The sequence below is a fragment of the Aquibaculum sediminis genome (assembly GCF_040712085.1).
Classification (GTDB): Bacteria; Pseudomonadota; Alphaproteobacteria; order Kiloniellales; family DSM-21159; genus Aquibaculum; species Aquibaculum sediminis.
Genome location: NZ_JBFCVK010000002.1, coordinates 167,437 through 280,147 on the forward strand (window position 1 = coordinate 167,437; position 112,711 = coordinate 280,147).

At 67.1% G+C, this 112,711-nt stretch carries 105 protein-coding genes, 1 tRNA gene and 1 other RNA gene (2 of these 107 running past the window's edge); 73 read left to right on the top strand and 34 right to left on the bottom strand.

What is annotated here, in order from left to right:
- The 3 genes in view from pheT to ABZ720_RS03485 are tightly spaced (at most 32 nt apart) and all read left to right on the top strand, a layout consistent with a single transcriptional unit that may run on beyond the window.
- A protein-coding gene (gene pheT, locus ABZ720_RS03475; RefSeq protein ID WP_366553852.1) for a phenylalanine--tRNA ligase subunit beta crosses the window boundary here: on the top strand, positions 1–2,377 show its 3' portion. Its footprint begins 38 nt before the window's first position; only the last 2,377 of its 2,415 coding nucleotides appear in the window; its start codon lies beyond the left edge, outside the window; the stop codon is at positions 2,375–2,377.
- Positions 2,378–2,409: 32 nt separating this feature from the next.
- Positions 2,410–3,942, top strand: coding sequence for an inorganic phosphate transporter (locus tag ABZ720_RS03480; protein ID WP_366553854.1), 1,533 nt, complete (start codon positions 2,410–2,412; stop codon positions 3,940–3,942).
- Positions 3,943–3,961: 19 nt separating this feature from the next.
- Positions 3,962–4,933: a ketopantoate reductase family protein gene (locus ABZ720_RS03485; RefSeq protein ID WP_366553856.1), complete on the top strand. Its 972-nt coding sequence runs from the start codon at positions 3,962–3,964 to the stop codon at positions 4,931–4,933.
- A gap of 14 nt (positions 4,934–4,947) precedes the next feature.
- On the opposite strand, the gene ABZ720_RS03490 is transcribed toward ABZ720_RS03485, so the two are convergent.
- Entirely contained in the window at positions 4,948–5,649 is a 702-nt protein-coding gene (locus ABZ720_RS03490) for an RluA family pseudouridine synthase (protein ID WP_366553858.1), read from the bottom strand.
- Between the two features lie 205 nt (positions 5,650–5,854).
- On the opposite strand from ABZ720_RS03490, the gene ABZ720_RS03495 reads away from it, so the two are divergent.
- From ABZ720_RS03495 to ABZ720_RS03515, 5 genes are all read left to right on the top strand, one after another.
- The gene (locus ABZ720_RS03495; RefSeq protein ID WP_366553860.1) at positions 5,855–7,480 is read left to right on the top strand and encodes an OpgD/OpgG family glucan biosynthesis protein; all 1,626 of its coding nucleotides are present in this window, start codon (positions 5,855–5,857) and stop codon (positions 7,478–7,480) included.
- Between the two features lie 84 nt (positions 7,481–7,564).
- Entirely contained in the window at positions 7,565–8,890 is a 1,326-nt protein-coding gene (rimO, locus tag ABZ720_RS03500) for a 30S ribosomal protein S12 methylthiotransferase RimO (RefSeq protein WP_366553862.1), read from the top strand.
- 238 nt (positions 8,891–9,128) lie between these two features.
- Complete coding sequence (gene coaBC, locus ABZ720_RS03505; RefSeq protein WP_366553864.1) at positions 9,129–10,340, top strand: bifunctional phosphopantothenoylcysteine decarboxylase/phosphopantothenate--cysteine ligase CoaBC; 1,212 nt, start codon at positions 9,129–9,131, stop codon at positions 10,338–10,340.
- Positions 10,337–10,828 carry a dUTP diphosphatase gene (gene dut / locus ABZ720_RS03510; protein WP_366553866.1) on the top strand — a complete coding sequence of 164 codons (492 nt, stop codon included), beginning with the start codon at positions 10,337–10,339 and terminating at the stop codon, positions 10,826–10,828. Before coaBC ends, dut begins: the two co-directional genes overlap by 4 nt.
- Before the next feature lie 7 nt (positions 10,829–10,835).
- The gene (locus tag ABZ720_RS03515; protein WP_366553868.1) at positions 10,836–11,285 is read left to right on the top strand and encodes an RrF2 family transcriptional regulator; all 450 of its coding nucleotides are present in this window, start codon (positions 10,836–10,838) and stop codon (positions 11,283–11,285) included.
- Positions 11,286–11,306: 21 nt separating this feature from the next.
- Here ABZ720_RS03515 and ABZ720_RS03520 read toward each other — a convergent pair whose 3' ends face one another.
- On the bottom strand, positions 11,307–11,561 hold the full coding sequence (locus ABZ720_RS03520) for a DUF6356 family protein (protein WP_366553870.1): 255 nt from the start codon (positions 11,559–11,561) through the stop codon (positions 11,307–11,309).
- Between the two features lie 143 nt (positions 11,562–11,704).
- On the opposite strand from ABZ720_RS03520, the gene ABZ720_RS03525 reads away from it, so the two are divergent.
- Positions 11,705–12,187 carry an Lrp/AsnC family transcriptional regulator gene (locus ABZ720_RS03525; protein ID WP_366553872.1) on the top strand — a complete coding sequence of 161 codons (483 nt, stop codon included), beginning with the start codon at positions 11,705–11,707 and terminating at the stop codon, positions 12,185–12,187.
- Here ABZ720_RS03525 and ABZ720_RS03530 read toward each other — a convergent pair.
- Together ABZ720_RS03530 and ABZ720_RS03535 are read right to left on the bottom strand one after the other, a co-directional pair.
- Positions 12,169–13,506, bottom strand: coding sequence for a dicarboxylate/amino acid:cation symporter (locus tag ABZ720_RS03530; RefSeq protein WP_366553874.1), 1,338 nt, complete (start codon positions 13,504–13,506; stop codon positions 12,169–12,171). The genes ABZ720_RS03525 and ABZ720_RS03530 overlap by 19 nt on opposite strands.
- 55 nt (positions 13,507–13,561) lie before the next feature.
- Positions 13,562–14,893, bottom strand: a complete 1,332-nt coding sequence (locus ABZ720_RS03535; protein ID WP_366553876.1) for a cobyrinic acid a,c-diamide synthase CobB — start codon at positions 14,891–14,893, stop codon at positions 13,562–13,564.
- 221 nt (positions 14,894–15,114) lie between these two features.
- On the opposite strand from ABZ720_RS03535, the gene ABZ720_RS03540 reads away from it, so the two are divergent.
- Both ABZ720_RS03540 and ABZ720_RS03545 read left to right on the top strand, forming a co-directional pair.
- Positions 15,115–15,552 (top strand): Hsp20 family protein, encoded by a 438-nt coding sequence (locus tag ABZ720_RS03540; RefSeq protein WP_275822148.1) that lies wholly within the window; start codon positions 15,115–15,117, stop codon positions 15,550–15,552.
- An 80-nt stretch (positions 15,553–15,632) separates the two neighbouring features.
- Positions 15,633–15,851 (top strand): DUF1150 family protein, encoded by a 219-nt coding sequence (locus ABZ720_RS03545; protein WP_366553879.1) that lies wholly within the window; start codon positions 15,633–15,635, stop codon positions 15,849–15,851.
- A 61-nt stretch (positions 15,852–15,912) separates the two neighbouring features.
- On the opposite strand, the gene ptsN is transcribed toward ABZ720_RS03545, so the two are convergent.
- The 8 genes from ptsN to ABZ720_RS03585 all read right to left on the bottom strand — a co-directional run bounded on the left by ptsN (position 15,913) and on the right by ABZ720_RS03585 (position 22,793).
- Positions 15,913–16,377: a PTS IIA-like nitrogen regulatory protein PtsN gene (gene ptsN / locus ABZ720_RS03550; RefSeq protein WP_366553881.1), complete on the bottom strand. Its 465-nt coding sequence runs from the start codon at positions 16,375–16,377 to the stop codon at positions 15,913–15,915.
- Positions 16,378–16,399: 22 nt separating this feature from the next.
- Positions 16,400–17,008, bottom strand: a complete 609-nt coding sequence (gene hpf / locus ABZ720_RS03555; protein WP_366553883.1) for a ribosome hibernation-promoting factor, HPF/YfiA family — start codon at positions 17,006–17,008, stop codon at positions 16,400–16,402.
- A 190-nt stretch (positions 17,009–17,198) separates the two neighbouring features.
- Positions 17,199–18,641 carry an RNA polymerase factor sigma-54 gene (rpoN, locus tag ABZ720_RS03560; RefSeq protein WP_366553885.1) on the bottom strand — a complete coding sequence of 481 codons (1,443 nt, stop codon included), beginning with the start codon at positions 18,639–18,641 and terminating at the stop codon, positions 17,199–17,201.
- An 8-nt stretch (positions 18,642–18,649) separates the two neighbouring features.
- Positions 18,650–19,393 carry an LPS export ABC transporter ATP-binding protein gene (lptB, locus tag ABZ720_RS03565; protein WP_366554426.1) on the bottom strand — a complete coding sequence of 248 codons (744 nt, stop codon included), beginning with the start codon at positions 19,391–19,393 and terminating at the stop codon, positions 18,650–18,652.
- A gap of 47 nt (positions 19,394–19,440) precedes the next feature.
- Positions 19,441–20,310, bottom strand: coding sequence for an LptA/OstA family protein (locus tag ABZ720_RS03570; RefSeq protein WP_366553887.1), 870 nt, complete (start codon positions 20,308–20,310; stop codon positions 19,441–19,443).
- A complete protein-coding gene (gene lptC / locus ABZ720_RS03575) occupies positions 20,307–20,909 on the bottom strand; it encodes an LPS export ABC transporter periplasmic protein LptC (RefSeq protein ID WP_366553889.1) in 603 nt (200 codons plus the stop codon). Before lptC ends, ABZ720_RS03570 begins: the two co-directional genes overlap by 4 nt.
- A gap of 59 nt (positions 20,910–20,968) precedes the next feature.
- A complete protein-coding gene (locus tag ABZ720_RS03580; protein WP_438264077.1) occupies positions 20,969–21,964 on the bottom strand; it encodes a KpsF/GutQ family sugar-phosphate isomerase in 996 nt (331 codons plus the stop codon).
- A 220-nt stretch (positions 21,965–22,184) separates the two neighbouring features.
- Entirely contained in the window at positions 22,185–22,793 is a 609-nt protein-coding gene (locus tag ABZ720_RS03585) for a ribonuclease D (RefSeq protein WP_366553893.1), read from the bottom strand.
- A gap of 249 nt (positions 22,794–23,042) precedes the next feature.
- Here ABZ720_RS03585 and ABZ720_RS03590 point away from each other — a divergent pair, with 249 nt between their 5' ends.
- The gene (locus ABZ720_RS03590) at positions 23,043–24,005 is read left to right on the top strand and encodes a complex I NDUFA9 subunit family protein (RefSeq protein WP_366553895.1); all 963 of its coding nucleotides are present in this window, start codon (positions 23,043–23,045) and stop codon (positions 24,003–24,005) included.
- Positions 24,002–24,730: a rhomboid family intramembrane serine protease gene (locus ABZ720_RS03595; RefSeq protein ID WP_366553897.1), complete on the top strand. Its 729-nt coding sequence runs from the start codon at positions 24,002–24,004 to the stop codon at positions 24,728–24,730. Before ABZ720_RS03590 ends, ABZ720_RS03595 begins: the two co-directional genes overlap by 4 nt.
- Positions 24,731–24,825: 95 nt before the next feature.
- On the opposite strand, the gene ABZ720_RS03600 is transcribed toward ABZ720_RS03595, so the two are convergent.
- From ABZ720_RS03600 to hflK, 6 genes are all read right to left on the bottom strand, one after another.
- On the bottom strand, positions 24,826–25,581 hold the full coding sequence (locus tag ABZ720_RS03600; protein ID WP_366553899.1) for a sulfite exporter TauE/SafE family protein: 756 nt from the start codon (positions 25,579–25,581) through the stop codon (positions 24,826–24,828).
- 83 nt (positions 25,582–25,664) lie between these two features.
- The gene (locus tag ABZ720_RS03605; protein ID WP_366553901.1) at positions 25,665–27,614 is read right to left on the bottom strand and encodes an AI-2E family transporter; all 1,950 of its coding nucleotides are present in this window, start codon (positions 27,612–27,614) and stop codon (positions 25,665–25,667) included.
- Between the two features lie 163 nt (positions 27,615–27,777).
- Positions 27,778–29,256 (bottom strand): DegQ family serine endoprotease, encoded by a 1,479-nt coding sequence (locus ABZ720_RS03610; protein ID WP_366553903.1) that lies wholly within the window; start codon positions 29,254–29,256, stop codon positions 27,778–27,780.
- A 247-nt stretch (positions 29,257–29,503) separates the two neighbouring features.
- Entirely contained in the window at positions 29,504–29,689 is a 186-nt protein-coding gene (locus ABZ720_RS03615; protein WP_366553905.1) for a DUF2065 family protein, read from the bottom strand.
- 57 nt (positions 29,690–29,746) lie between these two features.
- Positions 29,747–30,685 (bottom strand): protease modulator HflC, encoded by a 939-nt coding sequence (hflC, locus tag ABZ720_RS03620; RefSeq protein ID WP_366553907.1) that lies wholly within the window; start codon positions 30,683–30,685, stop codon positions 29,747–29,749.
- Positions 30,686–30,707: 22 nt separating this feature from the next.
- Entirely contained in the window at positions 30,708–31,880 is a 1,173-nt protein-coding gene (gene hflK / locus ABZ720_RS03625) for an FtsH protease activity modulator HflK (protein WP_366553909.1), read from the bottom strand.
- A 149-nt stretch (positions 31,881–32,029) separates the two neighbouring features.
- Between hflK and apbC the strand changes: the two genes are divergently transcribed.
- On the top strand, positions 32,030–33,187 hold the full coding sequence (gene apbC, locus ABZ720_RS03630; protein WP_366553911.1) for an iron-sulfur cluster carrier protein ApbC: 1,158 nt from the start codon (positions 32,030–32,032) through the stop codon (positions 33,185–33,187).
- Between the two features lie 116 nt (positions 33,188–33,303).
- Here apbC and glnA read toward each other — a convergent pair whose 3' ends face one another.
- Together glnA and ABZ720_RS03640 are read right to left on the bottom strand one after the other, a co-directional pair.
- A complete protein-coding gene (glnA, locus tag ABZ720_RS03635) occupies positions 33,304–34,713 on the bottom strand; it encodes a type I glutamate--ammonia ligase (protein WP_366553913.1) in 1,410 nt (469 codons plus the stop codon).
- Positions 34,714–34,809: 96 nt separating this feature from the next.
- Entirely contained in the window at positions 34,810–35,148 is a 339-nt protein-coding gene (locus ABZ720_RS03640; RefSeq protein WP_366553915.1) for a P-II family nitrogen regulator, read from the bottom strand.
- Positions 35,149–35,459: 311 nt separating this feature from the next.
- Here ABZ720_RS03640 and ABZ720_RS03645 point away from each other — a divergent pair, with 311 nt between their 5' ends.
- From ABZ720_RS03645 to aac(3), 8 genes are all read left to right on the top strand, one after another.
- Positions 35,460–36,755, top strand: a complete 1,296-nt coding sequence (locus ABZ720_RS03645) for an acetylornithine deacetylase/succinyl-diaminopimelate desuccinylase family protein (RefSeq protein ID WP_366553917.1) — start codon at positions 35,460–35,462, stop codon at positions 36,753–36,755.
- Between the two features lie 24 nt (positions 36,756–36,779).
- Positions 36,780–37,790: a P1 family peptidase gene (locus ABZ720_RS03650; protein ID WP_366553919.1), complete on the top strand. Its 1,011-nt coding sequence runs from the start codon at positions 36,780–36,782 to the stop codon at positions 37,788–37,790.
- Between the two features lie 60 nt (positions 37,791–37,850).
- The gene (locus ABZ720_RS03655) at positions 37,851–39,338 is read left to right on the top strand and encodes an ABC transporter substrate-binding protein (RefSeq protein WP_366553921.1); all 1,488 of its coding nucleotides are present in this window, start codon (positions 37,851–37,853) and stop codon (positions 39,336–39,338) included.
- Between the two features lie 108 nt (positions 39,339–39,446).
- A complete protein-coding gene (locus ABZ720_RS03660) occupies positions 39,447–40,388 on the top strand; it encodes an ABC transporter permease (protein ID WP_366553923.1) in 942 nt (313 codons plus the stop codon).
- The gene (locus ABZ720_RS03665; RefSeq protein ID WP_366553925.1) at positions 40,388–41,221 is read left to right on the top strand and encodes an ABC transporter permease; all 834 of its coding nucleotides are present in this window, start codon (positions 40,388–40,390) and stop codon (positions 41,219–41,221) included. The genes ABZ720_RS03660 and ABZ720_RS03665 overlap by 1 nt, the downstream gene beginning before the upstream one ends.
- Positions 41,221–42,192: an ABC transporter ATP-binding protein gene (locus ABZ720_RS03670; RefSeq protein WP_366553927.1), complete on the top strand. Its 972-nt coding sequence runs from the start codon at positions 41,221–41,223 to the stop codon at positions 42,190–42,192. Before ABZ720_RS03665 ends, ABZ720_RS03670 begins: the two co-directional genes overlap by 1 nt.
- Positions 42,189–43,178: an ABC transporter ATP-binding protein gene (locus ABZ720_RS03675; protein ID WP_366553928.1), complete on the top strand. Its 990-nt coding sequence runs from the start codon at positions 42,189–42,191 to the stop codon at positions 43,176–43,178. The genes ABZ720_RS03670 and ABZ720_RS03675 overlap by 4 nt, the downstream gene beginning before the upstream one ends.
- Before the next feature lie 35 nt (positions 43,179–43,213).
- Positions 43,214–44,026 carry an aminoglycoside 3-N-acetyltransferase gene (gene aac(3) / locus ABZ720_RS03680; protein WP_366553930.1) on the top strand — a complete coding sequence of 271 codons (813 nt, stop codon included), beginning with the start codon at positions 43,214–43,216 and terminating at the stop codon, positions 44,024–44,026.
- Positions 44,027–44,029: 3 nt separating this feature from the next.
- Here aac(3) and ABZ720_RS03685 read toward each other — a convergent pair whose 3' ends face one another.
- Genes ABZ720_RS03685 through ABZ720_RS03695 form a run of 3 tightly spaced genes read right to left on the bottom strand, consistent with a single transcriptional unit; the run spans position 44,030 to position 47,795 of the window.
- Positions 44,030–44,581: a 3-hydroxyanthranilate 3,4-dioxygenase gene (locus ABZ720_RS03685; protein ID WP_366553932.1), complete on the bottom strand. Its 552-nt coding sequence runs from the start codon at positions 44,579–44,581 to the stop codon at positions 44,030–44,032.
- A gap of 14 nt (positions 44,582–44,595) precedes the next feature.
- Entirely contained in the window at positions 44,596–45,570 is a 975-nt protein-coding gene (locus ABZ720_RS03690) for a dihydrodipicolinate synthase family protein (RefSeq protein WP_366553934.1), read from the bottom strand.
- Positions 45,567–47,795, bottom strand: coding sequence for a xanthine dehydrogenase family protein molybdopterin-binding subunit (locus tag ABZ720_RS03695; RefSeq protein WP_366553936.1), 2,229 nt, complete (start codon positions 47,793–47,795; stop codon positions 45,567–45,569). The genes ABZ720_RS03690 and ABZ720_RS03695 overlap by 4 nt, the downstream gene beginning before the upstream one ends.
- 203 nt (positions 47,796–47,998) lie before the next feature.
- Here ABZ720_RS03695 and ABZ720_RS03700 point away from each other — a divergent pair, with 203 nt between their 5' ends.
- From ABZ720_RS03700 to ABZ720_RS03820, 25 genes are all read left to right on the top strand, one after another.
- Positions 47,999–48,787, top strand: coding sequence for an aspartate dehydrogenase (locus ABZ720_RS03700; RefSeq protein WP_366553938.1), 789 nt, complete (start codon positions 47,999–48,001; stop codon positions 48,785–48,787).
- A 145-nt stretch (positions 48,788–48,932) separates the two neighbouring features.
- Positions 48,933–50,777 carry an ATP-binding cassette domain-containing protein gene (locus tag ABZ720_RS03705; protein WP_366553940.1) on the top strand — a complete coding sequence of 615 codons (1,845 nt, stop codon included), beginning with the start codon at positions 48,933–48,935 and terminating at the stop codon, positions 50,775–50,777.
- Positions 50,774–51,661 carry a DMT family transporter gene (locus ABZ720_RS03710; protein WP_366553942.1) on the top strand — a complete coding sequence of 296 codons (888 nt, stop codon included), beginning with the start codon at positions 50,774–50,776 and terminating at the stop codon, positions 51,659–51,661. The genes ABZ720_RS03705 and ABZ720_RS03710 overlap by 4 nt, the downstream gene beginning before the upstream one ends.
- 7 nt (positions 51,662–51,668) lie before the next feature.
- The gene (locus tag ABZ720_RS03715; protein ID WP_366553944.1) at positions 51,669–52,373 is read left to right on the top strand and encodes an N-acetylmuramoyl-L-alanine amidase; all 705 of its coding nucleotides are present in this window, start codon (positions 51,669–51,671) and stop codon (positions 52,371–52,373) included.
- Positions 52,374–52,432: 59 nt separating this feature from the next.
- Positions 52,433–52,810, top strand: an RNA gene (rnpB, locus tag ABZ720_RS03720) — RNase P RNA component class A.
- A gap of 461 nt (positions 52,811–53,271) precedes the next feature.
- Positions 53,272–53,679: a division/cell wall cluster transcriptional repressor MraZ gene (locus ABZ720_RS03725; RefSeq protein ID WP_366553946.1), complete on the top strand. Its 408-nt coding sequence runs from the start codon at positions 53,272–53,274 to the stop codon at positions 53,677–53,679.
- 4 nt (positions 53,680–53,683) lie between these two features.
- Entirely contained in the window at positions 53,684–54,667 is a 984-nt protein-coding gene (gene rsmH / locus ABZ720_RS03730) for a 16S rRNA (cytosine(1402)-N(4))-methyltransferase RsmH (RefSeq protein ID WP_366553949.1), read from the top strand.
- On the top strand, positions 54,664–55,299 hold the full coding sequence (gene ftsL, locus ABZ720_RS03735; RefSeq protein ID WP_366553951.1) for a cell division protein FtsL: 636 nt from the start codon (positions 54,664–54,666) through the stop codon (positions 55,297–55,299). The genes rsmH and ftsL overlap by 4 nt, the downstream gene beginning before the upstream one ends.
- On the top strand, positions 55,296–57,062 hold the full coding sequence (locus ABZ720_RS03740; protein ID WP_366553953.1) for a peptidoglycan D,D-transpeptidase FtsI family protein: 1,767 nt from the start codon (positions 55,296–55,298) through the stop codon (positions 57,060–57,062). The genes ftsL and ABZ720_RS03740 overlap by 4 nt, the downstream gene beginning before the upstream one ends.
- Entirely contained in the window at positions 57,049–58,521 is a 1,473-nt protein-coding gene (locus tag ABZ720_RS03745) for a UDP-N-acetylmuramoyl-L-alanyl-D-glutamate--2,6-diaminopimelate ligase (protein ID WP_366553955.1), read from the top strand. Before ABZ720_RS03740 ends, ABZ720_RS03745 begins: the two co-directional genes overlap by 14 nt.
- The gene (locus tag ABZ720_RS03750; RefSeq protein WP_366553957.1) at positions 58,518–59,969 is read left to right on the top strand and encodes a UDP-N-acetylmuramoyl-tripeptide--D-alanyl-D-alanine ligase; all 1,452 of its coding nucleotides are present in this window, start codon (positions 58,518–58,520) and stop codon (positions 59,967–59,969) included. The genes ABZ720_RS03745 and ABZ720_RS03750 overlap by 4 nt, the downstream gene beginning before the upstream one ends.
- Positions 59,959–61,047 (top strand): phospho-N-acetylmuramoyl-pentapeptide-transferase, encoded by a 1,089-nt coding sequence (gene mraY, locus ABZ720_RS03755; protein ID WP_366553959.1) that lies wholly within the window; start codon positions 59,959–59,961, stop codon positions 61,045–61,047. The genes ABZ720_RS03750 and mraY overlap by 11 nt, the downstream gene beginning before the upstream one ends.
- 10 nt (positions 61,048–61,057) lie before the next feature.
- The gene (gene murD / locus ABZ720_RS03760; RefSeq protein ID WP_366553961.1) at positions 61,058–62,446 is read left to right on the top strand and encodes a UDP-N-acetylmuramoyl-L-alanine--D-glutamate ligase; all 1,389 of its coding nucleotides are present in this window, start codon (positions 61,058–61,060) and stop codon (positions 62,444–62,446) included.
- Positions 62,443–63,573: an FtsW/RodA/SpoVE family cell cycle protein gene (locus ABZ720_RS03765; protein WP_366553963.1), complete on the top strand. Its 1,131-nt coding sequence runs from the start codon at positions 62,443–62,445 to the stop codon at positions 63,571–63,573. The genes murD and ABZ720_RS03765 overlap by 4 nt, the downstream gene beginning before the upstream one ends.
- Positions 63,570–64,703 carry an undecaprenyldiphospho-muramoylpentapeptide beta-N-acetylglucosaminyltransferase gene (murG, locus tag ABZ720_RS03770; protein ID WP_366553965.1) on the top strand — a complete coding sequence of 378 codons (1,134 nt, stop codon included), beginning with the start codon at positions 63,570–63,572 and terminating at the stop codon, positions 64,701–64,703. Before ABZ720_RS03765 ends, murG begins: the two co-directional genes overlap by 4 nt.
- Complete coding sequence (murC, locus tag ABZ720_RS03775) at positions 64,700–66,118, top strand: UDP-N-acetylmuramate--L-alanine ligase (protein ID WP_366553967.1); 1,419 nt, start codon at positions 64,700–64,702, stop codon at positions 66,116–66,118. The genes murG and murC overlap by 4 nt, the downstream gene beginning before the upstream one ends.
- A gap of 5 nt (positions 66,119–66,123) precedes the next feature.
- Positions 66,124–67,053 (top strand): UDP-N-acetylmuramate dehydrogenase, encoded by a 930-nt coding sequence (gene murB, locus ABZ720_RS03780; protein ID WP_366553969.1) that lies wholly within the window; start codon positions 66,124–66,126, stop codon positions 67,051–67,053.
- Complete coding sequence (locus ABZ720_RS03785; protein ID WP_366553970.1) at positions 67,050–67,970, top strand: D-alanine--D-alanine ligase; 921 nt, start codon at positions 67,050–67,052, stop codon at positions 67,968–67,970. Before murB ends, ABZ720_RS03785 begins: the two co-directional genes overlap by 4 nt.
- Entirely contained in the window at positions 67,961–68,839 is an 879-nt protein-coding gene (locus tag ABZ720_RS03790) for a cell division protein FtsQ/DivIB (RefSeq protein ID WP_366553972.1), read from the top strand. Before ABZ720_RS03785 ends, ABZ720_RS03790 begins: the two co-directional genes overlap by 10 nt.
- 35 nt (positions 68,840–68,874) lie before the next feature.
- Positions 68,875–70,146, top strand: coding sequence for a cell division protein FtsA (gene ftsA, locus ABZ720_RS03795; protein WP_366553974.1), 1,272 nt, complete (start codon positions 68,875–68,877; stop codon positions 70,144–70,146).
- Positions 70,147–70,252: 106 nt separating this feature from the next.
- The gene (gene ftsZ / locus ABZ720_RS03800; protein ID WP_366553976.1) at positions 70,253–72,058 is read left to right on the top strand and encodes a cell division protein FtsZ; all 1,806 of its coding nucleotides are present in this window, start codon (positions 70,253–70,255) and stop codon (positions 72,056–72,058) included.
- Positions 72,059–72,224: 166 nt separating this feature from the next.
- On the top strand, positions 72,225–73,034 hold the full coding sequence (locus ABZ720_RS03805; RefSeq protein ID WP_366553978.1) for an outer membrane protein assembly factor BamD: 810 nt from the start codon (positions 72,225–72,227) through the stop codon (positions 73,032–73,034).
- Positions 73,035–73,041: 7 nt separating this feature from the next.
- Positions 73,042–74,715, top strand: a complete 1,674-nt coding sequence (recN, locus tag ABZ720_RS03810; RefSeq protein WP_366553980.1) for a DNA repair protein RecN — start codon at positions 73,042–73,044, stop codon at positions 74,713–74,715.
- The gene (ligA, locus tag ABZ720_RS03815; RefSeq protein WP_366553982.1) at positions 74,712–76,853 is read left to right on the top strand and encodes an NAD-dependent DNA ligase LigA; all 2,142 of its coding nucleotides are present in this window, start codon (positions 74,712–74,714) and stop codon (positions 76,851–76,853) included. Before recN ends, ligA begins: the two co-directional genes overlap by 4 nt.
- Entirely contained in the window at positions 76,850–77,146 is a 297-nt protein-coding gene (locus ABZ720_RS03820; protein WP_366553984.1) for a hypothetical protein, read from the top strand. Before ligA ends, ABZ720_RS03820 begins: the two co-directional genes overlap by 4 nt.
- Positions 77,147–77,158: 12 nt before the next feature.
- Here ABZ720_RS03820 and ABZ720_RS03825 read toward each other — a convergent pair whose 3' ends face one another.
- From ABZ720_RS03825 to ABZ720_RS03835, 3 genes are all read right to left on the bottom strand, one after another.
- Positions 77,159–77,989, bottom strand: a complete 831-nt coding sequence (locus tag ABZ720_RS03825) for a c-type cytochrome (RefSeq protein WP_366553986.1) — start codon at positions 77,987–77,989, stop codon at positions 77,159–77,161.
- Between the two features lie 145 nt (positions 77,990–78,134).
- Entirely contained in the window at positions 78,135–78,428 is a 294-nt protein-coding gene (locus ABZ720_RS03830) for a MoaD/ThiS family protein (protein ID WP_366553988.1), read from the bottom strand.
- A gap of 8 nt (positions 78,429–78,436) precedes the next feature.
- A complete protein-coding gene (locus tag ABZ720_RS03835) occupies positions 78,437–79,516 on the bottom strand; it encodes a WD40/YVTN/BNR-like repeat-containing protein (RefSeq protein ID WP_366553990.1) in 1,080 nt (359 codons plus the stop codon).
- A gap of 77 nt (positions 79,517–79,593) precedes the next feature.
- Between ABZ720_RS03835 and ABZ720_RS03840 the strand changes: the two genes are divergently transcribed.
- Positions 79,594–80,040, top strand: coding sequence for a MarR family winged helix-turn-helix transcriptional regulator (locus ABZ720_RS03840; RefSeq protein WP_366553992.1), 447 nt, complete (start codon positions 79,594–79,596; stop codon positions 80,038–80,040).
- Between the two features lie 161 nt (positions 80,041–80,201).
- On the opposite strand, the gene ABZ720_RS03845 is transcribed toward ABZ720_RS03840, so the two are convergent.
- Positions 80,202–80,675, bottom strand: a complete 474-nt coding sequence (locus tag ABZ720_RS03845) for a Ros/MucR family transcriptional regulator (protein WP_366553994.1) — start codon at positions 80,673–80,675, stop codon at positions 80,202–80,204.
- A gap of 381 nt (positions 80,676–81,056) precedes the next feature.
- Entirely contained in the window at positions 81,057–82,232 is a 1,176-nt protein-coding gene (locus tag ABZ720_RS03850; RefSeq protein ID WP_366553996.1) for a pyridoxal phosphate-dependent aminotransferase, read from the bottom strand.
- 356 nt (positions 82,233–82,588) lie between these two features.
- Between ABZ720_RS03850 and ABZ720_RS03855 the strand changes: the two genes are divergently transcribed.
- The 20 genes from ABZ720_RS03855 to ABZ720_RS03950 all read left to right on the top strand — a co-directional run bounded on the left by ABZ720_RS03855 (position 82,589) and on the right by ABZ720_RS03950 (position 101,462).
- A tRNA-Asp gene (locus ABZ720_RS03855) sits at positions 82,589–82,665 on the top strand.
- A 283-nt stretch (positions 82,666–82,948) separates the two neighbouring features.
- Entirely contained in the window at positions 82,949–83,314 is a 366-nt protein-coding gene (locus ABZ720_RS03860) for an NADH-quinone oxidoreductase subunit A (RefSeq protein WP_275823979.1), read from the top strand.
- Positions 83,305–83,850: a NuoB/complex I 20 kDa subunit family protein gene (locus ABZ720_RS03865; RefSeq protein ID WP_366553999.1), complete on the top strand. Its 546-nt coding sequence runs from the start codon at positions 83,305–83,307 to the stop codon at positions 83,848–83,850. The genes ABZ720_RS03860 and ABZ720_RS03865 overlap by 10 nt, the downstream gene beginning before the upstream one ends.
- A gap of 44 nt (positions 83,851–83,894) precedes the next feature.
- Entirely contained in the window at positions 83,895–84,521 is a 627-nt protein-coding gene (locus tag ABZ720_RS03870) for an NADH-quinone oxidoreductase subunit C (RefSeq protein ID WP_438264082.1), read from the top strand.
- Positions 84,521–85,699 carry an NADH-quinone oxidoreductase subunit D gene (locus tag ABZ720_RS03875; protein WP_366554003.1) on the top strand — a complete coding sequence of 393 codons (1,179 nt, stop codon included), beginning with the start codon at positions 84,521–84,523 and terminating at the stop codon, positions 85,697–85,699. The genes ABZ720_RS03870 and ABZ720_RS03875 overlap by 1 nt, the downstream gene beginning before the upstream one ends.
- Entirely contained in the window at positions 85,696–86,313 is a 618-nt protein-coding gene (gene nuoE / locus ABZ720_RS03880; protein ID WP_366554005.1) for an NADH-quinone oxidoreductase subunit NuoE, read from the top strand. The genes ABZ720_RS03875 and nuoE overlap by 4 nt, the downstream gene beginning before the upstream one ends.
- Positions 86,313–87,605 carry an NADH-quinone oxidoreductase subunit NuoF gene (gene nuoF / locus ABZ720_RS03885; RefSeq protein WP_366554007.1) on the top strand — a complete coding sequence of 431 codons (1,293 nt, stop codon included), beginning with the start codon at positions 86,313–86,315 and terminating at the stop codon, positions 87,603–87,605. Before nuoE ends, nuoF begins: the two co-directional genes overlap by 1 nt.
- A 33-nt stretch (positions 87,606–87,638) precedes the next feature.
- Positions 87,639–89,717 carry an NADH-quinone oxidoreductase subunit NuoG gene (gene nuoG / locus ABZ720_RS03890; protein ID WP_366554009.1) on the top strand — a complete coding sequence of 693 codons (2,079 nt, stop codon included), beginning with the start codon at positions 87,639–87,641 and terminating at the stop codon, positions 89,715–89,717.
- A gap of 47 nt (positions 89,718–89,764) precedes the next feature.
- Positions 89,765–90,775, top strand: coding sequence for an NADH-quinone oxidoreductase subunit NuoH (gene nuoH / locus ABZ720_RS03895; RefSeq protein WP_366554011.1), 1,011 nt, complete (start codon positions 89,765–89,767; stop codon positions 90,773–90,775).
- Between the two features lie 180 nt (positions 90,776–90,955).
- Complete coding sequence (nuoI, locus tag ABZ720_RS03900; protein WP_366554013.1) at positions 90,956–91,444, top strand: NADH-quinone oxidoreductase subunit NuoI; 489 nt, start codon at positions 90,956–90,958, stop codon at positions 91,442–91,444.
- A gap of 94 nt (positions 91,445–91,538) precedes the next feature.
- Complete coding sequence (locus tag ABZ720_RS03905) at positions 91,539–92,153, top strand: NADH-quinone oxidoreductase subunit J (RefSeq protein ID WP_366554015.1); 615 nt, start codon at positions 91,539–91,541, stop codon at positions 92,151–92,153.
- The gene (gene nuoK / locus ABZ720_RS03910; RefSeq protein WP_366554017.1) at positions 92,153–92,464 is read left to right on the top strand and encodes an NADH-quinone oxidoreductase subunit NuoK; all 312 of its coding nucleotides are present in this window, start codon (positions 92,153–92,155) and stop codon (positions 92,462–92,464) included. The genes ABZ720_RS03905 and nuoK overlap by 1 nt, the downstream gene beginning before the upstream one ends.
- A 7-nt stretch (positions 92,465–92,471) precedes the next feature.
- Positions 92,472–94,409 carry an NADH-quinone oxidoreductase subunit L gene (nuoL, locus tag ABZ720_RS03915; RefSeq protein ID WP_366554427.1) on the top strand — a complete coding sequence of 646 codons (1,938 nt, stop codon included), beginning with the start codon at positions 92,472–92,474 and terminating at the stop codon, positions 94,407–94,409.
- A gap of 16 nt (positions 94,410–94,425) precedes the next feature.
- Positions 94,426–95,958 (top strand): NADH-quinone oxidoreductase subunit M, encoded by a 1,533-nt coding sequence (locus tag ABZ720_RS03920; protein WP_366554019.1) that lies wholly within the window; start codon positions 94,426–94,428, stop codon positions 95,956–95,958.
- An 11-nt stretch (positions 95,959–95,969) separates the two neighbouring features.
- Positions 95,970–97,424 carry an NADH-quinone oxidoreductase subunit NuoN gene (gene nuoN / locus ABZ720_RS03925; protein ID WP_366554021.1) on the top strand — a complete coding sequence of 485 codons (1,455 nt, stop codon included), beginning with the start codon at positions 95,970–95,972 and terminating at the stop codon, positions 97,422–97,424.
- On the top strand, positions 97,421–98,218 hold the full coding sequence (locus ABZ720_RS03930; RefSeq protein ID WP_366554023.1) for a biotin--[acetyl-CoA-carboxylase] ligase: 798 nt from the start codon (positions 97,421–97,423) through the stop codon (positions 98,216–98,218). The genes nuoN and ABZ720_RS03930 overlap by 4 nt, the downstream gene beginning before the upstream one ends.
- Positions 98,202–98,981 (top strand): type III pantothenate kinase, encoded by a 780-nt coding sequence (locus tag ABZ720_RS03935; RefSeq protein WP_366554025.1) that lies wholly within the window; start codon positions 98,202–98,204, stop codon positions 98,979–98,981. Before ABZ720_RS03930 ends, ABZ720_RS03935 begins: the two co-directional genes overlap by 17 nt.
- A gap of 79 nt (positions 98,982–99,060) precedes the next feature.
- A complete protein-coding gene (locus ABZ720_RS03940) occupies positions 99,061–100,755 on the top strand; it encodes a ribonuclease J (RefSeq protein WP_366554027.1) in 1,695 nt (564 codons plus the stop codon).
- 46 nt (positions 100,756–100,801) lie between these two features.
- Positions 100,802–101,206: a methylmalonyl-CoA epimerase gene (mce, locus tag ABZ720_RS03945; protein WP_366554029.1), complete on the top strand. Its 405-nt coding sequence runs from the start codon at positions 100,802–100,804 to the stop codon at positions 101,204–101,206.
- Between the two features lie 10 nt (positions 101,207–101,216).
- Positions 101,217–101,462, top strand: coding sequence for a DUF1467 family protein (locus ABZ720_RS03950; RefSeq protein ID WP_366554031.1), 246 nt, complete (start codon positions 101,217–101,219; stop codon positions 101,460–101,462).
- Positions 101,463–101,752: 290 nt separating this feature from the next.
- Here ABZ720_RS03950 and ABZ720_RS03955 read toward each other — a convergent pair whose 3' ends face one another.
- A complete protein-coding gene (locus ABZ720_RS03955; RefSeq protein WP_366554033.1) occupies positions 101,753–103,042 on the bottom strand; it encodes an NCS2 family permease in 1,290 nt (429 codons plus the stop codon).
- A gap of 559 nt (positions 103,043–103,601) precedes the next feature.
- Here ABZ720_RS03955 and ABZ720_RS03960 point away from each other — a divergent pair.
- The 3 genes from ABZ720_RS03960 (at position 103,602) to ABZ720_RS03970 (ending at position 106,802) form a co-directional block, all read left to right on the top strand.
- Entirely contained in the window at positions 103,602–104,582 is a 981-nt protein-coding gene (locus tag ABZ720_RS03960; RefSeq protein ID WP_366554035.1) for a phosphotransferase, read from the top strand.
- A 127-nt stretch (positions 104,583–104,709) separates the two neighbouring features.
- Complete coding sequence (locus ABZ720_RS03965) at positions 104,710–105,972, top strand: MFS transporter (protein ID WP_366554037.1); 1,263 nt, start codon at positions 104,710–104,712, stop codon at positions 105,970–105,972.
- A 20-nt stretch (positions 105,973–105,992) separates the two neighbouring features.
- Positions 105,993–106,802 carry a 2-keto-4-pentenoate hydratase gene (locus ABZ720_RS03970; protein WP_366554039.1) on the top strand — a complete coding sequence of 270 codons (810 nt, stop codon included), beginning with the start codon at positions 105,993–105,995 and terminating at the stop codon, positions 106,800–106,802.
- 39 nt (positions 106,803–106,841) lie between these two features.
- On the opposite strand, the gene ABZ720_RS03975 is transcribed toward ABZ720_RS03970, so the two are convergent.
- Genes ABZ720_RS03975 through ABZ720_RS03990 form a run of 4 tightly spaced genes read right to left on the bottom strand, consistent with a single transcriptional unit; the run spans position 106,842 to position 110,435 of the window.
- Positions 106,842–107,552, bottom strand: a complete 711-nt coding sequence (locus ABZ720_RS03975; RefSeq protein WP_366554041.1) for an HdaA/DnaA family protein — start codon at positions 107,550–107,552, stop codon at positions 106,842–106,844.
- Positions 107,549–108,646 (bottom strand): AI-2E family transporter, encoded by a 1,098-nt coding sequence (locus tag ABZ720_RS03980; RefSeq protein ID WP_366554043.1) that lies wholly within the window; start codon positions 108,644–108,646, stop codon positions 107,549–107,551. The genes ABZ720_RS03975 and ABZ720_RS03980 overlap by 4 nt, the downstream gene beginning before the upstream one ends.
- The gene (locus ABZ720_RS03985; RefSeq protein WP_366554045.1) at positions 108,643–109,212 is read right to left on the bottom strand and encodes a CDP-alcohol phosphatidyltransferase family protein; all 570 of its coding nucleotides are present in this window, start codon (positions 109,210–109,212) and stop codon (positions 108,643–108,645) included. Before ABZ720_RS03985 ends, ABZ720_RS03980 begins: the two co-directional genes overlap by 4 nt.
- Positions 109,209–110,435 (bottom strand): DUF2066 domain-containing protein, encoded by a 1,227-nt coding sequence (locus tag ABZ720_RS03990; protein ID WP_366554047.1) that lies wholly within the window; start codon positions 110,433–110,435, stop codon positions 109,209–109,211. Before ABZ720_RS03990 ends, ABZ720_RS03985 begins: the two co-directional genes overlap by 4 nt.
- Positions 110,436–110,542: 107 nt before the next feature.
- Between ABZ720_RS03990 and purM the strand changes: the two genes are divergently transcribed.
- Both purM and purN read left to right on the top strand, forming a co-directional pair.
- Positions 110,543–111,592, top strand: coding sequence for a phosphoribosylformylglycinamidine cyclo-ligase (gene purM, locus ABZ720_RS03995; RefSeq protein ID WP_366554049.1), 1,050 nt, complete (start codon positions 110,543–110,545; stop codon positions 111,590–111,592).
- Positions 111,589–112,236, top strand: coding sequence for a phosphoribosylglycinamide formyltransferase (purN, locus tag ABZ720_RS04000; RefSeq protein WP_366554051.1), 648 nt, complete (start codon positions 111,589–111,591; stop codon positions 112,234–112,236). Before purM ends, purN begins: the two co-directional genes overlap by 4 nt.
- Here the strand turns inward: purN and ABZ720_RS04005 are convergent.
- On the bottom strand, positions 112,220–112,711 hold the 3' portion of the coding sequence (locus tag ABZ720_RS04005; RefSeq protein WP_366554053.1) for an ArgK/MeaB family GTPase. 369 nt of this gene lie beyond the right edge of the window; only the last 492 of its 861 coding nucleotides appear in the window; its start codon lies beyond the right edge, outside the window; the stop codon is at positions 112,220–112,222. The two genes, purN and ABZ720_RS04005, sit on opposite strands and share 17 nt — an antisense overlap.

A 112,711-nucleotide genomic window follows, 5' to 3' on the forward strand; every position in this document is an offset into this window, starting at 1 on the left:
GACCGAGGCCTCCCTGGAGGAGATCGTCGAGAAACTGTCCATGCTGGGGCTCGAGGTCGAAGGCGTCGAGGATCGCGCCGCACCTTTACGCCCCTTCACCGTGGCGCGCGTGCTTGCCGCCGAGCCGCACCCCGATGCCGATCGCCTGCGCGTCTGCCGCGTGGAGACGGTCGAGGGCGAGGTGCAGGTCGTCTGCGGCGCGCCCAATGCCCGCACCGGCATGTGGGGCGTTTTCGCTCCGCCGGGCAGCCATGTTCCCGGCACCGACGTCCACCTTAAGAAGGGCGTCATTCGCGGTGTCGAGTCCAACGGCATGCTGGTCTCCGAGCGTGAGTTGGGCCTGTCCGACGACCACGAGGGCATCATCGACCTGGGAGCGGGCGAGGGCCTCGCGGTGGGGCAGTCCTTCGCCAGCCTGCAGGGTCTCGACGATCCGGTGATCGAGATCGCGATCACGCCGAACCGCGCCGACTGCCTGGGTGTGCGCGGTGTGGCGCGCGATCTGGCCGCGGCGGGCCTTGGACGCCTGAAGCCGTCCGCCTTGATGGCGCCGACCGAGGGGTCCTTCGACAGCCCGCTCGACTGGCGGCGCGATCTGCCGGCCGATCGGGAGCAGTCCTGCCCCTACGTCGCCGGCCGCTATTACCGTGGGGTCACCAACGGCCCGAGCCCGCGTTGGCTGCAGGAGCGGCTCAAGGCCATCGGGCTGCGGCCGATTTCCGCGCTGGTGGATATCACCAACTACGTGACCTACGACCTGGGGCGGCCGCTGCACGTTTTCGATGCCGACAAGGTCAAGGGTCATCCCACCATGCGCTTTGCGCGCGACGGGGAAGAGATCCTGGCGCTGGATGGCCGGACCTATGCGCTGGATCCGGAAACCCTGGTCATCGCTGACGACAACGGGCCGGAAGGCATCGGCGGCATCATGGGCGGCGAGCTCTCCGGCTGCACCGAGGAGACCCGCAACGTCTTCCTCGAGGTCGCGCTCTTCGACCCAATCATGGTCGCCTTCACCGGCCGTCGCCTCGGCATCCATTCCGATGCCCGTTATCGCTTCGAGCGCGGGCTGGACCCCGAAAGCGCAGCCTGGGGCGTGGATGTGGCCACGCGCCTCATCCTCGAACTCTGCGGCGGTGAGGCCAGCCACACCGTGGCTGCTGGTGAGCTGCCCGCCGAGGAGCGGCGCGTTTCGCTTCGGCCGGGGCGCGTGGCGGCGCTGGGCGGCGTCGACGTGTCCGCCGAACGCCAGCAGGCGCTGCTGACCACGCTCGGCTTCGAGGTGTCGGAGAGCGCGGAAGGCACGCTCGATTGCCGCGTGCCGACCTGGCGCCGTGACATCGAGGGCGAGGCCTGCCTGGTGGAAGAGGTCCTGCGCCTCAACGGCTATGAGGCCATTCCCGCCGTCTCCCTACCGCGAGAGAGCAGCCTGCCGACGGCCGCACTCAACCTCTCCCAGAAGCGGGGCGCGGCCGCGCGCACGGCGCTGGCCTGGGCTGGACTGGAAGAGGCGGTGACCTTCTCCTTCGTGGCCGAGCGCCAGGCCCGGGCCTTCGGCTGGGACAACGAGGCCCTGCGACTCGACAACCCCATTTCCAGCGACCTGGACGTCATGCGCCCCTCGGTGCTGCCGACCCTGCTGGAGGCAGCCGCGCGCAATGCCGATCGCGGCTATCCCGATGTGGGCGTGTTCGAAATCGGGCCGCAGTACAGCGGGACCGCGCCTGAAGACCAGGCCAATGTGGCAGCGGCCCTGCGTGCCGGACAGGCGATCTCCCGCCACTGGCTGGACCGAGCGCGGCCTGTGGACGCCTTCGATGCCAAGGCCGATGCCGAGCGCGTGCTGGAGGCCCTGGGCGCGCCGGTGGCCAATCTCCAGGCCTCGTCCGATGCCCCGGCCTGGTACCATCCCGGCCGCTCCGGTGCGCTGCGACTCGGCCCCAAGGTTCTGGCCTGGTTCGGCGAGTTGCACCCGCGGGTGCTGCGGGCCTTCGACGCCCGCGGTCCCGTGGTGGCCTGCGAGGTCTTCCTCGACGCTCTGCCGCAACCAAAGCAGAAGGGCGGCAAGGCGAAGCCGCCGGCCGACCTGCCGGCCTTCCAGCCTGTGGTGCGGGACTTCGCCTTCGTGGTAGACGAGGCTGTCCCAGCGGAAAAGGCGGTGCGTGCGGCCAAGGGCGCTGACAAGCAGCTCATCCAGCAGGTCGAGGTCTTTGATCTCTATCGTGGCAAGGGTTTGCCGGAAAACAGCAAGTCCCTGGCGCTCGCGGTGACTTTGCAGCCGCGCGACAAGACTTTGACCGAGGCGGAACTGGAAGCGGTCTCGGCAAAGATCGTACAGCAGGTTACCAAGGCAACCGGCGGCAGCCTGCGCGGTTGATCAGGCTCCCGTAGAGGCAAACGGAGCGACGCTTGGCCAAGACGAAACTCGACAAGGATCTCAAGCGCCTCTCCCGCATGGAGTATGGGGCACAGGACATCGCGCGTGGCCTGGTGCCATTCAGCCTTGCCCTGCTCTTCCTGGTGGCTGCGGCGGTTTTCGCAGCCTTTCAGGTCGGGGTCAGCGGGGTATGGGCCGTTGCGGTCGGGGCGACGGTGATCGGGGCCTATATGGCCCTGAACATCGGCGCCAACGATGTGGCCAACAACATGTCGCCGGCGGTGGGGTCGCGGGCCCTGACCATCGGCGTGGCCGTGATGATCGCCGCCGTCTGCGAAGCGGCGGGCGCCATCATCGCCGGCGGCGATGTGGTGGAGACGGTGTCCAAGGGCATCATAGATCCGTCGCGCATGCCCAGTATCGAGCACTTCGTCATTGCCATGATCGCGGCGCTCTTTGCCGCGGCGCTCTGGATTAACCTCGCGACCTGGCTGAATGCGCCGGTGTCCACCACCCACTCGGTGGTGGGCGGCGTGCTGGGCGGCGGCGTGGCCATGGCGGGCCTGGGCGTGGCGGACTGGTCAGTGGTGGCCAGCATCGTGGCGAGTTGGGTGGTCTCCCCGGTCATGGGCGGCGTGATCGCCGCGGGCTTTCTCGCCTACCTCAAACGCTCGGTCTACGATGCTCCGGACCGCCTTTCCGCTGCGGCGGTCCAGGTTCCCCTGCTGGTCGCCATCATGGTCGGTGCCTTCGCGTCCTACCTGATGATGAAGGGCCTGAACCAGGTTCTGCCCGTTTCCTTCTGGATGGCGCTGGCGGTGGGTCTGCTGCTGGCTGTGCCCACCTATTTCCTGGTGCGTCCGCGCGTGCAGGCCAAGCTGGCGGTGGCCGGCGACGGCACCTACAGCCTGGGCGACCTCTTCACCATCCCCGTGATTGGCGGCGCGGCGTTGCTGTCATTTGCTCATGGCGCCAACGACGTCGCCAACGCCATTGGCCCGCTCTCGGCGGTCCACGCTGCGCTCGATGGTGGGGTTGCCGGCGGCGAGGTGGTGCTGCCCTTCTGGATCCTGCTGGTGGGTGCCGGGGGGATTGCCGTCGGCCTGGCACTCTTCGGGCCGAAGCTGATCCGCACCGTCGGCTCCAAGATCACCAAGCTCAATCGCGTGCGTGCCTTCTGCGTGACGCTTTCCGCAGCCATCACCGTCATCATCGCCTCGGCCCTGGGCTTGCCGGTCAGTTCCACCCACACAGCCATTGGTGCGCTCTTCGGCGTGGGCTTCCTGCGCGAGCATTTTGCCAATCAGGAACGCGAACCAAGCAAGCGCGCCCGGATCTTCCGCATGGAGCCGCCGCCGGAGGCCATGCCCATCGAAGATCGCGGCGCCGTCGAGACGGCCAAGCTGCGGGCCAAGGCGGAAAAGCAGCGCAAGCGCTATCTCGTGCGCCGCTCGCATGTCTTCACCATTGCAGCGGCCTGGATCATCACGGTTCCCTGCAGCGCCCTGCTGGCTGCGGTTCTGGCCCGGTTGTTGCTCTGGGGCGGTTTGGGCGATCTGATCTGATGGCCCCGGGAGGACGGTGATGCGCATAGCGGTCTACGGTGCCGGTGCGGTGGGCAGTGTGCTGGCCGCGAAGCTGTCGGATGCCGGTCACGAGGTTGTGCTGATCGCGCGTGGCCAGCGCCTGGCGCAGGTTCGTGATGAGGGTCTGCGGCTGCGCGTCGAGGGGCAGGAGAGCACGACGCGCCTGCCGGTGAGCGACGATCCGGCGCACCTCGGGCCACAGGACACTGTCATCCTGGCGCTCAAGGCTCATTCCCTGCCGGCCGTGGTCGACGGCGTTGCCGCGCTCTGCGGGCCGGAGACGACGCTGCTTGCCGCCCAAAACGGCCTGCCCTGGTGGTACAACCATGCTGTTGGCGGCGCGTGGGAAGGCCAGGTCCTGGAAAGTGTGGATCCTGGCGGGGTGCTCTGGCGCGGCCTGCCGCCGGAGCGTGTGCTGGGCTGCGTCCTCTATATCGCGGCCGCGGTCGAGCCCTCCGGCCTGGTCGATGTGACGCAGATCGGCCACTACCTGATGGGCGAACCCGATGGCCAGGAGTCGCAGCGGGGACGCCGGCTGGTGGAGGCCTTCACCGCGGCCGGCCTGCCGGCGGAACTCAACCCGCGCATTCGTGATGCCATCTGGGTCAAGCTCTGGGGCAACCTCTCGCTCAATCTTGCTGCCGTTCTCACCGGCGGGACCGTGCGGCAGATGACCGAGCGGCCCGAGGTGGCGGCACTCCTGCAACGCATGATGCGCGAGGCGCAGCAGGTGGGCGAGGCCCTGGGCGTGCGCTTCGGCATGAGCGTCGAGGAGCGTTTCGCCATCGCCTGCAGGTTGGGCGATTTCAAGCCCTCGAGCCTGCAGGACCTGGAAGCCGGCCGGCGCATCGAGGTCGAGGCCCTGCTGGGCGTCGTGGTCGAACTGGGCCGCCGTCTGTCCCTGGAGACACCCACGCTTGAAACCGTGCTGGCCCTGGCGCGCCTGCGCGCCGATCTCGCCACCGCCTGAGAGTTTGCGCAGGTTCAGCGCTGCTCTGGGCTGAGCGCGAACCCGCGCGTCTCCAGCGTTGCGGCCATGTCGTCCGGCAGCGGCGCGGTCACCGCGACAGGCTCCCTGCTGCGGTAGAGCGGCAGGCTCAAGCTGCGCGCGTGCAGATGCAGGCGCAGGCCCGAAGGCGGACGGGTGGTGGCATAGACCGGGTCGCCCAGAATCGGGCAACCGAGCGCCGCGCAGTGCACCCGGATCTGATGAGTGCGGCCGGTCAGGGGGCGCAGTTCCAGCCAGGTCAGCCCGCCGCCGCTGCCCAGGATCCGCCAGCGTGTGCTTGCCCGAAGGCCGCCACTGTCCGCCGGGCGCATGCGCCAGCCACCATCGCGGCTCGAAATTTTCTCCAAGGCCAGATCCAGCTGTCCTTCAGGCTTGGGCGGCGCGCCCATCACCAGGGCCCAGTAGACCTTCTCCACCCGTCCCTCGCGAAACAGGGCCGCCAGCTTGCGCAGGGCCTTGGGGTTGCGCCCCAGAGCAAGGCAGCCGCTGGTGTCTTGATCGAGGCGGTGGGCCAGGGCCGGCGGGCGGGGCAGGCCGAAGCGCAGACTGTCGAAGCCAGCCTCCAGCGAAGGGCCGCCGCCGGGGCCGGCGTGCACGGCGATTCCCGCAGGTTTGTCGATCACCAGCAGCAGGCCGTCGCGGTAGAGCAGACGTTTGGAGAGGTCGGGCAGCGCCATGCCTTTCTCTCCTGCGCCGCCGCGGTGGCGTCAAGCCCCGCCGGTGCCCTGTTGTGCGAATGGCTGCGGCCGGGCTTGGTCCCATGACGGTCACGAAGCTGACATGCTTCACCTCTGGTGGTGATGCGCCGCGGAACCTATCTGCGGTTCCCGGCGCTGCTGTCCTGTCGCGCTGCCTGTTCCACCACAGCCGGATCACTGCCTCATGACCTCGACTTCTGCCGCTTTCTCGCGACGCGCACTCCTCTCGGCCACCGGTGCCGCGAGCTTCCTGGCCGGCGCTGGTTTCTTGCCCCGCGCCGTGCTGGCCCAGCAAGGCGCGCTGCAGGAGGCGGCGCCGGAGTTGACGCTGGGGGAGGCCGAAGACTTCTCCTTCGAGGGGTTGGTGGAGCGCGCGCAGCAGATGGCGCAGCAGGACTTTCAGGAACGAAGCGTGGTCGCGCCGGAGGTGATCGAGCAGATCGATTACGATGCCCACGGACGGCTGCGCTTCCGGCCGGGACGCGCACCGCATGCTGAGGGCCCCGGGCGCTATCCGGTGACCTTCTTCCATCTGGGCCAGTTCTTTCCCCGGCCGGTGCGCATGCACCTGCTGCAGGAGGGGCAGGCCCGGGAAGTGCTCTACCGCTCCGGCGACTTCGAGATGCCCGAGGACAGCCCCGCCCGGGAACTGCCCCAGGATGCAGGCTTTGCCGGCTTCCGCTTTCAGGAGGAGAACGGCCGGGCCGATTGGCGCACGCAGGACTGGCTGGCCTTTCTCGGCGCCTCCTACTTTCGGGCCATCGGGGAACTGGGCCAGTACGGCCTTTCGGCCCGGGGACTGGCCGTCGATGTGGCGGCGTCGGAAGCCGAGGAATTTCCGGAGTTCGTCGCCTTCTGGATTGAAAGCCCGCAGGATCCGGAAGAGCCGGCCGTGATCTACGCCCTGCTCGACGGTCCCAGCGTCACCGGCGCCTATCGCTTCCTCTGCTGGCGCAAGGAGCATGTGGAGATGGAAGTCTCCGCGCGCCTGTTCATGCGCAAAGAGGTGGAGCGGCTCGGCATCGCACCCCTGACCTCGATGTTCTGGTACTCCGAGTACGGCATGCGCTACCGCGAGGACTGGCGCCCGGAGGTGCACGATAGTGACGGGCTGCAGCTCTGGACCGGGAAGGGGGAACGGATCTGGCGGCCGCTCAACAACCCCACCCAGGTGCGCGTCGCCGCCTTTGCCGATGCCAGTCCGCGCGGCTTCGGGTTGATGCAGCGCGACCGGAATCGCGAACACTATCTGGACGGCGTGCGCTATCAGGACCGGCCCAGCCTCTGGGTCGAGCCCCTGGGCGACTGGGGCACGGGCGCCGTGCAGTTGGTGGAGATTCCCACCGACGACGAGATACACGACAACATCGTCGCCTTCTGGGTGCCCGGCGAGGCGCCCCAGGCCGGCGATGCACTCAGCTTCGACTATCGTCTCTACTGGGCGGCAAACGAACCCTTCCCGGCGCGCGCGCTCGCGCGCTGCGTGGCCACCCGCATGGGGCGCGGTGGGCAGGCCGGTCTGCCGCGGCCGGAGGGGGTCACGAAGTTCGTGGTCGAGTTCGCCGGCGGCGTCTTGCCCGACCTGCCGCTGGACGCGAAGGTGGAGGTCGAGGTCGAGGCCAGCCGCGGTGAACTCTCCTACATCTACGCCGAACGGGTGCCGGGCACCGAACGCTGGCGGGCGCACTTCGACCTCGACCTGTCGGAAGAGACGCCGGATGCCGTGGAACTGCGGCTCTATTTGCGCAACGAGGATCAAACGCTCACCGAAACCTGGCTCTATCAGTTCCTATCCGACGGACGAGGCTGATAGCGGTCGGAGCAACCGGCTTTTCCTTGCGTCGGCTGCGCGGACGCGATACTTCCCGGGCCTGCTTTTACCCGGAGTTCCGCCATGTCCGCCACCGCCGCCCGCCGCGTCGGGCTCGTCAGTCTCGGCTGCCCGAAAGCGCTCGTCGACAGCGAGCGCATCGTCACGCGCCTGCGGGCCGAAGGCTATGATATCTCCGCAGACTACGAGGGCGCCGACCTGGTGCTGGTGAACACCTGCGGCTTCCTCGATTCCGCCCGCGATGAGTCACTGGACGCCATCGGCGAGGCCATTTCCGAGAACGGCCGGGTGATCGTGACGGGCTGCCTGGGCGCGGAGCCGGAAATCATTCGCCAGCGTCACCCCGAGGTGCTGGCGATCACCGGGCCGCATCAGTACGAGGCGGTGATGGAGGCGGTGCATGAGGTGGCGCCGCCGGCGCATGACCCCTACGTCGATCTGGTCCCGCCGGAAGGCCTGCGGCTGACGCCGCGCCACTACGCCTATCTCAAGATCTCCGAAGGCTGCAATCACCGCTGCAGCTTCTGCATCATCCCCCAGCTGCGCGGCGACCTGGTCAGCCGGCCGATCAAGGAGGTGCTCTGGGAGGCCAAGCGTCTAGCCGATGCCGGGGTCAAGGAGCTGCTGGTGATCAGCCAGGACACCAGCGCCTATGGCCTGGACCTGCGCCACGCCGAGTCCGAGTGGCAGGGGCAGCCGCTGCGCACCCACATGACCGATCTCTGCCGCGCGCTTGGCGAGCTCGGCATCTGGGTCCGGCTGCACTACGTCTATCCTTATCCCCACGTGGAGGAGGTCATCCCCCTCATGGCCGAGGGCAAGATCCTTCCCTACCTGGACATCCCCTTTCAGCATGCCAGCCCCAAGGTTTTGAAGGCCATGCGCCGCCCGGCCAACAACGCCCGGGTGCTGGAGCGGCTGGCCCGCTGGCGTGAGATCTGCCCGGAACTCGTCATCCGCTCGACCTTCATCGTCGGCTTTCCCGGCGAGACCGAGGAGGATTTCCAGCTTCTCGTCGACTGGCTCGACGAGGCCCAGCTCGATCGCGTCGGCTGCTTCAAGTACGAGGCCGTCAGCGGCGCGACCGCAAACGAGCTCGAGGGCGCCGTGCCGGAAGCGGTGAAGCAGGAGCGCTGGGAGCGCTTCATGGCCAAGCAGCAGGCCATCAGCGCCGCCAAGCAGCAGGCCAGGGTGGGCCAGGAACTGGACGTTCTGGTGGACGCGCTGGACGAAGAGGGCGCGGTCGGCCGCAGCTACGCCGATGCGCCGGAGATCGACGGCGCGATCTACCTGGACGATGCCGACTGGGTGGAGCCTGGCCAGATCGTGCGCGCCCGCGTGGTCGAAGCCGATGCCTACGACCTGCGCGCTGTGGTGCTCGACGATTAGTGCAGATCGCGTTCAATTGGAATGCGATTCCAATTGAACGCGTGAATCTGCACTACCTGTTTGGTGTTAGACCGGATTCACGCGTTCAATCTGAAACCCTTGCGATCCAATTGAACGCGATCCGGTCTAAAACCGCCTTGGCGGCGGCGCTTTCTCTGCTTGTCTCCCCGGGAAGGCGGTGAAAGACTGCCCGCAGCGGGCGAAGTCGCCCTTCAGGTTAGAGGTTTTGGGCTGAGCGATGCTGCAGGGCAAACGCATCCTCCTGATCGTCGGCGGCGGCATCGCCGCCTACAAGTCCCTGGAATTGGTGCGCCGGCTGCGCGAGCGTGGTGCCTCGGTGCGCAGCATTCTGACCCGCGCCGGCGCCGAGTTCGTGACGCCGCTTTCGCTCTCGGCCCTGACCGAGGACAAGGTCTACGGCGAGCTCTTCTCCCTTACCGATGAGGCCGAGATGGGCCACATCCAGCTCAGCCGCGATGCCGACCTGCTGGTGGTGGCGCCGGCCACCGCCGACCTGCTGGCCAAGATGACCGCCGGTATGGCGGATGATCTGGCGACCACCGCCCTGCTGGCCACCGACAAACCCGTATTGGCCGCCCCGGCCATGAACGTGCGCATGTGGGAGCATCCGGCAACCCAGGCCAATCTGGCGACGCTGCAGTCTCGTGGTGTTGTGTTCGTCGGGCCGGGTGAGGGTGCCATGGCCTGTGGCGAGTTCGGGCCGGGCCGCATGGCCGAGCCGGCCGAGATCCTGGCGGCGGTCGAGGCTGCTTTCGGCCAGCCGAAGCCCTTGCAGGGCTTCAGCGCCCTGGTCACCAGCGGCCCGACCCACGAGCCCATCGACCCCGTGCGCTACATCGCCAACCGCTCCTCCGGGCGGCAGGGCCATGCCATCGCCGAGGCCCTGGCGGCCGCCGGTGCCCAGACGCTGCTGGTCAGCGGTCCGGTCACGCTGCCCGATCCGCCGGGTGTCGAGGTGGTGCGGGTCGAAAGCGCCCAGGAGATGCTTGAGGCCAGCATGGCGGCGCTGCCGGTCGATATCGCTGTTTGTGCTGCGGCCGTGGCCGATTGGCGTGTTGCCGGGCTGTCGGAGCAGAAGCTCAAAAAGGAGGCCGGCCGCTTGCCCGAGTTCACCCTGGCGGAGAACCCCGACATTCTCGCGACCCTGGGCAAGGCCGGCGACGAGAGGCCGCGTTTGCTCATTGGTTTCGCGGCGGAGACGGAACAGGTCGCGGCCCACGCTGCCGCCAAGCGCCGGCGCAAGGGCTGCGACTGGATCCTCGCCAATGACGTCGGACCGGACAGCGGAACTTTCGGCGGCAGCGACAATCAGATCACCCTGATCGACGAGCAGGGGGCGGAAGCCTGGCCCCGGCTGGACAAGCAGGCCGTGGCCCGGCGCCTGGTCGAGCGCATCGCAGAACAGCTTGCCGGAACTGCGCGGTCATGAGCCAGCAGCGCACCGCCGCAACAGCCGTAGCCATCCGCCGTCTGCCCCATGCCGCAGACCTCCCTTTGCCCGAGGCGGCCACCGCGGACTCCGCCGGCCTGGATCTGCTGGCCGCAGTAGAGGCGCCGCTGACGATTGAGGCCGGGGCCTGGCAGGCGGTGCCGACCGGTCTGGCGATTGCCCTGCCGCCGGGAACGGAAGGGCAGGTCCGCCCGCGCTCGGGCCTGGCGCTCAAGCATGGCATCACCCTGCTCAACGCCCCGGGGACCATCGACGCGGACTATCGCGGCGAGATCAAGGCCGTGCTGATCAACCACGGCCAGGAAGCCTTCCGGATCGAGCGCGGCATGCGCATCGCCCAGCTTGTGGTGGCGCGCTATCTGCCGGTGCAGTGGCAGGAGGTGGCGGACCTGGAGGACACCCTGCGCGGCAGCGGCGGTTTCGGCTCCACCGGCGTCGACAATCCCGCCGCGACCGGCGGGGATTGAGCCGGCAATGCTGCGCCTTTCCAAGAAGCTGCTCTTCGCCATAGAGGCGGTGGTCGACATTGCCTTCCACGCCGATACCGGCCTGGTCCGTTCCAGTGAGATCTCACGGCGCCAGGGCATTCCCCGGCGCTACCTCGAGCAGGTCCTGCAGCATCTGGTGCATCATAAGGTGCTGCAGGGGCAGCGCGGGCCGCGCGGCGGCTATCGTTTGGCCCGGGCGAGCGACAGCATCACGGTGGGAGAGATCATCCGCGTCGTGCGCCAGCTCGAGGGCACGCCCGACCCGCTGCTGGAGCCGGAAGGCTCCGAGATCGGCCAGCGCGTCGTGCGCCCCCTCTGGCTTGAGATGCAGGAGGAGATATTGGGGCGCTTCGACACTCTCACCGTCGAGCGACTCTGCTTCCAGGCCCGGCAGTCGGGCATCGAGCGGGACCCGGCCGTGAGCGGGGAAACCTAGACTCCACACCAATCACCTTTGTTACGCGTCCTTGGCTGCCAGGGTGGCTTGCTGCGGGGCCGGCGCGGCGCGGCGGTCGCGCTGGGTGACCATGCGCTGGTGCAGGTGGGTGACGGCGCGGCTGCCGGTCTTCACGCAGAGGAAGGGGAAGGCCGCGTGCACCAGGCAGGCCAGGGACGCCATGAACAGCGGCCCGGCGAAGGAGAGCGCCTGGCCCATGTGCGCAAAGTAGGTCTCGCCGACCGAGGCCGGGTGTTCGGTGAACAGTCTCTTCATGCTCGGCGCTGCCTCCCGCGATGGCGTTTGTGGATCAACTCCACCAATGGAGGGGAAGGCTATCCCTGTACGGAGAGAAAGACTTTGCGTTCTTTCGTGGTTGATGCTCCATATCAGGAATAATTTTCCAGAGTAGAGCGATAATGAAGAAAGAATTCTACGACATCCATGATCTGAAGATTCTGGCCCTTCTGCAGGAGGACGCAGAGCGCTCCCTTTCCGAGCTGGCCGAGCGCGTCGGGCTGTCGACCACGCCCTGCTGGCGGCGGGTGCAGGCGCTGCAGGCGGCCGGGGTGATTCGCAAGCGGGTGGCCCTGCTGGATGCGAGCAAGCTGAATGCCGGCGTGACGGTCTTCGTCATGGTGCGCACCGACCGGCACGACCCAGACTGGCTGGAGCGTTTTGCCAAGGGGGCGGCGGCCATTCCCGAGGTCGTGGAGTTCTACCGCATGAGCGGCGTCACCGACTACCTGCTCAAGCTGCAGGTCCCCTCCATCGCCGCCTATGATGCCGTCTACAAGCGCCTGATCGCCGTGGCCGATCTCTCCGAGGTCTCATCGGCCTTTGCCATGGAGCAGATCAAGTACACCACCGCCGTGCCGCTGGATTACGCCCCGACCCGTTGAGCTTGGGCGGTTTCCCGGCTGACCATCGTGCCTCGAAAGAGGAGACACGCCGTGAGGTCGCCGGTCACGTTCACCGTGGTGCGCGACATGTCCAGGATGCGGTCGACGCCCAGGATGATCACCAGGCCCTCGGCGGGGATGCCGAAGGCGGCGGCGACGCTGACGAGGATGGCAATGCTGACGCCGGGCGTGCCGGGCGCCCCGATGGAGGAAGCCACCAGGGTCACGACGATCACGATCATCTGCCCCGTCGAAAGATCAATCCCGGACAGCTGCGCCAGGAAGAGGATCGCCACCGACTGATAAAGCGCCGTGCCGGCCATGTTCATGGTGGCGCCCAGGGGGACGACCAAATTGCTGATGTTCGCCGGTACGTGCAGGCGGTTGACCGCGGTCTCGATGGTCACCGGCATCACGGCTGAAGAACTCGAAGTCGAGAAGGCCAGGAGCAGGTTGCCGCCTGCCGCCTTCAGAAAGCCCAGCGGGCCCTGTCCGCCGAACAGTGCCGCCAGGGTGAGATAGAGAGCCATCAGCAGCGCCAGCCCAAGCAGGACCGTGCCCACGTAGTGCGACATGGCCGCCAGGCTGGACAGGCCGATGCGCATGACGAGCTGGGCCATCAAGCCGAAGACGGCGAAGGGCGCCAGGAACATGGCCCACTTCACGATCACCATGGCGATGGAGAGCAGGGCATCGAGGACCCTGAGAAAGGGCTCCGCGCGCTCACGGCTGACCTGCGTCGCGGCGATTCCCACCAGCAGCGCCAGCACGACCACCGCCAGCATGTCGCCCTGCGCGATGGCGGCGGTGGGGTTGGTGGGCAGGATGTCGGCAATGATGTCCGGTGCCTGGGCAGCGCTGAAGGCTGCGGCTTCTGCTGGCACGGCCGCAGCGCTGCTGGGCATCAAGGCGGCCATGCCCGCACCCGGCTGCAGCCAGAGGGCGAGGCTGACACCGATGCCGGCGGCCACGAAGGTGGTGGCGATGATGAAGACGGCCAGGCGCAGGCCGACAGCCTTCAGTTCGGCTCCGGAGGCGGCTCCGGTCAGCCCCTGTACAATCGAGGTGAAGATCAGTGGCACCAGGACCATCGCGATCAGGCCGAGGAAGAGCTGTCCGGGCAGAGCGAGCCAGCTGCCGACGGCTTCCGCGGTTGCCGGATCCAGCAGGCCGAAATCGGGGCCGAGCAGGGTTCCCACCACGAGCCCCGCCACCAGCCCGATGAGAACCTGGGCCCACAGGCGCGTGCGGATCCAGGGACGCAGGCGAAAGCGTTGCTGGTGCAGTTGTCCTGCGGACAAGGGATAGCTGTCGCTCACGTTTGTGCCGTCCATTGTGGTTCAGTCAGGTGTGGTTCAGTCAGGTGTGGTTCGGTCAGGGGGTGTTCCGGTCGACGAGCCGCAGCAGCGAGCCCGCGACACGATCGCGAGCGATGCCTGCCGGCCCGAGCGCATCGCCAAGGGGTGTGAAGGCCTGGAACAGCGGCTCGCCGAGGCCCTGCCAGCGCAGGACCGCATCCTCCCAGGCGCAGGCGCGCAGCCTGGTGCCGAGTTTGCCCCAGAGACCGGGGCTGGACAGAGTCAGGGCCTGACGGCCCGGCAGCGTGCGCCGGGTGGGCAGGGCAAAGCGCAGCGGCAGCAGACCCAGCAGCGGATGCTCCAGGCCCTTGCTGTCGAGCAGGCTTTCCCCGAGCAGCATAAAGCCGCTGCCCTCGCCGTAGATGTGCCGCCTGTCCGCCGCGGCGGCCTGCAGTCCCGTCCGGAAGGCCTTAGCCTGCACCAGACTGTCGAACGTCTCTGGCGCCAGGCCGCTTGGAGCGGGACTGCCGGGCAGCCAGATGACGTCGGCAGCGGGAGCGGGTGCCTCGTCGGCCAGCGGTGAGAAGAAGGAGAGCTCGACGCCCTGGACCCGCCAGGCATCGAGCAGGTGGGGGTAGAGCGGGGCGAAGGCCTGGTCGCGGGCGATGGCGAGGTGGTGTCCGGGCGCCGCCAGCCCCGGGTCCTCCGCCGGCTCCGCGGGCAGGCGCACCGGCTGCGCAAGCGCGGCCAGGGCGGAGAGGTCCAGGCTGCGCGCGATCACGGCGGCGGCGCCATCCAGGAAGGCCTCAGACTGTGTGGGCAGTGCAAGTTCCGGTGCTTCCGGAATGGCACCCAGCACCGGCGTGCCGGTCGACTGCAGCGCCTGACGCAGCAGCGTCTCATGCGCGGGCCCGGCCACGCGGTTCAGGATGACCGCGGCTATGGGCAGTGTGTTGCGATGGCGGGCAAAGCCCTCGATCAGGGCGGCGACGGAATGGGTCAGGCCCTGGGCGTCGATCAGCAGAACCACCGGCAGGGCGAGTTCCTCAGCCAGATCCGCCGTCGCGCCCAGACCGGCGGCATCGCCGTCGAACAGTCCGTCACTGCCCTCGATGAGCAGCAGGTCGCTGTCGCCATAGGCGTCCGCCAGCAGGGCGGCGCGGGTTTCCGGGCGCATGGCCCAGGTGTCGAGATTGTAGGCGCCACGCCCGGTCGCGCGGCTCTGCAGCAGGGTCGGACCAGGATCGAGGCCGGCCTTGGCACCGGCAGCGCCTCGTCCCGTCTGGCAGAGGGCGCGCAGGATGGCGGCGCAGACTGTGGTGAGGCCGCAGCCTGACGAGGCGGCCGCGATCACGAGACCACCCAGATCCGTTGTGCCGGTGGGACGGGAAGGCTGATTGGACGGCATGCGGCTTCATAGCACAGCGGGTTGTTGCCCGACGAGAGCGATTGGGCGGAAGGGATTGAACGGGGCGTGGCCTTGCGCTGAGATGCCCGGAAGCTTGACCGCGGAACGCGGTCTTACCATTTATACTTCAGGCGACGCCGATTCTCGGGTCGCTTGCCACCGGCGGGCCCTAAAGGGACGTGGGTGGATGGTAATGACCTTGCTCGTTACGAGGAGGCCTGATGAGTCGCGCAACCCTGTTTAATTCTCCCCTGCTGCTCGGATTCGACCAGCTTGAGCGTGCACTGGATCGTATGAACAAGAGCACGGGGGACGGCTATCCCCCCTATAATGTTGAGCAGATCGATGATGGGCATCTGCGCATCACCCTCGCGGTCGCCGGCTTTTCCGAAGCCGAGCTCAGCGTCCAGATCGAGAACAACCAGCTGGTGATACGTGGCCGGCAGGAGCCGGAGTCCGAGGATCGGGTCTTCCTGCATCGCGGCATTGCCGCCCGTCAGTTTCAGCGGGCTTTCGTCCTGGCCGACGGCATCGAGGTGGAGTCGGCGCGCCTGGACAATGGCCTGCTGCACATCGATCTGCGCCGCCCAATCGAAGAGCCGGTGGTCCGCCGCATCGATATCGAGCGCAGCGGGACCGGCAGCAAGGCCCTCACCTGAACAGCCAGACTATTTTCACGGATGGATCGTCGCCTTGGCCGCAATGCGGGATAGCGGCGGTCGCTCAAAGGAGTTGAATCATGCAGGACAGACTTCAGACACTGCGTCACATTTCGCCAACCGATTTCGCCAGCGTCGGTGTCAATCAGGTCGCGTACGTACGCAAGTCCGAAAACCAGGATGGTGAACTGTACGCCATTTTCGCTGCCGACGGTACGCAGATAGCCGTTGCGGCCAGTCAGGCACTCGCCTTCGCCGCCATCCGCCAGCACGACATGGAGCCGCTCAGTACCCACTGAGCCAAATCGTTTGGTCCAGCCCCGCCGGTCACTCCGCGCGGGGCTGCGGCACAGTCAGCCGCTAGGCGGCGCGGCTATTCGCGGATTCGGTCAGCAGCGCGTAGATCGCATCCCGGCTGTCGCTGCCGCGCAGCTTCTCGCACACACTGCGGTCGCGCAGCAGGCGGGAAACCCGCGCCAGGGCCTTGAGATGGTCCGCTCCAGCCTGTTCGGGCGCAAGAAGCACGCACACCAGGTCCACCGGCTGCTCGTCGATGGCGTCGAAGTCCACCGGCGTCTCCAGACGCGCAAAGAGCGCGTGAAGGCGATCGAGGTTGGCCAGCTTGCCGTGCGGAATGGCAATGCCGTTCCCCACACCCGTGGTTCCCAGGCGTTCGCGTTCAACCAGCACCTCGAAGATGGCCCGCTCCGGCTGGCCTACGACCTCGGCCGCGCGCCGCGCCAGTTCCTGCAAGGCCTGCTTCTTGCTAGTGACGCGCAGAGCCGGAATGACCCCTTCAGGGCTAAGCATATCGGCGATTTCCATTGTACGGATCCCGGCGTGCCGTCTAGCCGTCGCGATTTCCAAGAGGATCTATCCACCCAATGTTGCCGTCGTTCCGGCGGTACACCATGTTGATCCCTCCGTGCGCCCGGTTCTGGAACAGCAGCGCGGGCTGATCTGCAAGATCCATGCGCATCACCGCTTCGCCCACCGTCAGGTTGGGCACCTCGGTCTGCATTTCCGCGACGACCAGCGGCTGGTCGCCGTTCAGCGACTCCTTGCCGTCCGGTTCTTCTGCGGCCGCTTCCTCTGAAACATTCTCGGGTGCGAGAATGTACTGCTGCGCCGGGAGCACGTCCGCGGCCGTGGCCGGTATCCGCCCATGGTCGCGCAAACGCCGCTTATAGCGCCGGAGTTGCTTCGCAAGACGATCCGCCGCCATGTCGAAGGCAGGATGCACGTCCTGCGCTTCGCCCGTGGCCTGCAGCAGCAGGCCCCGGCCGACGTGGATCGATAAGGCCGCACGAAAGAGGAAGGCATCCTTGGACAGCGTGACGCTGGCCTCAATGGCATCGCCAAAGTACTTGTCCAGGATTCCACTCAGGCGGTCGTAGGCGTATTGGCGGAAGGCATCGCCGGTATCGACATGCCGACCTTTAACCGACAACTGCATTTATCTTTCCTCGGCTCCGAAGCCCGGCATCTCCCCTCGCTCAGGGGGCCTGTTCGCGAGCGGCCGGACCATAGGTTCGCCCCCTCAGGGTGTCAACTCCCCCTGCCACCCCTTCGCAGGAAGCCTCCGGTCCCCTGAATATCGACCCGCATTCTGCGGGCTGCAAGCCGGAAAAAGCATAATCGACCGGTCATCCGGCTAGCCGGGCCTGCCGCCGGCGTTGCCGCGATGTCGGAATGTTCATTGCTTCCCGGTATTTGGCCACGGTACGTCGGGCGATCTCGATGCCATCCTGCTTGAGCAGGGCGACCAAGGCCTCGTCACTGAGGATAGCGTCTGGCGATTCCCCTTCGATCAGGCTGCGAACCCTCTGCCGGATGCTCTCGGCCGCGTGGGCGTCGCCCTCGGCGCCGGCAATCGCCGTGGTGAAGAAATAGCTGAGCGCGAAGGTGCCGCGCGGACAGGCAAGATGCTTGTTGGCAATGGCCCGGCTGACGGTGGATTCGTGCAGCGTCAGTTTTTCGGCGAGGGCACGCCGGGTGAGGGGGCGCAGGCCGGCGGCGCCCTGCTCGAAGAAGCTGCGTTGGGCATCGACCAGCGCTGCGGCGACTCGCAGCAGCGTGTCACCGCGCTGCTGCAGGCTGCGTTCCAGCCAGCGGGCAGCCTGATAGTGCTCCGAGAGATAGCTTTTCTCGTCTGCTGTGCGACAGCGGCGCACCAGTTGCTGATAGGCGGCGCCGTCCACGCTCACCTGGATCCGGCTCTCGGGATTGAGAGTGACCCGCCAGTCGCCAGCGCCGTCGCGCGTCACCAGCACCTCAGGCACCCGTGTTTCAGGGAGCGGTGCGTCAAATGTGGCACCGGGCGCGGCGTCCAGTCGACGCAGTTCGCCCACCATCTCAGCCAGGTCGTCCTCATCGACGCCGCAGAGCGTCTGCAGCCGCGACCAGTGGCCTTCGGCAAGCAGCGGCAGATTGTCCAGCAGCGTCTGCATGGCTGGGTCCAGCCGATTGAGCCTGGCCAGCTGCAAGGCAAAGCACTCCGGCAGTGATCGGGCGAAGACGCCGCTGGGCTCCAGGTCCTGCAGGCGCGGGATGAGGGCTTCCAGGTTGGCCGGCGGGCACCCGAGGTCCGTGGCCAGTTCGGGCAGTTCAGCGCGCAAGTACCCGTCCAGCTCCAGGGCATCGATCAGCGCGGCTGCAAGCGCGCGTTCCTGTTGGTTAAACCGTTCCAGGCGGAGCTGTTCCAGGAGGTGCTCGCGCAATCCGATTTCGGGCTGCGGGAGGTGTTCCAGGGACCAGTCGGAGTCCTCTCCAGCGGTTGCTGGCGCGGAAAGATCCTGGGACGGCCAGGACTCCTCGATCCCGTTCTCGTCCCAGTCCGACCAGTCCGTGGGCTGCTGCGATGGAGCCTCTGCAGCCAGTGTCTGCGCTGCTTCGAGCCCGTCACCCGTCTCGGCGGCATCCGGCAGATCCTGGGCCCGCTCGAGCAGAGGGTTCTCGACCAGCTCCGCCTCGACGAAGGCTTCCAGTTCGCTCTGGGAGAGCTGCAGCAGCTTGATCGCCTGCTGCAGGCGTGCCGTCATGGCCAGGCTTTGCGTGGGGCGCAGAACCAGGCTGTGACGTGGCGGCATAGGGGCGATCAGCGGCTGAAGCGTTCGCCCAGGTAAACCCGGCGCACGTCGGGGTTCTCGACGATCTCGTCCGGCCGCCCTTCCATCAGGACACGGCCGTCGTGGATGATGTAGGCGCGGTCGACGATATCGAGGGTCTCGCGCACGTTATGATCGGTGATCAGCACGCCGATGCCCCGATCCTTGAGGTGCAGGACCAGTTCACGGATGTCGGCCACGGCGATGGGATCGATCCCGGCCAGCGGCTCGTCCAATAGAATGAAGCGCGGATCGGCGGCAAGGGCTCGGGCGATCTCGCAGCGCCGCCGCTCACCGCCGGACAGCGCCAGGGCAGGGGAGCGGCGCAGATGGGTGATGGAGAACTCGTCGAGCAGCTGCTCCAGCCGCTGGCGGCGCCGGCCCCGGTCCTTCTCGACGACCTCGAGCACGCTGCGAATGTTCTGCTCCACCGTCATGCCGCGGAAGATCGAGGCTTCCTGCGGCAGGTAGCCGATGCCGAGCCGCGCGCGTCGGTACATGGGCAGGTCGGTCACGTCCTGCCCGTCGAGCGCCACATAGCCCGCGTCAGGCGCCAGCAGTCCCGATATGATGTAGAAACAGGTGGTCTTGCCGGCGCCGTTGGGCCCGAGCAGACCGACCGCTTCGCCGCGGCGCAGGCGCAGGGTGACGTCGCGCAGCACGATGCGCCCGGAAAAGGATTTGCCGATGGAAACGGCTTCCAGACCGCGCGCTTCCGGCACCGCGCGCGGCAAGGGGGTTACCCTGGCGTCCGTGCCTTGCGGGCTGTGCAGATCGGGTGTCACTCGCTCTCCCCTTCAGCAGGTTCGTCCCCGGAGACATCATCACCAGGTACGTCATCACCGGGTAGGTCGTCCTGGGACAGCAGGCCGCGCACCGGCGTTCCCTCCCCGGCGAGCAGCCGGCTGACGCCGGTGCGCAGGTCGATCTCGGCCCGTTCGCCATTCAACTGCGTCTGGCCACGCGTCACCTTCACGTCGCCATCCAGCACGGCTGTCTGCTCTGCAGCGTAGTAGACCCCGCGCGCACCCCGGGCAACGACGCTGTCGCTGCTGACCTCGATACCGCCCTCGGCCTGGACCTCGACCAGGCTTTCACGGCTTGGTCCGTCCGTACCGGAAAAGCGGGCGGAAATCACCTCGCCGCGCACTTCCTCCCCCGCGGCCGGCCGGCGCAGCACGGCGTTGCCGCGCGCCACGGCCAGCGGGCCGCCCTCGGCCGCTTCGAAGTACTCCAGGCTTTCCTCCGCCGTGACCACTTCCGTATCGGTCTCCAGGCGCAGGTCGTCGCCGGTGACCCGGAAAGACCGCTCGTCAACGTAGTAGATCGCACGGTCGCCGGTCATCCGTTCGTTGGCGGTTTCCACGATGACGCCGCCGATGGCTTCCACCCGGATGATGCGTTCCTGCCCCTCGTCGTCACGGCGATAGTGCGCCGCAAGCACCTGGGCGCGCACCGTCATGTCGTCCCGGCGGGCCACGGCATTGCCGCGGGCGAGGTAGACCTGCTCCTCGCGCTGCCACTCGATGCCTTCCTCGGCGATGATCTCCAGGGAGCCGCCATCACTGAAGGTGGCCTGCGCCATGGCCTGGCCGGCCAGGAGGAGGGCAAGGCAAAGCCCGAGCAACAGCCTTGCAGGCGCACGTATCATGGCAGGTCCCCCTCTTGTGGTTCTTCATACAGTAGTAATCGGGACTGGCCGGTAAAGACAACCTTTGCCCCACGTTCCTCGATTCGGAAGCCCTCGGAGTTGATATGGCCGACCGGGCCCTGGCCCTGCACCGGATCGTGCCCCTCGGCCCGGCCGCCGGGGATGTCGAGCCAGGCGCTTTCGGTGACCACTTCGAAGCCCTCGTCGTGGAACAGCGTGACCTCCTCCGCCAATTGCATCAATTGATCTTCCCGGTCGTACACTCCTCGCGCCGCGGTGATGGCCACCCAGGATCCATCGGAGAGCGTCAGATCTCCTTCGGGACGATCAAGTCGGACGAAGCGCTGGTCCTCGGTGGCAAAGTCGGCGGTGGAGGCGGTCACCGTGAAGGGCCGGCCCTGTCCGTCCAGTCCCGCAAAGCGGGGCGCGATGACACCTGCCGAGAGGTCGACCGCGCCGTTTTCGCGTTGAGCGGCCTCGGGTGGCTCATCCAGGGGATCGGAACGCAAAAGAGGCAGGGCCACCAGAGCGGCGATCACCAGCGCGCCGATCGCCGGGACAACGAGCTTTCCCAGCGCGACCAGCCGCCGCCGCCCCATGTCATGGGGCCTTGGACGGCGGGGGGCGGGAGGCGTGTCTGCTGGCATGGCGCGGTCGTTCAGGCGACACCCTCGCGCAGCAGGTCGTGCAGGCGCACCAAGCCCACCGGCCGTCCACCTTCCTCGACGAAGAGGCAGGTGACGCGCTTGGCGTTCATGATCTTGAGGGCTTCGGCGCCCAGGGCGCCCGGATGAATGGTGATCGGATGCCCGGTCATCACGTCGCCCGCCGCTTGGGCGAGCAGACGATCACCCATGTGGCGGCGCAAGTCGCCGTCGGTGATGACCCCGGACAAGGCGCCTTCCTCGTTGAGCACGCCGACGACGCCGAAGGTCTTGGCGGTCATCAGCAGGATGGCTTCGCTCATTGGCGTATCGGGACTGCATACCGGCATTTCCGCCGGGCCATGCATTACGTCGATGACCCGCACTAGGCGCTTGCCGAGGGCGCCGCCCGGATGGAACACCTTGAAGTCCTCGGGCGTGAAGCCCCGCCGCTCGAGCAGCGCCACGGCCAGCGCGTCGCCCAGGGCAAGAGTGACGGTGGTGGAGGTGGTGGGTGCCAGGCCCATGGGGCAGGCTTCCTCGACCGGCGGCAGCAGCAACAGCACGTCGGAGGCTTCCGCCAGGATGGAGTTCTGCTTGGCGGTGATGGCAAGCAGGGGAATCTCGAAACGCCGGCTGTAGGCGATCACCGAGCCCAGTTCCGGTGTGTTGCCGGAGTTGGACAGAGCAATGATGGCATCCTTGCGGGTGATCATGCCCAGGTCGCCGTGGCTGGCCTCGGCGGGGTGGACAAACTGTGCCGGCGTGCCGGTGGAGGCGAGCGTTGCCGCGATCTTGCAGCCGATGTGCCCGCTCTTGCCCATGCCGGTGACGACGACGCGCCCTTGGACTGCTTCCAGGACGTTCACGCCCTGCACGAAGGCCTCACCCAGGGACTGGGAGAGGATCTCAAGCCCGCGGGCTTCCGTCGCCAGCGTGCGGCGTGCCGATTCCAGGTCGGCGACAGCCGTTTCGGCGGCTTGGGAGCCGGCCTTCTCTGCAAAGTTCATTGTGCTCATTTGCATCTACCGCTCGTGTTCCGAGGCAGGGCCTTGCCCATAGCCTTTTGGGAAAGGCTGCGCGGACCGCCGCCCAGGCTTTTCTTAGGTGGCTCGCACCACAGCAATGACAAGACGTTTGACGATTCGCTTAAACTATCCGGTCAAGGGCAAACGCGAAAGTGCCGCTTGGACCCGTACCGAATATGCCGCAGCCCGTTCCCGTGCGGTCTCAGTGGGCGAAGAGGTCGATCTCGTCCCATCCAGCGAGGTCCAGCCGGGCGCGTGTCGGCAGGAAGGCAAACATGGCCTCCGCCAGCTCCCGGCGGCCCTCGCGCTCCAACATCTCGTTCAGGCGCTGGCGCAGCGCATGCAGGTGCAGCACGTCGCTGGCGGCATAGCGCTGCTGCTCCTCGGTCAGTTCGGCCGCGCCCCAGTCGGAGGACTGCTGCTGTTTCGACAGCGAGACGCCCAGCAACTCATTGCACAGGTCCTTGAGGCCGTGGCGGTCGGTGAAGGTGCGCACGAGCTTGGAGGCGATCTTGGTGCAGTAGATCGGGGCTGCGGTGACTTCGAGATAGCGCTCGATCGCGGCGACGTCGAAGCGCGCGAAATGATAGAGCTTGGTGATCTGCGGGTCGGCCAGCAGGCGGCGCAGGTTGGGTGCCTCGTAGCCGCCACGGAACTGGACCAGGTGGGCATTCCCGTCGCCGGCGGAGAGCTGGATCAGGCACAGGCGGTCGCGCTGCAGGTTGAGTCCCATGGTCTCGCAGTCCACCGCAACGGCCTCCCCGAAAGCGAGATCCGCGGGCAGGTCGTCTTGATGGAGCGTAACGGTCACGAAGCGCGTTCCTTCCGGCAGCCCTCGGGCATGGATCCGAGGCGCGGCAAGACAATAAGGGCGCGCAGCGGGCTGTCAACGGCGGCTCCGCCGCGGTATATAGCGCGGAACGAGCGCACCGGGGCGGCACACTGGGGTGGGCATTGCCGTGACCCGGAAGGCGCCGGATACGAAGGGGCCGCAAGGCCGGTTGCCGTCCCGACGCCGCGCCGGTGACCACGCCGGCCAGGGAAGAGGAGTCGAGAGAGAATGCTAAGTCAGCGCTGTGTCACGGTTTTTGGCGGATCCGGATTCATCGGGCGTTACGTCGTGGCGCGCCTGGCCGATCTTGGATGGACCGTGCGCGTGGCGGTGCGCCGACCGGGCCGGGCCGAGTTCCTGAAGCCCCTGGGCGACGTGGCCCAGGTGGTGCCCCTGCGCTGCAATCTCACCAACGAGGCCGAGGTGCGCAACGCCGTCGCCGGGGCCGATGCCGTGATCAACCTGGTGGGCATCCTGCAATCCCACGGCAGCCAGAACTTCGATGCCGTGCACGTGGAAGGCACACGTTCCATCGTGCGTGCCGCCGCCGAAGCCGGCATCACCCGCTTCGTGCAGGTCTCCGCCCTGGGAGCCTCTGCCGACTCCAACTCCGACTATGCGCGCTCCAAGGCCGCGGCCGAGCAGGCGGTGCTGGAGACCATCCCCGAGGCCGTGGTGCTGCGCCCCTCGGTGGTCTTCGGCCCGGAGGATGCCTTCTTCAACCGCTTTGCCTCCATGGCCCGCTTCTCGCCGATACTGCCGCTGATCGGCGGCGGCAAGACACGCTTCCAGCCGGTCTATGTGGGCGACGTGGCGAATGCGGTCGTTGCCGCGCTGACCCGGCGGGATGCGGCCGGCAAGATCTATGAACTGGGCGGGCCCAAGGTCTACAGTTTCGAAGAACTGATGCGCGTGATGTTGCGCGTCATCGAGCGGCGGCGCTGCCTGGTCACGCTGCCCTGGGGCTTGGCCAGCCGGCTCGGCGGCCTCTTCCAGGTGGTGCCAGGCGCGCCCTTGACCCGTGACCAGGTGGAGCAGTTGAAGACCGACAATGTGGTAGAGGAAGGCCGGCCGGGCTTTGCCGAGCTCGGGATCGACCCTCATACGGTGGAGGTGATTCTGCCCACATACCTCGATCGCTATCGGCGTTTCGGTCGCGCTGCTGGGCGCCTGACCCCGGGTGGAAGTTGAGCGATCCCACCGCGCAGCGCCCGGGGTCGCCTGACGATCCACCGCAGGGCGATCCACCCCGGGACGGCCCTCCCCAGGGCGGCCGGCCCGACGGTGGCCCGGCGCTGAACCTGCCGCCGCTCATCGGCGCCTTTCTGGTGATCCTGATTGCGATCACCGTCGTTTTGAGCCTTGCGGGTCGGCAGTTCGAGTTCGAGATGATCGTTGCCTTCGGGCTGTACCTCTTCATCGATGGGCAGTTCCAGTGGCAGCGGCTTTACAGCTTGGTCACCAGCGTTTTTCTGCATGACGGCTGGCTGCACCTGCTGTTCAATGGCCTGTGGATCGCCACGCTGGGCACGTTGATCCATCGCGTCCTCGGCAATCTGGGCTTTTTCCTGCTCTTCTTCGCGTCGGCGATTGCCGGGGGGCTGGCCTACAGCTTTGTGCACTGGGGCGAGACAGCGGTGGCCATCGGCGCATCGGGCGGCGTGTTCGGGCTGATTGGCGCCTTCGGCCACCTCGGCGTGGCGCGGCCTTGGCAGTCGCGCTCTGCGCGTCTGCGCAGCTTGCTGGCCTTTACCGCACTGATGATGGCCCTGAACCTGGCCTACGCCTATATCGGCTCGCCGGGCGCCGAAGCCGGCCGGATCGCCTGGGAAGCCCACGCCGGCGGCTTCCTGGCCGGCATCCTGCTGCTGCCGCTCTTCATCCGCCTGCAACGGCATCGGCGGGAAGTGGCTTAGGAAAGGATTTGACGGAATCCTTTTGTAAGCATCGCGCTAACGAGAGCTTCCTTTCTTAACCTCCTTGGTTGCCCCAAGGCCCTGCCCCTGACCTCTCAGAGCACTAGCCCACGGCGGATCAGCAGCAGGCCCATGATGACCATGACAGCCAGCACGACCCGGCGGAAGAGTTCCTGGGGCATCACGCGGCGGAGCCGCTGTCCGGTGAAGACGCCCAGCATGACCGGCAGGACGCCGAGTGCCGAGAGCAGGATCTCGTCCCAGCTCACGATGTCGCTGGCTGCCAAGGTGCCGTACAGCGGCACCCCGCCCAGGAAGAAGACCAGGGCGAGCGCGACGATGAAGAGTTCCTTGCCCAGGTGAAGCGCCACCAGGTAGAGCACGATCGGCGGGCCCAGGAAGCTGGAAACGCCGCCCAGCAGCCCCGATCCGAAGCCGACGGCCACGCCGGTGCCCCGCTCGAAGCGCGCACTGATCATCAGATTGCCGCCAAAAAGGTAGATGAAGCCGAGGAGGGTCACCATCGTCCCCAGAATCAGATAGAGGCTGCGCTCATCGAGGGTGATCAGCAGCTGGGCGCCCAGGGCCACGCCCAGCATCATCGCGGTGAGCAGGGGCCAGAAGCGCTGCAGGGCCTCCACCAGCAGGCCGCCGCGGGTGGCCTGGTAGGAATTGGAGACCAGCACCGGCACGGCCAGCACGAAGATGGCCACGGGCACCGGCAGGAGATAGGTCAGCAAGGGCACCGACACCAGCGGCAGCCCCAGGCCGATCACCCCCTTGATCCAGCCACCCAGAAACAGAATCCCGGCGACGGCCAGGAGAAACTCGATATCGTTCAGGTATTCCAATGCTCAGCGCCCCCTTTTCGGCGGCGGATCATGCCGCCGAAAAGGGGGCGCAGCCACCCCAACAGGCGCAGCCCTGCCTTGCGTCAGGCTCGACGCCGTACCTCCGCCGAGGTGATATCGGCGTCCGCTGGTTTGCCCGGGATGCTGTCCAGCAGCATGCGCGCGCTGGTGATGCGCGCGACATCCTCGGCCAGGGCACCCTGCGCCGCGTCGCCTTCGGCGTGCAGCAGACAGAGTCCGGCGGGCGTCGGGGGCGGGAACACGGCGCGCAGGCGCCTGAGCATGCGCCGCGGGTGATGCAGCGACACCGGAGAGATGTAGCAGATCAGCAAGCGATCCACGCGGCCCGGCTCCAGGTTGGCAAGTGCGCGCCGCGCCACCGCGCGCGGCGAGACGACGGCCACCCGGATGCCGCGGCGCTGCAGCAGGCGGCACAGCAGATTGGCGGCGGCTTCGTCGAGTTGGTGCCGCGCGGCCACCAGCAGGCAGAGCCCGCCGTCGCTCGCGGAGGTTGCCGTGGGAATCGTCTCCGCCGGCGATCCCCCCTGATCCACGATCAGTTCGTCCAGGACCTCGACCAGTGCGCTGCCGATTTGCTCCTGCTGTGCGGTTGACAGGGTGCCGCGCCGCCGATCCTGTTCAGCCAAGGCCAGCACGGGAAAGAGCACGTCATCGCAAAGGGCTTCCAGTTCCATGCGCTCGGCCAGTTCCTCCGTTAGTTCCTCCACTTCCTGCTCATCGCCGGCCAGCAGCCGCTGATAGAGCTTGATCTCCGGCGGTAGGGCCGGGGCGCTGCCAAGTAAGATATTGAGGAAGGAGAGATGCGGCACGTGTCGGCCAAGCACCACTAGGCAGACGGTGAGCGGCGTGGCCAGCAGCAATCCCACCGGCCCCCAGAGCGTTACCCAAAAGACCGCGCCTGCGATGATGGCGATGGAAGACAGCCCGGTGCTGGAGCCGTAGAGCCAGGGCTCCATGACATTGTTGGAGAAGACCTCCAGGACGATGAGCAAGGCGATGGTCATGAGCACCATCGACCAGCCCGGATCCACGGCAAAAGCCAGCGCAATGGGCATGATTGCGCTGATGACCGGGCCGGCATAGGGAATGAAGCGCAGCACCGTGGCCAGCAGGCCCCAGAGCAGGGGATTGGGCACGCCGATCACCCAGAGTCCCAGGGCAACCGGTATGCCATAGGTGACGTTGATGATCAGGTGCATCAGGAGGTAGCGGCTGACCCGGGAGGCAGCGTCGTCGATGGCTGCGGTGGTGCGGACCACATCCTCGGCCCCGGCCAGGCGAATCACCCGGTCGCGCAGGTCCTCGCGTTTCAAGAGCATGAAGACCACCAGCACCAGAACCAGACCGGCCATGGCCAGGGGCTTGAACAGTGGTCCGGCGATGGACTTTACGGTTTCCCAGGCCGACTGCGGCTGCGGTGCAATGCGCACCACCGAGGGTTCCTGAGCCTCCTCCGCCTCCGACTCGCCGCGTTGATCGAAGCTGCCGGTGGGCGTGGGGCCGGCTGGAGCCGGCGGCGATTCGGCCTCGTCACCATCCTCTTCGGGTGCGGCCTTGCGCTCAATCTCCTCGCCCACCTCACGCAGCGTCTGGAAGGCCCGTTCGAAGCCGCTGTCGGCCGGCAGGGAAAGGTCGATGCTGCGGATCTTGTTGCGCAGGGTGTATTCGTAACGCGGCAGGTTGCTGGCGAGATCGCGAAGCTGATCGGCAACAACGCCGAAGATGCCGGCCACCATCAGGAAGGCAACCGTGACCACCAGCAGAACCGACAGCAGGCGCGGCAGATAGATTCGGCGCAGCAGGCGAACCAGCGGTGCCAGCACGAAGGACAGCAGGACCGCCACGGCCAGGGGGATGAAGATATCTTGGCCGAAGTGAAGCGCAGCGATGATGGCCACGGCAAAAAGTAGAATGGTGCGCGGGTCGGCGCCCGGGCGCGCAGGTTCAGTCTCCCGCGGACGTCCCATGCCGCCGTTTTCTGCCATGCCTGCCGCCGAACGCTCAGCCGCCATAACCCTCCCCACGCACGCGCGGTTTCCGGGCCGTCTGGCGGCCGCGGGACGTCACACGCTGAATGATCTCAGCTTCCGGCAGAAGGAGTGCCAGTGCAAGCAACCACACGGTGGCAGTTTTAAGGCATCCGGTCTAGCTGGCCCGGTGTGCTGGGCCTGTGACCTATTCGATGCGCAGGGCCACCCACTGATACTCGCCGTTGCGCCGGATCAGCAGGGTGATGACGCGGTAGCCCTCTTCGCGCGCCTGAGCCAGGTGGTCGCGCACTTCCTCCGGCGTGGAAACCGGCTCCTGATCCATTTCGGCTATCAGATCGCCCGGCCGCAAGCCGCGTTCAGCGGCCGGGCTCATGGGCACGACGTCAATGACCACCACGCCCTCGGCATCGGACTCGAGCAGGAAGCGCTCCTGCAGTTCTTCCGTGATCTGGCTGAGCGTCAGGCCCAGATCCTCGATATTCTCTTCGCTGGCCGGCTCCTCCCGGGGCTGGGGCAGGGCGGCGACCACCTCCTCGTCCAGCAGTCCGAGATCCACCGAAAGGGAGACTTCCTCGCCGCGACGCCAGATCACCACCTCCACACTTTCACCCACCGGCGTTTCCGCCACCATGCGCGGCAGGCGCCGCATTTCGCTGACCGGGCGACCGTTGAATCGGAGGATGACATCACCCTGCTGGATGCCTGCTTCGTCCGCCGGGCCTCCGGCGACGACCGAGGCCACCAGCGCGCCCTCGGTGTCCGGCAGGCGCATGCCCTCGGCCAGTTCGTCGGTGACGCTCTGCAAATGCACACCCAGCCAACCGCGGCGCACCTCGCCGTACTCCCGCAGGCTGGCGATGATGCTGCGGGCCATGGTCGAGGGGATGGCGAAGCCGATCCCGATGGATCCGCCCGAAGGTGAGAAGATCGCGGTGTTCACGCCGATGACCGCGCCGTCGAGATCGAAGGTCGGGCCGCCGGAGTTGCCGCGGTTGATCGAGGCATCGGTCTGGATGAAGTCGTCGTAGGGGCCGGCGTTGATGTCGCGCTGGCGGGCGGAGATGATGCCGGCGGTCACCGTGCCGCCGAGGCCGAAGGGGTTGCCGATGGCCAGCACCCAGTCGCCGACCCGGGCGTCGTCGCTGTCACCCCAGCGGGCGTAGGGCAGGGGTTCGTCCGTCTCCACCTTGAGCAGCGCCAGATCCGTCTTGTCATCGCTGCCGATCACCTCGGCAGCCAGGGGGCGGTTGTCGGCGAGGCGAACTGTGATCTCGTCGGCGCCGTCGACCACATGGTGATTGGTGACGATGTAGCCGTCGGGGTCGATGATGAAGCCGGACCCGAGCGAGGCCTGCCGGCGTTGCGGCAGGGAAGGGAGACCCTCGCCGCCGCGGCGCTCGAAGAATTCCCGGAAAAGGTCCTCGAAGGATTCCGGTCCGGCACCGCCCTCGACCACCTGGCTGGTGGAGATGTTCACCACCGTGGGCAGGAGTTCCTCGGCCAGGTCGGCGAAGCTGTCCGGGGCGCCGCGCGCCTGGGCCGGGAGCGCGACAAGGGACAGGATGACGCCGAGCAGCGCAAGGCATGCGAAAGCCGAGCGAAGGCCCGTCGTGCAGGATCGCTCAGCGGGAGCCGCGAATCGAGGGGTGGATCGGAACTGCATTGCGCGCTTCTTGCCTCTCCTGTGCGCCGGCGAGCCGGCGTCTCGGACCTTGATTTCGACAAGTGTAGCGCCCCGCCGCCTCCGGAGGAAGCATCGACCGGGTCGCGTTCAATCTGAACCACAAGGTTCCGGATTGAACGCGTGAAATAGGTCTATATTCGGGACTGTAGAGCCGCTTCACGCCTTCAATCGGATTGCCGAGCGATCCCGATTGAATCTGGTTGGCTCGAAAGTGCAGTGCGAGCGCTCATCCGCGCAACAGCCACACAAAGAAGGTACCGAGCGCCATGGCGGTCAATCCGCCCGTGCGCAACACCGAATGAGGCACTTGTGCCAGCAGCAGGAGCACGCGCTGCGGCACATTGGGGGCGAGTGCCAGCATCAGGCCCTCGATCACGAGAACCAGTGCCAGGGCGGTGAGCAGATCGGTCATGCTCCCTCCCTGGCACGCGTTCCCGACTTGGGCAAGAGCCGGCTTCCGACCCCAGGACTACTCGGCCGGCGCCGGTGCCGGTGCCGAGTCCTCCAGGAGCGGAGCCCGCTGGGCCGCCTGCGGTGCGTTGGCACCACCCGCCTGGTTGAAGTAGCGGAAGAAGTCGTTGTCCGGCGGCAACACCAGCAGCGAGTTGTCGCCGTCGATGGCTTCCACATAGGCCTGCATGGAGCGATAGAACTCGAAGAACTCCGCATCGCGCCCGAAGGCTTCGCTCAGGGTGGTGGTCCGTTCGGCTTCGCCCTGACCGCGCAGGATCTCCGATTCACGGGTGGCTTCCGCTCGGATCACCGTGGCCTCGCGATCGGCGCTCGCGCGAATGCGCTGGGCCTGCTCGAAACCCTGGGCGCGGAACTCGGCCGCTTCGCGTTCACGCTCGGACTGCATGCGGTCGTAGACCGCCTGACTGGTCTCGTCCGGCAGGTCGGATCGCCGGATGCGCACGTCGACGATCTCGATTCCGAAGCGTGACACCTCATCATTCACCTGGTCGCGAATGTTGTTCATGATCTCCACGCGTTCATCGGACAGCACCGAGGCCAGGGTCACGTTACCCAGAACACCACGCATCGTGGCGTTCACGATCGAGCCGAGCCGGCTGGCTGCCGTCGCTTCGGTGCGCACCGCCTGATAGAAGCGCAGGGGGTCAGAGATGCGGTAGCGCGCATAGGAATCCACCAGCAGCGGTTTCTGGTCGGTCAGCAGTACCCTCTGGGTTGGCGGGTCAAGGTTCAGTACTCGCCGCTCGTAGTAGAGGACGTTCTGAATGAAGGGGATTTTGAACTTCAGTCCTGGCTCGGTGATCACGCGACGCGGTTCACCGAACTGCAGCACCAGCGCCTGCTGGGTCTGCTGCACGGTGAAGAGCGAGGCCAGCAGCAGAATGAGGCCACCACCGAGCAGGATCGCGAGCGGGACGAGGAAACGTGCTTTCATCAATTTACTCCCTTCCCCGGCCTCAACGGCTCTGGCCGTCGGATGACTGGGGCGCTGTCGGCATGCGGCGCTGCAATTCGTTCAAGGGCAGGTAGGGAACGATGCCTTCGGTGCCGTTGCCCAGAATCACCTTGTTCGTGCCGCTCATGACCTCCTGCATGGTTTCAAGATACATACGCCGCGTGGCGATTTCGGGATCCTGCAGATAGGCATCATAGACACTCACGAAGCGCTGAGCTTCACCGATTGCCTCGTTGATGATCCGCTCGCGATAAGCGTTGGCGTCTTGAATGATCTGCTGCGCTTCGCCTCGGGCGCGCGGCAGGATGTCGTTGCGATAGGCCTCGGCCTCGTTGCGCAGTCGGTCGCGATCCTGAAGCGAACGCTGCACGTCGTTGAAGGCGTCGATCACCTGGGCAGGTGGCTGCACCTGCTGCAGCTGAACCTGGGTGATCTCGATGCCTGCCTGGTACTCAATCAGAAGCGACTGCAGCAGTTCGCGGGTGTCCAACTCGATGTTCTGACGCGATTCGGTCAGGGCGCGCTGGATGTCGGTGCGGCCGATGATCTCACGCATCGCCGCCTCGGCCGCGGTCTTCACCGTCGCCTCGGGGTCGCGGATGTTGAAGAGGAACTGGCCGGCGTCGGCGATTTTCCAGAAGACCGCGAAATCGATGTCGATGATGTTCTGGTCGCCGGTCAGCATCAGGCTTTCTTCCGGCACGTCCTGAGTCGTGCGACTGCTCCCGCCGCCGCCGGAGCGGTAGCCAACGTCGATCGAGTTGATGGCCTCGACCGAGGGGGTGAGGACCGTCTCGATCGGATAGGGAAGATGCCAGTTCAGGCCCGGCTCGGTGGTCTGGACCCAGGCGCCGAAGCGCAGCACCACGCCCTGCTGGTCCGGCTGGACCCGATAAAAACCGGAGGCGAGCCAGAGCACCAAGATGATGGCGATGGCGATCAAAACGCCCCGTCCGCCGCCGAAGCCACCAGGAATCGCGCCCTTGAGCTTCTCCTGACTGCGGCGGATCATGTCTTCCAGGTCAGGGGGACGCTGGCCGCCGAAGCCGCCGCCTCCGCCACCACCACCGCCGCTACTGCCGCCGGTGCCGCCTCCCCAGGGGCCGCCCGTATTTCCGGAACCGCCGCCTCCCCAGGGGCCGCCGCCACCGCTGCCGCCGGATTGCCAAGGCATATGTTAACTCCCCAAATTCCTGCTGCTGGTAACCCGGCTGCTGTACAAACGGGCGGGTGTGATCCTATATCAGGCCACAGAGCCGAGCACACGCATCCTCTAGTGCCGGACGTCCCGAAGATATTGCCCGCGGGAGGGGGAATTCAAGCATGACCGGACCGAGCGAAGCCCAGATTCGCAACGCCCTGCAAAAGGTCCGCGATCCGGACAGCGGCGAAGACATCGTCAGCCGCAACATGGTGAGTGGCCTCGTGGTGCGTGACGGCAACGTCGGCTTCGCGATCGAGGTTGATGCCCGGCGCGGGTCGCAGATGGAACCGCTGCGCAAAGCGGCCGAGCAGGCGGCGGGCGAAGTGCCCGGTGTGCTGTCGGTCACGGCGGTTCTCACCGCGCAGCGTGAAGGCGGCCCGGCGGAGCAGTCGGCGCCCCAGAGCCAGGGCACGGCTCAGGGCGGCGGCGCGTCTGCGGGCCCTGCACAGCAGCAGGCCCAGGGACCGGGCGGGCGCCGCGCGATGGTGCCCGGTGTGAAGCACATCATCGCCGTTGCCAGCGGCAAGGGCGGGGTGGGCAAGTCGACGACCGCCGTCAACCTCGCCCTGGCGCTGGCCAGCCTGGGTTGGCGCACGGGCATGCTGGACGCGGACATCTACGGGCCGTCGCAGCCCCGCATGATGGGGATTGCCGGCCGTCCCTCCTCGCCCGACGGCAAGACCCTGCGGCCGATGGAGAACTTCGGCGTGAAGTGCATGTCCATGGGCTTCCTCGTGGCCGAGGATACGCCGATGATCTGGCGCGGCCCCATGGTGCAGTCGGCGCTCTCGCAGATGCTGCGCGACGTGGACTGGGGCGAACTCGACGTGCTGGTGGTGGACATGCCGCCCGGCACTGGTGATGCCCAACTCACCATGGCGCAGCAGGTGCCGCTGTCGGGCGCCGTCATCGTCTCGACGCCGCAGGACATCGCCCTGATCGACGCGCGCAAGGGGCTCAATATGTTCCGCAAGGTGGACGTGCCGGTGTTCGGCATCGTCGAGAACATGAGCCTCTACGTCTGCCCGAACTGCGGTCATGAAGCGCATATTTTCGGCCATGGCGGAGCCGTGCGGGAGGCGGAGAAGCTGGGAGTCGACCTCCTGGGCGAGATCCCGCTCGACATCGAAATTCGCGAAACGTCCGATTCCGGCCGGCCCATCGTCGTGACCGCACCGGACAGCCCGCATGCGCAGGCCTATATCGCCATCGCGCAGAAGGTGAAGGCGAAGCTAGAAGGCGCACAGCGCGCCGCGCCGCGCATCGTCATGGAGTAGGTAGATCGCCGCGATAGGGCTGCCGGCGCCGTCGCAGCAACATAACTAAAAAAGCACCCCAGGGCCTCTTGTCAGAAGCCCTGGGGTGTTTTCGTTACGGCACCTGAAAGTCAGGATCAGCCCGAGTAGTACATCTTGAACTCGATCGGGTGCGGCGACTGCTCGAAGGCGTAGACCTCCGCCCACTTCACCGCGAGATAGCCCTCGATCTGGTCCTTGTCGAACACGTCGCCGGCCAGCAGGAAGTCGTGGTCGGTTTCCAGGGCCTCCAGGGCCTGGCGCAACGAACCGCAGACCGTCGGGACTTCCTTCAGTTCCTCCGGCGGCAGGTCATAGAGGTTCTTGTCCATGGCGTCGCCCGGATGGATCCGGTTCTGGATGCCGTCGAGACCGGCCATCAGCATGGCGGTGAAGGCCAGATAGGGATTGGCGAGCGGGTCGGGAAAGCGCACCTCGACACGCTTGGCCTTGGGGCCGGCGCCGTAGGGGATGCGGCAGGAGGCCGAGCGGTTGCGCGCCGAGTAGGCGAGCAGCACCGGTGCCTCGAAGCCCGGTACCAGGCGCTTGTAGCTGTTGGTGCTGGGGTTGGTGAAGGCATTGAGCGCGCGAGCGTGCTTGATGATGCCGCCGATGTAGTAGAGCGCCGTTTCCGACAGACCCGCATAGCCGTCGCCCGCGAACAGCGGCTTGCCGTCCTTCCAGAGCGACTGGTGCACGTGCATGCCCGAGCCGTTGTCGCCATAGACCGGCTTGGGCATGAAGGTCGCGGTCTTGCCGTAGCTGTGCGCGACGTTGTGCACCACGTACTTGTAGACCTGCATGTTGTCGGCGCACTTCACCAGGGTGTCGAACTTGATGCCCAGTTCGTGCTGGGAGGGCGCCACCTCGTGGTGGTGCTTCTCGACGTTCACGCCCATCTGCTTCATCACCGAGACCATCTCGGCGCGCAGGTCGGTGCCACTGTCGACCGGCGGGACCGGGAAGTAGCCGCCCTTGATGCCCGGGCGGTGGCCCAGGTTGCCTTCCTCCATCTTCGCCCCGGACATGTAGGGGCCTTCTTCGCTGACGAACTTCACGAAGGTGTGATTCATCTCCACGCCGAAGCGGATGTCGTCGAACACGAAGAACTCCGCTTCCGGGCCCACCACCGCGGCGTCGGCGATGCCCGAGGCAGCCATGTACTTCAGTGCCTTGCGGGCGGTGGTGCGCGGGTCGCGGTTGTAGGGCTGGCCGGTGACGGGATCGAGCACGTCACAGGTCAGGATGAGCTGTGGCTGGGCGGCAAAGGGGTCCATCACCGCGGTGGTGAGGTCGGGCTTCAGCGCCATGTCCGACTCGTTGATCTCCTTCCATCCGGCGATGGAGGAGCCGTCGAACATGATGCCTTCTTCCAGCAGGTCCTCGTCGACCGTGTCGACGTGCTGGGCGATATGCTGCCACTTGCCCTTGGGGTCGGTGAAACGGAAATCGACGTAGGAAACGTCGTTGTCCTTGATCATCTGGAGAACGGTCTTCGAGTCCGACATTGGCGGCTCCGTCCTTTCTGGCTGTCTAGCTCTTAGGGTGTTGTTGAAATTTCCGGCGAAAAGAGGTCCGAGCGTGAGCGCGGGTCCCTTTGGCGGTCAGACCGCGTCGGAACCGCGTTCGCCCGTGCGGATGCGGATGGCTTCATCCACGCTGGAGACGAAGATCTTGCCGTCGCCGATCCGTCCGGTGCGGGCGGTTTCCATGATCGCTTCCACGGCCCGCTCCACCAGGGTGTCGTCGACCACCACTTCGATCTTCACCTTCGGCAGGAAATCAACGACGTACTCGGCGCCCCGGTAGAGCTCGGTATGGCCTTTCTGCCGTCCAAAGCCCTTGGCTTCGGTGACGGTGATGCCCTTGATCCCGACCTCGTGCAGGGCTTCCTTCACTTCGTCGAGTTTGAAGGGTTTGATAATCGCTTCGATCTTTTTCATGGCCCAACGTCGCTGTGTCATTCACGGGGAGCGGTCGCCCGGCGTGCTCCTGCCCACATAGATGCAAGATGCGTGCCAATATGCCGAACGAGACGAAGTCAGCCGTCTGTCGGACTGTGACGCAACTGACTGCCTGCGAAGGTAGCAGCCTGCTCAAGGAATGGGCAATGCGCCTTCTGTGCAACCGGTCTGCCGCGTGGCTTCCACCGCGCTGTGGAAAAGCTTGAGCGCTGCGATGGCACGGTTATGCTCCGATGACCAATGCGTCTTAACGGTGGTGGTGGACAGGTAGGCAAGCGATGGCGGGTGACGTGACGGCGAAGGGGGACGCTAGAATCGAGAAGGTGTCCCACAGGATCGAGGAAAGCCGCGAGGAACTGGTCGCCCTGACCCAGCAGCTGATTCGTATTCCCACGGTCAACCCGCCGGGCGACGCCTATCGACCCTGTGCCGAGTTGGTGGGTGAGCGCCTGCGCAAGCAGGGCTTTTCCATCGAGTATCTGCGCGCCGAAGGCGCGTTGGGCGACAGCGATCGCTATCCGCGCACCAACGTTGTTGCCCGCATCGAAGGCGAGGGGCCGGGCGAGACGGTGCACTTCAACAGCCACATCGACGTGGTGGAGGCCGGGAAGGGCTGGGCCTTCGATCCCTTCGAGGGAACCGTGGCCGACGGGCGGGTCTATGGCCGCGGGGCCTGTGACATGAAGGGTGGCCTGGCCGCCTCGATCATCGCCGTGGAAGCGCTGTTGCGCGAAGGCATCCCGTTCCGCGGCGCCATCGAGATTTCCGGGACCGTCGATGAGGAATCCGGCGGCTATGCCGGCGTGGCCTGGCTGGCGGAGCGCGGTTACTTCTCCAAGCCGCGGGTCGACCACGTCATCATCCCGGAGCCGCTCAACGTCGACCGCGTGTGCCTCGGCCATCGCGGAGTCTGGTGGGCCGAGGTGGAAACGCTGGGCCGCATCGCGCACGGCTCCATGCCCTTTCTCGGTGTCTCGGCCATCCGCAACATGGGGATCTTTCTCGACCTGATCGAGCGCGAGCTCTATCCCGAACTGGACCGGCGCCGCACCCAGATGCCGGTGGAGCCGGAGGGCGCGCGCAGCTCCACCTTGAACTTCAATTCCCTGCACGGCGGCCAGGCCGAGGGTTTCGACGGCCTGCCGAGCGCCTGCGTTGCCGATTCCTGTCGCCTTGTGCTCGATCGGCGCTTCCTGATCGAGGAATCGCTGGAGGAGGTGCGCGGCGAAATCGAGGGGCTGCTGCAGCGCTTGCGCGCCGAAGTGCCGGACTTCGAGTATCGTCTGCGCGAACTCTGGTCGGTGCTGCCCACCATGACCGACGAGGACGCGCCGGTGGTCAGGGCGCTTGACGAGGAGATTCGCCGGGTCCTGGGCAAGGAGCCGCAGCACATTGCTTCTCCCGGCACCTACGACCAGAAGCACGTGGCCCGGATCGGGCACCTGCACGACTGCGTCGCTTATGGCCCGGGCGTGCTCGATCTGGCGCATCAGCCGGACGAATGGGTGGGCATCGACGACATGGTGGCTTCCGCAAAGATCATGGCGGCAGCCACGCTGCGCCTGACCGGCACGCTTCGGGACTGAACCGCGAGAGGGAAGCTAGGGACGATGCCCGTCGGATCACGCAATCTGATCACCGACGTTCCCGGTCTCACAATCGGCAACGCCGAGGACCACAGGGTGCGCAGCGGCGTGACCGTGATCCTGCCCGATCAGGCCTGCCCGGCCGCGGTCGATGTGCGTGGCGGCGGCCCGGGCACGGCGGAAACCGACCTGCTCGACCCCGCGGCCACGGTGCCGCAGGTGGATGCCCTGGTGCTCTCCGGCGGCTCGGCCTTCGGACTGGAGGCCCGTGCCGGCGTGGTCGGCTGGCTGGCGGCCCAGGGGCGCGGCTTCGAGGTGGCGGGCATGCATGTGCCCATCGTTCCCTCGGCGATCCTCTTCGATCTTATCAATGGCGGCGACAAGGACTGGGGCGAGACCCCGCCCTATCGGGCCCTGGGGCGCGAAGCCGCCGTTGCGGCTGGGCATGACTTTGCGCTCGGCAACGCGGGTGCCGGGCTCGGCGCCAAGGCCGGCGCACTCAAGGGAGGACTGGGCAGCGCCTCTTGGGTTCTGCCCGATGGCACGACTGTCGGCGCCCTGGTGGCTGTGAATGCCCTGGGCAGCGCCGTTGAGCCGGAAAGCGGTGCCTTCTGGGCCTGGATGCTGGAGCAGAACGGGGAGTTCGGCGGCCATCCGCCGCCTGCGCATCCCGTCGCAAGCCTTGATGCAACAGTGGGCGACGCGCTGCCGCAGGCCGGAGCCAACACGACCATCGCGGTGGTGGCGACCGATGCGCGCCTGGACAAGGTCGGCTGTCGCCGTCTGGCGGTGATGGCGCAGGACGGATTGGCCCGCTCCTTGCGGCCGGTGCATTCGCCGCTGGACGGCGATACGGTCTTTGCCCTGTCAACTGGACAGCGCCCGGGGCCGGACGTGGTCGATCTGGCGCGCCTGGGGCGCGTCGCAGCCGACTGCCTCGCCCGCGCAGTGGCGCGCGGTGTCTGGGCGGCCGAGAGTCTTGGGCCCTATCCCGCCTGGCGGGAGCGCTATGGCGCTGCGGCGGAGAGCGCCTGACAGGGGAGGATAGGGCAGATGAAGAGAGTCAAGAAACAGGGGGTAGTGATGAAGCCATCAATGACGTTGCTTTCGGCCACAGCGCTGACTGCGGTACTGGCCGCGGTCTCGCCGCTGCAGGCACAGGCCCAAGGGGATGAACTGGTGCTGGGCATGCCCATCGAGCCGCCCAACCTCGATCCCACCAGCGCGGCGCCGGTGGCGATCCGCGAGGTCACCTGGCTCAACCTCTACGAGGGCCTGGTACAGATCGACCGCAATGGCGAGGTGCAGCCCCTGCTGGCGGAGAGCTGGGAGGTCTCCGAGGACGGCCTGAGCTACACTTTCCAGCTGCGTGAGGGCGTGACCTTCCACGACGGCAGCAGCTTCGAGGCCGAGGACGTCAAGTTCGCCTTCGACCGCGCCCGCTCACCGGACTCCACCAACGCGCAAAAGCAGATCTTCGCGCCGATCGAGGAGATCGAGACTCCCGATGACCACACCGTGGTGATCACGCTCTCCGAGCCGTCGGGCAACTTCCTCTACTACCTGGGCTGGGGCGATGCGGTGATCGTGGGGCCGGAAAGCGCCGAGACCAACCAGACCGATCCGGTGGGCACCGGTCCCTTCCGTTTCGACGAGTGGGTGCGCGGCGACCGGGTGGAACTCTCCCGCTACGAGGGTTACTGGAACGCCGATGCGGTGCATCTGGACCGGGTGATCTTCCGCTTCATCAACGATGCCCAGGCGCAGGTTGCCGCGCTGCGCGCCGGTGACGTGCACGCCTTCCCGAACCTCGGCGCGCCGGAACTCTTTGCCGAGTTCTCCGACGATGAGCGTTTTTCCGCTGTTGCCGGCAATACCGAGGGTGAGATCGTCGCCGGTCTCAACAATCAGCGGCCGCCCTTCGACGACGTGCGGGTGCGCCAGGCCCTGATGCACGGCATCGATCGCTCGATCCTGATCGAGGGGGCCTATGCCGGCTTCGGCCAGCCCATCGGCAGCCACTTCTCGCCCAATCATCCGGCCTATGTGGATACCAGCGATGTGCTGCCCTACGACCCCGAGCGGGCCCGGGAGTTGCTGGCCGAGGCGGGCCATGGCGACGGCCTGTCGCTGACGCTGAAGACACCGCAGATGGCTTATGCCAGCCGCTCGTCCGAGCTCATCGCTGCGCTGTTGGCCGACATTGGCGTGCAGGTGGAGATCCGCCCGACCGAGTTTCCCGCGCAGTGGATCGAGGAGGTCTTCTCCAACAAGGACTACGATATGACCATCGTGGCCCACACCGAGCCCCTGGACATCGATATCTATCAGCGGGATGGCTACTACTTCCAATACGAAAATCCCGACTTCAAGGCCCTGATCGAGGAGATCAGCGTCACGCCGGACGAGGCCGAGCGCTTCGAACTCTATGCCCAGGCGCAGCAGACACTGGCCGAGGACGTGCCGGCGCTCTTCCTCTTCCAGCTGCCAAAGCTGGGCGTGTGGGATGCGCGTCTGGAGGGCTTGTGGGAGAGCACGCCGATGCCGTCCAACGTCGTGCGCGATGTGCGCTGGATCGAATAGCGGCGATGCCTGCTGTGTGTCCGGCCGCCTGGGCAGGCGAACAGGCGGCCGTGACGCGGCTGTGAAGCCGGGGGCTGCAAGGCCGGGTGCTGTGAGGCCGGACAGGGCATGATCTTTCTGTTGTTGCGGCGTTTTACGGCACTGGCCATCACGCTGCTGCTGGCCTCGCTCGCGATTTTCCTGGTGCTCGAGATCCTGCCGGGCGACCCGGCGGCGATCATGCTGGGCACGGAAGCGCGCGAGGACACGCTGGCCGCCCTGCGCCGCGAGATGGGGCTCGACCGCCCGGCCTACGAGCGCTACCTGAGCTGGCTCGGTGGCGCGCTGAGCGGCAACCTGGGCCTCTCGATGACCTACAAGGTGCCGGTCGCCGAACTGGTGGCCGACCGCCTCGCGGTCACCTTTCCCCTGGCCTTCCTCGCCATCGTGATCTCGACCGCCATGGCGGTGCCGCTGGGCGTGTTCGCGGCGGCCAACCACGAGCGGCCGGCCGATCACGGCGTCATGCTGTTCAGCCAGATCGGTGTGGCCATTCCCAACTTCTGGTTCGGCCTGCTGCTGATCCTGTTCTTCTCCAGCTATCTGGGTTGGTTCTCTGCCGGCGGTTTTCCGGGCTGGGACGATCCCGTCGCGGCGCTGAAAGCCTTACTTTTGCCGGCAGTGGCCCTGGCGTTGCCGCAGGCGGCGATCCTGGCGCGGGTCACCCGCTCATCAGTGCTGGAGGTACTGGGCGAGGACTTCGTGCGCACCGCCCGGGCCAAGGGACTGACCCGGCGCGTCGCCCTGCGCCGGCACGTGCTGCGCAACGCCCTCATTCCCGTGGTCACGGTGATGGGCATGCAGTTCTCCTTCCTGGTGGCCGGCGCGATCCTGGTGGAGAACGTCTTCACCCTGCCGGGCCTGGGGCGGCTGCTGTTCCAGGCCATGAGCCAACGCGACCTGGTGGTGATCAAGGATGTGGTGCTGCTCTTCGCGGCGCTGGTGATCGTCGTGAACTTCCTGGTCGATCTCGCCTATGCCTGGCTCGACCCGCGCTTGAGGCAGGGGTGATGACGGCCTTGCGCACAGTCGCCCGCCACCCGACGCTGTTTCTTGGCGGGCTGGTCACCCTGCTCCTGCTGGGCACGGCTGTCGTCTCCCAGGTTTGGACGCCCGCCTCGCCGACCCAGATCCAGATCACCCAGCGTCTGGCGCCGCCGCTGCAGGCCGGCTTGCTCGGCGCCGATCACTTCGGGCGGGATCTCACCTCGCTGCTGATGGTGGGCGCCTGGAACTCGCTCTCCATCGCCTTCGTCGCCGTGCTGCTGGGCATGGCTGGGGGCGTGCTGCTCGGCACGCTGGCGGCCGCCTGGCGCGGTTGGGCGGAGGAGGTGGTGATGCGCCTGGCCGACGTCACCTTCGCCTTTCCGGCGGTGCTTTCCGCCATCATGATCGCCGCCCTGATTGGGCCCGGCGCGTCCACGGCGGTGATCGCCATCGGCGTCTTCAACATTCCGGTTTTCGCGCGCGTTTCCCGCGCGGCTGCGCTGCAGGTCTGGGAAAGGGACTTCGTGCTGGCCGCGCGTTCGGCCGGCAAGGGGCCGGTGCTGATCACGCTGCACCATGTGCTGCCCAATATCGCCGGGCTTTTGGTGGTGCAGGCGACGATCCAGCTTGCCCTGGCCATCCTGGCGGAGGCGGGGCTGTCCTTCCTGGGCGTGGGCATGCCGCCACCGCATCCCAGCTGGGGCCGCATGCTGAGCGACGCCCAAACCTATCTGAGCCAGGCGCCGCACCTGGCGGTTCTGCCGGGACTGGCCATTGCGCTGGCGGTGCTGGGGCTCAACATGCTGGGCGACGGACTGCGCGACATCATCGACCCGAAACTGAGGCGCAAGCGCTGATGCTGGAGGTGCGCAATCTCTCCGTGGGCATCGCCACACCGAGCGGCCCCCTGGCGCTGGTCGAGGAGGTGGACTTCCGCCTCGATGCCGGGCGAACCCTGGGCGTCGTCGGGGAGTCGGGTTCGGGCAAGTCGATGCTGGCGCTGGCCCTGATGGGATTGCTGCCGCCCGCTGCGCGCGCAAGCGGCAGCATCCGCCTGGAGGGTGACGAGCTGATCGGCCTGCCGGAGGCTGCCCTCTGCCGCATCCGCGGCAAGCGCATCGGCATGATCTTCCAGGAGCCCATGACCGCCCTCAACCCGGCCATGACCGTTGGCGAGCAGATCGCCGAAGGGGTGCAGTGGCACGAGAACCTGGGTCGCCGCGCCGCCCGGGCGCGCGCTCTCGACCTGCTGCAGCGCGTCGGCATTCCCGAGGCGGCGCGGCGCCTCGACGACTATCCGCATCAGATGTCCGGCGGTCAGCGCCAGCGCGTCGGCATCGCGATTGCGCTCGCCTGCCGGCCGCGGCTGCTGATCGCCGACGAGCCGACCACCGCGCTGGACGTGACCGTGCAGGCCCAGATCCTCGACCTGCTGGGCGAACTGGTGGCGGAGATGGGCATGGGGCTGATCCTGATCAGCCATGATCTGGGGGTCATCGCGGAAACGGCGGATGACACGCTGGTCATGTATGCCGGCATGCCGGTGGAGACCGGCAGCAGCGCGGCTATCTTCGCGCGGCCGGCTCACCCCTACACCCGCGGTCTCTTCCTGGCCATGCCCGGGCACGGCGGTGTGCCGGCCGGTGCGGGCCAGCGCCTGCAGACCATTCCCGGCAGCGTGCCCGAGCCGGGCCGCCGCCCGGGCGGTTGCCGCTTCGCCGACCGCTGCGGCTACGTGATCGAGGCCTGCCGCGCCGCGGTTCCGCCCTGGGAGGCGCTGCCCGACGGCCAGAGCGCGCGTTGCATCCGCCTGGAGGAACTGCCGTGAGCACGCCCGCCGCTATGCCATCGGGGACGGGTTCGCCCCTGCTGGTTGCCGAGGGCCTGGCGCGTCATCACCCGCTTGCCCGTGTCCATCCCTTCGCCGAGCGGCCGGTCTTCAAGGCGGTGGATGGGGTCGATCTCACCCTCGAACGGGGGGAGATCTTCGGCGTGGTGGGCGAGAGCGGCTGCGGCAAGTCCACCCTGGCCCGGCTGCTCATGGTCTTGGAGCCGGCGACCGCCGGACGCGTCCTCTTCGAGGGCGAGGATCTGCTGTCGCTCTCACCGGCAGCCCTGCGCCGGCGGCGGCGCGGTTTCCAGATGGTCTTCCAGGACCCCTACGGTTCGCTCGACCCTCGGCTGTCCGTGGGCCGGATCGTGGCCGAGCCTCTGCGCCTGCTCGCCGATGGCGCCGATGCGCCCAGCCGGCGCGAGCGTGTGGCGGCTAGCCTCGAGGCGGTGGGACTGCAGGCCTCCGATGCCCGCAAGTACCCGCACGAATTTTCCGGTGGTCAGCGCCAGCGCATCGCCATTGCCCGCGCATTGATCACCCGCCCGTCGCTCATCGTGGCCGACGAGCCGGTGTCGGCGCTGGACGTCTCGGTACAGGCCCAGGTGCTCAATCTGCTGCTTGACCTGCAGGAGAGCCACGGCCTGACCCATCTCTTGATCAGCCACAACCTCGCTGTGGTGGAGCAGGTCTGTCAGCGCCTGGCGGTCATGTATCTGGGGCGCTTCGTGGAGACGGGACCGACCGCCGAGCTGTTCAAGGCACCGGCCCATCCCTACACCCGGCTGCTGCTGGAGGCGGTGCCGAGCCCGGACCCGGCACGCCGACGCAGCCGCCGCCCGATCGCTGACCCGGCGCCGGCGCCCGCCGGTGGTTGCCCATTCCAGCCCCGCTGTCCGCTCGCGGTGGCGCGCTGCCGCAGCGAAGCCCCCGAACTGCGCCCCATCGCTCCCGGCCGACAGGTCGCCTGCCATCAGGTATAGTTGCTGCTCATCCAGATCAGGATGGGATAAGCGACATGGCCGTGAGCCGCGGTGATCTGGTCCGGCAGCTTCGTGAACTCGGCATCACGCCCGGCGATATCGTCATGGTGCACGCCTCGCTGCGCGCGCTAGGACCCGTGATGGGCGGACCGGCCGAGGTGGCGGCGGCCTTGGGCGAGGCCGTGGGGCCCGAGGGAAGCCTGCTGGCCGTCGTCTCATGGGAGCACTCGCCCTACGACGAAACGCTGAACGGCCGGCAGCTCTCGCCCGCCGAGCGGGAGACCTGGCCGGCCTTCGATCCTGCCAATGCCGCGCCCCATCCCAGCTTCGGCGCGCTCAACCGGTTTCTGGTGCAGATGCCCGGCTCGCGGCGCAGCGGCCATCCCGATGCCTCCTTCTGGGCCTGGGGAACAGCGGCCGATGAATTGGTGACGCCGCACGAACTGGGCAGCGGTCTGGGGCCGGGTTCGCCGCTGGAGCGCTTCGTTGCGCACGGTGGGCAAGTGCTGCTGCTGGGGGCGCCGCCGAATTCAGTGACGGTGCTGCATTACGCAGAGGCCTTGGCCGACATCCCGAACAAGCGCCGCGTGCGCTATGCCGTGCCGCTCCTTGGGCCGGGCGGCGGCAAGGTTTGGCGGGAGGTGGAGGAACTCGACACCAACGGCATCCTCGATTGCTATGCCGGGGCGGGGGCGCCGGATTCCATCGAGTTGATGGCGCGCGCCTACCTCGAGCAGGGCCGACACAAGGTCGGCCTCGTGGGATCGGCGCAGTGTCAGCTCATCGATGCGGCAGACATCGTGCGCTTCGGCGTGCAATGGCTGGAGGCGCGTCACGGGGCGGGGTGATGACTACAGCGCCGCCCAGCCTGGCGGGGGTTCGCGGCCCGGGTGTACTGCGCCGCAGTCGGCGCAGCGCCGGGCTTCTTCGTCGGCGTAGAAGGCGTCGAAGAGCGGCGGCAGGTCGGTGACGATGTTGGTCACCGGGACCTCGACGCGATGGACGCGGCTGCCGCACTCGAAACAGAACCACTCGAAGCCGTCCAGCGTTTGGGGCGGGCGCGGCGATTCCACCACCAGGCCGACGGAGCCCGGCACCGGCCGCTGCGGCGAATGGCGCACGTGGGGTGGCAGCAGGAAGACCTCGCCCTCGCGGATCGGCACGTCATAGATCGTCCCGCCTTCGGTGACCTTCAGCAGCATGTCGCCTTCGAGCTGATAGAAGAATTCTTCCACCGGGTCGTCGTGGAAGTCGACCCGCTGATTGGGGCCGCCGACCACCATGACCACCATGCCGGCCTCCTCGAAGACCAGCTTGTTGCGCACCGGCGGCTTCAGCAGGTGGCGGTGCCGCTCGAGCCAGTCGCGGAAGTCGAAGGGCTTGAGGCGCGGGTGCAGGTTCATTGTCATCTCTCCCGTCAGCGCTGCAGACCGCAGGCGGCGAAGGCCTCGCGGATGGCAGTCTTCTCCGCCTCGGTCAGCGGCAGCATGGGCCGGCGCACCGGGCCGCCCACCTGGCCCAGCAGTTCCTGCCAGTACTTTTGGTGCGCCTGCGGCTTGCCGCCGGGGCGCGTCGATTTGAGCGCCTGGCGCACCGGTTCCAGGCTGTCGCGCACCGCCCGGGCCTCCTCCGCCTTGCCGGCAAAGGCGAGGTCGGTGTAGTCGCGCATGCGCCGGTCCTTCGCGGTTTGCAGCAGGTAGGGCGGGGAGGAGCAGAGGTAGAGCTGCCAGCCCAGCTCCAGGATGTTGTCCAGCCACTCCTCCTCGGAGGCGGTGCTGACGATCAGCTGGTCGCCGGCAATCTCGGTGAGGCGGGCGTACATCTCCCGCGGCACGGAATACTTGATGGCCACCACGTTCGGCAGGTCGGCAATCCGCGCACAGAGCTCGGGGCTCATGAGATAGCCGCTGTCCGGGTGGCTCCAGAGCGCGATGCCGATCTCCACCTGCTCCGAGATGGTGCGATAGTACTCGAAGAGCGTCTCGTCGCGGTCGTTCACGAAGTGCAGGACCGGTGCATGCACCACGATGTAGTCGGCGCCGATGGCCTCGGCGTGCTGTGCCAGCTCGATCACCGTGTCCAGATTCTGATCGGAGCAGGACATGATGGTGCCGAAGTCGCGCCCGCCCGGGCGTTCCTTCGCCACCTCCACCGCCAGCTCGAAGCTGCGCTTGCGCTCAGGCACCGTCATGGAGAAGAACTCGCCCTGCTTGCCGGCGATGAAGACGCCGTCGATGCCGAGTTCGCCGGCCCAGTGGCGCAGGTTGGCCTTGAAGCCCTCCTCGTCCAGGGCGAGGTCGCCGGGCCGGAAAGGCGTCAGCGCCGCGGCCCAGATGCCCTTCATGTGCTCGCGAGCGTGGTCCTTGGCATCCTTGCGGCTGTAGCGCTTCATTCCTGTTCCTTTCGCAGTGCGCGCCAGAGCGTCTCGCTGCTCAGTGGCGGTTCGAGTATAGCCAGTTTGCGCGGCTTGAGGGCATCGAGCAGGGCGTTGAGGATCGCCGGCGGCGCTCCGATGCTTCCGCTTTCCCCCAGGCCGCGCGCGCCCAGCGGATTGCAGGGCGAGGGCGTGCTGTGGTGGCCGAGCTGCAGTGCCGGCATGTCGTCGGCGCGCGGCAGGGCATAATCCATCAGCGAGCCGGTGAGCAGCTCGCCCTCCTCGTTGTAGACCAGCCGCTCCAGCAGCGCTTCGCCAAGCCCTTGCGCGATGCCGCCGTGAATCTGGCCTTCGGCGAGCAGCGGATTGACCAGGGTGCCGGCGTCGTCGAGGTAGATCAGCCGCTCGATCCGTGCCGCGCCCGTCTCCTGATCCACGGCGGCCACGGCCAGGCAGGCGCCGAAGCCCCAGGCCTCTCCGGCGGCTTCGTAGACGATCTCGCATTCGCAAGCATCGTTGCTCTTGCGGGCAAGCTCGGCCCAGGAGACATGGGCGTCACGATTGCTGCTGTGCAGGCCGGCCTCGTCGGTCAGCACGGCCTCGGGCGCGCAGTCGAGCAGGGCGGCGGCCTGGCGGCAGGCCTGTTCGCGGCTGTTTCGCGCAGCCAGCAGGAGGGCGCTGCCGCCGATGGGTGTCGAGCGGCTGGCCAGGGCGCCGATGCCTGCCGGTGTTCGTGCCGTATCACCGTGCAGCACCTCGACCTGTTCCGGCGCGACTCCGAAGACCTGGGCGACGATCTGTGCGAAGGCGGTCTCGCGGCCCTGTCCCTGGGCGCTGGAGCCCGTGGCAGCGCGGATGCGGCCATCGGCCAGCAGGCTGACCCGGGCGCTTTCCCAGCCCTGGCCCGAAGGCTCCACATAGCAGGAAAGGCCGAGACCGACCTTTTCGCCTCGATTGCGGCGTTGGGCGATTTCCGCGCGCAGGGTCTCATAGTCGCTTTGCGCCGCCAGCTCCGTCATCAGCGCCTGGTAGTCGCTGGAATCGCGGCCGCTGGCGGGGTCGCCGGCCTGGGTGGGCGCGAGGTTGCGCCGGCGCAGCTCCAGCGGGTCCATGCCGAGCCGGTCCGCTGCTTCCTCCACCAGCCGCTCCAGCAGCAGGGCCGCCTCCGGCCGGCCGGCGCCGCGATAGATGCCGAGCGGCGCGGTGTTGGTGACGACCGCGCGGCTGGTGACGCTGTAGTCGGCAATGGCATAGGGGCCGGGCAGGATGCGCGCGGCATTCCAGGCCGGCACTGCACCGCTGAAGGGCATCCAGTAGCCGAGCGGAAAGAGGAAGTCCGCTTCGAGGGCCAGCATGCGTCCTTCGCGGTCCAGTGCCAGGGCGCCGCTGCTTTCCGCACCGCGTCCGTGGGTGCCGGACAGCAGTTCCTCGCCGCGGCCGGCCACCCACTTCACCGGCCGCCCCAGCAGCCGGGCGGCTTGGGCCACCACCACGTCCTCGGGATAGAGCGACGCCTTCAGCCCGAAGGCGCCGCCCACGTCCGGCGCGATGGCCTGCACCTGTTCCAGGTTGAGTTCCAGGATGGCCGCCATGTCACTGCGCAGGCGATGCGGTGTCTGGGTGCCGGACCAGAGCGTCAGGCGGGCCGCCTCGGCATCCCACTGCGCCAGTGTGGCACGCGGCTCCAGGGAACTGGGCGCAAGGCGCGGGTGGCGGATCTGCGCCTCGACGACGACGGCAGCGGCATCGAAGGCCGCGCGGGCGTCACCGAGGCTGTAGTGCCGCTCGAGCGCGAGATTGCCCGGCACCTCGGGATAGAGGCTGTCGCCCGCCAGCGCCGCTGTCGGCGTGAGCAGGGCGGGCAGCGGCTCGATGTCGAGGTCGATTTGCTCCAGGGCATCCAGGGCGGCGGAAAGGGTCTCGGCCACCACGGCGGCCACCGGCTGTCCCAGGGCCTGGACGCTGTCGCCGGCCAGGATAGGGAAGGGGGGTGGATTTACCGGCCCGCCGATGGGGTTCACCGGCAGGCGCCCGAGGCCGCGCACATCGGCCGCGGTCAGCACCGCCACCACGCCCGGCATCGCGCGGGCCGCGGCCCAGTCCAGGCCGGTGATGCGCCCGTGGGCAAGCGGGCTGCGCAGAAAGGCCAGGTGCAGGCAGCCCGGCGGCGCGTGATCGTCGATGAAGCGCCCCTGCCCGCGCAGCAGGGCGGCATCCTCGCGTCGCGGCAGGGGCTGGCCCATTACGCTGTCAGCCGGGCGATGCGATGCGGAGGAGGGCGGCGCGGACAAGGAGGCGGGTTCCCATTGAGATGGTCGGAGCCGGCGCAGTGTGGCGCAAGCAAGGCGGGAGGGACAACGCCCACGTCGCGGTCCCTTGTGCGGTCTCGTCGCAGCCGGGACGATGAGGTAGCTTTCAGGCCACTGAACGCACGGGAGATTGGCACATGCGCTTTGCCTTGATCGGCCAGGGGGCCATCGGACGTCTGCTGCTGCAGGAGGTCGCCGCCGGCAAGGCGCCGGGGGCTCAACTCGCTGCGATCCTGGTACGCCCGGGTCGCGCGGGCCGGAATTCCGAACTGCCGTTGGTCGACTCTTTGGACGCCCTGCTCGCCGCGAAGCCGGACGTGGTGGTCGAGGCCGCCGGCGCCGGCGCGGTTGCTGAGCACGGTGAGAGCATTCTCCAGGCCGGCATTGAACTGGCGGCGGCCTCGGCAGCAGCCTTGACCGATACCGCGCTGGCCGAGCGGTTGAGCACTGCAGCCCGGGCGGGCGGGACGCGCCTGGTGGTCCCGGCCGGCGCCATCGGTGCCATCGACGCACTGGCCGCCATGCGGTTGGCCGGCTTGCGGCAGGTCACCTACCGCGGGGTGAAGCCTCCGGCCGCCTGGCGCGGCTCGGCGGCCGAGGACCGCTGCGCGCTGGACAGCCTCTCGACCGCCACCACCTTCTTCAGCGGCACGGCGCGCGAGGCGGCGAGCGCCTTTCCCAAGAATGCCAATGTGGCGGCCATTGTCGGGCTCGCCGGTCTCGGCCTCGACGAGACCCAGGTGGAACTGGTGGCGGACCCCGCCGCCGGTGGCAATCGCCATGAGATCGAGGCCGAGGGCGTCACCGGGCGCATCAGCTACAGCGGCGAGGGCTATGCGGCGCCGGACAATCCCCGCACCTCTCTGCTGACCGTCTATTCCCTGCTGCGCTATCTGGCGAACCGGGAAGCGGCACTCGTCGTTTGATCGCTCACCTGTCCCTGCCATGCTTCCAGCACATGCGGCCCTTGCCGTGGCGTGCCTTGCTTCGCGCTGGCGGGGCATGGAATAAGCGGGGCATGCGCGTGATCTTCCTCCACCGTTTCTGCCCTGACCGAATTCCCGTCAGCGGATGAACGCAGCCCCCCTCATCGCCTTGCAGCAGGTCTCCCTCGGTTTCGGGGGCAAACCGTTGTTCGACGGACTGGACCTCCTGCTTTTCCGCGGCGAGCGAGCTTGCCTGGTCGGCCGCAACGGCAGCGGCAAGTCGACGCTGCTGCAGGTGCTGGCCGGACTGGTCGAGCCCGACGCCGGGGAGCGGGTGGTGCAGGCGGGCGTGCGGCTGTCCTACTTGCCCCAGGAACCGACGCTGCCGCCGGAGCAGACGGTCGCCGAATACATCGCCGAAGGCCTGCCGCCCGGTGCGGAAAGTGAGTCCTACCGCGTCGATGCGCTGGTGGATCGCTTCGATCTCGACCCGGCTGCCGCCCTGGGCACGCTTTCCGGCGGCGAGGCGCGCCGCGCGGCGCTGGCCCGCGCGCTGGTGGGCGAGCCCGAAGTGCTGTTGCTCGACGAGCCGACCAACCATCTCGACCTGCCGACCATCCAGTGGCTGGAGGACGAACTGGCGCGCTTTCGCGGCGCCCTGCTCACCATCAGCCACGACCGCGCCTTCCTGACCCGGGTGGGCAACCGGGTGTTTTGGCTCGACCGGGGGCAGGTGCATCGGCTCGACGCCGGTTTCGACCGCTTCGACGACTGGGCGGAGGAGATCCGTCACGTCGAGGCCCAGGAGCTCTATCGCCTGGGCAAGCAGATCGAGCGCGAGGAACACTGGCTGCACCGCGGCGTGACGGCGCGGCGCAAGCGCAACCAGGGGCGGCTGGCCCGCTTGCAGACCCTGCGCAAGGAGCGCGGGGAGATGCTGCGCAACCGCCAGGGGCAGGCCAGCATGGCTGCGGCGGAAGCCGGCACCAGCGGCAAGCTGGTGATCGAGGCCGAGGGGGTGAGCAAGGCCTTCACCGTGCCGGACGGGAGCCGCCTGCCGATTGTCGAGAACTTCTCCACCCGCATTCGTCGCGGCGACCGGGTCGGCATCGTCGGCCGCAACGGCGCCGGCAAGACCACGCTGATCAACCTCCTGCTCGGCCGGCTGGAGCCCGAAGCAGGTCAGGTCACGCTGGGCACCAACCTCGAGATCGAGGTGGTCGACCAGAAGCGCAGCGTCCTCGACCCCGAGGCCACGCCCTGGTCCGTGCTCTGCCCGGCCGGCGGCGACAATGTCATGGTGGGTGGCAAGCCCAAGCATGTGGTCGGCTACTTGCGGGAGTTCCTTTTCGAAGAGAGTCAGGCGCAGCAGCCGGTCAAGGCGCTGTCGGGCGGCGAGCGCAACCGACTTCTGCTCGCCCGGGCCTTCGCCCAGCCGTCCAATCTCATGGTGCTGGACGAGCCGACCAACGACCTGGACATGGACACCCTGGACCTCCTGGCCGAAGTCCTGGACGACTATCAGGGCACGCTGATCCTGGTCAGCCACGACCGCGACTTTCTCGACCGGCTTTGCACCTCGGTGATCCTGCTGGATGGGCGCGGCGGCGCGCGGGAGTATCCCGGCGGCTTCTCCGATGCGGTCCGCCAGGCCGGAGGACTGCCCGATGCGCGCACGACCCCCGCCCCGGCATCGTCGCGCAGCCGTCCGGCCCGCCGCCCTGCAGCGCCGCGGCCTGCGGGCAAGCTGTCCTACAAGGAACAGCGCGAGCTCGACGGCCTGCCGGCCGAGATGGAGAAGCTGTCGGCGCAGGTGGCAGCCCAGGAAGAAAAGCTTGCCGACCCCGGTCTCTATGCCCGCGACCCAGCCGGTTTCGAGACGGCGAGCGCGACGCTCACGGACCTGCAGACACGCCTCGCCCAGGCGGAGGAGCGCTGGCTGGAGCTGGAGGAAAAGCGCGAGCGCTTGGCGCAGGACGGCGGCGCTTGAGCAAGCCGATCAAACCCTTGGACTTCGGCCTCTTTGCCGTGGTCGTGCTGATCTGGGGCTTCAATTTCGCCGTCAGCAAGACGGGCCTCGAGCAGTTCCCGCCCATGCTGTTGGTGGCGCTGCGCTTCATGATCGTGTCGGTGGTGCTGCTGCCCTTCGTCCCGCCGCCGCACGGCCGCTGGCGGGAGATCATCGCGCTGTCGGTGACCTTGGGAACCCTGCACTTCGCTTTGATGTTCACCGGCCTGGCCGGCATCGATGCATCGACGGCGGCAATCGCCATTCAGCTTCAGGTGCCTTTCGCGGCGCTGCTGGCGGCCTTCTTCTTTGGGGACAAGCTGGGTTGGCGCCGAGCCGTTGGACTGGCGACGGCCTTCGGCGGCGTGGTTGTCATTGCAGGAGAGCCCCGGCTCGAGGGCAGCTATACGGCGCTGGCCATGGTCATCGGTGCGGCGCTGGTCTGGGCTCTGTCCAATGTGCAGGTCAAGAAGGTCTCGGAGCTTTCCCCCTGGTGCGTGTCGGCCTGGATGGCCCTCTTCGCCTGGCCGCAACTCCTGCTGCTCTCCCTGCTCACGGAAAGCGGTCATTGGCCGGCGCTGCAAGAGGCCGATTGGATCGGTTGGGGCGCGGTGGCCTACAACGCGCTGGCGGTGATGGTGGTGGGCTATGGTCTCTGGTATCGCCTTCTCATGCGCTACGACATGAACCAGGCCATGCCGATCACGCTGGTCGTGCCGGTGCTCGGCGTGGCGTCAGGGGTGTTTGTCCTGGGTGAGCCCTTCACCTGGTCGATTGCCCTGGGCGGCCTCCTGACCGTCGGCGGGGTCGGCATCGTGGTGCTGCGCCGGCCGAAGATTGCCGCCGTGGCCAGCAAGCGGGTGTGATGGCGCCATGCCCCTGATCAGAGAGCGGCCCTCGCCCAACCACGACGCCCGCCCCGGCGAGCGCGATCCCGACCTGATCCTGCTGCACTACACCGGCATGCGCAGCGCCGAAGAAGCGATGGCGCGCCTCTGCGATCCGGCGGCGCGGGTCTCGGCCCACTACTGCATCGAGGAAGACGGGACGCTCTGGCGCCTGGTGCCGGAAAGCCGCCGCGCCTGGCATGCCGGCCTCTCGCGCTGGGAAGGGCAGGAGGGGATCAACGACCGCTCCCTGGGCATCGAGCTGGTCAATCCGGGGCATGAGTGGGGCTATCGCGCCTTTCCCGAGGCCCAGATGGCTTGCCTGCTGGAGCTGTTGGCGGTGCTGCGGGTGCGCTGGCGCATCCCGCGCTGGAACGTGGTGGGCCATGCAGATGTGGCGCCGCTGCGCAAGGAAGACCCAGGCGAGCTCTTCGATTGGGCGCGCCTGGCCGCCGCCGGGCATGGCCTTTGGCCGGAGGAGACGCCTGTCCTGGTACCGGACGAGACGCAGGCAAGACAGGCCCTCGCGACGATCGGCTACGGCTATCTCGAGGAGGACCTTCCCGCCGTGCTGCGGGCCTTTCAGCGGCACTTCCGGCCGGCCCGGGTGGATGGCCATTTGGATGCGGAAACGGCCGGGCGCCTTGCGGCGGTGGCAGGGCTCTGCGCAGCGGCGCGTGACGGAAGCTGATAGCCTGCGCCCTTTGGCGCGTTGACCGACCGGGCGCGAGTGCCTACATCCTGCCAGCGCCAGACGGCCGGATGGCCGCCTTCGCGTCCTTGACGCGGGGGAGGAAAGTCCGGGCTCCACGGGAACACGGTGCCGGGTAACGCCCGGCGGGGGCAACCCTAGGGAAAGTGCCACAGAAAGCAAACCGCCGCGCTCTTGTGCGGTAAGGGTGAAAGGGTGCGGTAAGAGCGCACCGCGTCCCCGGCAACGGGGATGGCACGGTAAACCCCACCGGGAGCAAGACCGAGTAGGGGCGGTGGGCCGCAAGGCCAGGCGCGTTTCCGCGCTGCCGCCCGGGTAGGTCGCGCGAGGCGCTCGGCGACGAGCGTCCCAGATGAATGGCCATCCCCCGCCTTTCGGGCGGTGGACAGAACCCGGCTTACAGGCCGTCTGGCGCCTGCTTTCCCGCCGCGGGTCTGTATTCAACGATAGAACATAAAGAGAACGAGAGCTTTTGTTGGGTTTCTCGGAGCCCGGCGTGTCGTTTGCGTGGCCTTGCTTGGCCTTGGATGCCCGAAACGGCAAGAAGCGCGGAATTGTGCCGGTTTTTATCTTCTCGGGGTCGCTGGCATTACTTGCGTTCCCATTGACGCCCACACAGACCCATGATATCCCATTTAATCCCAGCACGGGCATATGCCGCCCAAAGAAACCCATGCGCGCGGGATTTTTGAAAGTGAGCAGAGGCCAGTGTCGGGACGGGTTCGGCAGAGATGTCGGGCACTAACCGCAGCCGCCAAGGATCGGTTCAGGGGGTGGGGTAAGCGGATCGGTTCAGCGGCAGGAGATCGGGGTGGCCACGCGAGCGCCATTTTTAGGGACCTTCTTCAATAAGGTAGACCGCAAAGGACGCGTGTCGGTGCCGGCCCCCTTTCGTCAAGTTCTCGCCGCCGATTCCTTCCCCGGCATTGTCTGCTTCGCTGCGCCGCGGGCGCAGGCGGTGCAGGGCTGTGGATTGGGCTTGATGACCGACCTGATGGAGAGCGTCGATCAGACCTTCGACCTTTTCTCGGATGACCAGGAGGCGATGGCCTTCAGTCTTTTTTCCGACGCGCGCCAGCTTGCCTGGGACAGCGGGGGTCGAGTGCAGTTGCCCGACGATCTTCTGGAACATGCCGGCATCACCGAGGAAGCGGTGTTCGCCGGCCTTGGCCGTTTCTTCCACATCTGGGAGCCGGAAATCTTCAAGGCCTACAAGGCCCAAGCGCGTTCCAAGATGGGCGACAAGGGATTGTCCCTGCCGCTCCGTCGACCGCAGGGGGAGTGATCCCATGACGTCGACAGTCGTTCACCAAGCACTGGGCCACCTGCCCGTGATGCTGCCGGAGGTGCTTGAAGCGTTGGCGCCGCGCGATGGCGGTGTCTATCTCGACGGAACCTTCGGGCGCGGCGGCTATGCCCGCGCCATTCTCGAAGCCGCTTCCTGCCGGCTGATCGGGCTGGACCGCGACCCTGAAGCCATTGCCGCCGGCCGCGCCATGGAGCAAGAGTTCGCCGGCCGGCTCCGCCTGGTTGAGGGTTGCTTCGGGGACCTGGATCGCCTGAGCGGCGAGGAAGCGCTGGACGGTGTCGCACTCGACCTGGGTGTCTCCTCGCCGCAGCTCGACGAGGCCGAACGCGGCTTCTCCTTCCGCAGCGACGGCCCCCTGGATATGCGCATGGGCACCACCGGCCCCAGCGCTGCCGACGTGGTTAACGAAACCGAAGAAGCGAAGCTGAGCGATATTCTCTGGCGCCTCGGCGAAGAGCGGCGCGCCCGCGCCGTGGCGCGCGCCATCGTTGCCGCCCGCCGCGAAGCCCCCATCACCCGCACGCTGCAGCTCGCCGAGATCATTCGTCGGGTGGTCAAGCCCTCGGCCGACGGCATCGATCCGGCGACGCGCAGCTTCCAGGCGCTGCGTCTCTATGTGAACGACGAACTGGGCGAACTCGAGCGTGGTCTGGCCGCGGCAGAGCGGGTGTTGGCGCCCGGCGGCCGGCTGGCCGTGGTCTCCTTCCATTCGCTCGAGGATCGCATCGTCAAGACCTTCCTGCGCGAGCGCTCCGGTACCGCGCCGCGCGGCTCGCGCCATCTGCCGGCCGTCGAGGCGCGCGCACCCAGTTTCGAACTGCTTCATCGCAGCGCGCGCAAGCCCGGGGTGGAAGAAGCCCGGCGCAACCCGCGCGCCCGCTCGGCCCGCCTGCGCGCCGCGGAGCGCACCGCGGCGCCGGCCTGGTCGCGTCCCGATGACTCGGCAGGGGAGGGTTCGACATGACGCGCCTGCTGCTTGTCCTGATCGTTGCCGCGGCAGTCGGCGTTGCCGGGCTGCTCTTCCAGGTGAAGTACGAAGTCCAGGACGTGGAAAAGGAACTGGCCGAGATCAATCGCCAGATTCTGGAGGACCGCGAGGCCACACACGTTCTCAAGGCCGAGTGGAGCTATCTGAATCAGCCGGCGCGCATCGCCGCCCTGGCGGAGCGGCATCTTGACCTGGGGCCGATGCGCCCGCAGCAGGTGGTGCAGGTCAGGCAGTTGCCGCCGCGCCCGGAGGACTTCGGCTACAGCCAGACCGAACTGGCCGATGCAGAGCCCCTGCCGCGCGAACGCCCCTTGATGCCCGCCAATTGGCAACCGGAGGCCCTGCCGTCACCACAGCGCACGCCCGCTCGCACGGACGGAAACATTGCCGTGGCCCAGGTCGATGCCTCCGATGCCCTGCCGGCCCAAGCGGCGCAGCCGCAGGTTTCTTCCAGTCCGACACCCGCTGCCGCGCCGGCCGACGCCATCGCCGACACCATTGCGCGCCTGGCCACTGATGCAGTGCCGCCGCTGAGCGAAAACGAGAGCTTTAATCCCATCACTGGCCGTCCGCTGCCGGTGTCCACCGGCGGGGGAGGCGTGCAATGAACGAACCGCGCGAACCCAAGGCCAGGCATCAGGGTGATCTGCCCTCCGGCATGGATCTGGGTCAGCCCGAGCGCTGGGTGGTGGGGCTGGACGGCAACCGCAAGCAGGCGCTGGAGGTGGGGCGAACGCGCCTGATCCTCACGGGGCTGCTCTTCGCCTTTGCCTTCCTGGCCGTCGGCTATCGGCTGGTCGAGTTGTCCTGGCTTCAGAACGACATGGCCCCGCGCATCGCCGGGACCATGGAGGCGCCGGGTGAATGGCAGTCCGGTCGTGCCGGCATTCTCGACCGCAACGGCGAGGTGCTGGCCGCCAACCTTCCGACCATGGCGCTCTATGCCAATCCGCGCGAACTGCGCGACCCTATCGAGGTGGCCGACCGCCTGGCGGAGGTGATGCCCGACGCCATCGGGGAGCGCCTGCGCCGGGACCTGGACAGCGACCGCAGCTTCGTCTGGGTCAAGCGTTGCCTTTCGCCGCAGGAATCCTCGGCGGTCATCCGGCTGGGCGTTCCCGGCCTGCACCTGCAGCGCGACGAGTGCCGCTTCTATCCGCACGGCGAACTGGTCACGCACGTGGTCGGCTTTACCGACATCGACGACCGCGGCCTGGCCGGCATGGAAGCGGCTTTTGATGCCTGGCTGGCCGGCGGTGAAACGCCGCTGCAGCTCTCCCTCGACCTGCGGGTGCAGCATCTCCTCGCCGAGGAACTGCAGGCGGCCATCGACGAGTTCTCCGGCATCGGCGGTGCGGCCGTGGTGATGGATGCTCACAATGGCGAGGTCCTGGGCATGGTCTCCCTGCCCAGCTTCGATCCCCGCATGCCGGGTAGGGCCACCGAGGAACAGCGCTTCAACCGCGCCACCCTGGGCGTCTATGAGGTTGGGTCGGTGCTGAAGTCCTTCAGCACGGCGGCAGCGCTCGATACCGGTGCGGTCACGCTCGAGGACGGTTGGGACACCTCGCAGCCGATCCGGGTGGCGCGCTTCACCATCAACGACTTCCGCGGCAAGAACCGTTGGCAGAGCGTGCCGGAGATTTTCCAGAACTCCAGCAACATCGGCACGGTGCACATGGCCATGACCACCGGCACCGAGCGCCTGCGGAACTATTTCGACGACTTCGGGCTGCTCGATGCGGCGCCGCTGGAGCTGCCGGAGCGTGGCCGGCCGATGCTTCCCAACCCGTGGCGCGAGATCAACACCATGACCATTTCCTACGGTCATGGCATCGCGCTGACGCCGATGCAGGTGACCCGGGCCTTCGCGACGCTGGTCAATGGCGGCGAGCTGGTGCAGCCGACCCTGATCAAGCGGCTGCCCGGCGAGCAGGCGCCGCGCGAGCGGGTGATCTCCGAGCGCACCAGCGAGCAGATGCGCTGGCTGCTGCGCCTGGTGGTGCTGCACGGTAGTGGCGGCAATGCGGACGCCGAGGGTTACCTGGTCGGCGGCAAGACCGGAACGGCCAACAAGCTGAGCCCCAGCGGTGGCTATCAGAAGGACAAGCGCATCGCCTCCTTCGCCGGCGCCTTCCCCATCGACGATCCGAGGTACGTCGTCTTCTTCATGGTCGACGAGCCCAAGCCGACCGAGCGCACCTATGGCTTTGCCACGGCAGGCTGGGTGGCGGCGCCGGGGGTGGGGCGCGTGATCTCGCGCCTGGGGCCGATGCTCGGAATGCCGCCGCGTCCGCAGGCGGAAGAGCAGCGCCCGGACCCGCTGCTGGTCCCGGCCCGCCTGAGGGGTCGAAGCGTTGCGTCTCGATGAACTGATGAAGGAAGCCGGAACAGTGGCGCTGCCGCAGGCAAGCAGGATCGAGGTCAGGGGACTGACGGCGGACAGCCGGCAGGTGGCTCCGGGCTTCCTCTTTGCCGCACTGCCGGGCAGTCGTGCCGATGGCCGTGCCTTCATTCCCGAGGCCCTGCGCCGCGGCGCCGTTGCCGTCCTGGCACCGGAGGGCACCAGCCTGCCGGCAGAGGCGGGTGATGCTGTCCTGATTGCCGACCCGGAACCGCGCCATCGCCTGGCCAAAATGGCTGCAGCCTTCCACGGGCGGCAGCCGCGCCGAATCGCGGCCGTGACCGGCACCAACGGCAAAACCTCGGTGGCGAGTTTCACTCGGCAGATCTGGCAGGCGCTTGGACACCAGGCAGCCAGCCTCGGCACCCTCGGGCTGGAGCCGGAGCGCGCTGGCGCGCCAAAGGCGCTGACCACGCCCGACCCGGTGGTGCTGGCCAGCCTGCTGGCGGAGCTGGCCGACGAGGGTGTGGATCACCTGGTGCTGGAGGCTTCGAGCCATGGCCTCGATCAGTACCGGCTTGATGGCCTGCGCCTGAGCGCGGCGGCCTTCACCAATCTCAGCCGCGATCATCTCGATTATCACTCTTCCATGGAGTCATACTTTGCGGCCAAGCGGCGCCTCTTCGAGGAACTCTTGCCCGCAGAGGGCACGGCGGTGCTCAACGCCGACGCGCCCGAGTTCGAAACCCTCGCCAAGCTTTGCCGGGCCCGCGGTCAGCGGGTTCTCGGCTATGGTCGCGGCGGGCGCGAACTCAAGCTTCTGGACCTGGTTCCGGCGGATGCCCACCTCCAACTTGCCCTGGAGATCTTCGGGCGTTCCCACCACCTTGCCTTGCCCGTAGCCGGGACCTTCCAGGGTTTGAACGCGCTCGCCGCCCTTGGCCTTGTCCTGGCCGAGGGCGTGGAGCCGGAAGCGGCGCTGGCCGCGCTCGCGCAGGTCCAGGGTGTGCCGGGCCGCGTCGAGGCCGTGGGGGTCACGCCGGCCGGCGGCCGGGTCTTCGTCGACTATGCCCACACTCCGGGCGCGCTGCAGACCGTGCTGGAGGCCCTGCGCCCCCACGCCCGCGGGCGCCTGCTGGTGGCTTTCGGCGCCGGCGGCGACCGCGATCCCGGCAAGCGCCCCTTGATGGGCGAAGTGGCCGCGCGGCTGGCCGACGCCGTCATCGTGACCGACGACAACCCGCGCAGCGAGGATCGCGCGGCCATCCGCGCCGCGATCCTGGCCGCGGCGCCCGGCGCCGAGGAGATCGGCGACCGCCGCACGGCCATTCGCCAGGGCGTTGCCGCTCTTGGCGATGGCGACCTGTTCGTGGTCGCTGGCAAGGGACATGAGCAGGGACAAACTATTCAGGACAGGGTGCTGCCGTTCGACGACCGCGAAGAGGTGCGTCGTGCCATTGCCGAGCTTCAGGGAGGCAAGGCATGAGCGCGGAGATCCTCTGGACCGCGGCCGAGGCGAAGGCGGCAACCAACGGAACGGGGCCGGACCTTTGGCGCGCTACGGGAGTCTCGATCGATACGAGATCGATTGCGGCAGGGGACCTATTTGTCGCGCTGTCCGGCCCCAACTATGACGCTCATGCCTTCGTGGGCGATGCCCTGGCCAAGGGCGCTGCTGCGGCGGTGGTGAGCCGCCTGCCGGAAGGCCTGGACGAGACGACACCGCTGTTGCTGGTGCCCGACTGTCTGGCCGCCCTCCGGGACCTGGGTCGCGCCGCCCGGGCGCGCAGCCAGGCGAAGGTGATCGCGGTCACCGGCTCCTCCGGCAAGACCAGCACAAAGGAGCTGCTGGCCGGCGCCTGCGCCGCTCTGGGTCCGACCCATGCTGCGGCGGCCAGCTATAACAACCAGTGGGGCGTGCCGTTGACGCTGGCGCGCCTGCCGCGCAGCGCCGCCTGGGCGGTGTGCGAGATCGGCATGAACCACGCCGGCGAGATCCGCCCGTTGGCCGCCCTCGTGCGCCCTCACGTGGCAGTGATCACGAACATCGGTGTTGCGCACCTGGAGTATCTTGGCTCGCGCGAGGCCATCGCCGACGCCAAGGCGGAGATCTTCGAGGGGCTGGAGCCCGGCGCCACGGCGGTGCTGCCGCGCGGGGACGACTTCTATGAGCGGCTGTCTGCGGCCGCGGAGGCCGCCGGCGCCGACATCCTTACCTTCGGCGCCCACCCGGCGGCGGACCTGCGCCTGGTCGACTATCAGGCCGAGGACGAAGGCGGCCGTGTCGAGGCCGAGGTGCAGGGTCGCCCGCTGCGCTTCTCCCTGCCCTTCGCCGGGCGCCATCAGGCCGGCAACGCCTTGGCCGCCCTGGCGGCGGTGAGGGCGCTGGGCGGCGACGTGGCGACTGCTGCGAGGGCCTTGGAAGGTCTGGAGCCCCTGGCTGGCCGCGGGGCGCGCCAGACCTTGGTGCTGTCCGACGGCCGGCGCATCACGCTCCTGGATGAAAGCTACAACGCCAATCCTCTCTCGGTGTCGGCGGCGTTGAGCGTGCTGGGTGATATGACGCCGCAGGGCGAGGGGCGCCGGATTGCCGTGCTCGGCGACATGCTGGAACTGGGCCCCGAGGCCGGGCGTCTGCACCGTGCTCTGGCCGACAACCTGTCGGATGCCGCGGTGGATGCCGTCTTCCTGTGCGGGCCATTGATGGCCGTGTTGGCCGAGGCGTTGGAAGGCCGGACGACAGTGGTGCATGCGCCGGACAGCGCAGCCCTGGCGCCACAAATCCCGCCGGCCTTGCGCGACGGAGATGTGGTCCTGGTGAAGGGGTCGCTGGGCAGCAAGATGAAGCGGGTGGTCGATGCGCTGACGGCTGCCTCCGCCGCGCCAAGGGGTGCGGCTAAGGGGTCGAAGGGGGGCCGGGCGCATGCTTTATAATCTGCTCGTTCCGCTCTCCGACCAGTTCGTCGCCTTCAACCTCTTCCGTTATCTCACCTTCCGCACCGGTGGGGCCCTGATCACGGCGCTGATCCTGGCCTTCTTCTTCGGTCCGGCGCTGATCAACTGGCTGCGCAAGAAGCAGCGCTACGGCCAGCCGATCCGCAGTGACGGACCGGAAGGCCACCTGCTGACCAAGCAGGGAACACCGACCATGGGCGGGGTGCTGATCCTCTTTGCGCTGGCGGTGTCGACCCTGCTCTGGGCCGATCTCGGCAACCTTTACGTCTGGATCATTCTCTTCGTAACGATCGGCTTCGGCGCGATCGGCTTCTACGACGACTACCTGAAGCTCACCCGGCGCAGCCATCACGGCCTCTCGGGCCGCCTGAAGCTGCTGGCGCAGGTCGTGGTCGCGGGCATCGCGACGACGGCGGTGATGCTGGTGTCGCCGCCGGAGCTCTCCGGCCAGTTGGCGCTGCCTTTCGTCAAGAATTTGCTGATCGATCTCGGGCTCTTCTTCGCGGTTTTCGGTATCTTCGTAATGGTGGGCGCCTCGAACTCGGTGAACCTGACCGACGGCCTCGACGGGCTGGCGATTGTGCCGGTGATGATCGCGGCGAGCTGCTTTGCCTTCATCGCCTACCTCGTCGGCAACGTGGTCTACTCCAATTACCTGCAGATTCACTACGTGCAGGGCACCGGCGAGCTCGCGGTCTTCTGCGGCGCCCTGGTCGGCGCCGGACTGGGCTTCCTCTGGTACAACGCGCCGCCGGCCATGGTCTTCATGGGCGACACGGGTTCGCTCTCCTGCGGTGGCGCCCTGGGCGGCGTGGCCGTCATCACCAAGCATGAGATCGTGCTCGCCATCATCGGTGGTCTCTTCGTGCTGGAGACCGTTTCGGTGATCGTCCAGGTCGCCTCCTACAAGCTGACCGGCCGGCGGATCTTCCGCATGGCGCCGCTGCATCATCACTTCGAGAAGAAGGGCTGGAAGGAACCGACCATCGTCATCCGCTTCTGGATCATCGCCGTGGTGCTGGCGCTGATCGGCCTCTCCTCCCTCAAGCTCAGGTAGCAGTCCGCAGATGATCAGCCTTCCCTTCATGTACAGCTACGTGGTCGCGGTCCTGGGCCTTGGCCGCAGCGGCATGGCCACGGCCAAGGCCTTGATGGCCAATGGCGCCGAGGTCTGGGCCTGGGACGACGACGAGGATGTGCGTGCCCGGGCACGGGAGCAGGACATCCCGCTGGTCGACCTGCATCAGGCGAACTGGCTTGAGCCGGTGACCCTCGTGATCAGCCCTGGCATTCCGCATCGCTTTCCCGAGCCGCACCCGGTGGCCAAGCTGGCCCGCGAGGCCGGTGTGGAGATCATCTGTGACGTCGAACTGCTCGGCCGGGCCCAGCCCGATGCCCGCTACGTCGGGATCACCGGCACCAACGGAAAGTCGACGACGACGGCGGCCATCGGCCACGTCCTCGAGATGGCGCGGCGGCGCGTCGAGACCGGTGGCAACCTCGGCCGGCCGGTGCTTGAGTTCGAGCCGATGCAGCCGGATGGCTTCTACGTGCTCGAGTTGTCGAGCTATCAGATGGAACTGACCCTCTCCATCACCTTCGACATCGCCGTCCTGCTCAACATCACGCCCGATCACCTGGATCGCCATGGTGGCCTGGAGGGCTATGTGGCGGCCAAGCGGAACATCTTCCGCCGGCAGACCAGCCCGCGCACGGCAATCATCGGGATCGATGACCCGATCTGCCGTGAGATCTGGGAAGACCTGAAGCGGGCCGGTGATCAGATCATCTGGCCGATCTCCAGCGAGGGGCGCGTCGAGGGCGGCGTCTATGCCGAGGACGGCCTGCTGTGGGACGAAACGGACGGCAAGCGGGTCGCAGCCCTGCCGCTCTCCGAACTGCCCCAGCTCCCGGGCCGGCACAACTGGCAGAACGCGGCCGCCGCCTATGCGGCCGCCAAGGCCGCGGGTGTCGATCCTGCGATCGTGACCGCCTGTTTGCGCAGCTTTCCCGGCCTGCCGCATCGGCAGGAGAAGGTGACCGAGGTCGCAGGCGTTGCTTTTGTCAACGATTCCAAGGCCACCAACGCCGATGCGACCGCCAAGGCCCTGGCCTGCTATGAGGCGATCTACTGGATCGCCGGCGGGCGTGCCAAGGAAGGTGGCCTGAGCGGCCTGGACGACAGCCTGGACCGGGTCGCCCGCGCCTTCCTGATCGGGGAAGCGGCCGAGCCTTTCGCGACGGCACTCGAGGGCCGGGTCGAGAGCGAGGTCTGCGGCGATCTCGACACCGCGGTGCGCCAGGCTTTCGCCGCAGCGCGACGCGACGGCCGCGAGGGTGCGGTGGTGCTGCTCTCGCCGGCCTGCGCTTCCTTCGATCAGTTCAAGAACTTCGAAGCCCGGGGTGAGGCCTTCAAGGCCGCCGTCCGGGCGCTGGCGGAGAAGGAGACGGGATGAGCCTGGCCTTCGACCGCACCGATACCTCCCTGCTCGGCCGCTGGTGGTGGAGCGTCGACCGCTGGGCGCTCTTCGCGCTCGTCCTGCTGGTGGCGGTGGGCGCGATCCTGAGCCTCACGGCCTCGCCGGCGGTTTCCATGCGCCTGGGGCTGGGAACCTTCGGCCTTGCGAAGCGCCACCTGGTGATGCTGCCGCTGGCCGCTGCGCTGCTGCTGGGCGTGTCGCTTGCCAGCCCGCTGTGGGTGCGGCGCTTCTCGGTCTTCGGCCTGCTGGGCACGTTGCTGCTGTTGGTCGCGGTGCTCTTCCTCGGCCCGGAGATCAAGGGCGCGACGCGCTGGATCTCCGTCGCCGGCTTCTCCCTGCAGCCTTCGGAATTCGTGAAGCCCTTCTTTGCCGTGGTGGCCGCCTGGCTGCTGGCGCTGGGACGCTACGAGGAGAACTTCCCCGGCAAGCTGGTCGCCGGGCTGCTCTGGCTGCTGATCTCTGCACTGCTGCTGCTCCAGCCCGACCTGGGCCAGACCGTGCTGGTGGCGGGTGTCTTCGGCCTGCAGCTCTTCCTGGCCGGTCTGCCCTGGATCCTGGTGGCGGTGCTTGCTGCCATCGCGCTCTCCGGCGTGGTGGGGGCCTATATGACGCTCCCTCATGTGGCGCAGCGCGTCGATGCCTTCTTCGATCCTTCCAGCGGCGACGGCTATCAGATCGGCCGCTCTATGGAGGCCTTCATGAACGGCGGCCTCTGGGGGCGTGGTCCGGGAGAGGGCACGGTGAAGGCCTACCTGCCCGACGCCCATTCCGACTTCGTCTTCGCCGTGGCCGGCGAGGAGCTGGGCATCATCGCCTGCCTCATCATCGCCTGTCTCTTTGCCTTCGTGGTCCTGCGCGGCTTCACCCGCCTGCTGCGCGAGGAAAGCCTTTTCGTGGTGCTGGCGGGCACCGGCCTGCTGGCCCAGTTCGGCTTCCAGGCGCTGGTCAACATGGGGTCGACCCTGCACCTGCTGCCGACCAAGGGCATGACCCTGCCGTTTCTCTCCTACGGCGGCTCCTCGCTGCTGGCACTGGCCATGGGCATGGGCATGGTGCTGGCCTTGACCCGGCGCCGGCACAGCGTGGGAGGGCCGACGCTATGACCGCGGCGCGCAACTGCATCATGCTGGCCGCCGGCGGCACCGGCGGACACCTCTTCCCGGCCCAGGCCACCGCACGGGCCCTGGTTGCCCGCGGCGCAGCGGTGGTGCTGGTCACCGATTCCCGCGGCGCCGGCTTCGGCAACGATCTGCCGCAGGTCAGCACCCGGCGCATCGCCGCCGGCTCGCCCCAGCGTGGCGGTGCCGTGGGCAAGCTGCGCGCCGGCATCGACCTGCTGCGGGGCTACCTGCAGTCGCGCCGCTTGATCCGGCAGCTCCGGCCCAAGGCAGTGCTCGGTTTCGGCGGCTATCCCTCCGTGCCGCCGCTGCTGGCGGCGCGTCATCTCAAGGTGCGCGCCCTGCTGCACGAGCAGAACCAGGTGCTGGGACGCGCCAATCGCATGCTGGCCGCGCGTGCCGACGTGATCGCGACCTCCTTCCCCGAGGTGGCGGGTGTGCCGGAAGGTGCCAGAGAGCGGATCGTGTTGACGGGTAACCCCGTGCGCGCCGCCGTCGCCGCGGTGGGGAACAAGCCCTATCCGCGGCCGGAGGCCGACGGCCGGCTCTGCCTGCTCATCACCGGCGGCAGCCAGGGCGCCCAAGCTTTCGACGAGCTGCTGCCCGATGCCATCGCCCAGCTGCCAGCCGCGTTGCGCGCCCGTCTGGACGTGGTGCAGCAGCTGCGCAGCCGCGATCGCGCCGAGGTCAAGGCGATCTATGACGCCGCCGGCGTGCGCGCGGTGCTGCAGCCCTTCTTCGACGATATGCCGCAGCGACTGACTGCCGCTCACCTGCTGATCTGCCGGGCGGGTGCCTCGACCGTGGCCGAACTGGCGGCGGCGGGACGGCCGGCCATCCTCATTCCCTATCCCTTCGCGGCGGACGATCACCAGCAGGGCAACGCCGAGGCGTTCGCCGCGGCCGGGGCCGGCTGGGTGCTGCGCCAACGCGACATCACGGCCGCCTCGTTGGCCGACCGGCTAGGCGAACTGCTGCCGGATGGCGACATGCTGGTCCAGGCGGCGGCCGCGGCGCGTGCCTTTGCCCGGGACGATGCGGCGGAACGCCTGGCGGACCTGCTCTGCGGCGATGGCGACAGCGCCTGCGGCGTGAACAAGGAGGCCGCGGCATGAGAACTCTGCCCCTGGACATCGGCACACTGCATTTCGTCGGCATCGGCGGCATCGGCATGAGCGGTATCGCCGAGGTGCTGCACAATCTGGGCTACAAGGTGCAGGGCAGCGACCTGAACGACAGCCCCACCGTCAAGCGCCTGCGTGAGCTGGGCATTGCCGTGGCCATCGGTCACGCGCCCGAGAATGTCGAGCAGGCTCAGGTGGTGGTCATTTCTTCCGCCGTGAAGCCGGACAATCCCGAGGTGGTGGCTGCGCGGGAGCGCTTCCTGCCCATCGTGCGCCGGGCGGAGATGCTGGGCGAGCTCATGCGGCTGCGTTGGGCCGTGGCGGTCGCCGGCACCCATGGCAAGACCACGACCACCTCGCTGGTGGCCCAGCTCTTCGACAAGGCCGGGCTGGACCCCACGGTGATCAACGGCGGCATCATCAATGCCTATGGCACCAACGCCCGGCTTGGCGAGGGCGACTGGATCGTGGTCGAGGCGGATGAAAGCGACGGCAGCTTCACCAAGCTGCCGGCCACGATCGCGGTGGTCACCAACATCGATCCCGAGCATCTGGAACACTATGGCTCGGTGGAGGCCTTGCACGCCGCCTTCGAGACCTTCGTCGAGAACATCCCCTTCTATGGCTTTGCGCTCTGCTGCATCGACCATCCGGCAGTGCAGTCGCTGATCGCCCGGATCGAGGATCGGCGCATCGTCACCTACGGCTTTGGCCCGCAGGCGGACGTCCGGGCCGAGAACCTGCGGCTCGAGCGCGACGGCTCGCGCTTCGATCTGGTGGTGGCTGGCCGCGAAGGCGGGGCGCCGATGCAGATCGCGGACCTCTTCCTGCCGATGATGGGCCAGCACAACGTGCAGAATGCCCTGGTGCCTTGTGCGCTGGCCCTGGAAATGGGCATGAGCGAGGAGGTCCTGCGCGGCGCGCTGCAGAGCTTCGGCGGCGTGAAGCGACGCTTCACCCGCACCGGCGAGGTGGGCGGCATCACAGTCATTGACGACTATGCCCATCATCCGGTGGAGATCGCGGCCGTGCTGCGCGCTGCGCGCCAGGCCGCCAGCGGGCGGGTGATCGCCGTGATGCAGCCGCACCGCTACTCGCGCCTGCGCGATCTCTTCGAGGATTTCTGCACCTGCTTCAACGACGCCGACGGCGTGCTGGTGTCCGACGTCTATGCCGCGGGTGAAGCGCCGATCGAGGGTGTCGATCGCGATGCACTGGTGCGCGGCCTCCGGGCGCACGGCCATCGCCAGGCAGCGCCGCTGAACGATCCGCTCGATCTGGCGCGGATCATCGCGCACACCGGCAAGCGCGGCGACATCGTGGTCTGCCTGGGGGCAGGCAGCATCACCAACTGGGCACAGGCGCTGCCGGAGCAGCTCGCCGTGCATCTCGGGGGAGGCAAATGACCGCCATGACCTCTCCGAATCTGCGCCTGATCGATCGTCTGCCTGCGGTGCGCGGCCGCTACACCGAGAACGCGCCGCTGGCCGGTGTGACCTGGTTCCGGGTCGGCGGGCCGGCCGATGTCGCCTTCCGGCCGGCGGACCCCGACGACCTGGCCGCCTTCCTCAAGGCCAAGCCGGCCAACGTGGCGGTCACCGTGATCGGCGTCGCGTCCAACCTGCTGGTGCGCGACGGCGGGGTCGCGGGTGTGGTGATCCGCCTGGGCCGCCACTTCGCCGCGATCGAGCGTGATGAAGCCGGCCTGATCTGCGGCTCCGGGGCGCTGGATGTGAACGTATCGGAGGCGGCGCGGCGCTACGGGCTCACCGGCCTCGAGTTTCTCTCCGGCATCCCCGGGACCATCGGCGGCGCGCTGCGCATGAATGCCGGCGCCTACGGCCGGGAAATCAAGGACGTGCTCCGCTGGGCGGAAGCCATCACGCCGCAGAGTGAGATCAAGCGGCTCGCACCGGAGGAGATGGGGCTGTCCTATCGCAAGTCGCAGGTGCCCGCCGACTGGATCTTCCTGCGCGCTGCCCTGCGGGCCGAGCCGGGCAATCCGGCCGAGATTCAGGCACGCATGGACGAGATTCGCAGCGCCCGCTCCCAGTCGCAGCCCATTCGCAGCCGCACCGGTGGCTCCACCTTCAAGAACCCGCCCGGGGAGAAGGCCTGGCAGCTGATCGACGCCGCCGGCTGTCGTGGTCTGCGCATGGGCGCCGCCCAGGTCTCCGAGCAGCACTGCAACTTCCTGATCAACACCGGCGACGCCACGGCCGGCGAACTCGAGGCGCTTGGCGAGGAAGTGCGTCGGCGCGTGCTGGCGCACAGCGGCATCGAGCTGGAGTGGGAAATCAAGCGCATCGGTCGCCCGCAGTCGGAGGAGGCAGCGTCATGAAGATTCTCGTCCTCTATGGCGGTCGTTCGGTGGAACGGGACGTGTCGCTGGTCAGCGGCAAGGCTTGTGCCGAAGCCCTGGAAAGCAAGGGGCATCAGGTGACGCTCTTCGACCTCCAGGAAGGTGTGCCGGCCCTGCTGGCAGCCTTGCAGGCCGAGCGTCCCGACGTGGTCTTCAATGCCTTGCACGGCCGTTGGGGCGAAGACGGCAACGTCCAGGGACTGCTCAATCTCCTGGAGGTGCCTTACACCCATTCCGGCCTGCTGGCCTCGGCGCTGGCCATGGACAAGGTGATGGCCAAGCGGCTCTTCGCGGAAACGGGGCTGCGCTGTCCCGAGGGGCTGATCTCCGACCGGCAGTCACTCCTGGCCGGTGATCCCGTTCCGCGCCCCTTCGTGGTGAAGCCGGTGCGCGAAGGCTCCTCCATGGGGGTGGTCATCGTGCGCCACGGCGACAACGATCTGCCTTTCTCCAAGCAGGAATGGGGTTTCGGCGAGGAGGTGCTGGTCGAGCCCTACATCCAGGGCCGCGAACTGACGGTGGCCGTGATGGAAGACCGGCCGCTGGCGGTCACCGAACTGCGGCCGCGCCAGGGCTTCTACGACTACGAAGCCAAGTACACCGACGGCAAGACCGACCACCTGGTGCCGGCGCCGGTGGACCCGGCGACCTACGACCAGGCCATGGACATGGCGCTGGCCGCCCATCGTGCCTTGGGCTGCCGGGGCGTCAGCCGGGCCGACTTCCGCTTCGACGACCGGGCCGAGGCCGGAGAGGCCGGCGGTCTCTATCTTCTGGAGGTCAACACCCAGCCAGGCATGACACCGCTCAGCCTCGTGCCCGAGCAGGCCGCCCACTGCGGCATTCCTTTTCCCGAACTGGTTCACTGGATGGCGGAGCACGCGCAATGCGATTGAGCCGCAAGCCCGACGCCAAGCAGCAGAAGGGCCGCAAGGCCGCGCGCCGCACTGCGCCGAAGCGCCGCTGGCGGGATTCGGCGCTGGCGCAGCGTGCCCTGCCCCTGCTGCCACGCGCCTTCCTGGTGGCCGTGGTCGTCGCGAGCGCAGCCTGGGCCTGGAGCGATGACCTGCTCGGTCGAATGGCCAAGGGGACTGAGAACGTCTTCTGGGCCGCGACGGTGCATGCCGGCATGGCGGTGGCCGATGTCACGGTGGAGGGGCGCGAGCGCAGCGAAACCGCGCGCCTCCTGACGGCGCTGGGCGTTGAGCGCGGATCGCCGATCCTGGCCTTCGATCCTCATGCTGCCCGCGCCCGGGTGCTGGCGCTGCCCTGGGTGTCCTCCGCAGAGGTGGAGCGGCGCCTGCCGGATCAGATTCACCTGCAGCTGCAGGAACGTCGGCCACTGGCGCTCTGGCAGCGCAACGGGCGGCTCGAAGTGATCGACCAACATGGCGAGACCATCGCCAGCGCCCGCCCCGGACGCTTCATCGACCTGCCCCTGGTGGTGGGGGAAGAAGCTGCGGAGGAGGCGGCGGAACTGGTGGCAATCCTGGAAGGTGAGCCTGAGCTGGCCGCACGGGTGGTGGCAGCCGTCTGGGTCTCGCGGCGCCGCTGGAACCTGCATCTCGAGGGCCGGGTGGAAGTGCGTCTGCCGGAGAAGGGCGCCGCCGAGGCCTGGCGCCAGTTCGCCCGGCTGGATCGCGAGCAGGGCCTGCTGGATCGCGACGTTGCAATGGTGGACCTGCGCCTGGGCGACCGCCTGGTGCTGCGGACAGTTACGGGACAGTTGCCGAAACCGCCGGTACGCGGCGGGACCGACACCTGACGGGAGAGGGGATTTCGCAAGGGATGAACAACGGCTTGAAGCGTAACCGGCACGGAATTCTCGCGGCGCTCGACGTCGGGAGCAGCAAGATCTGCTGCCTCATCGCGCGCATCGAGCAGGGGCGCGGCGAGCAGCCCGATCGCCTCAAGGTGCTGGGCATCGGCCAGCAGCTTTCGCGTGGCGTCAAGAACGGCACGGTGGTGGACATGGAAGCCGCCGAGGGCGCGATCCTCGCCGCCGTGCATGCCGCCGAGCAGATGGCGGGCGAAGCCGTCGAATCCGTGGTGGTCAACCTCTCGGGCGGCTATCCCGCCTCGCGCCTGATCGGCGTCGAGGTGGCGATCGACGGGCACGAGGTGGACGACTCCGACGTGCGCCGGGCCCTGGAGCAGGGGCATCAGCTCGAAGGCGTGCTGGGCCAGCCCGAGAAGGGCCGCCAGCTGATCCACTCCATCCCGGTCGGCTACACCATCGACGGCAGCCGCGGCATCCGCGATCCGCGCGGCATGTACGGCGATCGCCTGGGCGTCAACATGCACATCGTCACCGCCGCCGCCGGCGCGGTGCGCAACCTGGCGACCTGCGTGCAGCGCTGCCAGCTCGGCATCGGCGCCTTCGTGGTTTCGCCCTACGCCTCGGCCCTGGCCTCACTGGTGGGCGATGAGCGTGAGCTGGGTGTGACCCTGATCGACATGGGCGGGGGCACCACCTCCATCTCGGTCTTTCTGGACGGCAACGTGGTGCACACCGACGTTGTGCCAGTGGGCGGGCAGCATGTGACCAGCGATATCGCCCGCGGACTCTCTACCGGCCTGACCCACGCCGAGCGGCTCAAGTCGCTCTATGGCCACGCCATCGCCACCACGGCCGACGAGAGCGAAATGATCGATGTGCCCCAGGTGGGCGAGGAGGAGGGGCATGTGCAGCAGGTCCCCCGCTCGCTGCTGGTGGGCATCATGCAGCCGCGTCTGGAGGAGACCTTCGAGCTGGTGCGCTCGCGCCTGGAAGCCAGCGGCTTCGACAAGGTGGGCGGCCGGCGCGTGGTGTTGACGGGCGGTGCGGCGCAGCTGCCGGGGATGAACGATCTGGCGGCTCTCATTCTGGACAAGCAGGTACGGGTGGGGCGGCCCATCCATCTCAGCGGCCTGGCGGAAGCCACCAGCGGCCCCGCTTACGCCACGGCCTCGGGCCTCTTGGCCTATGCGCTGGCGATGGAGCGCGTCCCGCCGCCGCCGGCAACACAAGACAACACGGAGGCGGCCGGACTCTTCGGCCGGATGGGGCATTGGATACGGGAACACTTTTAGTCACAGCGCGCGGTTCGGCGGGGGCCGGACTGCATTCGGGAGCGCCGTCGGCCAATTCCGGCGGACGGCGGAACGCAATCGAGTGGGTGAGCAAGCGGAGGCAGCTATGGATTTGAATTTAAGCGTACCGATGGAAGAGGAAGTTCTCAGCCCGCGGATCACGGTGATCGGCGTCGGCGGAGCGGGCGGCAATGCCGTCAACAACATGATCAGCTCCAACCTGGAAGGGGTGGAGTTCGTGATCGCCAATACCGACGCCCAGGCGATGCGTCAGTCGCTCTGCGAGCGGCGCATTCAGCTGGGGCGCAACGTCACCGCCGGTCTGGGTGCGGGCTCGCGCCCGGACGTGGGCCGTGCGGCGGCCGAAGAGTCGCTGGATGACATCATGGGCCACCTGGATGGGGCCAACATGGTCTTCATCACCGCCGGCATGGGCGGTGGCACCGGCACCGGTGCGGCACCGGTGGTGGCGCGTGCGGCGCGCGAGGCCGGGCTCCTGACCGTCGGCGTGGTCACCAAGCCCTTCCAGTTCGAGGGCATTCATCGCCTGCGCCTGGCGGAGCAGGGCATTCAGGAGCTGACCCAGTATGTCGACACCCTGATCATTATCCCGAACCAGAACCTCTTCCGCCTGGCCACGGAGAAGACCACCTTCGCCGATGCCTTCAAGATGGCGGACGACGTGCTGCACTCGGGCGTGCGCGGTGTGACCGACCTGATGATCATGCCGGGCCTCATCAACCTGGACTTCGCCGACATCCGCTCGGTCATGACCGAGATGGGCAAGGCGATGATGGGCACGGGCGAAGCCGAAGGGCAGGATCGCTCCATCGCGGCGGCGGAAGCGGCCATCTCCAACCCGCTGCTCGACGACGTGTCGATGCAGGGTGCCCGTGGCGTCCTGATCAACATCACCGGCGGCATGGACATGACGCTCTTCGAGGTGGACGAGGCGGCCAACCGCATCCGCGAGGAGGTCGACCCCGAGGCCAACATCATCTTCGGCTCCACCTTCGACGAGTCCCTGAACGGACGCATGCGGGTGTCGGTGGTGGCGACCGGCATCGAGATGGAGGCCCAGGCCGGCCAGCCGCGCCCGGTCAACCTGAGCGTGGTGGGTGCCGGCAATGGCTCCCCGACGGGAACCGCTCGTCCGGCAGCGCAGGCTTTCCGACCGGCGGCCCAGTCGGGCGGTCAGGCGGCTGCCGCCACAGCGGCCCGCCCCATGGCTGCTCCGGCGGCGGCGCAGGCGACTGCCGCTGCCACTGCGGCCGCCACGGCCCAGGCCCCTGCCGCCATCCAGGTCTCCGCAGCCATGGCACAGGCGCGGCCCGAGGAGGAGTCGCTGTCCGAGCCTGAGCACGACCACTATGAGGCAACTGCCTATGCAGAGCCGCAGGACGAGTTGGCTGAGCAGGACGGGGACGAGGCCTACATCCCGCCCGAGCCCATGCAGGTGCAAAAGCGTGCCGTCCCCGAAGCGGCGCCTGCGATGCCCGAGCCGCGCCATAGGGAACAGGCTCCCGAGCGTGCGGGTCAGGCCGGCGGGTTCAGCCTGCGCAACAAGGCTTCGTCGCTCTTCACCATGGTGACCGGCGGCAGCAAGCCGGCTGCCCCCCGGCCGGCACGGGAAGCGGCAGAGCCGCGCGCACAGCAGCCGCGCCAGGCAGCCCGAGCCGAACCCAGCCTGGGCGTGCCGCGTCAGCAGCCGCAGGCCCAGCAGACGCCGTCCCAGCAGACGCCGTCCCAGCAGCCTGCGCGTCAGCAGCCGGCCCGCCCACAGGCGGCTCGGCCGCAACCGGAGAGCCGACAGCCGAACCTGGACCTGGAGTCGCAGGAGCGGTTGCACACAAGCAAGGAAGACGAGGAGATGCTCGACATTCCAGCCTTCCTGCGCCGTCAGGCCAACTGATCGCGCCGCTTGCTCCTCCGCAACGGGATCCGCTGCCCCCGCAGCGGATCCCGCCCGCGCGATCTTGCAATGACCCTGGCTTGAGCGCCCTTCGTCATCTGCCTATAGTCGGCGCGTCTTATGAGGGCTGGTGAATATGCCGGGTGATAGCCGTTTGCAGTACATTATGACCAAGGGCCGGATTCTGGCCGTGGGACTTGCCTTGTTGGTGGGGGCTTGCTCCTCCGACGACAAGGAGGTCTATGTCGAAAGGCCGGCCGAGGAGTTCTACAATCTCGGCCTCGCCTATATGGGTGAGGGGAGTTACGACGCGGCCGCGTCGAACTTCGACGAGGTCGAGCGTCAGCACCCCTATTCGGTCTGGGCGCCGCGTGCGCAGCTCATGTCGGCCTTCGCCCACTACCAGGCCGACGACTACGACGAGGCGATCAACGCGCTGGACCGCTTCATCCAGTTGCACCCCGGTCACCCGGACATCGGCTACGCCTACTATCTCAAGGCCCTCAGCTACTACGAGCAGATTGCCGACGTGGAGCGTGATCAGGCCATGACGCGCCGCGCCGTCGGTGCGCTGGAGGAAGTGCTCGCCCGCTTCCCGGACTCCAGTTACGCCCGCGATGCGCAGCTCAAGCTCGACCTTGCCCATGACCACATGGCCGGTCAGCACATGTCCATCGGCCGCTACTATCAGCGTCAAGGCGAGCATCTGGCGGCGATCAACCGCTTCCAGATCGTGGTCCGGGACTACCAGACCACCACGCATGTCCCGGAAGCGCTGCATCGGCTCGTCGAGTCGAACCTTGCCCTGGGGATCACCGATGAGGCGCAGGCAACCGCAGCCGTGCTGGGGCATAACTACCCGGGTTCGGACTGGTATCTCGACTCCTATGCCCTCCTGACCGGGGAAGATCTCCGCCCCGAGGAAGACCGTCAGCAGCGTTCCTGGATCTCGCGGACCTGGCGTTCGGTCTTCTGAGACGGCCATGCTGGTCAGCCTCGCGATCCGCAATGTGGTGCTGATCGACCAGCTGGAACTTGCGCCCGACGCTGGACTTGGCGTGCTGACCGGTGAAACCGGCGCCGGCAAGTCGATCCTGCTGGACGCCTTGGGTCTGGCGCTGGGCGCCCGCGCCGATTCGGCACTGGTGCGCCACGGCAGCGATCAGGCCAGCGTGACCGCGGCCTTCGAGATCGACCACGAACATCCTGCCCTGGCGCAGTTGCGAGAACAGGACTTTGAGCTCGAGGACGAAGCGCTCGTCCTGCGGCGGGTGCTTTCGGCCGATGGCCGCAGCCGCGCCTTCATCAATGATCAGGCGGTATCGGTGGGGCTGTTGCGCGCGCTGGGCGAGCGTCTGGTGGAGGTGCAGGGGCAGTTCGCCCAGCACGGCCTGCTCGATCCGGCAACGCACCTGGGACTTCTCGATGCCCATGGCGGGCTGGGCGCGCGAGCCGACGCCCTGGCAGGGCACTGGCAAGGGTGGCGCACGGCAGAGCGGGCTTTCGCCGAGGCCCAGGCGCAGCTGGAACAGGCTCGCCGCGACGACAGCTTCCTGCGCCACGCGCTGGAGGAGCTCGACGAACTGGACCCGCAGGAAGACGAGGAGGAGCGCCTGGCCGAGGAGCGGCGCTTCCTGATGCATGGCGAGCGGCTGAGCGAGGCCCTCAACATCGCGGCATCGGCCCTGGGCGGCGATGGTTCGGACACGGCCGAGCGGGCGCTTGCCGGTGCTCAGCGTGCCCTGGATCGGGTGGCCGACAAGGCGGGAGGCCGGCTGGATGAGCTCATGGGCGCGCTCGACCGGGCGGTGGCCGAGGTCAACGAGGCCCAGGCCCAGGTGTCTTCGCTGTCCGCCGACCTGGAGTTCGAGCCCGGACGCCTGGCCACGGTGGAGGAGCGCTACTTCGCCCTGAAGGAGCAGGCGCGCAAGCACGGCTGCGAGGTGCAGGAGCTGCCGCGATTGCGCCGGGTTTTCGCCGAGCGCCTGGAAGCCCTCGACAGCGGGGAGGCGCATCTCGCCGGCCTGAAGGCAGCGGTCGAGAGCGCGCGTGAGGCCTATCTCGTCGCGGCGGAAGAGCTCAGTGACAAGCGCAGCGCCGCAGCTGGAAGTCTGCAGGCAGCGGTCCAGGCGGAGCTGGCCCCGCTGCGACTCGACAAGGCGCACTTCTACTGCCGTGTGCAGCGCCGCGACGAGGAGGCCTGGGGGCCGCAGGGCATCGACCGGGTGGTTTTCGAGGTCAGCACCAATCCGGGCGCGCCCGGTGGGCCCCTGGCCAAGATCGCCTCCGGTGGCGAACTCTCCCGCCTGCTGCTGGCGCTCAAGGTCGTGCTGGCCGAGGCCTCGCCGGTGACGACCCTGATCTTCGATGAGGTCGATTCGGGGGTGGGCGGCGCCACGGCCGCGGCGGTGGGCGAGCGGCTGGCGCGTCTGGCCGAGCAGCGCCAGGTACTGGTGGTGACCCATAGCCCTCAGGTGGCGGCCCTGGGGCACTATCACTGGCAGGTCCGTAAGGAAACGGCCGGGGAGAGCACGGTGACCCGTGTCGTGCCGCTCGATGCACCTGAGCGGCAGGAAGAGGTGGCGCGCATGCTCTCGGGCACGCAGATTACCCAGGAGGCCCGCGCGGCCGCCGGCAAACTGATGGCGAGACCATGAGCGAGCACGCGCAACCTGTCGACTCCCTGACCCGCGAGCAGGCTGCCACCGAGTTGGAGTGGCTGGCGATCGAGATCGCCAGGCACGATGAACTCTATTACCGCGAGGATGCGCCGGAGATCAGCGACGCTGGCTACGACGCGCTGCGCCAGCGCAACGCGGCCATCGAGGCGCGCTTTCCCGATCTGGTCCGGGCGGACAGTCCGGCCCGGCGGGTCGGCGCCGCGCCCGCCAGCGGTTTTGCCAAGGTGCGCCACGCAGTGCCGATGCTCTCGCTCGACAATGCCTTCGACGAGGGAGACCTGGGTGAGTTCGTCGCGCGGGTGCGGCGCTTCCTCAACTGGCCGGCGGAGGACGCGCTCGACTTCGTCGCCGAACCCAAGATTGACGGACTGTCGATCACGCTGCGCTACGAGAAGGGGCGCTTCGTGCGCGGCGCCACCCGAGGTGACGGGCGGGAGGGTGAGGACGTCACCCGCAACCTGCACACCCTGGACGATCTGCCCCAGGATCTGGGCGAAGAGGTGCCCGAGGTTCTGGAGGTGCGCGGCGAGGTCTACATGACCAAGAGCGACTTTGCTGCGCTCAACCAGCGCCAGGAGGAGGCGGGCAGCAAAGTCTTCGCCAATCCGCGCAATGCCGCCGCCGGCTCCCTGCGCCAGCTCGATCCGACAATCACCGCCCAGCGGCCGCTGAGGCTCTTCGCCTACTCCTGGGGGGAGCTGTCGGAGAGTGTGGCGGACACCCACTGGGCCTTTCTCGAGCGCCTGCGGGACTGGGGCTTTGCGACCAATCCGCTGGCCGAACGCTGTCCGGACCTGGAAGCCATGTTGGCACTCTACCACCGGGTCGAGGCGGAGCGGGCGGGCCTCGACTATGATATCGACGGCGTGGTCTACAAGGTGGATCGGCTCGACCTGCAGGCGCGCCTGGGTTTCGTCAGCCGGGCGCCGCGCTGGGCGATCGCGCACAAGTTCCCGGCCGAGCGCGCGATAACCAAGCTGGAGAAGATCGACATCCAGGTGGGGCGCACCGGCGCGCTGACCCCGGTTGCGCATCTGACGCCTGTGACCGTGGGCGGCGTCGTGGTCTCCCGCGCTACGCTGCACAATGCCGATGAGATTCAGCGCAAGGACGTGCGCGAGGGCGACACGGTGGTGGTGCAGCGCGCCGGCGACGTCATTCCGCAGATCGTCGAGGTGGTGCTGGACAAGCGCCCCGAAGGCTCGGCGCCCTACGGCTTTCCCACCCACTGCCCCTGTCCGCTGCGCACCGAGGTGGTGCGCCATGATGGCGAGGCCGTCTCGCGCTGCTCCGGCGAACTGGCCTGCCCCTATCAGCAGGTGGAGAAGTTGATCCACTTCGTCTCGCGCGATGCCTTCGACATCGAGGGGCTGGGCGAGAAGCAGGTGCGGGCCTTTTTCGAGTGGGAGTTGATTCGCACCCCGGCGGATATCTTCGATCTGCAGCGCAATGATGGTTCGGACGGCCTGACTCGCCTGAAGAATCGCCCGGGCTGGGGCGCGCGCTCGGCGGAAAAGCTCTTCGAGGCCATTGAGGTGCGTCGGCGAGTCGGGCTCGATCGCTTCATCTATGCGCTCGGCATCCGCCAGGTGGGGCAGGCGACGGCCCGCCTGCTTGCCCGCAGCTTCGGTTCGCTGGCTGCCTGGCAGGCGGCGATGAAGCAGGCTGCCGCCGAACGACAGGCGCACCCCGAGGCCCGCAAGCCCGAGGAGGTGGGCGAGGCCTATGCGGAGCTCTGCAATCTCTCCGGCATCGGCCTGTCCATGGCCGATGATATCTGCGCCTTCTTCGGCGAGCCGCACAATCTCCAGGTCCTGGAGGAACTGGAGGTCCGACTCACCGTGGAGCCGCCGGAGGCACCGGACAGGCAAGTGGAGTCACCCATTGCCGGCAAGACGATGGTCTTCACCGGCACGCTGGAGACCATGAGCCGCAGCGAGGCCAAGGCGCGCGCCGAGGCACTGGGCGCAAAGGTGGCCGGCTCGGTCTCCCGCAAGACCGACTACGTGGTGGTGGGCGCCGATGCCGGCTCCAAGGCTCGCAAGGCTGCCGATCTGGGGGTCGAGATCCTGAGCGAAGAGCAGTGGCGCCAACTGAGCGGGAGCGATGCATGAGCAGCGGGCCGCAGGCCGGTGTCTACGCCCTGCTGCCTGATGGCAGCCAAGCCCTGGTCCATGCCTGGATCGGCGAGGACTACGAACTGGCCGATCTGCCGGAGTTTCTCGACGCCGGCCGCTGGGAGGGGGAGGTGCTGCTGCTCACCGCCCGCGAGGTGCAGAACCTCAAGCTGCGGGCCGAGGCGGAAAGCTTCGATCACGAGGAGGGCCTGATCGCGCTCTGCCGCGACCTCGACGCCTTCCGCCGCGCCCGTACCCTGGACGGCTTGCGTCTGGTGGAGATGGGGTAGAGCGCAGCCCGGCTATTCGGCCGGCGGTACCGTGCGCAGCCAGGCGATCAGGGCGTCCATGTCAGCATCACTGATACCCGCGTAGTAGGCGAAGGCCATGGGCGGCTGCAGTTCGGTGCCGTTCCGGGAGATGCCGTGGGTGATCGCCTGCTTGATTTCGGCGTCGCTCCAGGAACCCAGTCCCGCCTCGGGATGAGAGGTGATGTTGGCGGAAACCGACTCGCCCCAGGGGCCGGGGAAGACCTGCCCGCCCGCGCCCATGCGCTCGAAAACCAGATGGCCCTGGTCGTCGCGCGGCGTGTGGCATTCCATGCAGTGGCCGATCTCCGCCAGATAGGCACCGTGGGCCACGGGGTTGTCGTGATCCGGCTCCGGCACGCTCGCCACCGGCTCGACCCAGGCCGGCGGAAGCTGCATCTCGAACTCCGTTTCCGGCACAAGGCTGACCACCGGCTCGACCTGACGCAGATAGGCAATGATGGCGGCCAGGTCGCGGTCGGAGAGATGCTGGTAGAACTCGGCCGGCATCACCGGCGCCAGCAGTTCGCCATCGCGGCCGATGCCCTCGCGGATGGCGCGGCCGATCTCTTCGTCATTCCAGTCGCCGATACCGGTTTCCGGGTCTGGCGTGATGTTTGCGGCGTAGCTGACGAAGCCCGGCAGATCGAAGGGCAGCCCGCCGGAAAGCTCCGGCCCGGGCCCCTCGGGGCCCATGGGGGTGTGGCAGTTGCCGCAGGCAACGATGGTGTTCATCAGGTAGGCGCCCCGTTCCAGCAGCTCATCCGCCTGGACGCTTGCGCCGGTCGCAACAAGGCCGGCCACGGCCAGCAAGACTGTGCGCATTCTCTCCCCCGTCTCTTCTTGGTTGGTTTTGCGAGCCTTCGTGGCTCTCTCTGTTCACGGTTGTCCATAATACAAGAACTCGGGGCCCGCGGGAGTCCGAAATTATGGGGTGGTTCTAAAAAGGGGGATGGAGCGCCTGTGCCGTTCAGCCGCCGCTGATGGCGGTGAGCAGGATCACTTCGTCGCCCTCCTGCAAGCGCCGGGTCAGGTCGACCCGCTCGCCATCGACGAAGGCGTTGATGTGCCGGCGCAAGGCCGGGCGCGAATCGCAGAGCCGGTCGCGTATGCCGGGCCAACGCTGGTCGAGGGCAACCATGGCCTCCGACAGCGTCGCGGCCCGAAGCGGGACGCGGGGTGGTGCATCGGGAAAGAGCGCGCGCAAGGCCGTGGGCAACTGCACCACGACCTGCGGCGGCGGCTGATCGTTCTGCACGGTCACGGGCGCGCCTAACGGATCACCAGGGTTTCCACCGACTGCACAAGGGGCAGGTGCTCCGCCAGACAGCGCCAGCTGTCACCGCCGTCATCGCTGGCATAGAGCGAGCCACTGCTGGTGCCGAAATAGACGCCCAGCGGGTCCATGCCGTCGGTGGCGAGCGCTTGGCGCAGGACGTTGAAGTAGACATTGCGCTGCGGCAGGCCTTCTCGCAGGTCCTGCCAGGTCTGGCCGCCATCGCGCGTGCGCCAGACCGCAGCCTGGCCCTCGGGCATGTAGCGCCCGGCGATGTCTCCGTTCAGTGGCACGAGGTAGAGGGTGTCTTTGTCCTTCGGATCGACCGCCGAAGGAAATCCGAAGGTGGAGGGCAGCCCGGCCTCTATGCTCTGCCATGCCTGACCGCCGTCGTCGCTGCGATACATGCCGCAGTGATTCTGCTGGTAGAGCCGATCCGGTTGTCCCGGGGCCATGGCCAGGCTGTGCACGCACTGGCCGAACTCGGGATAGCGCTGGTCCTCCGGCAGAAAGTCGGCGCGGGTGCCGCGATTGCGCGGCTCCCAGGTGCGGCCGCCGTCCGCGGTGTGGAAGACGCCGGCCGCCGAGATGGCAATCCAGATCTGTTGCGGGTCGCTCGGATGGGGGAGCAGGGAATGGAGGATGAGACCGGCGGCGCCTGCGTGCCAGTGGGGCCGGGAGGGGTGGGCGCGCAGCCCTTCCACATGGCTCCAGGTCGAGCCGCGGTCGTCGCTGACGAAGAGGCCGGCTGGTTCGACGCCGGCGTAGAGGCGGCCATGCGCCGACGCCAGGCTCCAGACGCCTTTGACCGGATCTTCACCTTCCGCATAGGCGAGGCCCTCACTGGAGTGGGTCCAGGTCTCGCCGAGATCGTCGGAGCGCCAGACCGCCGGGCCGAACCAGGGGTCGCCGGCAGCGGCATAGAGGGTCCTACTGCCTGCATCGGCGACCACGTGGTAGACGGGCCATGTCTCGCAGTAGGGGCCGCGCAGCTGCCAGGAGCGGCGCGCGTCTTCGGATTCGAGTATGAAAACCCCTTTCTTAGTTCCCAACAGAATCAAAACTTTTGTCGCCACCTTTGCCTCCCTATCTTGCTGCGCTGCCGTAGGCGCGCTATGTTGATATCAACATTACGGATCGGTGTCAAAGGCCCATGGCCAAGGATGAGTCGCTTCCCTATTCCGAAACCCTGCGGGTGCGTGATAGCTGCCTGTGTCTGCATGTGCAGCGGGCGGCGCGCGCCCTGGCGCGGCGCTACGACGAGGCGCTCCGGCCGCTGGGACTCACCAGCGGGCAGTTCTCGCTGCTCATGTCGCTGAATCGACCGGAGCCGCCGAGCATCGGGGCGGTGTCGTCGGTGCTGGCGATGGATCGCACCACCATCACGGCCAACATCAAGCCGCTGCAGCGCAAGGGATTGCTGGCGGTGACCGTCGATCCCGCCGATCGGCGCAGTCGCCGTTTGCTGCTGACGGCGGCGGGACGCGACCTGCTGGTCGAGGCAATGCCGCTGTGGGAACGCACCCAGGAGGCGACGCGCGCGCTGGTCGAGGAAGAGGATCCCGAGCGCCTGTGCCGTGACCTGCGCGCGCTCTCCTGAAGACTGCGCGTTCTCAAGCAAACCGCCGCGATTGATCGAAATCGCTATGCGACTTAATCAACCGCGTGAATCCGATCAAGATTCAAAGGTGTGACGCAGCTTCTGCCATTCATTCGGATCGCGAAACGATTCCGATCAAAGGCGGTTTGCTGCCATCTGCATCAGGACTCGGATTTCTTCTTCCGGCCGCGCGTCTTCGGTGCCGGCTTTGCCGGCTCTTCTTCCTTGCGCTTGCCCAGTCGGAACTGCTTGGCCAGATCGCTGCGCTGCTTGGCGTAGTTGGGCGCGACCATAGGATAGTTCGGGGAAAGGTTCCATTTCGCCCGATACTCTTCCGGGGTCATGTTGAACGCCGTCTTCAAATGGCGGCGCAGCATCTTCAGCTTCTTGCCGTCTTCGAGACAAACCAGATAGTCCGGCTGGATCGAGCGCCGGATAGGCACCGCCGGCTCCTGCTGGGGCACTTCCGGCTCCGGCGTTCCGACGCTGGTCAAGGCATCGTGTACCGATTTGATGAGAGTCGGCACATCGTTGGGTGCAATCGCATTGTGACCGACGTGTGCGGCCACGATCTGTGCGGTGTGTGTTAGAATCTCGGATTGCTTGGGGGCTTCGTCTGCCGACTTGTCTTCCACGGGTCTTCTCCTATTCTGGAGGGGTTAATCTATTGCCGCGCAATTTAAGATGTTTCTCTTGAATTGCAAGCATAACCGAATGGCGATAGATCGTAGAATCGAGAACTTCGGCTTTCCTCTACGCACAAAGAGGTAGTTGTGGGCTCGGAACGAGGCGGTGTCTTTAAGCGGAAGTCGAAATTTGCTCAGAGAAAACGGGGCGCCGCGGCACGGGTTACGCGGAAACCGAGCGCAAACGGGCGCTGTATCCGAGACCAATTTACAACTGAAGTTATGAACGCCCACGGATAGCCGTGCCCGCCCAGTATCTGGCCGACACACTGAGGGCCTGAGCTGAATCCGGTCGGTCTGGCTGAACCCCGAGGCTGAACCCCGGGTGAGTCAGGTGCGCTGGGCGAGCCAGCGACCGATCCGCTCCAGCGCCAACTCGATGTTCTCCAGGGAGTTCGCATAGGAAATGCGCAGGTAGCCTTCGCCCTCGGCGCCGAAGGAGGTGCCAGCAATGGCCGCCACGCCCGCTTCCTCCAGCAGGCCCTGCTCCATCTGCTTGGCGCTGAGGCCGGTTTTGCCGATGTTGGGGAAGGCGTAGAAGGCTCCCTTGGGCGTGACGCAGCTGATGCCCTCGATGGCGTTCAGCCCGGCAACCACGGCCCGGCGACGTTGGTCGAAGGCGCGGAGCATCTCGGCAACCGCATCCTGGGGCCCTTCCAGCGCGGCGATGCCGGCCCACTGGGTCGGAGCATTGACGCAGGAGACGGAGTTGACCGCCAGGCGCACCACTGGCTCCACCAACTCCTTCGGCCAGTAGCCGTAGCCCAGGCGCCAGCCGGTCATGGCGTAGGTCTTGGAGCAGCCGTCGAGCAGGATCAGCCGGTCGCGCAGCGATTCGTAGGCGAGCAGTGAGTTGTGCTCCAGCCCGTCGTAGAGCATCTCGCCGTAGATCTCGTCCGACATCACCACGACCTGGGGCCAGGCCTCGAGGCCTTCCACCAGCCGGTCCAGTTCTTCCTTGGGCACCACGCCGCCCGTCGGGTTGGCGGGGCTGTTGATGATGATGAGGCGCGTGCGCTCGGTGATGCGGGCCAGGACCTCCTCGGCGGAAAAGGCAAAGCCCTTGTCCTCGTGCAGCGGCAGGGGCACCGGCGTGGCGCCGCTGTAGCGGATCACCGATTCGTAGATGGGAAAGCCGGGGTTGGGATAGAGGATCTCCGCCCCTGGTTCGCCGAACAGCGAGATGGCGAAGAACATCGTGACCTTGCCGCCGGGCACCACCACGACCCGGTCCGGGTCCAGCGGCGCGCCCGCTCGCTTCTCCAGGGTGGCCGCGACGGCCTGTCTCAGTTCCGGGATGCCGTTTGCCGGGGTGTAGCCGTGATGCCCGTCGCGCAGGGCCTTGACTGCTGCTTCGACGATGTGCGGCGGCGTCGGAAAATCGGGCTGGCCGATGCCCAGATTGAACACCGAGTGCCCCTTGGCTTCCAGCGCCTTGGCGCGTGCGAGGACTTCGAAGGCGGTTTCGGTGCCAAGGCGAGAAACGGCGGCGGCGAGCGGAAACATCGGGCAAATCCCTGTTGTGTCGGGGGAAGAGGCAAGAGATGCGCCAACTCTAAGGTTGCCGGGCCGCTTACGTCCAGTCGCAGCGTGGGCGGCAAAGACCGGTGTGACGCTCCCGCCCGCACTTTCCCAGCGCGCGGCGCCCGTCTCACGCCATGTCCTGCATTATACGAAGGGTAAGGGGGAAGGCACTTTGAACCAGGGCAACGGGAGGGGCTGCAGCGCTGCTGTGCGTCTGCCTCAGCGCCTGGCCTGTGCTGGCAAAAATACGCTCGCGGTTTCGCTTGACACCCCCCAGCCCCTGGAGTACTTCCCGCCCGTCGCCACGCCGAGCCTCAGCGCCGGCCGCGACATGGCGAGGGGGTGTAGCTCAGTTGGTTAGAGCGCCGGCCTGTCACGCCGGAGGCCGCGGGTTCGAGTCCCGTCACTCCCGCCACTCGCTTTCCCAGACATGTCGATGCCACCTGCAGGGCAGGGCTCTAACGCCTTTGTCCATCATGTTTTTGTGGGCGAGGGTGACGCGTCGTTTCGCCCTTTTCCCACCGGGGCGTCCGCCCTATAGTCCGGCCACGTCGCGACCGCGTCCTCGTGGCCGCGCACTTGCTGAGACAACCGGCCGGCACTGACCCGCAGGGGCAGAGTGTCGGACGGGCAACGGCGTTGCCGGCTGCTGGAAGTGCCGGTGGCGCTGCCGAAGGACTGGTTCCGAGGGGCAGGAGATGAATCCACTGCTGGTAGAGTACCTGCCGATCCTGATTTTCATCGGCATCGCCCTGGGTCTGGGGCTTGTCATGGTGATCGGCTCTTACGTCGTGGCCCGGCAGCGGCCGGACTCGGAAAAGGTATCGGCCTATGAATGCGGCTTCGAGGCCTTTGACGACGCGCGCTCGCGCTTCGACGTGCGCTTCTATCTCGTTGCCATTCTTTTCATCATCTTTGACCTGGAAGTGGCCTTTCTCTTCCCCTGGGCGGTTTCGCTCGGCGAGATCGGCATGTTCGGTTTCTGGTCGATGATGGTCTTCCTCGGACTTTTGACCGTCGGCTTCATCTATGAATGGAAGAAGGGAGCGCTGGAATGGGAGTGATCGCCCAGCCGCAGGGCCAGCCGCTCGCGCCCGGTGCGACGCAGGACGCCGCGCTTAACCGTGTCTCCGACGAGATCCAGGAAAAGGGTTTCGTCATCGCGCAGATGGACCGGCTCGCCGCCTGGGCCCAGACCGGTTCGATGTGGCCCATGACCTTTGGTCTGGCCTGCTGCGCGATCGAAATGATGCACACAGCCGCCAGTCGCTATGACCTCGACCGCTTCGGTGCAGTCTTCCGGCCCAGCCCGCGCCAGTCGGACGTGATGATCGTTGCCGGCACGCTGTGCAACAAGATGGCGCCGGCGCTGCGCAAGGTCTACGACCAGATGGCCGAGCCGCGCTGGGTCATCTCCATGGGCTCCTGCGCCAACGGCGGTGGCTACTACCACTACTCCTATTCCGTGGTGCGTGGCTGCGACCGGGTGGTGCCGGTCGACGTCTATGTCCCCGGCTGCCCTCCCACGGCAGAGGCGCTGCTCTATGGCGTCCTTCAACTCCAGAAGAAGATCAAGCGCCAGGCGGCGATTGCCCGCTAGGTCAGACGGCGGTTCCGGTGTCGAGTAACAGCGACGAGATGGTGATGATCCCTGCCCACAAGGACCTGATCGACCAGCTTGAGGCATCCCAACCGGATGCGCTCGTGCAGGCCGAAGAGATTCGCGGCGAGCTGATCCTTTGGACGGAACGGGAGCACCTGATTCCTCTCGCCACCTTCCTGCGCGACAATCCCAACGCACTGTTCAAGCAGCTGATGGACGTCACGGCCGTGGATCATCCGGAGCGCGAGCGGCGCTTCGAGGTGGTCTATAACCTGCTGTCGCTCAAGCATAACCTGCGGGTCCGCATCAAGCTGCCGACCGATGAGGAAACCGCGGTTCCCTCGCTCTGCGGCGTCTTCAGCTCGGCCAACTGGTTCGAGCGGGAAACCTGGGACCTCTACGGTGTCTTCTTCTCCGATCACCCCGATCTGCGACGCATCCTGACCGATTACGGTTTCGAGGGGCATCCGCTGCGCAAGGACTTCCCGCTCACCGGCTACGTGGAGCTTCGCTACGACGAAGAGCTGAAGCGCGTGGTCTATGAGCCGGTTTCCCTGAGCCAGGAGTTCCGCGGCTTCGATTTCGAGAGCCCCTGGGAGGGCATGCTGCACCTGCCCGGCGATGAGAAGGCCGAGGCGGCTGACAGCGAAGACGGAGGCAAGGCCTGATGGCGGAAGCAGCAATCAAGCCGCTGACCCTGAATTTCGGTCCGCAGCACCCGGCAGCGCACGGCGTGTTGCGCCTGGTGCTGGAAATGGACGGCGAGGTGATCGAGCGCGCCGACCCGCACATCGGCCTGCTGCACCGCGGCACCGAGAAGCTGATCGAGTACAAGACCTACCTGCAGGCGGTGCCCTACTTCGACCGGCTCGACTACGTCAGCCCGATGAACCAGGAGCACGCCTTCGCGCTGGCGACGGAGAAGCTGCTGGGCATCGAGGTGCCGCCGCGCGCCCAGTACATCCGCGTGCTCTTCTCCGAGCTGACGCGCATCGCCAATCACCTGCTGAACATCACCACCTTCGCGCTTGATGTGGGCGCCATGACGCCGCTGCTCTGGGGCTTCGAAGAGCGCGAGAAGATCATGGAGTTCTATGAGCGCGTCAGCGGAGCGCGGCTTCACGCCGCCTATTTCCGACCGGGCGGGGTGCACCAGGATCTGCCGGCCGGCCTGCTGGATGATATCGGCCGCTTCTGCGAGTCCTTCCCCAAGGTGATCGACGACCTGGAGGCACTCCTGACCGGCAACCGCATCTTCCTGCAGCGCACCGTCGACATCGGCGTCGTGCCTGTGGAAACGGCCATGGACTGGGGCTTCACCGGCCCGATGCTGCGCGGCTCGGGCGTGCCCTGGGACCTGCGCCGGGCACAGCCCTATGAGTGCTACGACCAGCTGGATTTCCAGATTCCGGTCGGAAAGTCCGGCGACTGCTTCGACCGCTACCTCGTCCGCATGGAGGAGATGCGCCAGTCGCTGCGCATCATCGAGCAGTGCATCGAAAAGATGCCCGATGGGCCGGTCATGGTGGAAAACCAGAAGATCACGCCGCCGCGCCGTGGCGAGATGAAGCGCTCCATGGAAGCACTGATCCACCACTTCAAGCTCTACACCGAGGGCTACCACGTGCCGCCGGGCGAGACTTACACTGCCGTTGAGGCGCCCAAGGGCGAGTTCGCGGTCTATCTCGTCTCCGACGGTTCCAACCGTCCCTACAAATGCAAGATCCGTGCGCCGGGCTTCGCCCATCTGGCGGCGATGGACCACCTCTGCCGCGGCCACATGCTGGCCGACTCGGTGGCCATTCTCGGCTCCATGGACATCGTCTTCGGAGAGGTCGATCGATGAAGGTCACCACCTACATCCCGCCGAAGGCCGAGGACTTCGCCTTCACGCCGGAGAACCTGGAAAAGGCCAAGGGTTACGTCGCGCGCTATCCCGAAGGCCGGCAGGCTAGCGCGGTCATCTGGCTGCTCTACCTGGCGCAGGAACAGAACGACGGCTGGCTCTCGGTTCCGGCCATAGAGTACGTGGCCTCCTTCCTGGGCATGGCGCCGATCCGGGTGCACGAGGTCGTCAGCTTCTACACCATGTTCAACACCCAGCCCGCGGGCCGGCACCTGATCCAGGTCTGCCGCACCACGAGCTGCTGGCTGCGCGGTTCCGACGACATTTCCCGGGCCTGCCTGGAAGAGGCGGGGACCAGCCGTTTCGGTGAACTCAGCGAGGACGGCGCCTTTTCCGTGGTGGAGGTCGAGTGCCTGGGCGCCTGCTCCAATGCGCCGATGTTCCAGGTCAACGACCGCGACTACTTCGAGGACCTGACGCCTGAGAAGGCCAAGGAGATCATGCGGGCCCTGCGCAAGGGTGAGACGCCGGCGGCCGGCTCGCAGGAGGGCCGGGTCAGCTCTGAGCCGGAAGGTGGCCTGACCACGCTGACCGAAGTGCAGGGGGGCGCTTGATGCTGCAGGACAAGGATCGCGTTTTCCTCAACCTTTATGGACTTGAGGATTGGCGTCTCGAAGGTGCGCGCAAGCGGGGCATCTGGTCCAACACCAAGGATCTCGTCGCCCTGGGGCGCGACAAGATCATCGAGGAGATCAAGGAGTCGGAGCTGCGTGGCCGTGGCGGCGCCGGTTTCCCGGCGGGTCTGAAGTGGTCCTTCATGCCCAAGGAGAACGACGGCCGCCCGCATTACCTCGTGGTCAACGCCGATGAATCCGAGCCCGGGTCCTGCAAGGACCGGGAGATCATGCGCAACGACCCGCACATGCTGCTGGAAGGCTGCGTTGTGGCGGGTTTCGCCATGGGGGCGCACAAGGCCTACATCTACATCCGCGGTGAATACTGGCTGCCGACCCAGCGCCTGGAAGCCGCCATCCAGGAAGCCCGCGAGGCGGGGCTGCTGGGGGCTGACGCCTGCGGGTCCGGCTGGGCCTTCGACATCGAGGTGAGCCGCGGCGCCGGCGCCTACATCTGCGGCGAGGAAACCGCGCTCCTGGAGTCGCTGGAGGGCAAGAAGGGCCAGCCACGCCTCAAGCCGCCTTTCCCGGCGGCTGTGGGTGTGTGGGGCTGCCCCACCACGGTGACCAACGTGGAGACCGTTGCCGTATCTCCCACCATCCTGCGGCGCGGTGCCGCCTGGTGGAAGGGATTGGGCCGGCCGAAGAACACCGGCACCAAGATCTTTTCCATTTCGGGGCACGTGAATCGGCCCTGCAACGTGGAAGAGGAGATGGGCATCCCGCTACGTGAGCTGATCGACAAGCACGCCGGTGGCGTGCGCGGTGGCTGGGACAACCTGCAGGCCGTCATTCCCGGCGGCTCCTCGGTGCCCTGTCTGCCCAAGACCATCTGCGATAACGTGTTGATGGATTTCGATTCCTTGCGGGAGGCGCAGTCGGGCCTTGGCACCGCGGCGGTGATCGTGATCGACCAATCGGCGGACATCGTCGAGGCGATCCAGCGCTTCAGCCACTTCTACATGCACGAATCCTGCGGCCAGTGTACGCCTTGCCGCGAAGGCACCGGCTGGATGTACCGGGTGATGAGCCGGATGATGAAGGGCCAGGCCGAGGTCGAGGAGATCGACACGCTGCTCGACGTCACCAAGCAGGTCGAAGGCCACACCATTTGCGCCCTGGGTGATGCCGCCGCCTGGCCGATCCAGGGGCTCATCCGGCACTTCCGCCCCGAGCTGGAACGCCGCATCGCCGAATACAAGGCCGACCGCACTGCGGTCGCCGCGGAGTAAGCCGCTGCAAGCGGCGCCAGGAGAAGGTTGAACATGCCCAAGGTCACGATCGACGGTCGCGAGATCGAGGTGCCTGCCGGCATCACCGTGCTGCAGGCCTGCGAGATGGCCGGCGCGGAGATTCCCCGCTTCTGCTATCACGAGCGCCTCTCCATCGCCGGCAATTGCCGGATGTGCCTCGTGGAGATGGAGCGCGCGCCCAAGCCGATCGCCTCCTGCGCCATGCCGGTGGGCGAGGGCATGGTGATCCGCACCGACACGCCGACCGTGGAGAAGGCCCGCAACGGCGTGATGGAGTTCCTGCTGATCAACCATCCGCTGGACTGCCCGATCTGCGATCAGGGCGGCGAGTGCGATCTGCAGGACCAGGCCATGGCCTATGGCTATGACCGCAGCCGCTACGAGGAGAACAAGCGCGCGGTCAGCGAGAAGTACATGGGTCCCCTGATCAAGACGATCATGACCCGCTGCATCCAGTGTACGCGTTGTGTACGTTTCGCCACCGAGATCGGCGGGGTCGAGGACATCGGCATGGTCAACCGCGGCGAGGACGCGGAGATCACCACGCTGGAGCGCGCCATCGACTCCGAGCTGTCCGGCAACCTGGTGGATATCTGCCCGGTGGGGGCGCTGACCAGCGCGCCCTACGCCTTCACGGCGCGCCCCTGGGAGCTGCGCAAGACGCTCTCCGTCGACGTGATGGACGCCGTGGGCTCGAGCATCCGCGTGGACAGCCGCGGGCGCGAGGTCATGCGCGTGCTGCCGCGCATCCATGAGGACGTGAACGAGGAGTGGATCAGCGACAAGACACGCCACGCGCGCGACGGCCTGTCGCGCCAGCGCCTCGACCGCCCCTATCTGCGCATCGACGGTAAGCTGCGCCCCGTGTCCTGGGAGGAAGCGCTGTCGGCAGTGGCCGAGCGGCTGCGCGGGCTCTCCGGCGAGCGCATGGCGGCGATTGCCGGCGACCTCTGCGATGCCGAATCCATGCTGGCCCTCAAGGACTTCATGACCGGGCTCGGCTCCGAGAATCTGGAGTGTCGCCAGGACGGTTCCAAGGCCGGCAGCGACAGCCGAACGCGCAGCGGCTATCTCTTCAACACGACCATCGCCGGCATCGAGCAGGCTGATGCGGTGCTGCTGATCGGCGCCAATCCGCGCTGGGAAGCCGCCCTGGTGAACGCGCGCATCCGCAAGCGCTTCCTGCAGAACGGCCTGCCGGTCGGGGTGATCGGTCCCCAAGTCGATCTGACCTACGAGACGGTCGCTTTGGGCGACGGCCCAGAGGCGCTGCAGGCCCTGGCGCGCGGCGAGGGTGATTTCGCCGAAGTGCTGCGCAAGGCTGAGCGCCCGATGCTGATCCTCGGCAGCGGTGCGGTGGCCCGACCCGACGGCGCCGCAATCCTGGCGCTGGCGCGGGAAGTGGCGGAGTCCTTCGGCATGGCCGGTCCGCAGGCGCCGGAGGGCTGGAACGGGTTCAATGTGCTGAACCGTGCCGCAAGTCGTGTCGGCGGGCTGGACCTCGGTTTCCTGCCGGGCCCCGAGGGCCGCGATCTCGAGGGCATTCTGGCCGGGGCCGAAGCGGGCGAGATCGATCTGGTCTGGCTGCTCGGAGCCGATGAAGTCGACATGAGCCGCCTCGGGCGCGCCTTCGTGGTCTATCAGGGCCATCACGGCGATGCCGGCGCGCACCGCGCCGATGTCATCCTGCCGGGCGCGGCCTACACCGAGAAGAACGGCACCTACGTCAATCTGGAAGGCCGAGTGCAGCTCGGCCGCCTGGCCACCTTCCCGCCGGGCGACGCGCGCGAGGACTGGACGATCCTGCGCGCTCTTTCTGAAGCCGTGGGGCAGCCTCTGCCCTACGACAACCTGGGCGAGTTGCGGCAAAAGCTGATCGAAGCCAACCCACTGTTCGGCCGTCTGGACGAGGTGCAGCCGGCGGCCTGGGAGGCCTTCGGCGCGGCGGGCGAAGTCTCAGGGGCACCCTTTGCGCTGCCGATCGACAACTTCTACATGACCGACCCGATCAGCCGGGCCTCGCCGACCATGGCGAAGTGCACGGAAATCTTCGTGCTGCCCAAGCGCGCGGCGACCGGGACCGAGGGGTGAAGGGATGAAGCGAAGCACGTGGGCCACAGCCGCGGGGGAGGGGCGTCGTGACTGACTTCTGGAGCGGCTATGCTTGGCCTTTTGCGATCATCGTTGCGCAGATCATGGCGATCGTCGTGCCGCTGCTGGTGGCCGTCGCCTACCTAACCTATGCCGAACGCAAGGTCATCGCGGCGATCCAGCTGCGCAAGGGCCCCAACGTCGTGGGCCCCTTCGGCCTGCTGCAGCCCTTTGCCGACGGGCTGAAGCTGCTGTTCAAGGAAACGATCCTGCCGGCCGGTGCCAACCGGATCGTTTTCCTGGCGGCCCCGATCCTGACCTTCGCCCTGGCCATGGTCGCCTGGGCGGTGATCCCGGTGGCCGAAGGCTGGGTGATCGCTGACATCAATGTCGGCATCCTCTTTCTCTTCGCCATCTCCTCGTTGGGCGTCTACGGCGTGATCATGGCCGGCTGGGCCTCGAACTCGAAGTATCCCTTCCTGGGGGCGCTGCGCTCGGCGGCGCAGATGGTGAGTTACGAAGTCTCCATGGGCTTCGTCATCATCACCGTGCTGCTGTGCGTCGGCTCGTTGCGCCTGACCGACATCGTGCTGGCGCAGCAGACCGTCTGGTTCGCGATCCCGCTGCTGCCGATGTTCGTGATCTTCTTCGTCTCGGTGCTGGCGGAAACCAACCGCGCGCCCTTCGACCTGCCGGAAGGCGAATCGGAACTGGTGGCGGGCTACTTCGTCGAATACTCGGCGATGAGCTTCGCGCTCTTCTTCCTTGGCGAATATGCCAACATGATCCTGATGAGCGCGATCACCACCATCCTCTTCCTGGGTGGCTGGCTGCCGCCGCTGGACATCGCGCCCTTCAACTGGCTCCCGGGGGTCTTCTGGTTCGCCCTGAAGGTGGCCCTGGTGCTGTTCTGCTTCCTCTGGGTACGGGCGACCTTCCCGCGCTATCGCTACGACCAGCTCATGCGGCTGGGCTGGAAGGTCTTCCTGCCGTTCACCCTCGTGTGGGTCGTGCTGACCGCCGGCGTGCTTGTGACCTTCGATTGGTTGCCCAAGTGAGCCGGAGCGTTAGCCGAAGTGTTCGCCGGCGCGCGACACAGGACGAGGCAGGGACTTGCCAGGGCCTGTTGCAAGACTATGGTAGCGCCCGCGCCGCGGCGGGGCAGGCTGCCCCTTGGTCCCCGGGACAGGGTCTGCGGACCGCTGGCCCACGGATTGCTTAGGAGTTAGGACGACACCATGGCGTTCGTCGATCGCACTGTACGCAGCCTTTTCCTGACGGAGCTCCTGTCGGGCATGTGGCTGACTCTGCGCTACTTCTTCCGGCCGAAGGTGACCTTGAACTACCCCCATGAGAAGGGGGCGCTCAGCCCGCGCTTTCGGGGCGAGCATGTGCTGCGCCGCTATCCCAACGGGGAGGAGCGCTGCATCGCCTGCAAGCTCTGCGAAGCGATCTGCCCGGCGCAGGCGATCACCATCGAGGCCGAGCCGCGCGCTGACGGCAGCCGCCGCACCACGCGCTACGACATCGACATGACCAAGTGCATCTACTGCGGCTACTGCCAGGAGTCTTGCCCGGTTGATGCCATCGTCCAGGGACCGAACTTCGAGTTCGCGGCGGAGACCCGGGCGGAGCTCTTCTACAACAAGGAGAAGCTCCTCGATAACGGGGACCGCTGGGAGTACGAGATCGCCCTGAACATTGCCAAAGACGCGCCCTATCGGTGACGGCGGCTGCCGTGCCTGCCGGGGGCCAGGGAAGAGAAGAGAGTGAGGGGATGAACGGGTTCACGCCGTCGGTCATCGAAAGGGGAGCACTGCGATGGTAATCCAGGCTCTCGTCTTCTATCTCTTCGCCGCAGTGGTGGTTGCCTCGGCCGTGATGGTGATCTCGGCCCGCAATCCGGTCCACTCCGTGCTGTTCCTTATCCTCGCCTTTTTCAATGCCGCGGGACTCTTCCTGCTGATGGGGGCCGAGTTCCTGGCGATGATCCTGGTGGTGGTCTACGTCGGCGCGGTGGCGGTGCTGTTCCTCTTCGTCGTGATGATGCTCGACGTGAACGTGGCGCAGCTCCGACAGGGCTTCCTGCAGTACCTGCCCATTGGCGCGCTGGTCGGCCTCATCCTGCTGGTCGAACTGGTGATGGTGCTGGGTGCCTGGGTGCTGGCGCCCGGGGCGGTGGAGGGCGGCGGCATGCCCATACCCGACCCCTCCCAGGTCACGAACACCGAGGCGCTCGGCCGCGTGATCTATGACCACTATGTCTACCTCTTCCAGGCTGCCGGCCTCATCCTGCTCATCGCCATGATCGGTGCCATCGTGCTCACGCTGCGTCAGCGCGAGGGCGTGCGCCGCCAGTCGATTTCCAAGCAGGTGGCGCGCCAGCGGGCCGAGGGCGTGGAACTCAAGGACGTGCCGAGCGGGGGCGGCGTGTGATGCTCGAGATCGGACTGGGACACTATCTGACGGTGGCCGCGATCCTCTTTACCCTGGGGATCCTGGGCATCTTCCTGAACCGCAAGAACGTCATCGTGATCCTCATGTCGATCGAGCTCATGCTGCTTTCGGTCAACATCAACCTGGTGGCCTTCTCGACCCACCTGAACGATCTCGTCGGCCAGGTCTTCACCCTCTTCGTCCTGACCGTCGCGGCCGCCGAAGCGGCCATCGGCCTGGCGATCCTGGTGGTCTATTTCCGCAACCGCGGCTCCATCGCCGTCGAAGACATCAACATGATGAAGGGCTGAGGCGGTGTTGGACGTAGCCATCGTATTTCTGCCGCTGATCGGCGCGATCCTCGCCGGTTTCTTCGGACGCAGCCTGGGCGACCGCGGGGCACAGCTCGTAACCTCGGGCGGCCTGGTGCTGGCTGGGCTCTTCTCCATCATCGTCTTCTTCGATGTGGCGCTGGGGGGCAACGCGCGCACCACGGAGCTCTTCACCTGGATCGACAGCGGCGCCTTCGAGCTGTCCTGGGCCCTGCGGGTGGACACGCTGACGGCGGTCATGTTCTGCGTCGTCACCATCGTGTCGGCCGTCGTGCACATCTATTCGATCGGCTACATGTCGGAAGACAAGTCGATCCCGCGCTTCATGGCGTATCTGTCGCTCTTCACCTTCTTCATGCTGATGCTGGTGTCGGCCGACAACTTCGTGCAGATGTTCTTCGGCTGGGAGGGCGTGGGCCTCGCCTCCTACCTGCTGATCGGCTTCTGGTATGAGAAGCCCAGCGCCAATGCGGCGGCCATCAAGGCCTTCCTGGTGAACCGCGTGGGCGACGTCGGCTTTGCGCTCGGCATCGCCGGTGCCTTCCTGCTGTTCGGCGCGGTGCAGTTCGACGTGGTCTTCGGCCTGGTGGAAGGCCAGGCGGACGCAAGCTTCTCCATCTTCGGGATTGAGGCGCACGCGCTGACCGCCATCTGCCTGCTGCTCTTCGTGGGCGCCATGGGCAAGTCGGCGCAGCTCGGCCTGCACACCTGGTTGCCGGACGCCATGGAGGGCCCGACCCCGGTTTCGGCCCTGATCCACGCCGCCACCATGGTGACGGCCGGCGTCTTCATGCTCTGCCGCCTGTCGCCGATGTTCGAGTATGCGCCGGTGGCGCTCGACGTGGTGACCTACGTGGGCGCGGCAACGGCACTCTTCGCTGCCACGGTCGGCCTGACCCAGACCGACATCAAGCGGGTGATCGCCTACTCCACCTGCTCGCAGCTCGGCTACATGTTCTTCGCCATCGGCGTCTCGGCCTACTCGGCGGCCATGTTCCACCTCATGACCCACGCCTTCTTCAAGGCGCTGCTGTTCCTGGGGGCCGGCTCGGTGATCCACGCGATGCACCACGAGCAGGACATGCGCAAGATGGGCGGGCTCTACAACAAGATCCCCGTGACCTATGCCTTGATGTGGATCGGCAGCCTGGCGCTGGTGGGCTTCGGCATACCCGGGGTAACCGGTTTCGCCGGCTTCTATTCCAAGGACATCGTCATCGAGGCGGCCTATGCCGCAGAATCGGCGGCCGGAGGCTTTGCCTTCTGGATTGGCATCGTCGCGGCGCTGCTGACCGCATTCTACTCCTTCCGCCTGCTGTTCATGACCTTCCACGGTCGCCCCGCGGATCAGCACGCCTATGAGCATGCGCATGAGTCGCCGCGGGTGATGATCTGGCCGCTCTATGTCCTGGCCATCGGCGCTGTGCTGGCCGGCGCGGTTTTCTACCCCTACTTCGTCGGCGACGCCCGCGAGGCCTTCTGGGGTAACTCGCTGCTGGTGCTGCACGACATCATCGAGGAGGCACACCACGTGCCCTTCTGGGTGAAGGCTGCGCCCATGGTCGTGACCGTGATCGGTATCGCCCTGGCCTGGCTGTTCTACATCATGGCGCCCTCGCTGCCGGGTCTGCTCGCCGACCGTCTGCGGCCGCTGTACCTCTTCTCTTTCAACAAGTGGTACTTCGACGAACTCTACGATCGCGTGTTCGTGCGGCCAGCCTTCTACCTCGGCCGCAGCTTGTGGAAGACCGGCGACGGTACGCTGATTGACGGGCTCGGGCCGGACGGCGTGGCCTCGGTGACGCGCAATCTCGCGGCGCGCGCCGGCAAGCTGCAGAGCGGCTATCTCTACCACTATGCCTTTGCCATGATGATCGGCGTCGTCCTGCTGATCACCTGGTACATGTTCCGGACGATGGGGTGACGGGGGACCCGATAGAATGAGTACCTGGCCGCTACTTTCCCTCGTGACCTTTCTGCCGCTGGTCGGCGCTGCCTTCATCCTGGCGGCGCGCGGCGATGAGGCCGTAGTCGCGCGCAATGCCCGCTATGTTGCGCTCTGGACCTCGCTGATCACCTTCCTGCTGTCGCTCTTCATCTGGTTCGGCTTCGAGCGGGGCACGGCGGAGTTCCAGTTCGTCGAGCGTGCGGAATGGTTCCCCTCGCTCGGCATCGCCTATCACATGGGCGTGGACGGGATCTCCATGCCCTTCGTGCTGCTGTCCACCCTCTTGACGCCGCTGTGCGTGCTGGCGAGCTGGGATGCGGTGCAGAAGCGTGTAAAGGAATACATGATCGCCTTCCTCGTCCTCGAGACGCTGATGGTGGGCATGTTCTGCGCTCTGGATTTCGTCGCCTTCTACATCTTCTTCGAAGGCGTCCTGATCCCGATGTTCCTGATCATCGGCGTGTGGGGCGGGCCGCGCCGGGTCTATGCGGCCTTCAAGTTCTTCCTCTACACCCTGGCCGGCTCGGTCCTGATGCTGATCGCCATGCTGAGCCTCTACTTCACGGCGGGAACCACCGACATCCCGACGCTGATCAACGAGGTGCAGGTGCCGGCGTCGATGCAGACTTGGCTGTGGCTGGCCTTCTTCGCCTCCTTCGCCGTCAAGGTGCCCATGTGGCCGGTGCACACCTGGCTGCCGGACGCCCACGTGGAGGCGCCGACGGCGGGCTCGGTCATCCTGGCCGGCGTGTTGCTGAAGATGGGCGCCTATGGCTTCCTGCGTTTCTCCATGCCGATGCTGCCGGATGCCACGGCCTACTTCACGCCGCTGGTCTTCGCGCTGTCGGTGATCGCAATCATCTACACCTCGCTGGTGGCCCTGGCCCAGAGCGACATGAAGAAGCTGATCGCCTACTCTTCCGTGGCGCATATGGGCTACGTCACCGCGGGCATCTTCACCGCGACCCAGCAGGGCGTTGAGGGCGCGATCTTTCAGATGCTGAGCCATGGCCTGGTTTCGGCCGCGCTTTTCCTCTGTGTCGGCGTCGTCTACGACCGCCTGCACACCCGCGAGATTGCCCGCTACGGCGGCTTGGCCCAGAACATGCCGCGCTATGCGTTCGTCTTCATGGTCTTCATGCTGGCCTCGGTCGGCCTGCCCGGGACCACCGGCTTCGTCGGCGAGTTCCTGGTAATCATGGGCTCCTTCCAGGTGTCGACCTGGCTGGGCCTGCTGGTGGCCAGTGGCATGGTGCTGGGCGCCGCCTACATGCTGCTGCTTTATCGTCGGACGGTGTTCGGGACGATCTGCAAGGAGGATGTGCGCCGGATGCTGGACATGAACTGGCGGGAGAAGGTGGTCTTCGCGCCCCTGATCATTCTCGCCGTTCTGTTCGGGATCTATCCCATGCCGGTCCTGGACGTGATGTCGGCATCCGTCGAGAATCTCATTACCAACTATCAGCTCGCCCTGGGTGAGCCGGGCGCGCCCGATATACTGGCGCACCTGCTGCCCTTGCGCTGAGGAGGAGCCCCGTGAGCATCGGAGCCGATATCGTCGCCGCCCTGCCGGAACTCTTCCTTGCCGGTACCGCCATCAGCCTGCTGATGCTGGGCGTCTTCATGCGCGACATCTCCACCCGTTCCATCGGGCTGCTTGCCGTGGCTGCCTTGGCCTTTGCCGGCGCGTTGATCTACCTGGGCGACGGGCGCGGGACGGTGGCCTTCAACGGCCTCTTCCTGAACGACGGCTTTGGCGACTTCATGAAGGTGCTGGTGCTGATCGGTGCGGCGCTGACCATCATCATGGCGTTGCGCGGCCTCGAACAGGAGCAGATGAACCAGTTCGAGTTCCCGGTCCTGCTGGTGCTGGCCACCGTCGGCATGCTGATGATGATCTCGGCCAACGATCTCATCAGCCTCTACATGGGCCTGGAACTGCAGTCCCTGGCGCTCTATGTCGTGGCCGCCTTCCGGCGAGACAGCCTGCGCTCCTCAGAGGCCGGTCTGAAGTACTTCGTCCTCGGCTCTCTGGCGTCCGGCATGCTGCTCTACGGCATGTCCATGGTCTACGGCTTCACCGGCTCAACCAGCTTCGATGTCCTGGCGCAGGTCTTTGCGGCGCAGGAGGGGGCACCTTCGATCGGACTGATCGTCGGCATCGTGTTCATCGCCGCCGGTCTGGCCTTCAAGATTTCCGCTGTGCCCTTCCACATGTGGACCCCCGACGTCTACGAGGGAGCGCCCACCCCGGTCACCGCCTTCCTGGCGGCCGCGCCCAAGGTGGCGGCCATGGCACTGATGGTTCGCGTGCTGATGGGCCCCTTCGGGGAGCTGGTGGCGCAGTGGCAGCAGATCGTGGTCTTCATCGCCCTGGCCTCGATGCTGCTGGGCTCCTTTGCGGCCATCGTCCAGAGCAACATCAAGCGGCTGATGGCCTACAGCTCCATCGGTCACGTGGGCTTCGCGCTGGTCGGCCTGGCCGCGGGCAGCGAGGCGGGCGTGCGCGGTGTGGCCGTCTACATGGCCATCTACCTCTTTATGACTGTGGGTGTCTTCGCCGTCATCCTCAGCATGAGGGTGAATGGGCGCGCGGTCGAAGCGATGGACGACCTCAAGGGGCTCAGCAGGACCAACCCGCTGATGGCGCTCGCCATGGCCGCGCTGATGTTCTCTATGGCCGGCATCCCGCCGTTGGCGGGCTTCTTCGGCAAGTTCTACGTCTTCATGGCGGCGGTCGAGGCCGGCCTGTTCGAACTGGCGGTGATCGGTGTGCTGGCCAGCGTGGTTGCGGCCTACTACTACCTGCGCATCGTGAAGGTGATGTACTTCGACGAGCCGGTGGAGGCCTTCGACAAGCCGGTGGGCAGTGAACTTGCCGGTGTGCTCGCCATCAGCACGCTCGTGATCGTGCTCTTTGTCCTGATCCCCGGCCCCATCGTGGACGGTGCTGCCACGGCGGCCGAGGCGCTCACCTCCGCCGGCCGATGAGCACGCCGGTCGATCGCGCTGCTCCGCGGCTGCCGCCGGTCTACCGGCTGGTCGCCCTGGACAGCGTCGCATCGACCATGGACGAGGCCCGACGCCTCGCCGAGGAGGAGGGCGCCGAGGACGGCACCCTGGTCTGGGCACGCGAGCAGAGCGGCGGGCGCGGGCGCTTGGGACGACAGTGGGAAAGCCCGCGCGGCAATCTCTACCTTACCCTGGTGCTGCGTCCCGACTGTCCGCCGGCCGAGGCGGCACAGCTCGGCTTCCTGGCTGCCGTTGCGGTGTCCGATGCCATCGGGGCGGTTTCGCCGCCGGTGGAAACGACCTTCAAGTGGCCCAACGACGTGCTGCTGCACGGCAACAAGGTGGCCGGCATTCTGATGGAATCGCGCTCGACGCCTGACGGCGGGCTCGACTATCTGCTCCTGGGCTGCGGGGTGAATGTTGCCCACTTCCCGCGCGATCTCATGTACACGGCCACATCGATGCACTACGAGGGCGTGCCGAAGGATGTGACGGAGGTGGACCTCCTCGAGGCCTTCGGACGCCACTTCCTCTCCTGGGTGAGCCGATGGCTGGACGACGGCTTCGCGCCAGTGCGCAAGGCCTGGCTGCGCCACGCGGCGGGCATCGGGGAGCGGATCGAGGTGCGCCTGCCGCGCGAAACGCTGACCGGTGTCTTCCGGGAGTTGGATGAGGCAGGCCATCTGATCCTGGAACTGGAGGGTGGCGAGCGACGGCGGATCGCCAGCGGCGAAGTTTTCCTGACGGAGCGGACGCATGCTGCTGGTCATTGATTACGGCAACACCAACGGCGTGTTTGCGATCTACGACGGTGAGCGGCTCGTCGCGCAGTGGCGCTGCGCCAGCGATGCACGGCGTACGGTCGACGAGCACGCCGTCTGGCTCACCCAGCTGATGCAGCTGATCGATCTGGCGCCCCGTGACATCACCGCTGTGGCGATCTCCAATGTCGTTCCAGCGGCCGACCGGGCGCTGCGCCAGCTTTGCCGGCAGTATCTCGGCTGCGAACCGGTGACCGTGCGCGATACCTTGCCAAGCGCCGGGATCGCCATCCGCCTGTCCCGGCCGGACCAGGTGGGCGCCGACCGCATCGCCAACGCGAAGGCGGCGCACGGCGCCTATGAAGGGGCGATGATCATCGTCGATTTCGGCACCGCCACCACCTTCGACGTCATCGATCCCGATGGCGGCTACAGCGGCGGTGTCATCGCGCCGGGCATCAATCTTTCGCTGGAGGCCCTCTATCTCGCCGCGGCGCGCTTGCCGCGCATCACGGTGGAGAAGCCAGATCGGGTGGTGGGGAACGATACCCTTTCCGCCATGCAGTCCGGTGTCTTTTGGGGCTATATCGGCCTCATCGAGGGCGTCATCGTCCGCATCGATCGTGAAAGGCAGCGCAAGCACACCGTGGTGGCCACCGGTGGCCTTGCCCCCTTGTTTGAAACGGTGACCGACGCCATTCATCATGTAGATCTTGACCTGACGCTGCGCGGTGTCCGGCTGCTCTACGAAGCCCATTGCGGCCGCAGCGCCTGACCTTCGCTTGTAACCAGAGCTTTTCCCGGGCGCGATTGTCTGCGGCCTACGCTTGCGCGCCCCAGCAGAACGAGGTGGCATGAACCCAAAACTCGCACGCATTGCCGATCCGGCCACGCCGGGCAAGAAGGACCTTTTCTTCCTGCCGCTGGGCGGCACGGGCGAAATCGGCATGAACCTCAATCTCTATGGCCATGCCGGCAAGTGGCTGATGGTCGATCTCGGTGTGGCCTTCGGTGAGCATGACCTGCCGGGCATCGAGGTGGTGATGCCCGACCCTGACTTCATCGTGGAGCGGGCGGACAAGCTTGTCGGGCTGGTGCTGACCCATGGCCACGAGGATCACCTGGGCGCCGTGCCCTACCTCTGGCAGTATCTGCGCTGTCCAGTCTATGCCACGCCCTTCACCGCGTCGCTGCTGCGGCGCAAGCTGAAGGACGACCGGGTCGAGGATGCGCCGGAGATCATCGAGATCCCGCTGTCCAGCCGATTCGAGCTGGGCCCCTTCGACATCGAGTTGGTGACCCTGACCCATTCGATCCCCGAGCCCAATGCGCTGGTGATCCGTACCTCCTGCGGTACCGTGGTGCACACCGGGGACTGGAAGTTGGACCCGGACCCGCTGGTGGGCGAGGATTTCGATGCCCAGCGCCTGCGTGATGTCGCCAAGGAGGGGGTGCTGGCCATGGTCTGCGACAGCACCAACGTGCTGACGCCGGGCCGGGCCGGATCGGAACTCGATGTGCGCGAGGCTCTCGAGAAGGTGGTGGGTGAGTGCAAGAATCGGGTGGCCGTGGCCTGCTTCGCCAGCAATGTCGCGCGGCTCGAGACGGTCATGCGCGTCGCCGAGGCGCACGGGCGGCAGGTCGCGCTCGTGGGCCGTTCCATGCACCGGATCGTCGCCGCGGCGCGCGAGTCCGGATACCTCCAGGATCTGCCGCCGATCCTCGATGAGCGGGACATTGGCTATCTGCCGCGCGAGGAGGTGCTGCTGCTCTGCACCGGCAGTCAGGGCGAGCCCCGGGCTGCGCTCTGGCGCATCGCCAACGACGATCATCCGGAGGTGACGCTGGAGGAGGGTGACACGGTACTCTTCTCCTCCCGGGTGATTCCCGGCAACGAAAAGTCCATCCAGTCGCTCTACAACCTGCTCTCCCGCCGGGGAATCGAGGTGGTGAGTGCCGATGACGAAACGCCGATCCATGTCTCCGGCCATCCCTGCCGCGATGAGCTGTCCGAGATGTATCAGTGGGTGCGCCCGCGCATAGCGGTTCCGGTACATGGCGAGGCACGGCACCTGCATGCCCATGGCGAACTGGCCAAGACCTGCCAGGTCCCGGAAGTGGTGGTGGCTCAGAACGGAGCCATGGTGCAGTTGGCCCCGGGCGAGGCGACGGTGGTCGACCATGTGCATTCCGGGCGCCTGGCGCTCGACGGCAATGTGCTGCGGCCGGTGGATTCGCCGGTGCTGCGCCATCGCCGGCGCATGGTCTACAACGGCTCCGCTGCGGTGACGGTCGTGGTCGATCGTGACGGCGGCCTGCTGGTGGAGCCGCGCTTTGCTGCGCAAGGCCTCTACGATGCCGAAGAGGAACCGGAGGTGGAGGCCGATGCCGTACAGGCCATCGAGCAGGCCTTGCATCGCCTCTCCCGCCACGATCGCCGCCAGGACGGCCTGCTGAGCGAGGCGGTGCGTGTGGCGGTGCGTCGCGCCTTCCAGCGCGCCCTGGGCAAGAAGCCCGTGATCGAGGTACAGCTTATCCGGCTGGATTAGAGCGCGTGAATCCGGTCTAACCAAGCGATCGAAGGACGGTGGATAGATGATCGGACGGCTTAATCACGTTGCCATCGCGGTGCCGGATCTCGAAGCGGCAGCGGCAACCTATCGCGACACTTTGGGCGCGCGCGTGTCGGCGCCGCAGGCCGAGCCGGACCACGGCGTCACCGTGGTTTTCGTGGAACTGCCCAACACCAAGATCGAGCTGCTGCATCCCCTGGGGGAGAACTCGCCCATTGCCGGCTTCCTCGCCAAGAGCCCGGCTGGCGGCATCCACCACATCTGCTATGAGGTGGAGGACATCCTGGCGGCGCGCGACCGACTGCAGGCCCAGGGCGCGCGGGTGCTGGGCGACGGCGAGCCGAAGATCGGCGCGCACGGCAAGCCCGTGCTCTTTCTCCATCCCAAGGACTTCTGCGGCTCCCTGATTGAGCTGGAGCAGGTGTGAGGACGCGCCCATGACGTGGCTCAACGCCCTTGTCGTCTTTATCTGCGTCTGGTGGGTGGTGCTCTTCATGGTGCTGCCCTGGGGCGTGCGGCGGGTCGAGAATCCGGAGCCAGGGCACGAGCCCGGCGCGCCGGAAAAGCCCATGCTTTGGCGCAAGCTGATCGCCACGACCCTGCTGTCTATCGTGGTCTGGGGCGTGATCTATCTGCTGGTGGAACTAGAGCTCTTCTCGTTCCGTGAGATGGTTGCCGGCTGAGCGCCAACCTAACAAAAAAAATGGCAGGTGCGCCAGAAGCGAACCTGCCAGCCTGCGAAGCTTCCGCTATCGCTTTGATAGCCCCTCCAGCCTTCGTTCAACGGGCCGGAGGTGGGGCGCTCCTCCACGAGCTTGGGCCGTCTCCCTGCACGCACACGTTGGCGCGCGCAGCCATAGGTTTATAGCCGAAGTCCCAGAGGGTCGTCACCCGGTTTCTCCGGCCTCTTGGGAGAATTGCGATGGCGCTGGATCGCACCCGGCAAGAGGCCGGGCGCGATCCGCTTTTGCCTTTACAGGAAGGCGAACTTCACGCCGAAGAGCACCGCGATGACCAGGACGGCCAAGGGGCACTCGGACCAGCGACCGCTGACGATCTTGATGCCGGCGTAGGTGATGAAGCCGATGCCGATACCGTCGGCGATCGAGTAGGTCACCGGCATGGCAAAGGCCGTCACCACGGCCGGCGCGTAGACCGTGGGATCCTCCCAGTTCAGCTCCGACAGGCCGCGAGCCATGAGGCAGGCGACGAAGAGCAGCGCCGGTGCGGTGGCGTAGCCCGGCACGGTCTGGGCCAGCGGTGCGAAAAAGAGGCACAGCAGGAAGAGCATGGCCACGACGACGGCGGTCAAGCCGGTGCGACCGCCTGCCTTAATACCGGCGGCGCTTTCGATGTAGGAGGTGGTGGTCGAGGTGCCGAGCAGGGCGCCGAAGGCGGACGCCGAGGAATCGGCCAGCAGCGCCTTGCGCAGCCGCGGCAGCCGACCCTGGGCATCCAGCAGTCCGGCGCGATGCGCCACGCCCACCAGGGTGCCGGCCGTGTCGAAGAGATCGACGAAGAGGAAGGTGAAGACGATGGTCACCAGGCCGATCTGGAACGCCCCTGCCAGGTCGAGCTGGAGGAAGGTCGGGCTGGGGTCCGGCGGCGTATCCATGATGCCCTGGAAGGGCGAGACGCCCAGTCCCACACCGACAGCCGTGGTGGCAAGGATGCCGATGACGACGGCTCCGGGGATCCGGCGGGAATCCAGCGCGACCATCAGGATGAAGCCCGCAATCGCCAGGATGGCCGGCCAGGCGGTCAGGTCACCCAGCGAGACCAGTGTGGCTGGATGATCGACGACGATGCCGGCGTTCTTCAGCGCGATGATTGCCAGGAAGAGCCCGATGCCGGCGGAGATCGCCATTTTCAGCTCTTTGGGAATGGCGTTGATGATCCATTCACGGATCGGGAGCACCGAGATGATGATGAAGAGGATGGCCGAGAGGAAGATCGCGCCCAGCGCCACCTGCCACTCGTAGCCCATGCCGAGGACGACGCCGTAGGTAAAATAGGCGTTCAGTCCCATACCCGGCGCCAGGGCGATGGGGTAGTTGGCGTAGAGCCCCATGATCAGGGTGCCAATGGCCGCCGCCACGCAGGTGGCCACGAAGACCGCGCCGAAATCCATGCCGGTATCGGACAGGATCGCCGGGTTGACGATGGTGATATAGGCCATCGTCAGGAATGTGGTGAGTCCGGCCAGCACCTCGGTGCGCACGGTGGTGCCGTGCTCAGCCAGCTTGAAGTAGTTCTGCAGCATGCCTGCCCCCTGATTGCGCGGCGCCCTTGACCGCTGCAGCGCCTGGCCGGCCCTGCCATTCATGGGTCAAGGAAACAGCTCTGAGATCGTCATGAGGAATGCACTGGCCACCAGCTCTTGCGAGCCGCGGCGACCGACACCCCCGATGTGCCCGGTCGTTTCCCCTCTTTATCCGCCTTGCAGCGCGGGTTCCTTCGGCGCCATGACCAGAGCCAGCTTTCGCCTTGGCGGAAGCCAGCCCTGCCTTTGCCCGTGAAACGGCTCAGAAGCTAGTCCGGATACCCACATTCTGACCAGAATTTTGTTGTCGACTTGCCGCAAAACCCTGGAACAACCCGCGATGCAGGCGCTGAGTCGCGGCCTTTGTCGTTGCCCGAGGCGGCAGGTCGTGGAAAATCCAGCCTACGAGCGGACCGAGTCGCAGTTGCGAGTCTGAGGGCGATTGCCTTCAATCGGTATCGCCTGACGATCCGGTCCAAGTGAACAGTCTGTCGAGGTAATCCTGAAACGCGCAATGGCTGCACTTTCGTCCGGCCGGAAAGCACCATAGGTCGGCGCAGTGGACAGTGACTTCCCAGCGGAGATTCGAGCCGCCATTGGCCCCGTGAGTGCCAGCGAGCCGCTGCGCCACGGCGGCCGGCGCGTGAAGGCCGTGCTGCGCCATCAGCTGACCACGGCGGGCGGCGCGGAAGGGGCGTCGGAGTCTGTGCCCGACTTCGTGGTGGAGAAGCGCCTGCGCGTCGGAATCTGCGGCAGCCCGGCGCGCGAGGTGATGTTCTACAATCGCGTCGCCCCCTATATCGACCTGGCACCCCTCGACATGCCGCGGCTGCTCTATTCCGGTCGCTTCGGGCGCGAAGACCGCCTGATCATGGAGGGCGTTGCGGGGAAGATCCCCGGCCTGGGTCGTGTGCTGGGGCCGTTGTCCAAGGGCATTGTCGCGCTTGAAGCTTCCAGCAGCCGCTGGCTGGGCGGCCTGTCGTCGGGCGAACGGGAGGTGCTCGGGCCCATGGAGTACTTTGCTGCGCCGGGCCGTCTCGGGGGATTCCGCCAGGGCTTCCGCCACAATGCCCTGCACCTGGGAACGCTGCGCGGTGTTGGCTGGTCCGAGATGAAGCGCCTTTTCGCCATCAGGCGGACGCTCGCGGCGCTGGAGCAGCAGGTGCAGGCGGATGCGCCCTGCATCTGCCATCTGGACCTCAGCGGAAAAAACCTCATCCAGTCCGGGAAGCGTCTGACCCTGATCGACTGGGGAGAGGCCAGCATCGGCCGGCCCGGCTTCGATGTCGGCTGCATCCTGGCGCAGTTCGCGCGCAGGCACGTCGCAAGCGCCTATAAGAAGCGCCGCAGCACGCTGCTCAAGGCTTACAGCAAGCGGATGACGGCCGTCGCACCGGAGTTGCAGGACGCAGCGGAGCGGGGCCGGGTCTACTATCTCGGCTGCACCCTGCTGTTCCATCTCAGGCACAATCCGCAGGAATCGTCTCGCGACGAGCTGCTGCGCTGCATCGAGGAGGAGTTGGCTGAGCTCCCGGCCTGACGTGCGTTGCTCGCTCTGGCATAAGCCTCGCTCATGGGAGATGCGCGCTATTCTTGTTTGCCAAGCGGGCCCCCGCCGATCTTAACTGGCCCGCATATTCCCAATGCCAGCCAAGGCCCCTGTCACGATGTCCACTGCCCCAGCGAAGCCGGCACCCTCTCCCGCGGCCCTGATCACGCCGGTGCTGATTGGCGGTTCGCTCATCCTGATGCTCAGCTTCGCAGTGCGGGCCTCCTTTGGCGTGTTCCAGATCCCCATCGCGTCGGAGTTCGACTGGCCGCGTGCGGAGTTCTCGCTGGCCATCGCGATCCAGAACCTGGCCTGGGGTATCGGGCAACCGCTCTTCGCAGCCATCGGTGAGCGATTCGGCGACCGCCGGGCCATCATTCTGGGCGCGCTGACCTATGCGGTGGGGCTCCTGCTTTCGGCGATGTCGGTGACGCCGGAGGGGCACCAGGTCTGGAACGTGCTGATCGGCTTCGGTGTCGCTGGCACCGGATTTGGCGTGATCCTGGGAATCGTGGGTCGCGCGGCCTCGGACGAGCATCGCTCCATGACCCTGGGCATTGCCACCGCCGCGGGGTCGGCCGGGCAGGTGATTGGACCGCCGGCCGCCGGCTACCTGCTGGAGTTCATGGCCTGGCCCAGCGTCTTCTTGATCTTCGCTGCCGTGGTCATCGGCAGCCTGCTGTTGCTGCCCATGCTGCGTGCGCCGGAGAAGACGACCCGTCGTGAACTGGAGGAAAGCATGGGCACGGTGGTGGGCCGCGCCCTGCGCGACCGCAGTTACCTCCTGATCTTCCTCGGCTTTTTCTCCTGCGGCTACCAGTTGGCTTTCGTCACGGCGCACTTTCCCGCCTTCGTGACCGAGATGTGCAGCGCTATCGATCCCGGCGGGACGCTGGCGCAAATGGGAATCACCAACACCTCGCAGCTGGGCGCCTGGGCCATCGGTCTCATTGGCTTGGCGAACATCGGCGGCACGCTTCTGGCCGGCAAGCTGGGCAATTACTTCCCCAAGAAGTATCTGCTCGTTGCGATCTATACCGGCCGGACAGTGGTGGCGGCCTGGTTCATTCTCGTGCCGATGACGCCGACGACGGTGATCCTCTTCTCCCTTGTCATGGGCTCGCTCTGGCTGGCGACGGTGCCGCTGACCTCGGGCCTGGTGGCGCACATCTACGGCCTGCGCTACATGGGTACGCTTTACGGCATCGTCTTCTTCTCCCACCAGCTCGGCAGTTTCATTGGTGTCTGGCTGGGCGGGCACTTTTATGACCTCTATCACTCCTATGAACTGGTCTGGTGGGTGGGTGTCGGCGTGGGAGCCTTCTCCGCCATCGTGCACCTGCCGGTCCAGGAACGACCGCGTCAGCTGGCGCCCGCCTGACCCTTTCCGGAGACACGCCCATGCAAGCAAGCGAACACGACACCCTGGCGCAGCAGGTTCTGGCGCTGCGCGGAACCGGCGATCAGATCGCGCCCCTCACCGAATTTCACCCCGGCCTGGACATCACCGAGGCCTATGGCGTGGGCGCGCGCCTCAGGGCGCTGCGCGAGGAAGCGGGCGAGCCGGTGGTGGGCCGCAAGATCGGCTTCACCAACCGGAGCATCTGGCCGGAGTTCGGCATCAACCAGCCGATCTGGGGCTATGTCTACGCCGATACGCTGCACGATCTTGCGGTAGTCCAGGAAGGCTTCTCGCTGGCAGGAGTGCCGGAGCCGAAGATCGAACCGGAGATCATCCTGGGGCTGGCGCGGGCGCCGGAGCCGGGCATGGATGAGAGCGAGCTTTTCGCCTGTCTCGATTGGGTAGCGCACGGCTTCGAGATCGTGCAGTCGATCTATCCCGGCTGGCGCTTTACTGCGGCGGACACCATTGCCGCCGGCGGCCTGCACGCGGCGCTCCTGGTCGGACCCAAACGCAAACCCCAGGCGGAGGTGGGGTTCGAGGCGCTGCGCAGTTTCGGGATCTCCCTGCACCGCAACGGCGAGGCGGCGGATCGGGGCAAGGCGAGCAATGTGCTCGGCGGACCGCTGTCCGCCTTGCGGCATCTGGTGGAACTGCTGCCCGGCGACCCCTACAATCCACCTCTGTCCGCGGGCGAAATCATCACCACCGGCACGCTCACCCGGGCCTTCGATGTGGTGCCCGGCGAGGCTTGGCACAGCACGCTTGAGGGCATCGACCTGCCGGGAGCGAAACTCCGCTTCACCTAGGGAAGCCCTGGGGCCAGTGGTTGAACGCGAGGGTGATCGTCAGCCTTCGGCGGTGCCCTGTGGCTCCTGCTCCACTTCCTCGACGACGGCGCGCACAAGCGGCAGGCGCAGTTCGCGCCGCTCCGCCAGCGCACGCTGGTCGAGCCGTTCCACCAGCCGGCAAGCGGCGGCGTGGGAGCGCTCCATGCGCAAGAGCAGGTAGTCGATCACGCCGGCACCCGGGCGCAGTTGCCGGTCGGCGAAGAGTTTGACGAGCAGGGCGCCCATCAGGGCGTCGTCGGGCTCTCCCAGCGCGGCCACGGCGCCGCTTTCCAGGCGCGAGCGCAGGTCAGGCAGCGTAACGGTCCAGCGCGCGGGCGAATGGCGGGCTGTCAGCAGCAGATGGCCGCTGCGCTCGCGCATCAGGTTGTAGAGATGAAACAGTCCCCGTTCTGCTTCCGGCTGGCCCGCAAGGCGCTCCGCATCGTCCACCACCGCTGCCCGAGCGTCTCCCAGTGCCCCGGTCAAGGCCGCCGCATCTCCTTCGGCCGGATCGAGATCGACAGCGCCGCTGCGGGCGCGCCAGACCTGTGCTAGGTGCGTCTTGCCGCACCCGGCCGGGCCAACCAGGGTGACCAGAGGCACCGGCCAGTCGGGCCAGGCGTCGATCCAGCCGGCGGCCACGGCGTTGCAGGGCGCCACCAGGAAGTCCTCGCGCCCCAGCGCCGGGCGCGGTTCCAGTGCCAGAGGTATCTGCCGGGTCGCAGTCATGGGGGTGGACCGCTCTGGGCGCCGGGGCCGTCATCGTGGTCGTTGCCTTGATAGAGGCGCGACGCGAGATAGTTCTCCAACGCAAAGCGTGTGCCGACTCCCATCACGGCCGCAACGGGAAGCGCCAGCAGCACGCCGAGGAAACCAAAAAGCGCCCCGCCCGCCAGAACTACCAGAATGACGATGACCGGATGCAGCCCGATGCGATCGCCCACCAGCTTGGGCGTCAGCACATTGCCCTCCAAGGCCTGCCCGGCGAAGAAGATCGCCATGACCGCGCCGATGCGCAGCCAGTCGTCGAACTGGAGCAGCGCCAAGCCCACCGATAGCAGGAAACCCACCACAGCCCCCAGGAAGGGCACGAAAGACAGCATCCCGGCGGTCAGGCCCACCACCAGTCCTGAGGGAAGCCCGACAAGCGTCAAGCTCACAGAGTAGAAGGCCGACAGCACGAGGCAGACCGTAAGCACGCCCCGGACATAGCCTGCAAGGATGTCATCGACCTCACGCGCGAGGCGGCGGATGGTCGGAGCCTGCGGCCGCGGCAGCCAGGAATCCACCTCGGCCACCATACGGTCCCAGTCGCGCAGCAGAAAATAGGAGACCACCGGGGTCAGGAACATCAGCCCCAGCAGGTTGATGACGGCAGCGCCGCCGGACAGCAGCCGTGAGGCGGCTTCCGCCATCAAAGAGGCGGCATTGCCCACAGAGCCGGACAGGGCTTCCTGAGCCTGGGTCACGAGGTCACCGGCCATCCGGGAATCGAGACGCTGCAGCAGGCGCTCGGCTGCCCCGCGCGCCTGCTCCACCAGGCTCGGCAGGCGCTCGGCGAGATCAACGACCTGGGAGACCGCTGCCGGCAGGATCAGGGCCAGCACCAAAACGAAGGCCAGGCCGCAGAAAATGGTGACCACCCAGGTGGACAGGGTGCGCGAGAGCCCCAGACGTTCCAATCGGTCGCACAGGGGGTCCAGGAAGTAGGCCACGGCCATGCCGGCCACGAAAGGCAGCAGGATGCCGCTCAACTCCCGCATCAGCAGCACAGTGCCGGCGAGAAAGATCAACCAGAATGCGGTCGTCCAACGCGCGTTCACTCCGGATCCTCCGAGCGCATTGCGGCGCCGCCCCAGGTGATGACATAGGCCGCCCCGCTGAGCAGCGTGGTCAGGCCGGTGGCCCAGATCAGCAGGCTGTCGATCATCGTGGGCAAGGCGATGCCAAGTCCGGGCTGGGCGAGGATAACGGCAACCAGGAGAATTTGCATCGCCGTATTGACCTTGCTGATCAGCAAGGGGCGCGGCTTCAACTCGTCCGTCAGCTGGTGATAGAGCACCGCCCCGCCGACGATCATGAAATCTCGCGAGACCACAAGGATCACCAGCCAGAGGGGGATATAATCCTGCATGCCGAGAGTGACGAAGGCCGCAACGAGGAGGACCTTGTCCGCCAGGGGATCAAGGAAGGTGCCCAGCCGGGTGACGCAGTTCCAGCGCTTGGCGATCAAGCCGTCGAGCGCATCCGACACACCGGCCGCCACGAAGATCCAGAAGGCGGCGGCCGTCTGGCCCAGGAGCACGAAGTAGACCAGCCCCGGCACCGCCAGAAAGCGGGCCAGAGTGATCAGGTTCGGCACCCAGGGCAGCAGACCCGCCGGCTTCACTGCAGGACGTCGTCAGCCCGGCGCTGGTCGCCTTCGTCGTCGTCCGGCCGGAGGTCGTCGGGGGCGTTGACGCCGACCAATGGCGCTTCAGCTCCATTATCTCCGAAGTCGGAATAGGCGGCCTGCAGATGAAGCTCCCAGCTCGGCCAGCCGGGACGTGCCTCGGGCAGGCGCTCGAGACGCAGGCTCCGGGCTGCCAGGGCGCGAGACAACTCCTCCTCGTCACCCACGAACGCCAGGGAGACGATGCCCTCGCTGCGGCTGAGGTGGCGGATTTCGTGGCCGGTGACACGGCTGCTGTCCTGCAGGCGACGGCGCACCTCCACCCAGTCCCGCAAGCTGTTGATCGGAACGCGGACGAGCAGATCATCCTGGCGGTCGAAGCTCAGTACGTTGGCGCGCTTCCACTCGCCTTGCACCCGGCCGTCGACCTCATCCACCGCGCGATCATAGAAACGACGCGTCGGCTCGCCGTCCTGCTGGCGCAGTGATGCCATTTCAAGGCCGCCGTCGCGCTGTGGCCCGATGCGCCGCAGTTCGATCGACAGTCCCGCATTGCCGCTTTCCGGATTGCCGCTCAGCCGCGCGATGCTGACCAGGACCTCCTCCGCGTCATAGGTGGCCGCAATGGCATCCAGGGCGTCACGGTCCAGCGCTTCGGCCCGGGCGGCGTCGATGGCGGCGATGTCGTTCAGATCGCCCAGCGGCACCTCGATCGGCACCAGGCCGGCCTCGGTCCGGCGTGCCCAGGCATCGCGCCAGGGGTTCGGTTCCTCCCAGAGGCGAGTGCCGTTGGAGTCGGCGAACAGCGGCACGACAAGAAGGTGCGGACCGCGCTGCTCGGCGTAGGGCACGTTGGCCTCGCGCAGGATGCGGCGCACTTCACCGGGCTTGAAGCGTACGCTCATTTCGGCCGAATAGCGGTCATCGCCGCTGCGCTCGTTGGATACGCCGAAATCCTCGATCAGGTTGAGGATGCGCTCGCTGCTGAGCGAGGGAGCCTGGCCCATCCGGTCAGAGGGGATCAGGCGCTCCCAGAGACGCCGCAGGGCACGACTCTGCCCCATGGCCAGGGCCGCTTCGCGGGCCTGAGTGGCGTCGGAGGCCGTGGCCTCGACGGCGACGCCGCGGACGGTGTAGAGGTCCTGGGCCGCCGCGGGGAGGGCCAGAAACAGGGCGGAAAACAGGAGTACCAGACGGCCGGCGAAGCGCGGGAACGACATTGCATGCCCTTTCGGAATGCTTATTCTCCGCCCTGCCCGACAAGCACGCGGGCAGGGTCGCCTATCTGATTATCGCAAGTCGAAGGGCGAGACAAACGCGAGGCAGCATGACAGAGCGCACCTATCGGGCCGCCGGCGTCGATATCGATGCGGGCAACAGTCTCGTCGAGGCGATCAAGCCACTTGCCAAGTCCACCGCCCGGACAGGCGTCAGCGGGGGACTGGGTGGATTCGGTGCGGTTTTCGACCTCAAGGCGGCCGGCTTTCAGGATCCGCTGCTGGTCTCCTGCACCGACGGCGTGGGCACCAAACTCAAGGTCGCCATCGCGGCCGGGCGCTATGACACGGTGGGCATCGACCTGGTGGCCATGTGCGTCAACGATCTGGTGGTTCAAGGTGCCGAGCCGCTCTTCTTCCTGGATTACTATGCCGTCGGGAAGCTGGACCCCGCGAAGGGCCGCGACATCGTAGCCGGCATCGCCGAGGGCTGTCGCCAGGCCGGATGCGCACTGGTGGGTGGAGAGACAGCGGAGATGCCGGGGCTTTATGCCGAGGGCGATTACGATCTCGCGGGCTTCTCGGTGGGTGCAGTCGAGCGGGGAGACCTGATCGACGGCAGCGGGGCGCGCCCTGGTGACATCCTGCTGGGCCTTGCATCCAGCGGCCTGCACTCCAATGGCTTCTCCCTGGTGCGCAAGGTCGTGGCCGATCTGGGCTTGGACTATGCGGCGCCGGCACCCTTCGATCCGAGCCAGAGCCTGGCCGAGGCACTGTTGGAGCCGACCCGCATCTATGTGAAGTCCTGCCTCGCCGCGATTCGTGCAGGCGGCGTGCGCAGCCTGGCGCACATCACAGGCGGTGGCCTGCCGGAGAATCTGCCACGGGTGCTGCCCGAGGGCCTGTCGGCCCGCATCGACGTGACGACCTGGCCGCGTGCCGCGGTCTTCGATTGGCTCGCCGAGGCGGGTGAGGTGCCGGCGGACGATCTCTATCGCACCTTCAACGCCGGGATCGGCATGGTCTTGGTGGTCGCGCCCGAGGCCGAAGTCGCGGTCAGCGAAGCGCTGCGTGGGGCAGGCGAGGAGGTCTATCTGCTCGGCCGCCTGGAAGAGCGCGCGGGACCGGCAAGCGTGCGGCTGGAAGGCCTGGCGCGGTGACGCGGCTGCGCGTCGGTGTCCTGGTATCCGGCCGCGGCAGCAACCTGCAGGCCCTGCTTGATGCGGCCGCCGACCCTGCCTTTCCGGCCGAGATCGTCCTGGTGCTCTCCAACATCGCCGGCGTCCAGGCGCTGGAGCGTGCCGCGGCAGCCGGCGTGCCGGGAGAAACCATTTCGCACCGGGCCTACCCCTCGCGCGAAGCCTTCGAACGAGCGCTGACTGAAACGCTGGAAGCTGCGGGCGTGGATCTGGTCTGCCAGGCCGGTTTCATGCGCATCGTCACGCCCTGGTTCGTCGAGCACTGGCGCGATCGCTTGATCAACATCCATCCCTCGCTGCTGCCGGCCTTTCCGGGGCTCGATACCCACGCCCGGGCGCTTGCCGCCGGCGTGAAGCTGCATGGCTGCAGCGTGCACTACGTGCGCACCGAGGTGGACAGCGGGCCGATCATCGGCCAGGCGGCGGTGCCGGTGCTGGCCGACGACGATCCGGATCGTCTGGCCGCGCGGGTGCTGGCGGCGGAACATCGGCTCTATCCGCACTGTCTGCGCCTGCTGGCCGAGGGCCGGCTGACGCTTGAGGGGGAGCGGGTGCGCGTGGACGGTGGCAGGGACGATGCCCTGCTGATCAACCCGCCGCTGTAGCCTCGAGCGGCGCCGCCGCTTCCTGCGTCAAGGCGGCTTCGCAGGCGGCGCGGCGTCGGAAGGGCGACCCCTGGGTTTGCCCCAGAAAGTCGGCAACGCGGGCATAGCCACGCCGGCCGAAGTCTTCCAAAAGCCCGCTGCGCAGCCAGGTCTCCGCCTGCGCCTCCCGCTTGCGGGCGAGGCGTTGCTCGCCCTCCAGCCAGTCCCGGTGGCTCCGCAGGGCGCCTTCCAGTTCCTCCAGGCCTTCACCCGTTTCCGCCGAGCAGGCCAGGCAATGCACCGACCAGCCGGCTTCGCTCTCGACCAGAGACAAAGCGCCGCGCAGGTCCTCCAGTGCGCGGCGCGCCGCGGGGCCGCTGTCGGCCTTGGTCACGGCGGCCACATGGGGGATCTCCATGATCCCCGCCTTCATGAACTGCAGCGAGTCACCGCTGCCGGGCTGCACGCAGAAGAGCACGCTGTCGGCCAGACCGGC

Coding starts and splice junctions, on each gene's coding strand:
- ABZ720_RS03485 (WP_366553856.1), top strand. CDS start 3,962: ATGCGCATAGCGGTCTACGGTGCCGGTGCGGTGGGCAGTGTGCTGGCC.
- ABZ720_RS03490 (WP_366553858.1), bottom strand. CDS start 5,649: ATGGCGCTGCCCGACCTCTCCAAACGTCTGCTCTACCGCGACGGCCTG.
- ABZ720_RS03495 (WP_366553860.1), top strand. CDS start 5,855: ATGACCTCGACTTCTGCCGCTTTCTCGCGACGCGCACTCCTCTCGGCC.
- rimO (WP_366553862.1), top strand. CDS start 7,565: ATGTCCGCCACCGCCGCCCGCCGCGTCGGGCTCGTCAGTCTCGGCTGC.
- coaBC (WP_366553864.1), top strand. CDS start 9,129: ATGCTGCAGGGCAAACGCATCCTCCTGATCGTCGGCGGCGGCATCGCC.
- dut (WP_366553866.1), top strand. CDS start 10,337: ATGAGCCAGCAGCGCACCGCCGCAACAGCCGTAGCCATCCGCCGTCTG.
- ABZ720_RS03515 (WP_366553868.1), top strand. CDS start 10,836: ATGCTGCGCCTTTCCAAGAAGCTGCTCTTCGCCATAGAGGCGGTGGTC.
- ABZ720_RS03520 (WP_366553870.1), bottom strand. CDS start 11,561: ATGAAGAGACTGTTCACCGAACACCCGGCCTCGGTCGGCGAGACCTAC.
- ABZ720_RS03525 (WP_366553872.1), top strand. CDS start 11,705: ATGAAGAAAGAATTCTACGACATCCATGATCTGAAGATTCTGGCCCTT.
- ABZ720_RS03535 (WP_366553876.1), bottom strand. CDS start 14,893: ATGCCGTCCAATCAGCCTTCCCGTCCCACCGGCACAACGGATCTGGGT.
- ABZ720_RS03540 (WP_275822148.1), top strand. CDS start 15,115: ATGAGTCGCGCAACCCTGTTTAATTCTCCCCTGCTGCTCGGATTCGAC.
- ABZ720_RS03545 (WP_366553879.1), top strand. CDS start 15,633: ATGCAGGACAGACTTCAGACACTGCGTCACATTTCGCCAACCGATTTC.
- ptsN (WP_366553881.1), bottom strand. CDS start 16,377: ATGGAAATCGCCGATATGCTTAGCCCTGAAGGGGTCATTCCGGCTCTG.
- hpf (WP_366553883.1), bottom strand. CDS start 17,008: ATGCAGTTGTCGGTTAAAGGTCGGCATGTCGATACCGGCGATGCCTTC.
- rpoN (WP_366553885.1), bottom strand. CDS start 18,641: ATGCCGCCACGTCACAGCCTGGTTCTGCGCCCCACGCAAAGCCTGGCC.
- ABZ720_RS03570 (WP_366553887.1), bottom strand. CDS start 20,310: ATGATACGTGCGCCTGCAAGGCTGTTGCTCGGGCTTTGCCTTGCCCTC.
- lptC (WP_366553889.1), bottom strand. CDS start 20,909: ATGGGGCGGCGGCGGCTGGTCGCGCTGGGAAAGCTCGTTGTCCCGGCG.
- ABZ720_RS03580 (WP_438264077.1), bottom strand. CDS start 21,964: ATGAACTTTGCAGAGAAGGCCGGCTCCCAAGCCGCCGAAACGGCTGTC.
- ABZ720_RS03590 (WP_366553895.1), top strand. CDS start 23,043: ATGCTAAGTCAGCGCTGTGTCACGGTTTTTGGCGGATCCGGATTCATC.
- ABZ720_RS03605 (WP_366553901.1), bottom strand. CDS start 27,614: ATGGCGGCTGAGCGTTCGGCGGCAGGCATGGCAGAAAACGGCGGCATG.
- ABZ720_RS03610 (WP_366553903.1), bottom strand. CDS start 29,256: ATGCAGTTCCGATCCACCCCTCGATTCGCGGCTCCCGCTGAGCGATCC.
- ABZ720_RS03615 (WP_366553905.1), bottom strand. CDS start 29,689: ATGACCGATCTGCTCACCGCCCTGGCACTGGTTCTCGTGATCGAGGGC.
- hflC (WP_366553907.1), bottom strand. CDS start 30,685: ATGAAAGCACGTTTCCTCGTCCCGCTCGCGATCCTGCTCGGTGGTGGC.
- hflK (WP_366553909.1), bottom strand. CDS start 31,880: ATGCCTTGGCAATCCGGCGGCAGCGGTGGCGGCGGCCCCTGGGGAGGC.
- apbC (WP_366553911.1), top strand. CDS start 32,030: ATGACCGGACCGAGCGAAGCCCAGATTCGCAACGCCCTGCAAAAGGTC.
- glnA (WP_366553913.1), bottom strand. CDS start 34,713: ATGTCGGACTCGAAGACCGTTCTCCAGATGATCAAGGACAACGACGTT.
- ABZ720_RS03640 (WP_366553915.1), bottom strand. CDS start 35,148: ATGAAAAAGATCGAAGCGATTATCAAACCCTTCAAACTCGACGAAGTG.
- ABZ720_RS03650 (WP_366553919.1), top strand. CDS start 36,780: ATGCCCGTCGGATCACGCAATCTGATCACCGACGTTCCCGGTCTCACA.
- ABZ720_RS03655 (WP_366553921.1), top strand. CDS start 37,851: ATGACGTTGCTTTCGGCCACAGCGCTGACTGCGGTACTGGCCGCGGTC.
- ABZ720_RS03660 (WP_366553923.1), top strand. CDS start 39,447: ATGATCTTTCTGTTGTTGCGGCGTTTTACGGCACTGGCCATCACGCTG.
- ABZ720_RS03665 (WP_366553925.1), top strand. CDS start 40,388: ATGACGGCCTTGCGCACAGTCGCCCGCCACCCGACGCTGTTTCTTGGC.
- ABZ720_RS03670 (WP_366553927.1), top strand. CDS start 41,221: ATGCTGGAGGTGCGCAATCTCTCCGTGGGCATCGCCACACCGAGCGGC.
- ABZ720_RS03685 (WP_366553932.1), bottom strand. CDS start 44,581: ATGAACCTGCACCCGCGCCTCAAGCCCTTCGACTTCCGCGACTGGCTC.
- ABZ720_RS03690 (WP_366553934.1), bottom strand. CDS start 45,570: ATGAAGCGCTACAGCCGCAAGGATGCCAAGGACCACGCTCGCGAGCAC.
- ABZ720_RS03695 (WP_366553936.1), bottom strand. CDS start 47,795: ATGGGCCAGCCCCTGCCGCGACGCGAGGATGCCGCCCTGCTGCGCGGG.
- ABZ720_RS03700 (WP_366553938.1), top strand. CDS start 47,999: ATGCGCTTTGCCTTGATCGGCCAGGGGGCCATCGGACGTCTGCTGCTG.
- ABZ720_RS03705 (WP_366553940.1), top strand. CDS start 48,933: ATGAACGCAGCCCCCCTCATCGCCTTGCAGCAGGTCTCCCTCGGTTTC.
- ABZ720_RS03715 (WP_366553944.1), top strand. CDS start 51,669: ATGCCCCTGATCAGAGAGCGGCCCTCGCCCAACCACGACGCCCGCCCC.
- rsmH (WP_366553949.1), top strand. CDS start 53,684: ATGACGTCGACAGTCGTTCACCAAGCACTGGGCCACCTGCCCGTGATG.
- ftsL (WP_366553951.1), top strand. CDS start 54,664: ATGACGCGCCTGCTGCTTGTCCTGATCGTTGCCGCGGCAGTCGGCGTT.
- ABZ720_RS03740 (WP_366553953.1), top strand. CDS start 55,296: ATGAACGAACCGCGCGAACCCAAGGCCAGGCATCAGGGTGATCTGCCC.
- ABZ720_RS03750 (WP_366553957.1), top strand. CDS start 58,518: ATGAGCGCGGAGATCCTCTGGACCGCGGCCGAGGCGAAGGCGGCAACC.
- mraY (WP_366553959.1), top strand. CDS start 59,959: ATGCTTTATAATCTGCTCGTTCCGCTCTCCGACCAGTTCGTCGCCTTC.
- murD (WP_366553961.1), top strand. CDS start 61,058: ATGATCAGCCTTCCCTTCATGTACAGCTACGTGGTCGCGGTCCTGGGC.
- ABZ720_RS03765 (WP_366553963.1), top strand. CDS start 62,443: ATGAGCCTGGCCTTCGACCGCACCGATACCTCCCTGCTCGGCCGCTGG.
- murG (WP_366553965.1), top strand. CDS start 63,570: ATGACCGCGGCGCGCAACTGCATCATGCTGGCCGCCGGCGGCACCGGC.
- murC (WP_366553967.1), top strand. CDS start 64,700: ATGAGAACTCTGCCCCTGGACATCGGCACACTGCATTTCGTCGGCATC.
- murB (WP_366553969.1), top strand. CDS start 66,124: ATGACCTCTCCGAATCTGCGCCTGATCGATCGTCTGCCTGCGGTGCGC.
- ABZ720_RS03785 (WP_366553970.1), top strand. CDS start 67,050: ATGAAGATTCTCGTCCTCTATGGCGGTCGTTCGGTGGAACGGGACGTG.
- ABZ720_RS03790 (WP_366553972.1), top strand. CDS start 67,961: ATGCGATTGAGCCGCAAGCCCGACGCCAAGCAGCAGAAGGGCCGCAAG.
- ftsZ (WP_366553976.1), top strand. CDS start 70,253: ATGGATTTGAATTTAAGCGTACCGATGGAAGAGGAAGTTCTCAGCCCG.
- ABZ720_RS03805 (WP_366553978.1), top strand. CDS start 72,225: ATGACCAAGGGCCGGATTCTGGCCGTGGGACTTGCCTTGTTGGTGGGG.
- recN (WP_366553980.1), top strand. CDS start 73,042: ATGCTGGTCAGCCTCGCGATCCGCAATGTGGTGCTGATCGACCAGCTG.
- ligA (WP_366553982.1), top strand. CDS start 74,712: ATGAGCGAGCACGCGCAACCTGTCGACTCCCTGACCCGCGAGCAGGCT.
- ABZ720_RS03820 (WP_366553984.1), top strand. CDS start 76,850: ATGAGCAGCGGGCCGCAGGCCGGTGTCTACGCCCTGCTGCCTGATGGC.
- ABZ720_RS03825 (WP_366553986.1), bottom strand. CDS start 77,989: ATGCGCACAGTCTTGCTGGCCGTGGCCGGCCTTGTTGCGACCGGCGCA.
- ABZ720_RS03840 (WP_366553992.1), top strand. CDS start 79,594: ATGGCCAAGGATGAGTCGCTTCCCTATTCCGAAACCCTGCGGGTGCGT.
- ABZ720_RS03850 (WP_366553996.1), bottom strand. CDS start 82,232: ATGTTTCCGCTCGCCGCCGCCGTTTCTCGCCTTGGCACCGAAACCGCC.
- ABZ720_RS03860 (WP_275823979.1), top strand. CDS start 82,949: ATGAATCCACTGCTGGTAGAGTACCTGCCGATCCTGATTTTCATCGGC.
- ABZ720_RS03865 (WP_366553999.1), top strand. CDS start 83,305: ATGGGAGTGATCGCCCAGCCGCAGGGCCAGCCGCTCGCGCCCGGTGCG.
- ABZ720_RS03870 (WP_438264082.1), top strand. CDS start 83,895: ATGATCCCTGCCCACAAGGACCTGATCGACCAGCTTGAGGCATCCCAA.
- ABZ720_RS03875 (WP_366554003.1), top strand. CDS start 84,521: ATGGCGGAAGCAGCAATCAAGCCGCTGACCCTGAATTTCGGTCCGCAG.
- nuoE (WP_366554005.1), top strand. CDS start 85,696: ATGAAGGTCACCACCTACATCCCGCCGAAGGCCGAGGACTTCGCCTTC.
- nuoF (WP_366554007.1), top strand. CDS start 86,313: ATGCTGCAGGACAAGGATCGCGTTTTCCTCAACCTTTATGGACTTGAG.
- nuoG (WP_366554009.1), top strand. CDS start 87,639: ATGCCCAAGGTCACGATCGACGGTCGCGAGATCGAGGTGCCTGCCGGC.
- nuoI (WP_366554013.1), top strand. CDS start 90,956: ATGGCGTTCGTCGATCGCACTGTACGCAGCCTTTTCCTGACGGAGCTC.
- ABZ720_RS03905 (WP_366554015.1), top strand. CDS start 91,539: ATGGTAATCCAGGCTCTCGTCTTCTATCTCTTCGCCGCAGTGGTGGTT.
- nuoK (WP_366554017.1), top strand. CDS start 92,153: ATGCTCGAGATCGGACTGGGACACTATCTGACGGTGGCCGCGATCCTC.
- ABZ720_RS03920 (WP_366554019.1), top strand. CDS start 94,426: ATGAGTACCTGGCCGCTACTTTCCCTCGTGACCTTTCTGCCGCTGGTC.
- ABZ720_RS03930 (WP_366554023.1), top strand. CDS start 97,421: ATGAGCACGCCGGTCGATCGCGCTGCTCCGCGGCTGCCGCCGGTCTAC.
- ABZ720_RS03935 (WP_366554025.1), top strand. CDS start 98,202: ATGCTGCTGGTCATTGATTACGGCAACACCAACGGCGTGTTTGCGATC.
- ABZ720_RS03940 (WP_366554027.1), top strand. CDS start 99,061: ATGAACCCAAAACTCGCACGCATTGCCGATCCGGCCACGCCGGGCAAG.
- mce (WP_366554029.1), top strand. CDS start 100,802: ATGATCGGACGGCTTAATCACGTTGCCATCGCGGTGCCGGATCTCGAA.
- ABZ720_RS03950 (WP_366554031.1), top strand. CDS start 101,217: ATGACGTGGCTCAACGCCCTTGTCGTCTTTATCTGCGTCTGGTGGGTG.
- ABZ720_RS03955 (WP_366554033.1), bottom strand. CDS start 103,042: ATGCTGCAGAACTACTTCAAGCTGGCTGAGCACGGCACCACCGTGCGC.
- ABZ720_RS03965 (WP_366554037.1), top strand. CDS start 104,710: ATGTCCACTGCCCCAGCGAAGCCGGCACCCTCTCCCGCGGCCCTGATC.
- ABZ720_RS03970 (WP_366554039.1), top strand. CDS start 105,993: ATGCAAGCAAGCGAACACGACACCCTGGCGCAGCAGGTTCTGGCGCTG.
- ABZ720_RS03975 (WP_366554041.1), bottom strand. CDS start 107,552: ATGACTGCGACCCGGCAGATACCTCTGGCACTGGAACCGCGCCCGGCG.
- ABZ720_RS03990 (WP_366554047.1), bottom strand. CDS start 110,435: ATGTCGTTCCCGCGCTTCGCCGGCCGTCTGGTACTCCTGTTTTCCGCC.
- purM (WP_366554049.1), top strand. CDS start 110,543: ATGACAGAGCGCACCTATCGGGCCGCCGGCGTCGATATCGATGCGGGC.